Source organism: Nonomuraea sp. NPDC050478, assembly GCF_044458265.1.
In the GTDB taxonomy this organism is placed as follows: domain Bacteria; phylum Actinomycetota; class Actinomycetes; order Streptosporangiales; family Streptosporangiaceae; genus Nonomuraea; species Nonomuraea ferruginea.
In genome coordinates this window covers 1-101,994 of the sequence record NZ_JBITHT010000008.1, presented here as the reverse complement: position 1 = coordinate 101,994, position 101,994 = coordinate 1, and the positions used below count along the sequence as shown (strand labels likewise).

Annotated in this window: 100 protein-coding genes, 2 tRNA genes and 1 pseudogene; 59 read left to right on the top strand and 44 right to left on the bottom strand. The window is 71.6% G+C overall.

What is annotated here, in order from left to right; translation table 11 throughout:
- The 4 genes and pseudogenes from ACIBF7_RS36275 to ACIBF7_RS36260 all read right to left on the bottom strand — a co-directional run.
- Positions 1-930 (bottom strand): annotated as a pseudogene (locus ACIBF7_RS36275) (hypothetical protein); the annotation flags it as partial.
- A 136-nt stretch (positions 931-1,066) separates the two neighbouring features.
- Entirely contained in the window at positions 1,067-1,843 is a 777-nt protein-coding gene (locus tag ACIBF7_RS36270) for a methyltransferase domain-containing protein (protein WP_219543998.1), read from the bottom strand.
- A 101-nt stretch (positions 1,844-1,944) separates the two neighbouring features.
- Entirely contained in the window at positions 1,945-3,006 is a 1,062-nt protein-coding gene (locus ACIBF7_RS36265; RefSeq protein WP_397199165.1) for an ABC transporter substrate-binding protein, read from the bottom strand.
- A gap of 17 nt (positions 3,007-3,023) precedes the next feature.
- On the bottom strand, positions 3,024-3,254 hold the full coding sequence (locus ACIBF7_RS36260; protein WP_148029240.1) for a hypothetical protein: 231 nt from the start codon (positions 3,252-3,254) through the stop codon (positions 3,024-3,026).
- Between the two features lie 105 nt (positions 3,255-3,359).
- Between ACIBF7_RS36260 and fdxA the strand changes: the two genes are divergently transcribed.
- The 3 genes from fdxA (at position 3,360) to ACIBF7_RS36245 (ending at position 5,657) form a co-directional block, all read left to right on the top strand.
- Positions 3,360-3,680: a ferredoxin gene (gene fdxA / locus ACIBF7_RS36255; RefSeq protein ID WP_148029241.1), complete on the top strand. Its 321-nt coding sequence runs from the start codon at positions 3,360-3,362 to the stop codon at positions 3,678-3,680.
- A 118-nt stretch (positions 3,681-3,798) separates the two neighbouring features.
- Positions 3,799-4,869 carry a succinyldiaminopimelate transaminase gene (gene dapC, locus ACIBF7_RS36250; protein ID WP_219543997.1) on the top strand — a complete coding sequence of 357 codons (1,071 nt, stop codon included), beginning with the start codon at positions 3,799-3,801 and terminating at the stop codon, positions 4,867-4,869.
- Between the two features lie 113 nt (positions 4,870-4,982).
- Positions 4,983-5,657 carry a DUF4178 domain-containing protein gene (locus tag ACIBF7_RS36245; RefSeq protein ID WP_246639503.1) on the top strand — a complete coding sequence of 225 codons (675 nt, stop codon included), beginning with the start codon at positions 4,983-4,985 and terminating at the stop codon, positions 5,655-5,657.
- On the opposite strand, the gene ACIBF7_RS36240 is transcribed toward ACIBF7_RS36245, so the two are convergent.
- A complete protein-coding gene (locus ACIBF7_RS36240; protein ID WP_271276307.1) occupies positions 5,658-6,566 on the bottom strand; it encodes a hypothetical protein in 909 nt (302 codons plus the stop codon).
- Between ACIBF7_RS36240 and ACIBF7_RS36235 the strand changes: the two genes are divergently transcribed.
- From ACIBF7_RS36235 to ACIBF7_RS36210, 6 genes are all read left to right on the top strand, one after another.
- Positions 6,559-7,389: a 2,3,4,5-tetrahydropyridine-2,6-dicarboxylate N-succinyltransferase gene (locus ACIBF7_RS36235; protein WP_372452409.1), complete on the top strand. Its 831-nt coding sequence runs from the start codon at positions 6,559-6,561 to the stop codon at positions 7,387-7,389. The genes ACIBF7_RS36240 and ACIBF7_RS36235 overlap by 8 nt on opposite strands.
- Positions 7,389-8,456 carry a succinyl-diaminopimelate desuccinylase gene (gene dapE / locus ACIBF7_RS36230; RefSeq protein ID WP_148029245.1) on the top strand — a complete coding sequence of 356 codons (1,068 nt, stop codon included), beginning with the start codon at positions 7,389-7,391 and terminating at the stop codon, positions 8,454-8,456. The genes ACIBF7_RS36235 and dapE overlap by 1 nt, the downstream gene beginning before the upstream one ends.
- 221 nt (positions 8,457-8,677) lie before the next feature.
- A complete protein-coding gene (locus ACIBF7_RS36225) occupies positions 8,678-9,475 on the top strand; it encodes a TIGR00730 family Rossman fold protein (protein WP_148029246.1) in 798 nt (265 codons plus the stop codon).
- Positions 9,476-9,486: 11 nt separating this feature from the next.
- Positions 9,487-10,071, top strand: a complete 585-nt coding sequence (locus tag ACIBF7_RS36220; protein ID WP_219543993.1) for a TIGR00730 family Rossman fold protein — start codon at positions 9,487-9,489, stop codon at positions 10,069-10,071.
- A gap of 69 nt (positions 10,072-10,140) precedes the next feature.
- Positions 10,141-10,929 carry a hypothetical protein gene (locus tag ACIBF7_RS36215; RefSeq protein ID WP_271276308.1) on the top strand — a complete coding sequence of 263 codons (789 nt, stop codon included), beginning with the start codon at positions 10,141-10,143 and terminating at the stop codon, positions 10,927-10,929.
- Positions 10,926-11,474 carry a DNA-3-methyladenine glycosylase I gene (locus tag ACIBF7_RS36210; protein ID WP_148029249.1) on the top strand — a complete coding sequence of 183 codons (549 nt, stop codon included), beginning with the start codon at positions 10,926-10,928 and terminating at the stop codon, positions 11,472-11,474. The genes ACIBF7_RS36215 and ACIBF7_RS36210 overlap by 4 nt, the downstream gene beginning before the upstream one ends.
- A 12-nt stretch (positions 11,475-11,486) precedes the next feature.
- Here ACIBF7_RS36210 and ACIBF7_RS36205 read toward each other — a convergent pair whose 3' ends face one another.
- Together ACIBF7_RS36205 and ACIBF7_RS36200 are read right to left on the bottom strand one after the other, a co-directional pair.
- Entirely contained in the window at positions 11,487-12,263 is a 777-nt protein-coding gene (locus tag ACIBF7_RS36205) for an enoyl-CoA hydratase-related protein (RefSeq protein ID WP_148029250.1), read from the bottom strand.
- Positions 12,260-13,036: a PaaX family transcriptional regulator C-terminal domain-containing protein gene (locus tag ACIBF7_RS36200; RefSeq protein WP_148029251.1), complete on the bottom strand. Its 777-nt coding sequence runs from the start codon at positions 13,034-13,036 to the stop codon at positions 12,260-12,262. Before ACIBF7_RS36200 ends, ACIBF7_RS36205 begins: the two co-directional genes overlap by 4 nt.
- Before the next feature lie 188 nt (positions 13,037-13,224).
- Between ACIBF7_RS36200 and ACIBF7_RS36195 the strand changes: the two genes are divergently transcribed.
- On the top strand, positions 13,225-13,392 hold the full coding sequence (locus ACIBF7_RS36195) for a DUF3117 domain-containing protein (protein WP_020545024.1): 168 nt from the start codon (positions 13,225-13,227) through the stop codon (positions 13,390-13,392).
- A 76-nt stretch (positions 13,393-13,468) separates the two neighbouring features.
- Positions 13,469-14,878 carry a leucyl aminopeptidase gene (locus tag ACIBF7_RS36190; protein ID WP_397199164.1) on the top strand — a complete coding sequence of 470 codons (1,410 nt, stop codon included), beginning with the start codon at positions 13,469-13,471 and terminating at the stop codon, positions 14,876-14,878.
- Between the two features lie 6 nt (positions 14,879-14,884).
- Here ACIBF7_RS36190 and ACIBF7_RS36185 read toward each other — a convergent pair whose 3' ends face one another.
- Positions 14,885-15,523: an O-methyltransferase gene (locus ACIBF7_RS36185; protein WP_148029253.1), complete on the bottom strand. Its 639-nt coding sequence runs from the start codon at positions 15,521-15,523 to the stop codon at positions 14,885-14,887.
- Positions 15,524-15,771: 248 nt separating this feature from the next.
- On the opposite strand from ACIBF7_RS36185, the gene sigE reads away from it, so the two are divergent.
- The 4 genes from sigE to ACIBF7_RS36165 all read left to right on the top strand — a co-directional run bounded on the left by sigE (position 15,772) and on the right by ACIBF7_RS36165 (position 19,609).
- Positions 15,772-16,341, top strand: a complete 570-nt coding sequence (gene sigE / locus ACIBF7_RS36180; RefSeq protein ID WP_372452411.1) for an RNA polymerase sigma factor SigE — start codon at positions 15,772-15,774, stop codon at positions 16,339-16,341.
- Between the two features lies 1 nt (position 16,342).
- On the top strand, positions 16,343-16,867 hold the full coding sequence (locus ACIBF7_RS36175) for an anti-sigma factor family protein (protein WP_397199163.1): 525 nt from the start codon (positions 16,343-16,345) through the stop codon (positions 16,865-16,867).
- A gap of 165 nt (positions 16,868-17,032) precedes the next feature.
- The gene (locus tag ACIBF7_RS36170; RefSeq protein ID WP_397199162.1) at positions 17,033-18,994 is read left to right on the top strand and encodes a trypsin-like peptidase domain-containing protein; all 1,962 of its coding nucleotides are present in this window, start codon (positions 17,033-17,035) and stop codon (positions 18,992-18,994) included.
- Between the two features lie 261 nt (positions 18,995-19,255).
- On the top strand, positions 19,256-19,609 hold the full coding sequence (locus ACIBF7_RS36165) for a sec-independent translocase (RefSeq protein ID WP_148029257.1): 354 nt from the start codon (positions 19,256-19,258) through the stop codon (positions 19,607-19,609).
- A gap of 18 nt (positions 19,610-19,627) precedes the next feature.
- Here ACIBF7_RS36165 and ACIBF7_RS36160 read toward each other — a convergent pair whose 3' ends face one another.
- The 3 genes from ACIBF7_RS36160 to ACIBF7_RS36150 form a co-directional block, all read right to left on the bottom strand.
- Positions 19,628-20,767 carry an Mrp/NBP35 family ATP-binding protein gene (locus ACIBF7_RS36160; protein ID WP_148029258.1) on the bottom strand — a complete coding sequence of 380 codons (1,140 nt, stop codon included), beginning with the start codon at positions 20,765-20,767 and terminating at the stop codon, positions 19,628-19,630.
- 186 nt (positions 20,768-20,953) lie between these two features.
- Positions 20,954-21,421, bottom strand: a complete 468-nt coding sequence (locus tag ACIBF7_RS36155; protein WP_364231508.1) for a DUF1003 domain-containing protein — start codon at positions 21,419-21,421, stop codon at positions 20,954-20,956.
- Position 21,422: 1 nt separating this feature from the next.
- Complete coding sequence (locus tag ACIBF7_RS36150) at positions 21,423-22,619, bottom strand: magnesium transporter MgtE N-terminal domain-containing protein (protein ID WP_364231505.1); 1,197 nt, start codon at positions 22,617-22,619, stop codon at positions 21,423-21,425.
- A gap of 96 nt (positions 22,620-22,715) precedes the next feature.
- Here ACIBF7_RS36150 and ACIBF7_RS36145 point away from each other — a divergent pair, with 96 nt between their 5' ends.
- The gene (locus ACIBF7_RS36145) at positions 22,716-23,687 is read left to right on the top strand and encodes an EamA family transporter (protein ID WP_364231502.1); all 972 of its coding nucleotides are present in this window, start codon (positions 22,716-22,718) and stop codon (positions 23,685-23,687) included.
- On the opposite strand, the gene ACIBF7_RS36140 is transcribed toward ACIBF7_RS36145, so the two are convergent.
- On the bottom strand, positions 23,615-24,016 hold the full coding sequence (locus tag ACIBF7_RS36140) for a hypothetical protein (RefSeq protein ID WP_364231499.1): 402 nt from the start codon (positions 24,014-24,016) through the stop codon (positions 23,615-23,617). The two genes, ACIBF7_RS36145 and ACIBF7_RS36140, sit on opposite strands and share 73 nt — an antisense overlap.
- Positions 24,017-24,058: 42 nt before the next feature.
- Between ACIBF7_RS36140 and ACIBF7_RS36135 the strand changes: the two genes are divergently transcribed.
- Positions 24,059-25,000, top strand: coding sequence for a CoA ester lyase (locus tag ACIBF7_RS36135; protein WP_364231496.1), 942 nt, complete (start codon positions 24,059-24,061; stop codon positions 24,998-25,000).
- Here ACIBF7_RS36135 and ACIBF7_RS36130 read toward each other — a convergent pair.
- Together ACIBF7_RS36130 and ACIBF7_RS36125 are read right to left on the bottom strand one after the other, a co-directional pair.
- Positions 24,997-25,542: a DUF6529 family protein gene (locus ACIBF7_RS36130; protein ID WP_148029262.1), complete on the bottom strand. Its 546-nt coding sequence runs from the start codon at positions 25,540-25,542 to the stop codon at positions 24,997-24,999. The two genes, ACIBF7_RS36135 and ACIBF7_RS36130, sit on opposite strands and share 4 nt — an antisense overlap.
- Complete coding sequence (locus tag ACIBF7_RS36125) at positions 25,539-26,246, bottom strand: hypothetical protein (protein ID WP_397199161.1); 708 nt, start codon at positions 26,244-26,246, stop codon at positions 25,539-25,541. Before ACIBF7_RS36125 ends, ACIBF7_RS36130 begins: the two co-directional genes overlap by 4 nt.
- Before the next feature lie 98 nt (positions 26,247-26,344).
- On the opposite strand from ACIBF7_RS36125, the gene ACIBF7_RS36120 reads away from it, so the two are divergent.
- Together ACIBF7_RS36120 and ACIBF7_RS36115 are read left to right on the top strand one after the other, a co-directional pair.
- On the top strand, positions 26,345-27,337 hold the full coding sequence (locus ACIBF7_RS36120) for a lysostaphin resistance A-like protein (protein WP_397199160.1): 993 nt from the start codon (positions 26,345-26,347) through the stop codon (positions 27,335-27,337).
- Between the two features lie 349 nt (positions 27,338-27,686).
- A complete protein-coding gene (locus ACIBF7_RS36115) occupies positions 27,687-31,046 on the top strand; it encodes a hypothetical protein (protein WP_397199159.1) in 3,360 nt (1,119 codons plus the stop codon).
- Positions 31,047-31,067: 21 nt separating this feature from the next.
- On the opposite strand, the gene ACIBF7_RS36110 is transcribed toward ACIBF7_RS36115, so the two are convergent.
- Positions 31,068-31,463: an NUDIX hydrolase gene (locus tag ACIBF7_RS36110; protein ID WP_148029266.1), complete on the bottom strand. Its 396-nt coding sequence runs from the start codon at positions 31,461-31,463 to the stop codon at positions 31,068-31,070.
- A gap of 74 nt (positions 31,464-31,537) precedes the next feature.
- Between ACIBF7_RS36110 and ACIBF7_RS36105 the strand changes: the two genes are divergently transcribed.
- From ACIBF7_RS36105 to ACIBF7_RS36095, 3 genes are read left to right on the top strand one after another with little or no spacing between them, the layout of a single operon-like run.
- Positions 31,538-32,164 carry a DUF6758 family protein gene (locus tag ACIBF7_RS36105; protein WP_148029267.1) on the top strand — a complete coding sequence of 209 codons (627 nt, stop codon included), beginning with the start codon at positions 31,538-31,540 and terminating at the stop codon, positions 32,162-32,164.
- A 49-nt stretch (positions 32,165-32,213) separates the two neighbouring features.
- Positions 32,214-32,930, top strand: coding sequence for an MBL fold metallo-hydrolase (locus ACIBF7_RS36100; protein ID WP_219543983.1), 717 nt, complete (start codon positions 32,214-32,216; stop codon positions 32,928-32,930).
- 28 nt (positions 32,931-32,958) lie between these two features.
- Complete coding sequence (locus tag ACIBF7_RS36095; RefSeq protein ID WP_397199158.1) at positions 32,959-33,891, top strand: RecB family exonuclease; 933 nt, start codon at positions 32,959-32,961, stop codon at positions 33,889-33,891.
- Positions 33,892-33,896: 5 nt separating this feature from the next.
- On the opposite strand, the gene ACIBF7_RS36090 is transcribed toward ACIBF7_RS36095, so the two are convergent.
- The gene (locus tag ACIBF7_RS36090) at positions 33,897-34,781 is read right to left on the bottom strand and encodes an alpha/beta fold hydrolase (RefSeq protein ID WP_397199157.1); all 885 of its coding nucleotides are present in this window, start codon (positions 34,779-34,781) and stop codon (positions 33,897-33,899) included.
- 155 nt (positions 34,782-34,936) lie between these two features.
- Positions 34,937-36,901 (bottom strand): DEAD/DEAH box helicase, encoded by a 1,965-nt coding sequence (locus ACIBF7_RS36085; protein ID WP_397199156.1) that lies wholly within the window; start codon positions 36,899-36,901, stop codon positions 34,937-34,939.
- Positions 36,902-37,250: 349 nt separating this feature from the next.
- Between ACIBF7_RS36085 and ACIBF7_RS36080 the strand changes: the two genes are divergently transcribed.
- On the top strand, positions 37,251-37,895 hold the full coding sequence (locus tag ACIBF7_RS36080) for a ferritin-like fold-containing protein (RefSeq protein WP_148029271.1): 645 nt from the start codon (positions 37,251-37,253) through the stop codon (positions 37,893-37,895).
- 50 nt (positions 37,896-37,945) lie between these two features.
- Here ACIBF7_RS36080 and ACIBF7_RS36075 read toward each other — a convergent pair whose 3' ends face one another.
- The 4 genes from ACIBF7_RS36075 to ligD all read right to left on the bottom strand — a co-directional run bounded on the left by ACIBF7_RS36075 (position 37,946) and on the right by ligD (position 40,076).
- Positions 37,946-38,179 carry a DUF3107 domain-containing protein gene (locus ACIBF7_RS36075; protein WP_246639500.1) on the bottom strand — a complete coding sequence of 78 codons (234 nt, stop codon included), beginning with the start codon at positions 38,177-38,179 and terminating at the stop codon, positions 37,946-37,948.
- Positions 38,180-38,262: 83 nt separating this feature from the next.
- The gene (locus ACIBF7_RS36070; protein ID WP_148029272.1) at positions 38,263-38,883 is read right to left on the bottom strand and encodes a TetR/AcrR family transcriptional regulator; all 621 of its coding nucleotides are present in this window, start codon (positions 38,881-38,883) and stop codon (positions 38,263-38,265) included.
- A 62-nt stretch (positions 38,884-38,945) separates the two neighbouring features.
- Positions 38,946-39,158, bottom strand: coding sequence for a hypothetical protein (locus tag ACIBF7_RS36065; RefSeq protein ID WP_246639498.1), 213 nt, complete (start codon positions 39,156-39,158; stop codon positions 38,946-38,948).
- 33 nt (positions 39,159-39,191) lie between these two features.
- Positions 39,192-40,076, bottom strand: a complete 885-nt coding sequence (ligD, locus tag ACIBF7_RS36060) for a non-homologous end-joining DNA ligase (protein ID WP_397199155.1) — start codon at positions 40,074-40,076, stop codon at positions 39,192-39,194.
- A 212-nt stretch (positions 40,077-40,288) separates the two neighbouring features.
- Between ligD and ACIBF7_RS36055 the strand changes: the two genes are divergently transcribed.
- Both ACIBF7_RS36055 and ACIBF7_RS36050 read left to right on the top strand, forming a co-directional pair.
- A complete protein-coding gene (locus ACIBF7_RS36055; RefSeq protein ID WP_397199154.1) occupies positions 40,289-41,209 on the top strand; it encodes a Ku protein in 921 nt (306 codons plus the stop codon).
- Positions 41,210-41,525: 316 nt separating this feature from the next.
- Entirely contained in the window at positions 41,526-41,810 is a 285-nt protein-coding gene (locus ACIBF7_RS36050; protein ID WP_148029275.1) for a hypothetical protein, read from the top strand.
- 777 nt (positions 41,811-42,587) lie between these two features.
- On the opposite strand, the gene ACIBF7_RS36045 is transcribed toward ACIBF7_RS36050, so the two are convergent.
- Together ACIBF7_RS36045 and ACIBF7_RS36040 are read right to left on the bottom strand one after the other, a co-directional pair.
- Positions 42,588-42,944, bottom strand: a complete 357-nt coding sequence (locus ACIBF7_RS36045) for a hypothetical protein (RefSeq protein ID WP_397199153.1) — start codon at positions 42,942-42,944, stop codon at positions 42,588-42,590.
- A 658-nt stretch (positions 42,945-43,602) separates the two neighbouring features.
- Positions 43,603-43,968 (bottom strand): hypothetical protein, encoded by a 366-nt coding sequence (locus ACIBF7_RS36040; protein WP_397199152.1) that lies wholly within the window; start codon positions 43,966-43,968, stop codon positions 43,603-43,605.
- Positions 43,969-44,086: 118 nt separating this feature from the next.
- On the opposite strand from ACIBF7_RS36040, the gene ACIBF7_RS36035 reads away from it, so the two are divergent.
- From ACIBF7_RS36035 to ACIBF7_RS35985, 11 genes are all read left to right on the top strand, one after another.
- On the top strand, positions 44,087-44,983 hold the full coding sequence (locus tag ACIBF7_RS36035; RefSeq protein ID WP_271276323.1) for an alpha/beta fold hydrolase: 897 nt from the start codon (positions 44,087-44,089) through the stop codon (positions 44,981-44,983).
- A 42-nt stretch (positions 44,984-45,025) separates the two neighbouring features.
- Positions 45,026-46,207, top strand: a complete 1,182-nt coding sequence (moeZ, locus tag ACIBF7_RS36030; RefSeq protein ID WP_148029279.1) for an adenylyltransferase/sulfurtransferase MoeZ — start codon at positions 45,026-45,028, stop codon at positions 46,205-46,207.
- Between the two features lie 56 nt (positions 46,208-46,263).
- Positions 46,264-46,980: a hypothetical protein gene (locus ACIBF7_RS36025; protein ID WP_261808307.1), complete on the top strand. Its 717-nt coding sequence runs from the start codon at positions 46,264-46,266 to the stop codon at positions 46,978-46,980.
- The gene (locus ACIBF7_RS36020) at positions 46,974-48,230 is read left to right on the top strand and encodes a S8 family serine peptidase (protein ID WP_261808308.1); all 1,257 of its coding nucleotides are present in this window, start codon (positions 46,974-46,976) and stop codon (positions 48,228-48,230) included. The genes ACIBF7_RS36025 and ACIBF7_RS36020 overlap by 7 nt, the downstream gene beginning before the upstream one ends.
- A gap of 57 nt (positions 48,231-48,287) precedes the next feature.
- Entirely contained in the window at positions 48,288-49,196 is a 909-nt protein-coding gene (locus ACIBF7_RS36015) for a hypothetical protein (protein ID WP_271276324.1), read from the top strand.
- Complete coding sequence (locus ACIBF7_RS36010; protein ID WP_397199150.1) at positions 49,190-50,347, top strand: S8 family peptidase; 1,158 nt, start codon at positions 49,190-49,192, stop codon at positions 50,345-50,347. Before ACIBF7_RS36015 ends, ACIBF7_RS36010 begins: the two co-directional genes overlap by 7 nt.
- A gap of 22 nt (positions 50,348-50,369) precedes the next feature.
- Entirely contained in the window at positions 50,370-50,729 is a 360-nt protein-coding gene (locus ACIBF7_RS36005) for a hypothetical protein (protein ID WP_148029281.1), read from the top strand.
- On the top strand, positions 50,717-51,037 hold the full coding sequence (locus tag ACIBF7_RS36000; protein ID WP_148029282.1) for an MGMT family protein: 321 nt from the start codon (positions 50,717-50,719) through the stop codon (positions 51,035-51,037). The genes ACIBF7_RS36005 and ACIBF7_RS36000 overlap by 13 nt, the downstream gene beginning before the upstream one ends.
- Before the next feature lie 94 nt (positions 51,038-51,131).
- Complete coding sequence (locus ACIBF7_RS35995) at positions 51,132-53,984, top strand: CDP-glycerol glycerophosphotransferase family protein (RefSeq protein WP_364237127.1); 2,853 nt, start codon at positions 51,132-51,134, stop codon at positions 53,982-53,984.
- Between the two features lie 186 nt (positions 53,985-54,170).
- On the top strand, positions 54,171-57,341 hold the full coding sequence (locus tag ACIBF7_RS35990) for an ATP-dependent helicase (RefSeq protein WP_397199149.1): 3,171 nt from the start codon (positions 54,171-54,173) through the stop codon (positions 57,339-57,341).
- Positions 57,335-60,589, top strand: coding sequence for an ATP-dependent DNA helicase (locus tag ACIBF7_RS35985; protein WP_364237123.1), 3,255 nt, complete (start codon positions 57,335-57,337; stop codon positions 60,587-60,589). The genes ACIBF7_RS35990 and ACIBF7_RS35985 overlap by 7 nt, the downstream gene beginning before the upstream one ends.
- Before the next feature lie 81 nt (positions 60,590-60,670).
- Here ACIBF7_RS35985 and ACIBF7_RS35980 read toward each other — a convergent pair whose 3' ends face one another.
- A complete protein-coding gene (locus ACIBF7_RS35980) occupies positions 60,671-62,368 on the bottom strand; it encodes an IucA/IucC family protein (RefSeq protein WP_397199148.1) in 1,698 nt (565 codons plus the stop codon).
- 115 nt (positions 62,369-62,483) lie between these two features.
- Between ACIBF7_RS35980 and nudC the strand changes: the two genes are divergently transcribed.
- Entirely contained in the window at positions 62,484-63,458 is a 975-nt protein-coding gene (gene nudC / locus ACIBF7_RS35975; RefSeq protein ID WP_271279778.1) for an NAD(+) diphosphatase, read from the top strand.
- Between the two features lie 45 nt (positions 63,459-63,503).
- Here nudC and ACIBF7_RS35970 read toward each other — a convergent pair whose 3' ends face one another.
- Complete coding sequence (locus ACIBF7_RS35970; protein ID WP_148029287.1) at positions 63,504-63,752, bottom strand: glutaredoxin domain-containing protein; 249 nt, start codon at positions 63,750-63,752, stop codon at positions 63,504-63,506.
- 74 nt (positions 63,753-63,826) lie between these two features.
- Positions 63,827-64,729 (bottom strand): alpha/beta hydrolase, encoded by a 903-nt coding sequence (locus tag ACIBF7_RS35965; RefSeq protein WP_271279779.1) that lies wholly within the window; start codon positions 64,727-64,729, stop codon positions 63,827-63,829.
- Positions 64,730-64,881: 152 nt separating this feature from the next.
- On the opposite strand from ACIBF7_RS35965, the gene ACIBF7_RS35960 reads away from it, so the two are divergent.
- From ACIBF7_RS35960 to ACIBF7_RS35940, 5 genes are all read left to right on the top strand, one after another.
- Positions 64,882-66,918 (top strand): ATP-dependent DNA helicase UvrD2, encoded by a 2,037-nt coding sequence (locus tag ACIBF7_RS35960; RefSeq protein ID WP_271279781.1) that lies wholly within the window; start codon positions 64,882-64,884, stop codon positions 66,916-66,918.
- Between the two features lie 135 nt (positions 66,919-67,053).
- On the top strand, positions 67,054-67,938 hold the full coding sequence (tesB, locus tag ACIBF7_RS35955) for an acyl-CoA thioesterase II (protein WP_148029288.1): 885 nt from the start codon (positions 67,054-67,056) through the stop codon (positions 67,936-67,938).
- Between the two features lie 96 nt (positions 67,939-68,034).
- Positions 68,035-68,331, top strand: a complete 297-nt coding sequence (locus tag ACIBF7_RS35950; RefSeq protein ID WP_397199147.1) for a hypothetical protein — start codon at positions 68,035-68,037, stop codon at positions 68,329-68,331.
- Positions 68,332-68,462: 131 nt separating this feature from the next.
- Positions 68,463-68,732: a WhiB family transcriptional regulator gene (locus ACIBF7_RS35945; RefSeq protein ID WP_148029290.1), complete on the top strand. Its 270-nt coding sequence runs from the start codon at positions 68,463-68,465 to the stop codon at positions 68,730-68,732.
- Between the two features lie 40 nt (positions 68,733-68,772).
- The gene (locus tag ACIBF7_RS35940) at positions 68,773-68,970 is read left to right on the top strand and encodes a hypothetical protein (RefSeq protein WP_148029291.1); all 198 of its coding nucleotides are present in this window, start codon (positions 68,773-68,775) and stop codon (positions 68,968-68,970) included.
- Positions 68,971-69,062: 92 nt separating this feature from the next.
- Here ACIBF7_RS35940 and ACIBF7_RS35935 read toward each other — a convergent pair whose 3' ends face one another.
- The gene (locus ACIBF7_RS35935) at positions 69,063-69,653 is read right to left on the bottom strand and encodes a hypothetical protein (protein ID WP_397199146.1); all 591 of its coding nucleotides are present in this window, start codon (positions 69,651-69,653) and stop codon (positions 69,063-69,065) included.
- Between the two features lie 394 nt (positions 69,654-70,047).
- A complete protein-coding gene (locus ACIBF7_RS35930) occupies positions 70,048-72,009 on the bottom strand; it encodes a heavy metal translocating P-type ATPase (RefSeq protein WP_397199145.1) in 1,962 nt (653 codons plus the stop codon).
- A 30-nt stretch (positions 72,010-72,039) separates the two neighbouring features.
- Between ACIBF7_RS35930 and ACIBF7_RS35925 the strand changes: the two genes are divergently transcribed.
- Positions 72,040-72,321, top strand: a complete 282-nt coding sequence (locus ACIBF7_RS35925; protein ID WP_397199144.1) for a hypothetical protein — start codon at positions 72,040-72,042, stop codon at positions 72,319-72,321.
- A gap of 39 nt (positions 72,322-72,360) precedes the next feature.
- Here ACIBF7_RS35925 and ACIBF7_RS35920 read toward each other — a convergent pair whose 3' ends face one another.
- Positions 72,361-73,698: an AarF/ABC1/UbiB kinase family protein gene (locus tag ACIBF7_RS35920; protein ID WP_219543964.1), complete on the bottom strand. Its 1,338-nt coding sequence runs from the start codon at positions 73,696-73,698 to the stop codon at positions 72,361-72,363.
- Between the two features lie 16 nt (positions 73,699-73,714).
- Positions 73,715-75,055, bottom strand: coding sequence for a ThiF family adenylyltransferase (locus ACIBF7_RS35915; RefSeq protein WP_397199143.1), 1,341 nt, complete (start codon positions 75,053-75,055; stop codon positions 73,715-73,717).
- Positions 75,056-75,392: 337 nt separating this feature from the next.
- On the opposite strand from ACIBF7_RS35915, the gene ACIBF7_RS35910 reads away from it, so the two are divergent.
- Positions 75,393-75,908 (top strand): M48 family metallopeptidase, encoded by a 516-nt coding sequence (locus ACIBF7_RS35910; RefSeq protein ID WP_261808313.1) that lies wholly within the window; start codon positions 75,393-75,395, stop codon positions 75,906-75,908.
- A 32-nt stretch (positions 75,909-75,940) separates the two neighbouring features.
- Positions 75,941-76,489 carry a hypothetical protein gene (locus ACIBF7_RS35905; protein WP_397199142.1) on the top strand — a complete coding sequence of 183 codons (549 nt, stop codon included), beginning with the start codon at positions 75,941-75,943 and terminating at the stop codon, positions 76,487-76,489.
- Here the strand turns inward: ACIBF7_RS35905 and ACIBF7_RS35900 are convergent.
- The 3 genes from ACIBF7_RS35900 to ACIBF7_RS35890 form a co-directional block, all read right to left on the bottom strand.
- Positions 76,476-77,477 (bottom strand): endonuclease/exonuclease/phosphatase family protein, encoded by a 1,002-nt coding sequence (locus ACIBF7_RS35900; RefSeq protein WP_397199141.1) that lies wholly within the window; start codon positions 77,475-77,477, stop codon positions 76,476-76,478. The genes ACIBF7_RS35905 and ACIBF7_RS35900 overlap by 14 nt on opposite strands.
- Before the next feature lie 63 nt (positions 77,478-77,540).
- Positions 77,541-78,113 carry an NUDIX hydrolase gene (locus ACIBF7_RS35895; RefSeq protein ID WP_148029298.1) on the bottom strand — a complete coding sequence of 191 codons (573 nt, stop codon included), beginning with the start codon at positions 78,111-78,113 and terminating at the stop codon, positions 77,541-77,543.
- On the bottom strand, positions 78,110-79,315 hold the full coding sequence (locus ACIBF7_RS35890) for a zinc-dependent metalloprotease (RefSeq protein ID WP_271278967.1): 1,206 nt from the start codon (positions 79,313-79,315) through the stop codon (positions 78,110-78,112). The genes ACIBF7_RS35895 and ACIBF7_RS35890 overlap by 4 nt, the downstream gene beginning before the upstream one ends.
- A gap of 130 nt (positions 79,316-79,445) precedes the next feature.
- On the opposite strand from ACIBF7_RS35890, the gene ACIBF7_RS35885 reads away from it, so the two are divergent.
- The 6 genes from ACIBF7_RS35885 (at position 79,446) to ACIBF7_RS35860 (ending at position 85,450) form a co-directional block, all read left to right on the top strand.
- The gene (locus ACIBF7_RS35885) at positions 79,446-80,519 is read left to right on the top strand and encodes an NAD-dependent epimerase/dehydratase family protein (RefSeq protein WP_187281383.1); all 1,074 of its coding nucleotides are present in this window, start codon (positions 79,446-79,448) and stop codon (positions 80,517-80,519) included.
- 20 nt (positions 80,520-80,539) lie between these two features.
- Positions 80,540-80,965 carry a molybdenum cofactor biosynthesis protein MoaE gene (locus tag ACIBF7_RS35880; RefSeq protein WP_148029300.1) on the top strand — a complete coding sequence of 142 codons (426 nt, stop codon included), beginning with the start codon at positions 80,540-80,542 and terminating at the stop codon, positions 80,963-80,965.
- 10 nt (positions 80,966-80,975) lie between these two features.
- On the top strand, positions 80,976-82,016 hold the full coding sequence (locus ACIBF7_RS35875) for a PDZ domain-containing protein (RefSeq protein WP_148029301.1): 1,041 nt from the start codon (positions 80,976-80,978) through the stop codon (positions 82,014-82,016).
- A 132-nt stretch (positions 82,017-82,148) separates the two neighbouring features.
- The gene (locus tag ACIBF7_RS35870; RefSeq protein ID WP_397199140.1) at positions 82,149-85,106 is read left to right on the top strand and encodes a UPF0182 family protein; all 2,958 of its coding nucleotides are present in this window, start codon (positions 82,149-82,151) and stop codon (positions 85,104-85,106) included.
- A gap of 54 nt (positions 85,107-85,160) precedes the next feature.
- Positions 85,161-85,237, top strand: a tRNA-Met gene (locus ACIBF7_RS35865).
- A gap of 139 nt (positions 85,238-85,376) precedes the next feature.
- A tRNA-Met gene (locus ACIBF7_RS35860) sits at positions 85,377-85,450 on the top strand.
- 109 nt (positions 85,451-85,559) lie between these two features.
- Here the strand turns inward: ACIBF7_RS35860 and ACIBF7_RS35855 are convergent.
- Positions 85,560-86,483 carry a CPBP family intramembrane glutamic endopeptidase gene (locus ACIBF7_RS35855; protein WP_397199139.1) on the bottom strand — a complete coding sequence of 308 codons (924 nt, stop codon included), beginning with the start codon at positions 86,481-86,483 and terminating at the stop codon, positions 85,560-85,562.
- Positions 86,484-86,681: 198 nt separating this feature from the next.
- Between ACIBF7_RS35855 and ACIBF7_RS35850 the strand changes: the two genes are divergently transcribed.
- A complete protein-coding gene (locus ACIBF7_RS35850; protein ID WP_397199138.1) occupies positions 86,682-88,274 on the top strand; it encodes a peptide chain release factor 3 in 1,593 nt (530 codons plus the stop codon).
- A 13-nt stretch (positions 88,275-88,287) separates the two neighbouring features.
- On the opposite strand, the gene ACIBF7_RS35845 is transcribed toward ACIBF7_RS35850, so the two are convergent.
- From ACIBF7_RS35845 to ACIBF7_RS35830, 4 genes are all read right to left on the bottom strand, one after another.
- Positions 88,288-89,091 (bottom strand): hypothetical protein, encoded by an 804-nt coding sequence (locus ACIBF7_RS35845; RefSeq protein WP_397199137.1) that lies wholly within the window; start codon positions 89,089-89,091, stop codon positions 88,288-88,290.
- A 201-nt stretch (positions 89,092-89,292) separates the two neighbouring features.
- The gene (locus ACIBF7_RS35840; RefSeq protein WP_397199136.1) at positions 89,293-90,030 is read right to left on the bottom strand and encodes a hypothetical protein; all 738 of its coding nucleotides are present in this window, start codon (positions 90,028-90,030) and stop codon (positions 89,293-89,295) included.
- Positions 90,027-91,253 carry a VWA-like domain-containing protein gene (locus ACIBF7_RS35835; protein WP_397199135.1) on the bottom strand — a complete coding sequence of 409 codons (1,227 nt, stop codon included), beginning with the start codon at positions 91,251-91,253 and terminating at the stop codon, positions 90,027-90,029. Before ACIBF7_RS35835 ends, ACIBF7_RS35840 begins: the two co-directional genes overlap by 4 nt.
- Positions 91,250-92,338, bottom strand: coding sequence for an AAA family ATPase (locus tag ACIBF7_RS35830; RefSeq protein WP_397199134.1), 1,089 nt, complete (start codon positions 92,336-92,338; stop codon positions 91,250-91,252). The genes ACIBF7_RS35835 and ACIBF7_RS35830 overlap by 4 nt, the downstream gene beginning before the upstream one ends.
- A gap of 133 nt (positions 92,339-92,471) precedes the next feature.
- On the opposite strand from ACIBF7_RS35830, the gene ACIBF7_RS35825 reads away from it, so the two are divergent.
- A complete protein-coding gene (locus ACIBF7_RS35825) occupies positions 92,472-93,149 on the top strand; it encodes a class I SAM-dependent methyltransferase (RefSeq protein WP_148029309.1) in 678 nt (225 codons plus the stop codon).
- Here the strand turns inward: ACIBF7_RS35825 and ACIBF7_RS35820 are convergent.
- A complete protein-coding gene (locus ACIBF7_RS35820; protein ID WP_148029310.1) occupies positions 93,121-93,423 on the bottom strand; it encodes an EthD family reductase in 303 nt (100 codons plus the stop codon). The genes ACIBF7_RS35825 and ACIBF7_RS35820 overlap by 29 nt on opposite strands.
- Positions 93,424-93,716: 293 nt before the next feature.
- On the opposite strand from ACIBF7_RS35820, the gene ACIBF7_RS35815 reads away from it, so the two are divergent.
- Genes ACIBF7_RS35815 through ACIBF7_RS35800 form a run of 4 tightly spaced genes read left to right on the top strand, consistent with a single transcriptional unit; the run spans position 93,717 to position 97,281 of the window.
- On the top strand, positions 93,717-95,948 hold the full coding sequence (locus ACIBF7_RS35815) for a nitrate- and nitrite sensing domain-containing protein (RefSeq protein WP_271280201.1): 2,232 nt from the start codon (positions 93,717-93,719) through the stop codon (positions 95,946-95,948).
- On the top strand, positions 95,941-96,366 hold the full coding sequence (locus ACIBF7_RS35810; protein ID WP_148029312.1) for a roadblock/LC7 domain-containing protein: 426 nt from the start codon (positions 95,941-95,943) through the stop codon (positions 96,364-96,366). The genes ACIBF7_RS35815 and ACIBF7_RS35810 overlap by 8 nt, the downstream gene beginning before the upstream one ends.
- Positions 96,363-96,713, top strand: a complete 351-nt coding sequence (locus ACIBF7_RS35805) for a DUF742 domain-containing protein (RefSeq protein ID WP_219543950.1) — start codon at positions 96,363-96,365, stop codon at positions 96,711-96,713. The genes ACIBF7_RS35810 and ACIBF7_RS35805 overlap by 4 nt, the downstream gene beginning before the upstream one ends.
- The gene (locus ACIBF7_RS35800; RefSeq protein ID WP_148029314.1) at positions 96,694-97,281 is read left to right on the top strand and encodes an ATP/GTP-binding protein; all 588 of its coding nucleotides are present in this window, start codon (positions 96,694-96,696) and stop codon (positions 97,279-97,281) included. The genes ACIBF7_RS35805 and ACIBF7_RS35800 overlap by 20 nt, the downstream gene beginning before the upstream one ends.
- Here the strand turns inward: ACIBF7_RS35800 and ACIBF7_RS35795 are convergent.
- Positions 97,278-98,597: a glycoside hydrolase family 6 protein gene (locus tag ACIBF7_RS35795; RefSeq protein WP_271280200.1), complete on the bottom strand. Its 1,320-nt coding sequence runs from the start codon at positions 98,595-98,597 to the stop codon at positions 97,278-97,280. The genes ACIBF7_RS35800 and ACIBF7_RS35795 overlap by 4 nt on opposite strands.
- Before the next feature lie 192 nt (positions 98,598-98,789).
- On the opposite strand from ACIBF7_RS35795, the gene ACIBF7_RS35790 reads away from it, so the two are divergent.
- Positions 98,790-99,365, top strand: a complete 576-nt coding sequence (locus ACIBF7_RS35790) for a hypothetical protein (protein WP_148029316.1) — start codon at positions 98,790-98,792, stop codon at positions 99,363-99,365.
- Here ACIBF7_RS35790 and ACIBF7_RS35785 read toward each other — a convergent pair.
- Entirely contained in the window at positions 99,362-99,940 is a 579-nt protein-coding gene (locus ACIBF7_RS35785; RefSeq protein ID WP_397199133.1) for a class I SAM-dependent methyltransferase, read from the bottom strand. The two genes, ACIBF7_RS35790 and ACIBF7_RS35785, sit on opposite strands and share 4 nt — an antisense overlap.
- Before the next feature lie 55 nt (positions 99,941-99,995).
- Between ACIBF7_RS35785 and ACIBF7_RS35780 the strand changes: the two genes are divergently transcribed.
- Complete coding sequence (locus tag ACIBF7_RS35780; RefSeq protein ID WP_397199132.1) at positions 99,996-100,463, top strand: group II truncated hemoglobin; 468 nt, start codon at positions 99,996-99,998, stop codon at positions 100,461-100,463.
- On the opposite strand, the gene ACIBF7_RS35775 is transcribed toward ACIBF7_RS35780, so the two are convergent.
- The 3 genes from ACIBF7_RS35775 to ACIBF7_RS35765 form a co-directional block, all read right to left on the bottom strand.
- Entirely contained in the window at positions 100,460-100,684 is a 225-nt protein-coding gene (locus ACIBF7_RS35775) for a hypothetical protein (RefSeq protein ID WP_148029319.1), read from the bottom strand. The two genes, ACIBF7_RS35780 and ACIBF7_RS35775, sit on opposite strands and share 4 nt — an antisense overlap.
- 5 nt (positions 100,685-100,689) lie before the next feature.
- The gene (locus ACIBF7_RS35770) at positions 100,690-100,863 is read right to left on the bottom strand and encodes a hypothetical protein (protein WP_246639496.1); all 174 of its coding nucleotides are present in this window, start codon (positions 100,861-100,863) and stop codon (positions 100,690-100,692) included.
- 173 nt (positions 100,864-101,036) lie between these two features.
- Positions 101,037-101,441, bottom strand: a complete 405-nt coding sequence (locus ACIBF7_RS35765; RefSeq protein WP_397199131.1) for a hypothetical protein — start codon at positions 101,439-101,441, stop codon at positions 101,037-101,039.
- Between the last annotated feature and the right edge of the window lie 553 nt (positions 101,442-101,994).

Sequence of the window (101,994 nt, the reverse complement as noted above, 5' to 3'; positions counted from 1 at the left end):
GAGCTCTCTGTGGGACGCGGGGACCTCCGCCTCGGGTCGCTCGTCATCGGCGGTGTCGCCGTCCGTACGGGCCGCGTCGGCGCCAGCCCGGTCCGCGAGGTCGTGCTCTTCGCTGGAGGCGCGGTCCTCGTCGGGGCTGAGCCCCGCGCGAGGCGCCCGGTTCTCCTCGGGAGCGCGGTCCTTGCCGGGGTCCTCTTCTGGGGTGCGGTCCCCGCGAGGCGTCCGCTCCTCGTCGCGGCTGAGATCCGCGTGAGGCGTCCGGTCCTCGTCAAGGGTGAGGTCCGAGCGAGGCGTCCGGTCCTCGTCAAGGGCGAGGTCCCCGTGAGGCGTTCGGTCCTCTTGCGCGGGGTCGCCCTGGAGGTCGTTTTCGGCCGCGTCGTCGACGGGGGTGAGTTCCCTGGGGGTGGCGCTGTCCGGGAGGGGCGCGGGTTCGTCCACCGGCTGTTCGGCGAGGAGGGACGCGGGTTCCCCGGCGGACTCGCGGACGAGCGGCCGGGCGGTCCCCTCGCCCGGGGCGGCGCCGGACGACGGCGACAGACGCACCAGGGCGGCGGAGAACAGCGCCGTCAGCACCGGCCGGGCCTGGACGAAGGGCTGGTCCCTCAGCTCCCGGCTGGTGAGCGCCAGCAGCCCGGGCCACGACCCGGCCCGGTCGAGCGCGATCGCCACGTGCGGCTCGTCGGCCTCGTCCGGGTCGAGCATGTGCAGCGCCGGCAGCACGTCGCCCACGGCGGCCGCGGGCCAGTGCTCGATGGCGATCTCGGTGAGCAGCTCACCCAGCGACTCGGGCCCGATGGCCGCGAGCACCCGCGGCATGGGCAGGCTGCGCCACCAGGCGTCCGGCAGCCCCGGCTGCCCGGTGAGCAGCGTGATCGTGGACGTGTCGCTCCACCTCAACGGTGGTACGAGGTCGCTCAGGCAGAAATTCATCCCGTTCCGTTCACCAGCCCCTCACGCCGCCGTGCCGTCGCGGGCCATGCGACGCCGTGTCGCGGTGCCATCATCGCGCCACCCACTGAAGAGACCATAGTCCGGCAAAACAGCCCTACGCATCCTGCACTACGCATCAGCGCCGAACGGCGGCAAACCGTAGGCGCACGTAGTCGGCCATCCAGCCGGACTCCCGGCGCAGCGCGGGCGCCGCGAGCTCGTTCACCCGCCGGAGCAGGGGATCGACGAGGCCGGGGGCCAGCCCGTCGAGCGCCGAGGACGCGAACATCCTCACCCAGTCGGCGGCCCCTCCAGGGCACTCCTCCAGGGGCGTGGGCCGGTCGAAGTACTCCAGCAGCCGCACGACGAAACCCTCGGACTCCAGCCGCCGGGCGTACTCGGCGGGGGAGGGGAAGTACCACGGCAGCTCAGGCTCGCGCAGCCCGTGCTCGCGCCAGGCGGTCAGCATCGCCGTGGTCAGCTCGGCGCAGTTGCCGGCCCCGCCCATCTCGGCGACGAACCGCCCCCCGGGCAGCAGCGCCTCCCGCACGCTGGCGATCACGGCGTCGGGGTCGCGGCTCATCCAGTGCAGCGCGGCGTTGGAGAAGACGGCGTCGTACGGGCGGGCCACGGTGAAGTCGTGCGCGTCGCCGACGATGAAGTTCATGCCCGGATACTGCGCGAGCGCCTTCTCGATCATGGCGGAGGACCCGTCGATCCCCAGCACCTCGGCGCCGCGGAAGGCGATCTGGGCGGTCAGCACGCCGGTGCCGCAGCCGAGGTCCAGGACGCGCTCACCCGGCTGCGGGTCGAGCAGGTCCACCAGCGGCGCGCCCTGGGTGGAGACGTAGCCGAAGCTGCTGTCGTAGGCGCGACTGTTCCACCGCTCCAGGCCCGGTGTGTCATATCGCAAGACGATCAGCTCTCAATCGTGAGACATCGGGCCCCCGTGGCCGTAGTGTCGGTTCACTTTAGAGCCAGTTTGTCGCAGCGACATACCTGATCACACCGGTATCACCCCGTGCTTTTTGCCCACTGTTTCTTCACGTAGGTCTTCCCGGCGTCGGTCTGCGGGATCGTCAGCAGCACGGGCGGCCCGGGAGCCTTCGGCAGCTTGCTCGCCTGCTCGGTGTCGAGCGTGCCGCGCATGAGCATCGCCTCGCCCCGCGCCGGTCGCGTCCACCCCTTCTGGAACAGGTTCTGGCCCTGGTCGGAGAAGAGGAACTCCTGCCACAGCCGGGCGGCGGCGGGGTGCGGCGCGGCCTTGTCGATCGCCTGCACGTGGAAGGCGCCGAGCGGCGCGTCCCTCGGGATCACCACCTTCCAGGCGGCCGAGTCACGGGCCTCGCGGGCGGCGTTGACGTGGTCCCAGGTCACGACGGTGTTGGCGGAGGCCGGACTGGTGAGCTGCCCGGCCTGCTTGAGCTTGGCGAACAGCGCCACCCCCTGCTGCGGTTGCGGCGAGCCGGCCCGTAGGGAGGCGGCCATCACGCCGGAGAACGCCGCCTGGGAGCGCAGGGGGTCGCCGTCGAGCGCCACCTTGTACCCGGGCTTGGCCAGATCGGCGAAGGAGGCGGGGGCGGGCACCGCGCGGGGGTCGTACCCGATGGACATGTAGCCGCCGTAGGCGGCGTACCAGGCGCCGGCCGGATCCTTGACGTGGTCGGGCACGTCGAGCCAGCCCTGAACCTTGTACGGCGCGAACCGCCCGCCGGCGCCCACCGCCTCCTCCAGGGTGAGGTCGAACACGTCGGGCTTGAGCTTGGCGGCGGTGTCGAGCGCCCGGCGGCTGCTGGCCCCCGGTTCGAGCTGCTTGACCTCGATGCCGTACTCCTCGGCGAAGGCGTCGATGATCTCGCCGTAGTTCGCCCAGTCGCGGGGGAGCCCGACGACGGTGAGCGTGCCCTCCTTCTGGGCCGCCTGGACCAGCCGTTCCATGGTGCCGAAGCCCTCTTTGAGCGAGGCGGCATGGACGTTGACGGGTGGCCCGGAGCCGGGCTGCTCAGCGGACGGCGACGCGCCGCATCCGGCGCTGGCGAGGATGGCGGCTACGGCGGCGCAGGTACGTACGGTCACACAATGAATACTTACCGTTACTTCCGTCCAGGTCGAGGAGGCGCGGCCGGAACCACCCTGCCCGCGACCAGCGTCTCCTCCGGGATCTCGACGAGAGTGCCGTCGCGCTTGCGGACGCGCAGCACTCCGCCCTCCCACGATTCGAGCGTGCCGACGGCGTCTCTGAACCCTTCCGGGACCCGCCTGCGCGTGGTGACGCGCGCTCCGACGTCGGATGCTGAGATAGTGATCACGAGGCGAGCGGCCACGAGTTTGCCACCCTCCGTTTCAGTCGCCTGGCAGGCACGGCAATACTAGGGCGTAGCAAACCGCGGTCAGAGTCATGCCATGGTGCGGAGAAGAAGGAGCTCGAGGTGACCTACGTCATCGCGCAGCCTTGCGTGGACGTCCTGGACAAGGCGTGCATCGAGGAGTGCCCCGTCGATTGCATCTACGAGGGCGAGCGCATGCTTTACATCCACCCCGACGAGTGCGTCGACTGCGGAGCGTGCGAGCCTGTGTGCCCGGTCGAGGCGATTTTCTACGAGGACGACCTTCCCGAGCAGTGGAAGGACTTCTACAAGGCCAACGTGGACTTCTTCGAGGACCTCGGATCGCCCGGTGGCGCGTCCAAGGTCGGCAAGATCGAGAAGGACCACCCGGTCGTGGCGGCGCTCCCGCCGCAGAGCGAGTAACCGGAGCGGCCCGCGCGCGGGCCGCTCACACGGCGGGGCGGCAGGCCGTTGCCGCACGCGCCGCGTGCCCGCCGTGCGGGTGCGCGGTCCCAGCCCGTACGTATGAGCCTGGAGAACCGTGAACAAGCTGCCTGACTTCCCCTGGGACCGGCTGGAGCCGTACAAGGAGCGCGCCCGCGCGCACCCCGGCGGCATCGTCGACCTCTCGGTCGGCACTCCCGTGGACCCGGTGCCGGGGCTCGTCCAGGAAGCGCTGTCCCGGGCGGCCGACAGCCCCGGCTACCCCTTCACCCACGGGACCCAGGCGCTGCGGCAGGCGGCCGCGGGCTGGCTGGCGCGCAGGCACGGCGTACGGGTCGACCAGCGCGACGTGCTGCCGGTGATCGGCTCCAAGGAGTTCGTCGCCTGGCTGCCGACCTATCTCGGCGCCAAGCGGGTGGTCTTCCCCGAGCTGGCCTATCCCACCTACGACGTGGGGGCCAGGCTGGCGGGGGCCGCGGGCACGGCCGCCGACGGGCTGCTCGCGCTCGGCCCGCAGCAGGCCGACCTCGTCTGGGTCAACTCGCCGGGCAACCCGACCGGCAAGGTGCTCCCCGTGGAGCACCTCCGCAAGGTGGTGGCCTGGGCGCGCGAGCGCGGCGCGATCGTCGCCTCCGACGAGTGCTACATCGAGCTCGGCTGGGAGGAGCGTCCGGTGTCGATCCTGCACCCGGACGTGTGCGAGGGGTCCCACGAGGGCCTGCTCGCCGTCCACTCGCTGTCGAAGCGGTCCAACATGGCCGGATACCGCACCGGTTTCGTCACCGGCGACCCCGCGCTGATCAAGCGCCTGCTGGAGATCCGCAAGCACGCCGGCATGCTGATGCCCGAGCCCGCGCAGGCGGCGATGACCGCCGCGCTGGGCGACGACCGCCACGCCGACGAGCAGCGCGAGCGCTACGCCGCGCGCCGCGCCCTGCTGCGGCCGGCGCTGGAACGGGCCGGCTGGCGCGTCGACCACTCCGAGGCCGGGCTCTATCTGTGGGCGTCCGACGGCCGGAACTGCTGGGATCAGGTCGGCAAGCTTTCCGAAACCGGCATTCTGGTCGCGCCCGGTGAGTTCTACGGACCGGCAGGTGGGCGGCACATCCGGGTCGCGCTCACGGCCACTGACGAACGCATCGATGCGGCGGTGCGCCGCCTCCAGTAGGATCGCCCCTCAAACGCCCCTCCCGTCGTCGGAAGGGGCGAGCCGGATAGACAGCAACACAAGTAGATACCGGGCGTTCGCCGAGGCGAACCGCGAGTGGAGCGAGCCGTACGATGAGCATGACCTCCATGGTCGTTCTCGGGCTGAGCATCGCCACCGTCCTCCTCCTGCTTGGGGCGTTCCTGGCCACCCTGCGCCAGGACAGGAAGGACCGCACGGCGGTCGAGCAGCCGGTCGAGGTCGCTCCCGCCGAGCCCCCGCTACCTGCGCCGGTCGCGGCGGCCGGGCATGCCGGCATCGACTACACCGACCCGCGCACGCTCAGGGTCGGCGACAAGATCGAGGTTCTCGGGTCGCCGGTGCGCGTGCTCGGCGCCCTGTACGTGTCGTGGCAGGGCCAGCAGTGGGTCGAGTACCGCCTGCGCGACGGCGCCCGCCGCGTCCAGTGGCTGACGGTCGAGATGCGCAAGGGCCAGACCCCCGACCAGCCGCCGCACCTGGAGGTGCTGCTCTGGACCGACGTGCCCACCCAGGGCATGGTCCCGGCGCGGAGCAGCCTGATCATGGATGACGTCGAGTTCCACCCGCTGGAGCGGGGCACCGCCGCCTTCCGGTCGGAGGGCAGCACGAGCAAGCCCGACAGGGGGCTGCTCGACTTCGCCGACTACCGGTCGACCGACGGGCGGCTGCTGTCGTTCGAGCGGGTGCAGGGCCAGGCGTGGACGGCAGCGTACGCGCAGCCGCTGCCGCCCGGCTCGATCGGCATCATCAGCCGCGCCTCCTCCTAGTCAGGCCAGCTCGACCTTCCGGCTGCCGGACGCGCTGCCGTCGACCCAGCCTTCCACCCGCGTGTCGTTGGACCAGCGGGCGCCGGCGTACTCCACCCGGCTCAGCCCGTACTTCTGCGCGTGCGCCACCGACCAGGCGGCGATCAGCCAGCCGCGCTTGCTGCCGGTGACGGTGGTGCTGCCGAGCGCCCGCTTGAGCTGGCGGCGGGCCTGGGCCGTCTTGGGCCGGGGCGCGGCGGCCTGCTCGGCGCCCGCCTTGCCGCCGCTCGCCTGCGCATCGCCGGCCTGGCCCGTCTCCGGCGGATACCAGCAGTGGACGGCGCGCGGGACGCGCCCGGTGAACGCCGCCGCGAGGATCTCGGCCTCCTCCTGGTGGGGGCCGTAGGCGTAGCCGGCCGCCGAGCGCTGCACCTCCTGGGCGGCCTCCGCGACCGGCATCTTGCGGTAGCCCTTGACCTTGACCAGGGCGGCGAAGAAGCGTTCGGTCGCGTAGACGGGGTCCATGATCTGCTTCTTGGTGCCCCACCCCTGCGACTCGCGCTGCTGGAACACGCCGACCGAGTCGCGGTCGCCGTAGTCGAGGTTGTAGAGCTTGGACTCCTGCAGCGCCGTCGCGTACGCGATCACCACGGCCCGCTCCGGCAGCTTGCGCCGGGCGGCCACGGCCGCGATGGTGGCCGCGATCCGGGCCTGCTCGATGTCCATCTCCCGATCGCCGCCGGGGGTGCGCACGACGCAGTGGGCCTCGGGGACGGCCAGGGGCTTGGGCGCCCGCTTGAGCAACTGGTAGACGCCGAACGAGATGCCCACCGCGAGGATCAGCACGATCGCCGCGATGGTGATGACTCCCCGTGAGAAGCGCAGGTGCACGCTGTAGAACCTACCCGGCGGGATAGGCTCCGTGGCCATGACCGAAGTGAGCACCCTGTCACCGGCGATCGACCGGTTGTGGGCGCGGCGCGCCGAGCTGTCACCGGCCGACGCGGAGGCTCGCGCCGCGGTGGTGGCCGCCGTGGACCTGCTCGACCGGGGGCAGGCGCGGGTGGCGTGGCCGTCGGGTGACGAGGTGGTCGTGGACGAGCGGGCCAGGCGGGCGATCCTGCTGGCGTTCAAGGTGCTCGGCATGGCCAGGTCGCAGGTGGGCGACTTCCACCACCACGACAGGGTGCCGCTGAAGACCTCCTTCGACGGGGTCAGGGTGGTGCCGGGCGCGATCGTCCGCTGGGGCGCCTATCTGGCGCCGGGCGTGGTGCTGATGCCGTCGTTCGTCAACACCGGCGCCTACGTCGGGCCGGGCACCATGGTCGACACCTGGGCCACGGTCGGCTCGTGCGCCCAGATCGGCGCCGACGTCCACCTGTCCGGCGGGGTCGGCATCGGCGGCGTGCTGGAACCGCCGAACGCGGCGCCGGTGGTGGTGGAGGACGGCGCGCTGATCGGCAGCCGGGCGATGATCGTGGAGGGCGCCCGGGTGGGCCGCGGCGCCGTCGTCGGCGCCGGCACGATCCTGTCGGCGTCCATGCCCGTCGTCGACGTCCAGACCGGCGAGGAGCTGGCCCGCGGCCGCGTCCCCGACTGGTGCGTGGCGGTGGGCGGCACCCGCCAGAAGGAGTACCCCGGCGGGACGTTCGGGCTGCCCTGCGTCCTGGTGCTCAAGCGCCTGGAGCCGGGGCGGCGCCACGACAAGGCAGCGCTCAACGAGGTGCTGCGCGAACACGGAGTGAACACCTGATGCTTGACCTGACGCAGGACGTCCGCACGCTGACGGCGGCCGTCGTCGACATCGAGTCCGTGAGCGGCGCGGAGGAGCACCTCGCCGGGCTGGTCGAGCGGGCGCTGACCGGGCTGCCGCACCTGAAGGTCGACAGGTCGGGCAACACCGTCGTGGCCCGCACCACGCTGGGCCGGGCCGAGCGGGTGGTGATCGCCGGTCACCTCGACACGGTGCCCGTCGCCGGCAACCTGCCCAGCCGGGTCGAGGACGGCCTGCTCTACGGCTGCGGCACCTCCGACATGAAGGCCGGGGTGGCCGTCGCGCTGAAGCTGGCGGCCACGGTGCCCGACCCGGTCCGCGACGTCACGTACGTCTTCTACGACTGCGAGGAGATCGAGGCCGCGCGCAACGGGCTCACCCGGGTCGCCCGCGAGCACCCCGGCTGGCTGGCGGCCGACTTCGCCGTGCTGATGGAGCCGACCGACGGGGTCATCGAGGGCGGCTGCCAGGGCACGCTGCGCGCCGAGATCCGGGTCACCGGCAAGCGCGCCCACAGCGCCAGGTCGTGGTTCGGGGTCAACGCCGTCCACGGCATCGAGCCGGTGCTCGCCAGGCTGAACGCCTACGAGGCGCGGCGGCCGGTGGTCGACGGGCTGGAGTACCACGAAGGGCTGAACGCGGTCGGCGTGCGCGGCGGCGTGGCGGGCAACGTCATCCCCGACGAGTGCGTGGTCACCGTCAACTACCGCTTCGCCCCCGACCTGACGGTCGAGCGGGCGCGGGCGCACGTGCGCGAGGTGTTCGACGGGTACGAGGTCGCGTTCGTGGACGCGGCGCCCGGGGCGCGGCCTGGCCTGACCCACCCGGTGGCCGCCGCCTTCACCGCCGCCGTCGGCGGCACGCCGCGGGCCAAGCTGGGCTGGACCGACGTGGCGCGCTTCTCCGACCTGGGCGTCCCGGCCGTCAACTACGGCCCCGGCGACCCCAATCTGGCACACCAGCAGGGCGAGTACGTGACGCTGGAGAAGATCGTGGAGGGCGAGCGGGCGATGCGCGCCTGGCTCACCGGGGGCCGGAAACAGTGAAAGTGGCTCTCCTCGCCGGCCATTTGACGGGGAGAGCCACTTTCAGTCCCGAGCAGCACCCTCGCCGGTTAGACGCAGGGGTCGCGAAATCTGGTTCCAGGTTTCCCGGGAAGTTTTTCAAGATTCTTCCGGCGGCCTTCCTGGCGGCATCCCGGCCACGTCCCCGCAGGGTAGGCAGATACCGGACATCCAGCGAACTGTTGAGGGATAGCGTGGTCCGTATGAGAGCGAATCGCCGCGAACGGCGGCAAGGCCAGGCGGTGGTGCGCGGCAACCTGGTGCCCGAGTCGACCCATGACCAGAGGCTGCTGGCCCGTCAGGGGCCCGCCGACTGGGTGCACCAGGACCCGTGGCGCGTGCTGCGGATCCAGGCGGAGTTCGTCGAGGGCTTCGGCCAGCTGGCCGAGCTCCCCCGCGCGGTCACCGTGTTCGGCTCGGCCAGGACCCCCGCCGACTCGACGGAGTACAAGGTGGGCCGGGAGCTCGGCAGGGCGCTGGCGCAGGCCGGTTTCGCGGTGATCACCGGAGGCGGGCCCGGCGTCATGGAGGCGGCCAACCGGGGCGCCACCGAGGTCGACGGCGGCGTGTCGGTCGGGCTCGGCATCGAGCTGCCGTTCGAGCAGCGTATGAACGACTACGTGGACCTCGGCATCGAGTTCCGCTACTTCTTCGTACGCAAGACCATGTTCGTGAAGTACTCGTGCGGGTTCATCGCGCTGCCCGGCGGGTTCGGCACGCTCGACGAACTGTTCGAGGCGCTCACCCTGGTCCAGACCCACAAGGTCACCAGCTTCCCCGTGGTGCTGATGGGCTCGGAGTTCTGGGGCGGGCTGCTCGACTGGGTCAAGAGCCAGCTGTGCGGCACCGGCAAGATCGCCCCCCACGACCTCGACCTGATCACGGTCACCGACGACGTCGACGAGGCGGTGCGGATCATCACCGACTCCGAGCTGAACCGGTCGCGCCGGCGGGAGGACGAGGAGGAGTCCGTCAGGGCGCAGGTGGCCGAGCCGCAATAGGCTGGCTCTCCGTGAACATCTGCGTCTTCTGCGCCTCAAGCCGGCACATCGACGACAAGTATCTCCGCCTGGCGGCCGAGGTGGGGGGTGAGCTGGCCCGGCGCGGCCACACCCTGGTGAGCGGCGGCGCGACCGTCTCCTGCATGGGCGAGGTCACCAGGGCGGCCCGCGCCGCCGGCGGCCGCACGATCGGCGTCATCCCCCAGGTCCTCGTCGAGATCGAGATCGCCGACGAGGATTCCGACGAGCTGATCGTCACGGCCGACATGCGCGAGCGCAAGGGCCAGATGGACGCCAGGTCCGACGCCTTTCTGGTGCTGCCCGGCGGCATCGGCACGCTGGAGGAGCTGTTCGAGATCTGGACGGCCAGGGTGCTCGGCATCCACGACCGTCCCCTGGTGATCCTCGATCCCTGGGGGCTCTACCGGCCGCTCAGGGACCTGGTCAGCGGCATGTACGACGCCGGGTTCACCCGCGCCGGCGTCTTCGACGCCATCTCCTGGACCACCACGGTCGACGAGGCGCTGGCCCATCTCGAAGCCCGCGCGCAGCCCGTCCGGCCGAGCGTGGAGGAGCTGAGCGAGGCCGTCGACTGAGCGTCCGGCTGCGCACCGGGTGGGGCAAGTGCGGGACTCGTGCCCCGGTGGTATGAGTACGATGCCAATGTGCTGCTGGTCATCCTCGCCATCGCCGCGCTCGCCATCCTGGCCGGCGTGGTCCTGGTGTCCCTGGGCAAGGGCGGTGAGCTGACCGAGTTCCCGCCGGACGTGCCGCCGCTCAACCTTCCCGAGGCGGGCAATCTCGCGGCGGTCGACGTCCTGGCGTTGCAGTTGCCGGTCAATCTGATCGGTTACCACACGCAGAGCGTCGACGAGTCCCTGCGCCGGATGGCCAACGCCATCAGCGCGCGTGACACCAGGATCGCGATCCTGGAGCAGCGGGTGTCGGAGCTGCTGTCGAGCAGGCTGTACGCCCGCCAGGAGGTCTACGCCGCGCCGGGCAACGGGCCACGCACCGAGCACGAGCCGCCCGCCTCGCCCCTCGCGCTGACCGCCGAGAGCGGCCCGCCGTCCAACGGTCACGTGCCCCCGTCCGCGCTGGAGGCGCCGGCCGGCGTCGAGCACGAGCCGGTCTCCTGGGTGGGACCCGACGGCCAGGACCTCGCCGCATCATCCGAACACGACGAGCCCGAAGACCTTGAGACCGGGGAGAGTTCCGCGGAGCGGGACGGGTCTGAACCGTCCGAGGCCGAGCAGGGTCCGGTGGAGCGGGACGAGCAGGAGCGGTTCGAGACGGCGCAGAGCGCGGCGGAGGGGTCCGAGAGGGGCGACCGGCGACGGTCTTCCGAGGGGTCCGGCGACGTCGGCGAACTGGTGCGGGTCTCCGGCGACAAAGACGGCGACGACAAAGCGCGCGACGAGGACGGCGGCAAGGAGGGGGACGGGCGGGCGTGAGCGAGGTGATCCGCTGCTCGTGGGCGGGCATGGCCGACCCGCTCTACCTCGCCTACCACGACGAGGAGTGGGGCCGTCCGGTGCGGGGCGACGACCGGGTCTTCGAGCGGGTGACGCTGGAGGCGTTCCAGTCGGGCCTGTCGTGGCTGACGATCCTGCGCAAGCGGGAGAACTTCCGCGCCGCCTTCGACGGCTTCGCCATCACCAAGGTGGCCGCGTACACCGAGGACGACGTGCGGCGGCTGCTCGCCGACGTGGGCATCGTGCGCAACCGGGCCAAGATCGAGGCCACGGTCGCCAACGCCAGGGCGGCGATGGAGGTGCCGGGCGGCCTGTCCGACCTGGTCTGGAAATATGCCGACCCGTCCGCGCCGGTGCCCGCGACCATGGCCGACGTGCCCGCCGTGACCCCCGCGTCCAAGGCGCTGGCCAAGGAGCTGAAGAGCCACGGGTTCAGGTTCGTCGGCCCGACCACCTCGTACGCGCTGATGCAGGCGATCGGGCTGGTCAACGATCACATCAAGGGCTGCGTGGCGCGGGCCTGAGCCCGCGCGCCGTCAGCGACCGTGGAAGACCGGCTGCTCCTTGGCCAGGAACGACGCCGTGGCCCGCAGGTGGTCGTCGGTGGCCGCGCACGCGTCCTGCAGGTCGGCCTCCAGCGCCAGAGCCTCGGGCAGCGGACGCGCGGCGGCGTGGGCCAGCGCCCGCTTGGTGGCGCCGTAGGCCTTCGTCGGCCCCTGCGCGAGCCGTACGGCCAGCTCGTGCGCGGTCTTGAGCACGTCGTCGGCGGGCACCACGCGGGTGACCATGCCCAGCTCCAGCGCGCGGGCGGCGGTGACGGGCTCGCCGAGCAGCATCAGCTCCGTCGCCCGGCCCAGGCCGACCAGGCGCTGCAGCGTCCACGAGGCGCCCGAGTCGGGCGCCAGCCCGATGCCCGCGAACGCCAGCGCGAACTTGGCCTTCTCCGAGGCGATCCGCAGGTCGCAGGCGAAGGCGAGGGCGGCGCCCGCGCCCGCGGCCACCCCGTTGACCGCCGCGACGACCGGCTGGTCCATCGTGGTGATCAGCTCGATGATCGGGTTGTAGTGCTCGCGCACCGTGTTGTCCAGGCCGCGGCCGGCCTCCAGGTTGGCGGCGTGCTCGCGCAGGTCCTGCCCCGCGCAGAAGGCCCGGCCCGAGCCGGTGAGCAGGACGGCGCGCACGCCGGGGTCGGCCGCCGCCCGCCGCAGCGCGTCCAGCAAGGCGGTCTTGACCTCCGCCGTCAGCGAGTTCATCGCGTCGGGCCGGTCGAGCGTGATGGTGGCGACGGCGTCGGCCACGTCATAACGGATCAATGCAACTCCCTGTCGACGAACGCGGCGGCTGCGGGCAGCAGCCGGGCTGCCTCCTGCTCGAAGAACGCCCTGGCCTTCTCACCCGGCCAGCCCGCGGGCAGCAGCTCGGGCGGCAGGCCGGGGTCACGGAACAGGAAGTTCCGCCATCCGTGCACGAGCTTGCTCCTTGTCGCGAAGACTAGGTCGGGCCTGGCCTGGGCGGGCAGGGCGGTGATCAGTGTGTCGGCCTCGGCGTGCCACTGCTCGTAGGCCTCGCCGATGGCGTCCAGATCCCAGGCCCGCGCCACCAGCTCGCGCGGGTCTCCCTCCAGTGCCGCCTCGAACCTATCGGCCCGCACTCCCTCGCTCTCCAGCAGGTGGTCCAGCTCGGCGGAGGAACGCGGGCCGATCCAGGTGCTCTCGGAAAGCGCCGCGTAGCCGAGGAAGGCCAGCGTGATCCTGATCCGCTCGCGGCGCGGCCGTTCCTTGACGGGCGGGAACACGATCAGGTGCCAGCGGCTGTTCCAGCTCAAGGTTCCGGCTCGGTAAATTCTCAGCGCCGCCTCATCCAGCCGTCTGACGCACTTCGGGGTGAGACCGTAGCCGGGCCCGCGCGGCAGCCGGACCGGCCGCAGCCAGCCCTGCCTGACCATGCGGGAAACGGCTGTACGCACGGCCGGTGCGGCGATTTCCAGGGGTTTCATCAATCGAACGAGAGCGGCCACGGACGCCTGCCCACCGCGAGAGCGCAGGTGGTCTCCATACAGGTCGAACAGGGCGGCGCGTGCGTGCACGAAGTCCAGTTTGGATGGCTTCGCCCCGCTCGACAACGCATTCTGGGAGGAGATCGTTACCCATGAGGGCTCTCGATGCGGGAGAATAGGACATCACAGAAGACGTGAATACGCCGACCACCCGTTTCGGGAGGTCGGAGGTCGGAGATCGCGGGCCGCGGGAGCCCAAGGCAGGAAGGGATGCACGCATGGCGGCGATGAAGCCGCGGACCGGCGATGGTCCGCTCGAGGTCACCAAGGAAGGGCGCGGCATTGTCATGCGGGTCCCCCTGGAGGGGGGCGGACGGCTCGTCGTGGAGATCTCCGCGGACGAGGCCAAGGCTCTCGGCGAAGCATTGAAGAACGTCGTCGGCTAGAGCTTCCGACCGATCTTCACCCCACGGCCCTGGCGTGCACCCGCGTGCCAGGGTCGCCGACGTATGAGGAGAGAACGTGCCGATCGAGACCGCTGCCTCGGTGGTCGCCCAGGTTCCCGACGACGCCCCGCTGCTGGCCGTCCCTTACGACTCCGCGCTCGCCCCGGCGCTCCAGCTCGACCTGCACGTGCCGGTCGCCGGGCTGCTCGCGCACTACGAGGCCGAGGGAGAAGCGGGCGAGGTCGTCGAGGTCCCGGTGGCCAGGGGCGACGGCGTCGGCCGCGTCCTGCTCTACGGGGTGGGCGACGGCTCTCCGCGAGCCCTGCGCAAGGCCGCGGCCACGCTGACCCGCCGCGCCCGCGGCAAGGAGTCGCTGGCCGTGGTCACGCCCGAGGGCGACCCGCGGGCCTTCGCCGAGGCCGCGCTGCTGGCCGCCTACTCGTTCAAGATCGGTTCGGCGGGGAAGCGGCCGGTGGGCGCGATCACCTTCGTCGGCGCCGACGAGGAGCAGGTCCGCAGGGGCGAGAGCGTGGCGCGGGCCGTCGCGCTGGCCCGCGACCTGGCCAACATGCCGTCGTCGGTCAAGGGCCCGTCGTGGCTGGCCGAGCGGGCCGCCGAGCAGGGCGTCCCGATCCGCGTCTGGGACGAGGAGCAGCTCCAGGCCGAGGGCTTCGGCGGCCTCCTGGCCGTCGGCCGCGGCTCGGCCCGGCCGCCGCGGCTCATCCAGCTCTCCTACACTCCCGACGAGCCCGCCGAGCGCCACGTGGTGCTGGTCGGCAAGGGCATCACCTTCGACTCGGGCGGGCTGTCGCTCAAGCCCACCGAGAACATGAAGACGCAGAAGACCGACATGGCCGGCGGCGCCGTGGTGATCGCCGTGATGGGCGCGCTGGCCCGGCTCGGCCTCCCGATCCGGGTGACGGGCCTGGTGGCCGCCGCCGAGAACATGCCGTCCGGCACGGCCCAGCGCCCCGGCGACGTGATCAGGCCGTACGGCGGGCGCACCGTCGAGGTGCTCAACACCGACGCCGAGGGGCGCCTGGTGCTGGCCGACGCGCTCGCCTACGCCGACGCCCGGCTCGACCCCGACGTGGTCGTCGACGTCGCCACGCTCACCGGCGCCGTCACCGTCGCGCTCGGCCGCCACCGCGGCGGCCTCTACGCCTCCGACGACGAGCTGGCCAAGCGGCTGCTGGAGGCCGGGGAGGCCAGCGGCGACCGGCTGTGGCGGCTGCCGCTGATCGACGACTACGCCGGGGCGCTGGAGTCGCCGGTGGCCGACCTGGCCAACGTCGAGATCGGCTCCCGTTACGGCGCCGGTTCGATCACGGCCGCGCTGTTCCTGCGCGAGTTCGCCGGCGACCGGCCGTGGGCCCACCTCGACATCGCCGGGGTGGGGCGGAGCACGGTCGACGAAGGGCTCCTGACCAAGGGCGCCACCGGGTTCGGCGTGCGCGTGCTGCTGGAGTGGCTGTCCGGGCTGTGACGCGCCTCAGCCGGAGACCTTGACCGCGGCCAGCAGGCCGTCGCCGAGCGGTATGAGCAGCGACCGCAGCCGGTCGTCGGCCTGCACGAGCTTGCCCAGCTCGCGCAGCGACACGGTGTCGGGGTCGCGCTGGGCGGGGTCGGCCACCCGGTGGTGCCAGAGCACGTTGTCGAAGGCCACGATGCCGCCGACGCGGAGCAGGCGGACCGCCTCGGAGAGATAGTCGGCGTACTCCTGCTTGGCCGCGTCGGCGAAGACCAGGTCGTAGCCGCCGTCGGAGAGCCGCGGCAGCACGTCGAGCGCCCGTCCGGTGATCAGCCGCACCCGGCCGCCCGAGAAGCCCGCCTCCGCGAACGCCTGCCGGGCGAGCCGCTGGTGCTCGGGCTCGACGTCGACGCTCGTGAGCGTGCCGTCGGCACGCATGCCCCGCAGCAGCCACAGCCCCGAGACGCCGCAGCCGGTGCCGACCTCGACCACCGACTTGGCGTTGATCGCGGTGGCGAGGAAGCAGAGCGCCGCGCCGCCGCCGGGAAGGATGGGCGGGGCACCCATCTCCAGCCCGCGCTGCCGCGCCGCGTGCAGGATCTCATCCTCGTGATGGAACTGCTCCGCATAGGCCAGAGTGGCCTCCAACGGACTGGTCATCGGCCTCCTCCCCCCACTTTCGTGCGATTGGTCACCGATCGCAGCCTAGGGGAGTAGTGCCGGGACGGGAACTCAGGAGGGCCTCGAGGCGTTGCAGGTTTAAACGGGCTTTGCCGGTCCGGATGGCAGTGAGTGCGCACGAAGGGACAAAACCAGGCACTATGACGGTAGCGGTGGTCCCAGAGAGAGGAGTGCTGGTGGACGAAAGTGACCACCAGGCCGATACTCCGTTGTCCGATGTCCCCGGCATGGTCCCCGAACCGGAATGGACCCCTCCCACCTGGGAGGAAGTGGTGCGGACCCACTCCGCGCGTGTCTACCGGCTGGCGTACCGTCTCACCGGCAACGTCCACGACGCGGAGGATCTCACCCAGGAGGTCTTCGTCCGGGTCTTCCGATCTTTGTCCAGTTACACCCCCGGCACGTTCGAGGGCTGGCTGCACCGGATCACGACCAATCTGTTCCTCGACATGGCGCGGCGCAAGCAGCGCATCAGGTTCGAGGGACTGGCCGACGACGCGGCCGAGCGGCTTCGCGGCCGGGAGCCGTCGCCGGCGCAGGCCCTGCACGACGCTCACCTGGAGCCTGACATCCAGGCCGCTCTCGACGCGCTCGCACCCGAGTTCCGGGCGGCGATCGTGCTGTGTGACATCGAGGGATTGTCCTACGAAGAGATCGCGGCCACGCTCGGCGTCAAGCTGGGAACGGTCAGAAGCCGGATTCACCGTGGCCGGGCACAGTTGCGCGAGGCGCTCGAACATCGGGCACCCCGTAATTCCCAACTCCCCCCGACCGTAACCCGTGGGGAGGAAGTCTGACATGGCTCACCTTGAAGAACGCATATCCGCGCTCGTCGACGGCGAACTCAATCACGCCGAGCGAGAGCGCGCGCTGGCCCACCTGACGTTCTGTGCCGACTGCAGGAGAGAAGTGGAGTCGGTGCGGGCGCTCAAGTCCCGCCTGCGCTCGCTGGAGACCCCCGCGCTGCCCGCGGACCTCACCATGTCGCTGCTGCGCATGGCCGAGCCCGGCGGTCCGCTGCCGCCCAGGGAGCGGCCTTTCCCTACGCGTACGTTCGGAGGGGTGCCCATCCCGGGGCCGCACAGCATCGCCCCTTTGGACAACCGGCCCCGAAGGAACGGCACTGGTGGCGCCTCCTCGGGCCCTGGCCGCGCGACTAGGCGCGGCACGTACGTCGCCGTCAGCGTCGTGTCGGCGGCCGTGGCGCTCGGCACGTTCTTCGCCGTCTCCGGCGCCGGGCAGACCACCCAGACGCCGCCGGTCGAGCTCGTCAAGCGCGTGCAGCCGACGCCCACGGGCGCGCCGTCCACCGCCACTCCTTGAGACCGATCCCGGCTGGGATACTCGTGATGGCGTAGTCCATGGCGTGAGGGGCATACGATCTGAGATCGGGATATGTCAGGAGAATCGGGCTGACAATTGCTTTACAGCACCCGTATGCCGTACAGACCATGGTTGCGGTGTCGTGAGCAAGGAGTGGTGGATTAGATGACCGACGAGACGCGCCCCGAAGGACGCACGCCGTCGGGACACCCTGAGCCACAGGGCCGGCCGGAGTTCCTCCCCGCCGGAGACCGGCAGGACGGGCGGCCGCCCGCCCCCGGCGGTGACGACGCCGGCGAGACCTCCGTCTTCGGCACCTCCCACCCTTACGACGAGCCGGCCCGCCCGGGCGACACCCGCGCGTACGAGCCCCCCGGCCCGCCCCCCGCCTTCGGCCACCCCAGCGGCGAGAGCCCGTCCTTCGGCAACCCGAGCGGCGAACGCCCCTCTTTCGGACACCCCGGCGGCGAAGGCCCGCCCTTCGGCCATCCGGGCGGCGAGCGTCCGTCCTTCGGCAACCCGAGCGGCGAGGGCCCGTCCTTCGGTCATCCGGGCGGCGAAGGCTCGCCCTACGGCGAGTCACCCCGTTTCGGCGACTCGGGCGAGGGCCCGCCCTTCGGGCATCCGAGTGGTGAGCGTCCCTCTTTCGGGCACCCCGGTGGTGAAGGCCCCGGTTTCGGCAACCCCGGTGGCGAGCGTCCGACCTTCGGGCATCCGGGTGGGGAAGGACCGGCTTTCGGCAACCCCGGCGGCGAGGGTTCGTCCTTCGGGCATCCCGGTGGTGAAGGACCGCGCTTCGGTGGCCCGGCCGGCGAGAACGCGTACGCGACCGGCGAGTGGCCGTTCTTCGGCAGCGGCGAGAAGCGCCCCGGCTCCTTCACCAACCCCAGCGGCGAGGGCCCGTTCGGCGGGAGCGGCCCGCCGCCGCCGCCGAACGCCCTGCCCATGGGCGCCAACTGGGCGCCGCCGCCCGGCGCCACCAGGGTCGCGGCCCCCCGCCGCGGCCCCAGCACCCCGATGCTGCTCGTGCTGGCCCTGGTCGTCGCCCTGGTCGCGTCCGGGCTCGGCAGCGTCGGCACCTACCTGCTGACCCGCCCGAGCGGCAGCACCGACCCCTCCTACAGCCTCGGCCCCATCCCCACGGGCAACGTCGACCGCGCCCCCACCTCCGTCGCCGGCGTGGCCGCGCGGGTGCTGCCCAGCGTGGTCTCGCTGGAGGTCGGCAACGGCAGCAACACCGAGGGCGCCTCCGGCTCCGGGTTCCTGATCAAGAACGGGTACGTGGTGACGAACAACCACGTGGTCGCCCTGGCCGCCGGCGGCGGCGACATCAAGATCATGTTCAACAACCGCAAGACCACGACGGCCCGCATCGTCGGCCGCGACCCCGGCTCCGACCTCGCGGTGCTCAAGCCCGAGGAGACGTTCGGCACTCCCGAGATCACGCTCGGCAACTCCGACCAGGTGGTCGTGGGCGACCCCGTCATCGCGATCGGCTCGCCGCTGGGCCTGACCGGCACCGTCACCACCGGCATCGTCAGCTCGCTCAACCGGCCGGTCATCGCCGGCGACGAGAGCGGCGGGGGCGGCGAGGAGACCGCGTACATCAGCGCCATCCAGACCGACGCCGCCATCAACCCCGGCAACTCGGGCGGCCCGCTCGTCAACGGCCGCGGCGAGGTCGTGGGCGTCAACTCGGCGATCGCCACCCTCAGCCGGTCCATGACGAGCCAGAGCGGCAGCATCGGCCTCGGCTTCGCCATCCCGGTCAACCAGACGCGCCGCGTCGCCGAGGAGCTCATCACCACCGGCAAGGCCAAGCGTCCCAAGATCGGCATCGTGCTCGACACCGAATACCGCGGCGAGGGCGTACGCATCGCCTCCGGCATCCAGAACGGCCGCCCGCCGATCGACGAGGGCGGCCCGGCGGAGAAGGCCGGGCTCAAGCCCGGCGACATCATCCTTGAGGTCGACGGCCTGCGCCTCCAGGACGGCAACGAGCTCATCGCGCTGATCCGCAGCAAGGCGCCGGGCGCGAAGATCAACATCAAGTACGAGCGCGACAACGAGGAACGCACGGCCACCCTCGTGGTCAGCGCCGACGCTCCCACGCCTACTCCGTCCTGATCTCGCGCGCTCCCGCCGAAGGGAACCCCCTCGGGTGTGGCGCCGTGACGCGTGCCTCGGGGGGCAACCCGAAGGGGCCCCTCGGGTGAGGCGCCGTGACGCGTGCCTCCGGCCCGCTCGGCTGAAAAGCCGGGGGAGGTCCTGGAGCCTCTTCGGAGGCGGGATTCGTCCGCGAGGAGGAGACCGAGCTACCCGTTAGAGCCCTTAGTCTGTGGGATAGCCGGGGTTGTCCCCGGGGCGGTTGACTGCTTGGAGCTGACGGTGTTCGGACTTGGCTGGCTGGAAGTCGGCGCGCTGATCATTATCGCGCTGCTGGTCTTCGGCCCGGATAAGCTGCCCCAGGCGGCTTCCCAGGCCGGGAAGACCCTGCGCAACCTGCGCCGCATGGCCAACAACGCGCGTGACGACCTGCGGGCCGGCCTGGGGCCCGAGTTCTCCAATTTCGACCCGGCCGACCTCAATCCGCGCAACTTCGTCCGCAAGCATCTGCTGGAGGACGACGAGGACGACTGGAAGAAGCCGGCCGCGGCCGAGCTGGAGCCCGCCGACACCGTCCCGGTGGGCGGCGAGCTGGGCGTGGGCGAGATCCCCCCGTACGACAACGAGGCGACCTGACCCACGCCCGTCGCGGGGTCAGCCCCGGTTGGGCGAGAGCCCGAGCTGCATGCCCTTGAGGCTCGACGAGCGCTTGCCGAGCGTGGCCGCGATCGAGCGGAGCTGCGTCGCGGCGGGGGAGTCGGGGTCGGTGAGCACCAGCGGCTTGCCTTCGTCGCCGCCCTCGCGCAGCCGCAGGTCGATCGGGACCTGGCCGAGCAGCGGCACGCGCGCGCCGAGGATGCGGGTCAGCGCGTCGGCGACCGTCTGGCCGCCGCCCTCGCCGAAGACGGCGATGCGCTCGTCACAGTGGGGGCAGGGCAGCCAGGCCATGTTCTCGATGACGCCGGCGATCTGCTGGTGGGTCTGCGCCGCGATGGAGCCGGCCCGCTCGGCCACCTCGGCGGCGGCCATCTGCGGGGTGGTGACGACCAGGATCTCGGCCCCGGGCAGCCGCTGGGCCACCGAGATCGCGATGTCGCCGGTGCCGGGCGGCAGGTCGAGCAGCAGGACGTCCAGGTCGCCCCAGTAGACGTCGGCGAGGAACTGGTGGAGCGCCCGGTCGAGCATCGGCCCGCGCCACACGACGGGGGTGTTGCCCTCGGGCTTGAACATGCCGACCGAGATGACCTTGATGTCATGGGCCATCGGCGGCATGATCATGTCTTCGACCTTGGTGGGCCGTTCGGCCGCGCCCAGCATGCGGGGGACGCTGTGGCCGTAGATGTCGGCGTCGACGATGCCGACCTTCATCCCGCTCGCGGCCATGGCGGCGGCGAGGTTGACCGTCACGGACGACTTGCCGACGCCGCCCTTGCCGCTGGCCACCGCGAAGACGCGGGTCAGCGAGCCGGGCTTGTTGAACGGGATCTCCTTCTCGGGACCCCGGTCGCCGCGGAGCTTGGTCTGCAGCTCCTTGCGCTGCTCCTGGCTCATCACGTCGAGTTCGAGCTCGACGGCGCTGACGCCGTCGACCTTGGCGACCGCGGCGGTGACGTCGCGCCGGATGGTGTCCTTCATCGGGCAGCCGGCGACCGTGAGGTAGACGCCGACGCGCACCTTGCCGTCTGCGGCGATGTCGACGCCCTTGACCATGCCGAGGTCGGTGATCGGGCGGCGGATCTCGGGGTCGATGACGGTGGCGAGGGCGGCCGTCACCTGGTCCTGGGTTGGTGCCATCGAAGTCTCGGCACGCCCGGGTGAGGGGGTGCCGTCCCTCCTTTGCCGGTATATGTGTGACAGGCGCTGGACGCCAGTTGAGGATGCCCCTCCATGGTATGAACCTGGAAGCCGGTCCCGTTAATCCAGTCGGATCCGTCGGTTTTCCGGGCAGCCCTCCAAGGTTACTCCCTGGCTCCCACGGCGTCAGCGCCGCTCCTTGAGCTCCTCGCTCAGCCGCTGCAGTTCGGAGCGCAGGTAGTCGCGGGTCGTCACCTCGCCGAGCGCCAGCCGCAGCCCGGCGATCTCGCGGGTGAGGTACTCGACGTCGGCGCGGTTGCGCTCGCCCGTCTCCCGGTCCTGCTCGTACTGGACGCGGTCGCGGTCGTCCTGCCGGTTCTGCGCGAGCAGGATCAGCGGGGCCGCGTACGAGGCCTGCAGCGACAGCATGAGCGTGAGGAAGATGAACGGGTACGGGTCGAACTGGAACCGGGCCGGGGCGGCGACGTTCCAGCTCACCCAGACCGCCACGAACACGGTCATGTAGACCAGGAAGCGCGCGGTGCCGAGGAAGCGGGCGATGCGCTCCGCCAGCCGCCCGAACACCTCGGGGTCGTAGTGCGGGCGCAGCGAGCGGCGCAGTTCGCGGGGCTGGTCCAGGCGTTCGGTGGTCACGTCAGAGCCTCTCGCGCCAGTCTTCGGGCAGCAGATGGTCGAGGACGTCGTCGACGGTCACCGCGCCGACGAGCCGGGCGTGCTCGTCGACGACCGGGGCCGCGACGAGGTTGTAGAAGGCCAGGTAGGCGGCCACGTCGTGGAGCGGCAAGTCCGGTTTGATCGGGTCGATCGACGGGTCGATGACGCTGCCGAGGAGGGTGGAGGGCGGGTCGCGGAGCAGCCGCTGGAAGTGGCTCATGCCGAGGTAGCGGCCGGTCGGGGTCTCGTTGGGCGGCCGGGTGATGAACACCTGGGCCGCCACCGAGGGAGTCAGCTCCTTCTGCCGGACGTGCGCGAGCGCCTCGGCGACCGTGCTGGTCGGGGGCAGGATGACCGGATCGGTGGTCATCAGGCCGCCGGCGGTGTCGTGCGGGTAGGTGAGCAGCCGCCGCACCGGGGCGGCCTCCTCCGGCTCCATCAGCGCCAACAGCGCGGCCGCCTGCTCCGGGGGCAGGTCGTGGAGCAGGTCGGCGGCGTCGTCGGGGCCCATCTCCTCCAGCACGTCGGCGGCCCGCTCCGGTTCGAGCGTGCGCAGGATGCCGACCTGGTCGCCGGGCGGCAGCTCCTCCAGCACGTCGGCCAGCCGGTTGTCGTCGAGCGCGCGGGCCACCTCCTCGCGCCTCTTGCCGGACAGCTCGTGCAGCGCGCTGGCCAGGTCGGCGGCGCGCAGCGACTCGAACGAGGCGATCAGCCCGGCGGCGCCCTGGTCCTTCTGCAGGATGTCGAAGCCCGACACCTCGCTCCAGTCGACCACCCGCGCGTCACGCCGCCTGCCCCGGTGGACCGCGATCCGGGTCACCTGCCACTCGGACCGCTTGACCTCGGCGACGGCCACGTCGTAGACGGTCATCGGCTCGCCGTCGACCCGCACGGTCAGGTCGAGCATCTCGCCGATCACCAGGGTCTCGGTGGGCCGCTGCTCGAACCGGCGGACGTTGAGCCTGCCGGTGAAGATCACCGCGCCCGCCTGGATGCCCCGTACGCGGGTGATGGGCAGGAACACCCGGCGGCGCGGGCGGACCTCGACCACCATGCCGTGCACCCGGGGCGGGCGCGTGCCGCGCAGCCCGACCACCACGTCTCTGATGCGCCCGATCTGGTCGCCCGCCGGGTCGAAGACCGGCGTGCCTGCCAGGCGGGCGACAAAGATCTGCACGTCAGCAGGCTAACAGTGCTATGGCATTGCGCCGCGGACCCCCGGCGTGTCAGTATCAAACCCGCTAAACAGTGATTACTTCTCACGGGGGTTCGCGTGCGCTACGCGGGACTCGCGATGGCGTTCGCGTCCTCGCTCTGCTTCGCCTTCTCCGGGCCCATGGCCAAGTATCTCAACGAGGCCGGCCTGGCGCCGCTGGAGGCGGTCTGGGTGCGGATGGCCGGCGCCGGGCTGCTGCTGCTCGCCGTGCTGGCCGTGGTGAAGCCGTCCGCGCTGCGGATCGCCCGCTCGCGGCTCCCGTTCTTCGCGGTGTACGCGATCGTCGCCGTCGCCGGTGTGCAGTCACTGTACTTCGCGGCCATCACCCGGCTGCCCGTGGGGATCGCCCTGCTGCTGGAGTTCATGGCGCCGGTGATGGTGGTGGCGTGGGTGCGGATCGTGCGCAAGATCCGGCTGGCCAGGGCCGCCTATATCGGCGCGGTCATGGCCGTGGCCGGGCTGGCCATCGTGGTCGAGGCCTGGGAGGGCATCCGGCTGGACGTGATCGGGCTGGTGCTGGCGCTGATGGCCGGGGCGTGCTGCGCCGGATATTTCCTGATGAGCGATAGCTTCGGGGACGACGTCGACCCGCTCGGCCTGATCGCCTGGGGCATGACCGGCGCCGCCGTCGTGCTCGCCCCCATCTCCCAGCCCTGGAACATCCCCTGGGACGCCTTCACCCTGACCGTCGCGCCGGCCGGCGGCGCCACGCTCCCGGTGCTCGGCGCGTACCTCTGGATGGTGCTGGCCGCCACCGTCGTCGCCTACATCCTCGGGGTGAACGCGGTGCGCAGGCTCTCGGCGGCCGTGGGCGCGACCGTCGCCTCGCTGGAGGTCATCGCCGGCGCGGTCGTGGCCTGGCTGCTGCTCGGCCAGGCGCTCGGCGCGTATCAGATCCTGGGCGGGGCCATCGTGCTGACGGGCGCGCTCCTCGCGCAGACCGCGACCGTCAGCCGTCAGGCGCCCGCGCTCGCCGAGCCGGTCGCGCCCGTGGACGTGGGCGTGAGCCGCAGCACCGTCGACTCCTGAGCCCAGCGCCCGGGCAGGCCCTCGCTGTCGCGGGCGTTGAGCCGCTCCTTGGCCAGCACGGCCACCACCTCGGGCGCCGCCGCCTGATCGACGACCGCCACGGCGGCGTCGAACTCCACCAGCCGGGCCCCGTTGTCCTTGCTGCGCAGCGTGACCCGTACGCGCTCACGGCTGGTCAGCCCCGGCAGCTCCTGCTCCTCGCCGCCGGTCACCAGATAGATCGCGCCGTCGTGCCACGCGTGCCAGGCCAGTCGCGGCCGGTCGAGATCGAGCCAGAGGATGCCGGACTTCTTGGCGCCCTCCTCGATTGCCAGGGTGTTGTCGGTCACAGCTTGAATGTAACCGGCCCGGGTGCCGTTACGGTGTGGCTCATGTTGCGTTCGCGTAGATCCGTCCTGGCCGTGCCCGGTAGCAACCCCCGGTTCGTGGAGAAGGCCCGCGGCCTGCCCGTCGACGAGGTGTTCCTGGACCTGGAGGACGCGGTCGCGCCGCTGGCCAAGGAGGAGGCGCGGCGCAACGTGGTGGCCGCGCTGCGCGAGGGCGGCTGGGACGGCAAGACCGTCGCGGTGCGGGTCAACGACCTGGCGACGCAGTGGGCGTACAAGGACGTGATCGAGGTCGTCGAGGGCGCCGGCGACCGGCTCGACTGCCTGATCCTGCCCAAGGTGCAGGACCCGACCGAGGTCGTGTGGCTCGACACCCTGCTCACGCAGATCGAGAAGGCCATGGGTTACGCACCCGGCAGGATCGGCATCGAGGCGCAGATCGAGAACGCGCGCGGGCTGGTGAACGCCGACGCCATCGCGGGCTCGTCCGGACGGCTGGAGACGCTGGTCTTCGGGCCGGCCGACTTCATGGCCTCGATCAACATGCGCACCCTCGTGGTGGGCGAGCAGCCGCCCGGTTACGAGGAGGGCGACGCCTACCACTACATCCTCATGCGCCTGCTCATGGCCGCCCGTACGCATGACCTCCAGGTCATCGACGGCCCCTACCTGCAGATCAAGGACGTCGACGGGTTCCGCAGGGCCGCCCGCCGCTCGGCCGCGCTCGGCTACGACGGCAAGTGGGTGCTCCACCCGCTGCAGGTCGACGCGGCCAACGAGGTGTTCTCGCCGCCGCAGGACGACTACGACCGCGCGGAGCTCATCCTCGACGCGTACGAGCACTACACGACGGTCGAGAAGCGCGGCGCGGCCATGCTCGGCGACGAGATGATCGACGAGGCGTCCAGGAAGATGGCGCTCGTCGTCGCGGCCAAGGGACGGGCCGCCGGGCTGAAGCGCACCACGCGCTTCAGCCCGGAGGGTTAGACCTTCAGCCCGACCGCGGTGAAGAACCAGAACGACGAGGTCAGCCAGAGACCGACGAGCGCGGCGAACACCAGCCCGCCGATCACCGGCAGGGTCCAGCCGGGGGCGTCCTCCTTGCGCAGGGCCAGCATCTTCGTGGTGAACACCCCGTAGAAGAAGCAGCCGAGCAGCGAGTGGACCATCACCCTCGGCACGTCGTACTGCAGGCCGAGCGCGTACAGGCAGTGGAAGGCCACCGGGATCGTGAGCAGGAACGCCAGCCTGCCCGACCACCGGTGGACCCCGGCGGGGATGTCCACCCCGAGCTTGCCCCACATCGACAGGGCCGAGACGACCTGCACCACGGCCAGCGCCGCCGAGGCCGTGGTCAGCCAGACCTTCATCGGCAGCGCGGCCGAGAAGCCCGCGACGCCGACGGCGAAGCCGGTGGGGGCGTGCACGCGCCCGTACACGCCGAGCGCGACCATGAGGACGCCGCCGGCCAGCAGCGGCACCAGCAGCGAGACGGCGCCGCGGGCAGGGCGGTGGTGGAGGGCGGTCATGACATCTCCTCGATGAAGCCGTCGACGTCCTCGGGGGTGACCGTGGCCCCGTTGACGGAGACGGGGCTGGTCGGGTCGTCGCCGTCGAGCCGCGGGATGTCCACCGGCTCGCCGTCCTGGGAGGCGGCGCCGACCTGCGTGTAGCCGCCCGACGGGTTCCTCACCACGATCCAGCCCGCGCGGACCTGGGCGCCCCTCACGACGGCGCTGGCCCGGTACAGGCCCGAGGGCTTCTTGGCGGTGCCGGCGACGAAGCTCCACTTCCTGCCGCCGACGGCGACCTGCCCTTCGGCCCCGCCGTCGCCGAGCTCGGCCTTGACCGTGGCCTTCCCCGAGCCCTTCAGGGTCAGCCGGTCGCTGGTCGCGTTCCCCTTGAACCAGGCCTCGGTTTTGCCGTCGCAGAAGTATCCGACGGCCTTGCCGTCGCGGATCGAGATCGCGATGAGGCCGCCGTTGTCCTTCACCCGGCCCGCGTAGTCGGCCTTCTCCGGGACGAGCGGCTCCGGCTCCTCGAACGTCGGCGTCTCACTGGGCGAGGGCTCGGCCGCGGCCGTCTCCTCGCCGGTTTCCGGTGATCGCGTCGCCTCATCGGCGGTGGCGACGGCCTGCTCCGCCGCCGGCGCCGCGGTGATGCTGGCGACACCCAGCCCCGCGGCGAGCACCGCGCCCGCCGCCAGGGTGACGATAGGTCCCAGCCTTGACATGGCTTGCTCCCAGGGTCGACATGCGTACGTCCCGAGCATCCGCCGAAAAGGCCGCGCCGTCTGTGAACTATTGCGCACCGGATGGACAGAATATGGAGATGCAGGATAATCCCGAGCCTTCACCAGGCCCTTACGGCGGTCCGCCGGCGGGCTATTACCCGTACCCGCCGCCACGACCGTCCTGGTACGCGCCCGTGCCGCATGACGCGCGGTACGACCAGCTCGCCAGGACCCCGGTCAGCCGGGTGTGGCGGCAGGTCGTGGGCACCCTCGCGGTCGCGGCCGCGTTCTTCGTCATCGGCGCGATCGTGCTGCTGGCGGGGGTGATCATCGGGGCCGTCCTGGGCATCCCGCAGCCCGAGCGGCCCGAGCAGATCTCCGGCGATCCGGTGTACGGGATGATCCTGCTGTTGTTGTCGATCGCGGCCGTGCTGCCGGTGGTGTTCGGCGTGGCCGCCTTGGTGCAGCGGCGGCGGCCGGGGACGCTCTCGTCCGTGGCCGGGCGGGTGCGCTGGTCGTGGCTGCTGATCTGCGTGGGCGCGGCCGTGCTGTCGATGGTGCTGGCCCAGATCGCGCAGGTGGTCCTGCTGGTCGCCACGGGGGAGCGGACCGAGGGCATCTTCGGGTGGACCGGGTGGGAGCGGTTCCTGCCGGCGCTCGTCGTCATCGTGCTGCTCGTGCCTTTCCAGGCGGCCACCGAGGAGTACCTGTTCCGGGGGTGGCTGCTGCAGGCGTTCGGGGCTCACCTGCGCAACCCGTGGTGGGGGATCGTGATCAGCTCGGTGCTGTTCGCGTCGTTGCACGGATACCAGTGGGCGGGGCTGCTCGACGTGTTCGCCTTCGGCCTGGCCATGGCGGTCCTGACGGTGTGGACCGGCGGTCTGGAGGCGGCCATCGCGCTGCACGTGCTGAACAACACGGTGGCGTTCGGCATCAGCGCGGCGGCGGGGCAGCTGGACCAGGCGCTGGATCAGGCGTCGGTGCCGGTGCCGTGGCAGTCGCTCGTGGGGACCGTCGTGCAGTTGGGAGTGTTCATCCTCCTGGTGCTCTATTTCGCTAAAAAGCGGTCAATCAGCACTACTTCTGGATAAATCAACCGGTGGGTGCCGGGAATCTCGCTAGAGAGGTCTCGCCATTCCGGCTCCGGCGTGCTGGTCTTGTTCTTGTGGACTCGGGCGTACGAGATGAGGGGTGATCGTTTCGGGCGGCGGGGTAGGAGTAGTCGTTGTGCGAGCGATCCTGTGGCGCGATGCCGGAGGAGGGGACGCGAAGGTCGAATTCAGTCCATATAGCGCATATGTTCGGATAAGTCATCCTTGGAACGGTCCCCCTGTTCCTGCCGGTTCCGCCGAGCAGACTCGAACCCGACCCTTCGAGCCGACCGGCCCGCCCGCTCCGGGCCCCGTCCCGCTCGACCCGTCCGACTAGGAGGTACGGCGCGTGGCCTCCGGCGCCAGTGACCAGCATCGGCAGCCGCCAGACGACCCTCGTCCCGGCGACGCCACAGCCCCGGACTCACCCCCCGCCGACGAACCCGCCTCCCCCGGCCCGGGAGCCCCCGGCGACGTGCTCGCGCCCGGCCCGGGAGCCCTCGACGACGTGGTCGCGCAGGGCCTGGGCGGCGCCCCGTCCGACCCCGCCGGGCTGGAAGCCTTCGGCCGCGGCGAGCCCGTCCCGCCGGCCGAGTCCTCAGCCCCGGGCGGTGCGCATGCGCGGGAGCCCCGCATCCGGCACAGCCCGCCGGGGCCGACGGACGACCGGGCGCGCGGGTTACCGCTGACCTCGCCCTGGGGGATGCCGCCGTTCGCCGCGCCCACCCCGGAGGACGAGCCCCAGGAGCTCCCCAAGGGCCGCCGCCCCTACAGCTCCCCCACCGCGGAGCCGGACACGGAACCCAGGCGTCGCCGCCGCACGGTCGACCGCCCCGACAAGCTCGTGGCCAGCGGCCCGCCACGCCCCATCCCACCACCCCACGGTCCGCCACAAGAGCCCGAGCCTTCCCCGCCCGGCGAGGGGGCGGGGAAGGACCTCGGCTCCCCCCACGACACCACCGGCACCCATCCCAATGCCGTCGCCGCCGGGAACAACCCCCCCACGGAAGCGGAGCCCGCCCCCGAAACCCGGACCAGGCGAGACGCCCGCACGGCCCCGTACGGAATCGCCCACCAGCCTCCGGCGCCAGACCGAGGAGACGACGCTCCGAGGGGTGGGGAAGCCCTCGGCACACGGGCTCCCGGGAGCGGCGAGGTCACTGGCACCTCGGCTCAGGCTGGAGAGGAAGTTCGTACGGCTCCGTACGGGATCGCGCATCAGCCCGGCCGAGGGGAGGAGACCAGCGGTGAGCCGTCACGGGCGGTCGCTTCCGGCGGAGCCGGGAACGCGGGGGACGGGCAGGACGAGAACGCTGATGGGGACGAGCCGGTGCGGCGGGTCGGGAGGCCGCCGGGCGGCAGGCCGGCGCGGCCTGATCTGCTGGTCGCGTCGGGTCCCGAACGACCCGGGGGAAGGCATCAGAGGGGCCCGGCCCCGGCGGCGATGCGGCGGGCGAGTCCCGTGCGGCGGGGGCGCAGCCCGGCCGTGCCGATGGCCGTGGCGCTGGCGGTCGCGCTGCTGGTGGCCGCCGGCGTGCTGGTGTGGCAGTGGCGCGCCGACGACGAGGCCCGGCTCAGGCTCGCCACCGGCACCGGCAGGTCAGGCGACGACCTGTTCACGGTCCCGGCGGCGGCCCAGGGCACCGACCAGAAGCTCAACGACGTGGCCGCCGTCGGCCGCGCCGTGGTGGTCGTGGGCAGCGACACCACCGGCCCGACGCCCAGGCCCCTGTTCCTCTACTCCGCCGACGGCGAGAAGTGGCAGCTCGGCCGCGTCACCGGCGCGAGCACGCCCATCGTGCAGCGGGTGGCCGGCGGCGACGGCCGCTGGCTGGCCACCGGCGGCGACGGGGTGCGCGAGCGAGGTCTGTGGACCAGCGCCGACGGCCTGAACTGGCAGGCGGTCGGCGGGGGAGAGGCCTTCAGGGACGGCGACCTGATCCACGACATCGCCAGGACGGGCTCCGGGTTCGTCGCGGTGGGCGAGGCGGCGCTGCGCGACGGCGGCGCGGGCCCGGCCGCCTGGCACTCCGCGGACGGCCACGCCTGGGAGCGGGTGGAGACCCGGGGCCTGGAGGCGGGCGAGATCCGCGCCGTGGTCGCCAGAGGCGACACGGTGGTGGCCATGGCCAGGCCCGCGCAGGGCGACGGCTCCCGCGTCCTCAGGTCGGCCGACGGCGGCCGCACGTGGCAGGCGACCGGCTTCCAGCTGCCGGAGGCGACGCCCAAGGCGGGTTCGCTGGCGGTCGCGTCGAAGCGGTTCGTGCTGGTGGCCACCAGGCAGCGCACGATCACCGGCGACGTGCGCGCCTACTGCTCGCCCACCGGCGCCGAGTGGTCGCAGTGCGGCACGATCGACGGCCTGCCCGCGGCCAGCCCCGGCGTCGAGCGGCTCGTCTCGTACGAGGACGGCGTGGCCGCGGTGAGCCAGGCGGGGATCGGCTCGTACGCGGTGCTGACCAGCACGGACGGCCGCTCGTGGAGCGGGCGGGCGGGCATCGGGGAGCTCCGGGGGGCGACGCTGCGCGGGTTCGCGATCGCCGCGGGCGGCACCCTGTACGCGGGCGGCGACCGCGCGGTCTCGGACGTGGACAACGAGCCTGTCCTCATGGCGGCGCCCCGGCGCGGCGAGCCCGTGCGCGTGCCGCTCGACCAGGTCCGCGGCCTGACCAGGATGGCCCGCGAGACCAGCGGCCTGGCCAGCCACGACGGCCGCTACGTGGCCGTCGGCTCGGCCGGGGGCGAGGCCGGCGTCTGGACCAGCCAGGACTGGAAGGACTGGAGATCCATCGGGCTCGGCGGCCCGCGACGGCAGCAGCTGAACGACGTCGCGTTCGGCCGCCGCGGCTGGCTGGCCGTAGGCGGCACCCAGGCCGGCCTCCAGGAGACGGAGCCGCTGCTGGTCAGTTCCGGCGACGGGCGCGCCTGGAAGAAGGTGCCGCTCTCGGGCGATCTGGCCAGGCCGGGCGATCATCCGTACCTGGACGTGCGGACGGTCGCGGCGGGCCCCGACGGCTACCTGCTCGCGGGCGAGGACCGCGGCCCGGCGGGCACGGCGGCGGCCGTCTGGTTCACCCCCGACCTGCGCTCGTACACCCGCTCGGAGCGGCTGCCGCAGGGCGGCTCGGGCGTGCGCCTGCACGACGTGGCCGCCACCCCCGACGGGTACGTGGCGGTCGGCGGCGCGGGCGCGGGCGGGAACGAGAGCGGCATCGTCTGGGTGTCGCCGGACGGGCTGAACTGGACGGCCCGCGAGCGGCTCTCCCCGCCGGACGCGTCCTCGGCCGGGCTGCGCCAGGTGGCGGTGCACCAGGACAGGCTGGTGGCCATCGGGACCGCCTCGACCACCTCGGGCGCGTCCAGGGCCTTCTCGGCGATCTCCGAGGACGACGGCGTGACCTGGGAGACGTCATGGCTGCCCGCGGAACGGGCGGCCGGCGTGTACGACCTGGCGGCGGCCGGGCAGGGCCTGGTCGCGGTCGGCTGGCACGGCGAGCAGGGCGAGGGCGACAGCGCCGCCTGGATCTCCCAGGACGGCCTCTCGTGGAGCCGGCTGGACCTGAAGGAGGACCGCCTGGCCGGGCCGGGCGCCCAGTGGCTGGCTGCGGTGACGATCTCCGGCGAGGAAGTGGTGGCGCTGGGCCGGTCCACCACCTACAGCGACGACCACCTCATCCTCTGGACGTCCACCCTGACCGCCGGCCGCTGAGCCCCGCCAGGGTCCGCGGCGTCACGTGGGCAGGACCCGCCAGGCGCGCAGGGTGTCCAGCAGGCCGGTGGTGAGCGGCAGCCGGGCGAGCTCCTCCCGCGTGCACCAGCGGGCGTCGGCGGCGTCGTCGCCCGGTGTGAGGGTGCCGCCGACCACGGTGGCGCGGTAGTCGCGGACCGCGTACGTGTCGCCGCCGGGAGCGGGCAGGTCCACCGTGCCCGCGAGCGGGCCCACGGCCACCTCCAGCCCGGTCTCCTCCAGCACCTCGCGCCGCACCGCCACGGCGTCGGACTCGCCGGGCTCCACCCGGCCGCCCGGCAGCGACCAGCGACCCACGTCCGGAGGGTGCCCGCGCCGGATGAGCAGAAGGCGGCGCGCGTCGTCCAGGACGATCGCGCCGACACAATTTACGCGCACATGGTCAAGATTACGACGTGATAACGGACTGCGGTCTTGACGGGGCGGTGCCCGACGAAGCACCGTGGGTAGCTGTGAGAGCGGCTCCAACCTGCCCACGGTGCTTCGGCCCGCTGCACGCGCCGAGCGTGTGGTCCAGTGCCTGGCGTTGCGATGCGCACGGCGACGTCCTGCCGTACCAGCCGCCCTGGCCGCCGTCGCAGACGGCCGCGGAGGCGATGCGCAAGACCTCGCTGGTGCCGGTCTGGCTGCCCTGGCCGCTGCCGTCCGGATGGCTGGTGACGGGGTTCGGCGAGGTCGGCGACGAGCGCAAGGGCATACGGGCGAGCCTGGTCGCGCTGTCCGGGCCGTCCTTGACGCAGGGGCCCGCGGACATCCTCGTCATCGCCGAGGAGCCGGGCGTCGGCCTCGGGGCCGCGTTCGCCGGTCTGGACGGGGCCGACCCCGGCGAGGGGTTCGACTCGGGCCCGCCCAACGCCAAGATCGAGGTCCTCGGGCATCCGGCCCCGCTGTGGTGCGTGAACGGCGCCGCCGACCGGGCCGTCTACGCCGGTGAGGCGCTCGGCAACTGGCTGTGGGTCATCGCCTGGCCCGCCGAGGCCGGCTGCCTCATCGTGCTCGCCGAGCTGAGCCTGATCGACCTGCGCGACCATGACCTCGACATCCCCTTCGGCGCGTTCTCCCCCCGGCTCGAAGACTGATGCCCAACGGGATTCGCTCACCGGTGCGGACGGGCTAGAGTTCGGAGGCGTGACAGCGCGTATCGAGCGAGTGGTGACCGAGGGCCTCGTCGACATCGACGGCACCGAGCACAAGGTCGAGAACAACACCTGGATCATCGGCGACGACGAGGAGGCCATCGTCATCGACCCCGCCAGGGACGCCGAGAAGATCCTGGAGCAGGTGGGTGAGCGCGAGGTGCTCGCGGTCATCTGCACCCACGGCCTGCCCGACCACGTCGGCGCCGCCATCGAGGTGGCGGCCAGGGACGAGGCGGTCGTCGCACTCCACCCCAAGGACAAGCCGCTCTGGCGGGAGACCTGGACCGAGACCTGGCCCGACATCGACATGGAGGACGACGGCATCTTCCAGGTCGCCGACGTCCAGCTCGACGTCATGGAGACGCCCGGCATCACGCCCGGCGGGGTCTCGCTCTACTGCGAGGGCCTCGGCGCGGTCTTCTCCGGAAAGACGCTCCAGGCCGACGGGCCCGGCAAGCTCGGCGGCGAGTACCCCCGCCTGGCCGACCAGCTCACCGCCATCGGCGGGCGGCTGTTCACGCTGCCCGGCGACACGCGGGTGCTGCCCTCCCACGGCGAGGAGGTCACCATCGGCGACCTGGAGCCGCACTTCGACGACTGGATCGGCGGTTCGCTGACGCGGGTCGAGACCGAGCCCGAGGAGGAGGGCCCGCTCGTCGACGGCACCAGGGCCGCCCGCATCAGGCTCGACTCCGGCGACGACTAGGGTGTACGACCAGCTTCCGCTGGATGGGATGCCGCGGCGGCTCTACTCGTGCACGCCGTCGCGGCTGAACGCCTGGCTCGACTGCGGGCGCCGCTACCGGTTCACCTACCTGGACCGGCCGCAGCCGTCGAAGGGCCCGGGCTGGGCGCACAACAGCGTCGGGGCGAGCGTCCACAACGCGCTGGCGGCGTGGTGGCGGGAGCCGTACGAGCGGCGCACGCCGTTGACGGCGGCCGTCTTACTCACCAAGGGCTGGATCACCGAGGGGTTCAGGGACGAGGCCCAGTCGGCGCAGTGGCTCGGCCGCGGCCGCGACCTGGTCTCCGGATACGTGGCCACGCTCGACCCGTCCGACGACCCGGTCGGCGTCGAACGCACCGTGGCCACCCGGACCTCGGTCATCGCGGTCTCCGGCCGCATCGACCGGCTCGACCGGCGCGGCGACGAGCTGGTGGTGGTCGACTACAAGACCGGGCGGCGGCCGCTCACGCAGGACGACGCGCGCTCCTCGCTGGCGCTGGCGATCTACGCGGTGGCGGCGTCCCGCATGATGCGCACCCCGGCCCACGCCGTCGAGCTGCACCACCTGCCGACGGGCGAGATCGTGCAGTGGCGTCACACGGACGAGTCGCTCGACCGCCATCTGCGGCGCGCCGAGGAGATCGCGCTGGAGGCGGCGGAGGCGGACGCGCGCTACCGGACGGTGATGGGCGAGCCGGCCCAGGCCAAGCGCCCTCGGCCCCGCGACGCGGGCCGTTCACCGGCGGCCCGTGACGACGCGCCGGCCCCCGAACGGCGTGACCGGCCCCTGGTGAGCCCGCCACGCGTGCCCGCGGAGCTGGACGAGGTGTTCGCCCCCAGCCCCGGCCCGATCTGCGGCTGGTGCGACTTCCGCCGCCACTGCCCCGAAGGCCTGACCGCCGCCCCCGAGCACCGCCCCTGGGACGGCCTGGCGGAGTGACGCTGTCAGGTGGCGCGGGTGTCGAGGGTGTGGCTCTCGGCCTCGTTCCAGAACCTGACGAGCGCCGCCGCCGTGGTCTCCGGGGCCTCCACCGCGGGTGAGTGGGCCGCGCCCGGCACCACCACGCAGTCGGCGCCCAGGGCCGCCGCCATCTCCTGCTGCGTCTCGGCGGGCCAGCCGTCGTCGTGTTCCCCGTACAGAACGAGCGTGGGCACCTCGATCTGGCGCAGTTCCTCGGTGCGGTCGCGCACGGACACCACCTCCTCGGCCATGCGCGCCAGACCCGTCGGCGAGTTGGACAGCAGCCGTTGGCGCAGGAAGGCCAGGATGTCGTCGGGCACGCCCGCGGCCAGCGCCTCCGGCTCGAAGCCGGCATGCCACACGTGTTCCAGCCCCGACAGGGGGATCGTGCGCGTCAGCCATCGGGCGTGTCCGGCGCGCTTGCCGGTGATGCCCGCGGGGCCGGAGCCCATCAGCGTGAACGAGGCGAACTTGGTGCGCCCGTCGATCGCCGCCTCGCGCGCCACCAGCCCGCCGAAGGAGTGGCCCACCAGGTGGACCGGCTCGCCGTCGCCGAACCGCTGGGCGAGCGCGTCGACGTCGGCGCCCAGCGCCGCGCAGGTGTAGGCGGCGGGGTCGTCGAGGCCCGGCGTCTCGTACTGGCCGCGCAGGTCGACGGCCAGCACGCGGCGGCCCGACAGGGCGAGCGTCTGCAGCACCGCGATGAAGTCTTCCTTGCTGCCCGTCAGGCCCGGGAGAAGGATCGCGGGCCATCGCTCCACCACGCCGGTCGCCGGCAGCGCCTCGAGGGCCGCGAACATGCCGCGGTCGGTCTCGATCTTGCGTGGGGTGACGCCAGGAGGCAGGTGCAGGAATCGCGGCGTACTCACGTGGGGCAACAATACCCAGAGCCCACCACCTCGACACCGGTGAACACGGTACGCCGGTGCGATCTGGGGCGAGTCGTGCCCATGTCCGTGAGAAAGCCCGTGACATGCGGAAAGGCGCGCACCCCGACCGGGATGCGCGCCTTTCGCCGAACGTGTCAGCCGGTGCGGCGGCGGTTGCCGCGGTTGCCGCCGCGGCGCTGCTGCTTGCGCTCCGTGGCCGCCGACGGCGCGATGTCGTCGTCGTCCGTCGCCAGGTCAGGTGACTGGAAGATCACCGTGAACGGGCTGGCCGGGATGATCCGCTCCGGCTCGCGCCGGGGTGCGGCGAACTCCGGCTCGCCCGGCGCCGTGGCCTCGTCACGCGACGAGGACTCGGTCTCCTGGCGTGCCGGCGGCACGACCTCGTCCCGCTGGGAGGCGGCGATCCGGTCACGCGACGGCGTGGCGACCTCGTCCCGCTGGGCGGCCGGGATCCGGTCACGCGACGGCGGCACGACCTCGTCCCGCTGGGCGGCCGGGATCCGGTCACGCGACGGCGGCACGACCTCGTCCCGCTGGGAGGCCGCGACCCGATCACGCGACGGCGTCGCGATCTCGTCACGCGGAGGGGCCGGGATCCGGTCGCTCGGCGGGGCCGTGACGGACCGCTCCTGGCGGGCGGTGACGTCCGCGACCTGTTCCTCCTGGACGGCGGACCGCCGGGTGCGGCGGCGCGGCTCGGCGGCCGTCGCCACCTCCTCCGTGGTGATGATCGCGGGCGTCTCCTCCTGGTGCTGGCTGGAGCGACCGGTCACGAGCTCGACCTCCGGCGTCTCGACGGCAGGGCTGCCCGCGGGGCTCTCCTCCGCGGACCTGCCGCCGCGGGTGCGGCGGCGCTGGCGCGTGCGGGCCGGACGCTCCCGCTCCCGCTCTCGCTCCTCACGCTCGTCGCGGCGCCGGCCGCGCGCGCGTGGCCGGCCCGTCTCGCCGAGGTCCTCGATGCGCTCCGCGGAGAGGCCCGCCCGGGAGCGGCTGGCGTGCGGCAGCACGCCCTTGGTGCCCTCGGGGATGTTGAGCTCGGTGTAGAGGTGAGGAGAGGTGGAGTAGGTCTCCTCGGGCTCCGGGAAGTCGAGGCCCAGCATCTGGTTGATCATCTTCCAGCGGGTCAGCTCCTCCCACTCCACGAACGTGACCGAGATGCCCGTGCGCCCGGCCCGGCCGGTGCGGCCGATGCGGTGCACGTAGGTCTTGTCGTCGGTGGGGCAGTCGTAGTTGACCACGTGGGTGACGTCGTCGATGTCGATGCCGCGAGCCGCCACGTCGGTGGCGACCAGCACGTCGACCTTGCCGTTGCGGAACGCCCGCAGCGCCTGCTCACGCTGGCCCTGGCCGAGGTCGCCGTGGACGGCCGCGACCGCGAACCCGCGGGTGTCGAGCTGCTCGGAGACCATGTCGCAGGCGCGCTTGGTCTCGCAGAAGATCATCGTGAGCCCGCGGCCCTCGGCCTGCAGCAGCCGGGACACGATCTCGATCTTGTCCATCCGGTGGGCGCGCCACACGATCTGGCGCACCTGCGGGGTCGTCTCGGCCTCGCCGCTCTCGTTCTCGGCGCGCACGTGGGTGGGGCGGCTGAGGTACTTGCGGGAAAGGGTGACGATCTCGCCCGGCATGGTGGCGGAGAACAGCATCGTCTGCCGCTCCGCCGGGATCAGCTTGAAGATCCGCTCGATGTCCGGCAGGAAGCCCAGGTCGAGCATCCGGTCGGCCTCGTCGAGGACCAGCGTGTTGACCTGGCCGAGGTCGAGATGCTTCTGCTTGACCAGGTCGAGCAGCCGGCCGGGGGTGCCGACGATGACGTCGACCCCCGCCTTGAGCGCCTCGATCTGCGGCTCGTACGCGCGCCCGCCGTAGACGGTGAGCACCCGCGAGCCGAGCTTGCCGGCGGCGGTGACCAGGTCCTCGCTCACCTGGGTGGCGAGCTCGCGGGTCGGCACGACGACCAGCCCGCGTGGCTTCTTGCGGTTCTTGCGCGGCTTGCCGATGCTCTGCAGCATCGCGATGCCGAACGCGTAGGTCTTGCCGGTGCCCGTGCGGGCCTGGCCGATCAGGTCCTGGCCGTTCAGCGCCAGCGGAAGCGCCATTTCCTGGATCGGGAACGGTGTCGTGATGCCCTCGGTCTCGAGGGCATCGGCGATTTCTGGTGTGACTCCGAGGTCTCGGAAAGTCGTCAGCGTGGCCTGCCTCAGTCTCAAATGAAGGCGGGCCTGCCGGGACCTACGGGCGGAAATCCGACCTCGTATCTGGGTCCTCGCGGTAGAGCCAGCCCTCTCGCGTCATTACGACCGCGCACCCGGGGATCGGGGGATTCGGAGGAGAGACCCCCGAATGTACACAGTGCGGTCGCACTTTCTCAGAGCAGTGTACTCGATACCACAACGCTGACCAGGCTTACGGATGTTCCCGAAGATTCCCGGAAGTACGCTGCCTTCCATGAACGAGTCTCCTGGGGTCGCCGACCTGCTCGGCGTCCTGGCCTATGCCGAGCTGAGCGCATTCACGAGGATGACCGAGGACGCCGCCACGCTGGCGCCCACGCTCGCCGACCGGACGGCGCTGTGCGAGCTGGCCGTCGCCGAGTATCAGCACTTCCGGCTGCTCTACGACCGGCTGCGGGAGCTGGGGGCGGACCCGGAGCGGGCGATGCAGCCGTTCGCCGGGGCGCTGGACGCCTGGCACACCCAGACCAGCCCGGCCGACTGGTTGCAGGCCCTGGTCAAGGCCTATGTGGGGGTGGGCATCGCGCTCGACTTCTATCGTGAGGCGGCCCGGAGGCTGGACCCGTCGATCGTGGAGCTGGTCGACGAGGTGCTGACGGACGAGGGGCGGGCGGAGTTCGCCGTCGAGCGCGTACGGGCCGGCGTCGCGGCGGACCCGGCGGTGAGCGGGCGGCTGGCGCTGTGGGCCAGGCGGCTCGTCGGCGAGGCGCTCAGCCAGGGCCAGCGGGTGGCGGCGGAACGCCCGGAGCTGGCGCTCATGCTGGTGGAGTCGGGCGCGAACGACCAGGCGGAGATCTCCCGCCTGTTCGCCAAACTGACGGAGCAGCACGGTAAGCGCATGGCGGCGCTCGGCATCTGAGGCGTCACGCCCGGGAGCCGCGCCTCAAGGCGGCTCCCGGGCGGCGGCGCCTAGAGGGTGCCGCCGAAGCCCACGGGACGCGACTCGTCCTCGCCGATCTCGATGAAGCCCAGCGACGCCACCGGCACCACCACACGCCTGCCCTTCACGTCGGTGATGGCGAACACGCCGCGATCGGCGGCAAGGGCCTTCCGGATTTCCTCCTCGACCTGCTCGGACGACAGGTCGGTCTCCACAACGAGCTCACGGTGCACCGAACGCACGCCGATCTTGATTTCCATCATGCTCCCTTTCCACGGGGCGGGGCTTCCCTCATCGTGGCCGTTCGACGCCGGAAAAGCGCAGCTGATCGCGCCCAGCGAACGGGTTAAGCCGTACGCGGAAAACCGCTGATGCCCCGCCAGGCGAGCCGGGCCATGAGCTGCTCGGCCGCGTCCTTGGGGATGGAGCCGTGCTCGCTGACCCAGTAGCGGGCACTCACCTCCGCCATGCCGACCAGCCCGACGCCCAGCAGGTGGGCCTCGTCGCTGGTGCAGCCGGTGTCTTCCTGGATCACCGCGCTGACCATCTCGGCGCACTCGTTGAGCGAGCGCTCCACGCGCTGCCGCACCGGCGCCACGTTGCGCAGGTCGGACTCGAAGACCAGCCGGAACGCCTCGCCCTGGGTGGAGACGAAGTCGAAGAACGCGCTGAACGTCGCCTGCACCCGCAGTTTGTTCTCGGTCGTGGAGGCCAGCGCCTCCCTGCACCGGGTGACCATGTCGTCGACGTGCAGGTCGAGCAGCGCGAGGTAGAGCTCCAGCTTGCCCGGGAAATGCTGGTAGAGCACCGGCTTGCTGACCCCCGCGCGGTCGGCGATCTCGTCCATGGCGGCCGCGTGGTAGCCGTTCTCCACGAACACTTCCTGCGCCGCGCTCAGCAGCTGCCTGCGGCGGGCGAGTCGGGGCAGCCGGGTGCCCCGGGGCTTGGCGTCCGGGGTAGCGGTCACACGGGTCTCCAACGGGTTTCGTGCCGGGTCTGCCGACATCCTACGGGCGGGTAGTCATCACCTCAGCGATAGTCGTCGTCGTCGTACCCGACCACGCGGTCCTGCTCGATCGCGTCGGCCGGGTTGACCTCAAGGGGAAGCTCGAGGCGCCACTGCTCGTCGTCCTCCCGCAGCGGGCGCTGTTGCTCGGCGGCGTCGGCCGGCGTCGCCTCGATCGGCAGCTCCTGGTCATCGGCGAAGTTGTCGTCGTCCCCGCGTACGTCCATCTCCGACATGTCGGTCCCCCTCTTCGTGTGGACTGAACCAGATTACGCCCGGCTGAAAAGGTCGCCGTGCTTCTCCATCCTGGCCAGCACGTCGGACGACGTGAACACCAGGTCTTCCGGGCTCTCGCAGCGTTCGACCTCCTTCCACAGCAGTGGCGTGGAAACCGTCGGACGCGTCCTGGCCCGCAGCGAGTATGGCGCGACCGTGGTCTTGGCGGGGTTGTTCTGGCTCCAGTCGATGAAGACCTTGCCCGGCCGCTGCTTCTTCGCCATCACGCTGACGATCCGCCCGGGGTGCCGCTTCGCCAGCGCCTGGGCCAGCCGCTTGGCGTACGCCGACGGCTCCTCGCGGCCGTCCCACGCGGCGTACAGCTGCATGCCCTTGCTCCCGCTGGTCTTCGGCCTGGCCTCCAGGCCGTCGGCCGACAGCACCTCGCGCAGCATCAGGGCGACCTCGCAGCACTCCACGATCGTCGCGGGGGGCCCGGGGTCCAGGTCGAACACCAGCGTGTCCGGCGGAAGCGCGCGTCCTTCCCCGTCCACCCGCCACTGGGGCACGTGCAGCTCCAGCGCGGCCAGGTTCGCGTAGTAGACCAGCCCCGGCAGGTCGTCGATCAGGGCGAAGTCGATGGTGTCGCGGTCCTTGGTGCTGCCGGGCGCCGGCAGCCGCGCCCTGCGCACCCAGCCGGGGGTGTGCTCGGGGGCGTTCTTCTCGAAGAACGACATGCCCTCGACGCCGTTCGGGAAGCGCTTGACCGTCAGCGGCCGGCCTTCCAGGTGCGGCAGGAGCACCGGGGCGATCCGGCTGTAGTAGTCGATGACCTCGGCCTTGGTGAAGCCGGACTCGGGATAGAGCACCTTGTCCAGGTTGCTCAGGACGAGCTCCCGCCCGTCCACCCGCACCGGGACCTTGCTCGCCGGGCTCATCGGGCCGTCACCTCCGGGGGCAGCTTCTCCGGGCCCGCGCCACACGGGACGGCGCGGCCTTCGTGTACGCCACCTCCCCGACGAGGTCGGGTCTAACCCATCGATAACGCCACAGGACCGGCCCGCATGGGTTCGACGAGCTATGGCATTGGTCGCACCGGGACGGGTATGTCCCCGTTGGCGAACCGCCCGACACTACTGAGGAGTTGCCCATGCGCAGCATCTGGAAAGGTGCGATCTCCTTCGGGCTGGTCACGATCCCGGTGAAGCTCTACTCGGCCACCGAGCAGAAGGACGTCAGCTTCCACCAGGTGCACCGCGAGGACGGCGGCCGCATCCGCTACAAGCGGGTGTGCACGCTCGACGGCGAGGAGATCGCGTACGCGGACATCGCCAAGGGTTACGAGCTGGCCACGGGCGAGATGGTCGTGCTCACCGACGAGGACTTCGAAGGGCTGCCGCTGAGCACCTCCCGCCGGATCGACGTGCTGCAGTTCGCCCCCGCCGAGCAGATCGACCCGATCTACTTCGCCAAGTCCTATTACCTGGAGCCCGACGCGCAGGGGGCCAAGTCGTACGTGCTGCTGCGCGACGCGCTGGAGAGCTCCGGCCAGGTGGCGGTGGTCAAGGTGGCGCTGCGCCAGCGCGAGTCGCTGGCGACGCTGCGGGTGCGCGACGGGGTGTTCGTGCTGGAGACCATGCTGTGGCCGGACGAGATCCGCAAGCCGGACTTCGAGTTCCTGGACGAGGACATCGACGTGCGGACGCAGGAGCTCAAGATGGCCGAGTCGCTGATCTCCACGATGGAGGCCGACTTCGACCCGGCCGAGTACCACGACACCTACCGCGAGGCGCTGCAGGAGGTCATCGAGGCGAAGGTGGCGGGCAAGGAGGTCATCACGCCTCCGGAGGCCGAGGAGGAGGGCGGCCCCGCCGTCGACCTCATGGCGGCGCTGCGGGCCAGCGTCGAGGCCGCCAAGCGCGAGCGCGAGGGCGCTCCCGCCAAGCCGAAGCGGGCCGCCTCGGGCAAGGCGAAGGCCAAGGACGACAGGGCCAAGGACGAGAAGGCCAAGGAAGAGAAGGGCCAGGAAGAGAAGGCCCCCGCCAAGCGGAAGGCCCGCAAGTCGGCCTGACGCCTCCTGCCCCTGGACTCACCCCCGCTGTCCGTTCTCACGCGCGGCCACACGGTCGCGTACCCGGATGATCCTGCCGGCGCTTGCCCTGCATTAGCGGACATATCGGACAATTCGTGCAGTTACATTCTATAAACGCTTAATTTAAGCAATAGCAACGCTAATGCATAGCAAAATGGAAGGATGACTGTTTGCTCACCCAGAGTGACGGGAATATCACTTACCGGATGAGTCTTCAGCATCATCCGGGGACCTTTCTTGGACCTTAAGAAAGGTCCTGAGTACGGGGCAATCGAACCTTTAGGGGGAAAACGCAATGCCCAAGCTCAAGAGTGTTCTCGCGGGCCTCGCCCTCAGCACCGCCGTGACAGGTGGCGTCGTGGTCGCGGGCGCGACCATGACCACCACCAGCGCAGCTGCCGCCACTCAGGTCAGCGCGGGCACGTCGGTCCTGACCGGCGGGCACTGCGGCCACCGCTGCTGGTGGCGCAAGCACCACCGCAAGCAAGTCCGGGTCATCGTCGAGAACTTCAACATCAACCGGAACCCGAACGAGCACCGGCGCCACCACCGGAACTGGGGCTGGGACGACCTCGACTGACGTCGACAACCTCGCCGGCCGTCGCATGGCGCAGCCAGTGGATGACACGTCGGCTAGTGATCAATCGTCGTTGACGGCGCAGGAATGAGTGCTCGTTCTCATTGAGGATCGGTTCGGGCCCCTTTTCCGGGGATACGGTTTCCGCTCTGTGGTGAATTCCGGGCTCTCGGGGACGGGTCGCGTTCTATGGCGCGGCCCGTCCTGAGTTTTCCTTTCTCGTCTCCACGGCAACTTCGAGGGCTCCGCCGGCACTGGCGCCGGGGGAGCCCTCTCTTTTGTCGTGCACGGGCGCATCCCCGGAGGCGGGGATTTCGGCATGTCCCTTGTCGGGCTGTCTTACGGGAGCGCTGAGAGCCCTTGTGACGCGCGACGCGAACCTGGCTCAGGGGTGCGCAGGGGACATGGAAGAGCCCGTATCCAGCGGTGCGGCCTTTCGTGAGAAGGGCCGCACCGATGGATACGGGCGTCGGCGGTGCGCGGGAGCTCGGCGCCTGGGCCGACTCCAGGAGCGGATCCTGAGGGCTCGGAAGCCCCGGCCGTCCATGAGACGACGCAATGAGGGCCCCGCCGGCGCCATTGCCGGCGGAGCCCTCGAAGTTGCCGTGGAGACGAGAAAGGAAATCTCAGAACAGGCCGCGCCATCGCACACGGCCTGTCCCGAGAGCCCGGAATTCACTACGAGCCGGGAAACCACATCCCTGGAAAGGGACCGGACGACCATCAATGAAAACGAGCGCTCATCCCATCCGCACCCGGCGGTCGGCGAGGTCGCTCGCCCTAGTTGATGAGGTTGCCGTGGTGACGGCGGTGGTGGTGACGGTCGTGGCGGCGCTGCTTGTTCTCGTTGAAGTTGAAGTTCCGCACCACGACGCAGATGTGCTTGTTCTTGCTGCGACGGCCCCAGCCGCCGCCGTGGTGGTGGCCGCACCTGTGGCGGTTGCCGAAGTGGTGGTGCCCGAAGAAGCCGAAGCCGAGGCCGTTGTTGAAGCCGAAGTCGTCGCCGAAGTCGTCGTTGGCGACGACGGGCGCGGTGGTCGGCATGGCGACGGCGGCGGTCGCACCTCCGGCGACCAGGCCGCCGGTAAGCGCGGTGCTGACGGCGAGGCCCGCGATAACACTCTTGAGCTTGGGCATTGCGTTTTCCCCCTAAAGGACGGATTGCCCCGTTCTCGACGATCTGGACGGCTACTAATGAGTCATCCTGTGAATGTCATTTCCGGCCTGTGGCCTATGAAACGGAGTTCGCCCTATTTTGCTATGCAATAACAGTCTTATTGCTCAGGTTGTAGATCTTTCTCGCAAAATGGCATGATATGTCCGATTCAGGTGGAAATGGGGTGCGGCTGCGAAGGTGGAGCACCGCCTTTCCGGCCTGTTCTCCCGCAACGAATTCTCTGCGGAAACGGGCAGGCCGGAGCGCCCTCATGAATGCTGTTCCGGAAAAGAAGAAACGCGCGAACATGTCCGATCGCTGCTTCTTCTGCCATGTTCGCGCTGAAAACGGCGGCACCCAGCGAGCGAATTATCGCGGGGGCGCTTCCATGACCGGCGTCAACCGGAGGAGGCATGTGACGGGCTCCTCCGGCGCATGCCGTGGATGTGGCGCCATGTGCCGCGTCGTCGACCCTGACCGTTCGTCACGATGAGTGCCGTTGACATCACGCTGGGTGCCGCTGCTCTCATGTTTTCCGGCGATGGCTGCCATAAACGGCATGTGGTGGCTTTTGCCATGTTCTCGGCGTATCAAAAGATCGATTAGATCCCTAAGCAGGAAAAATCGGGACCTGTCCGGTCAGCGGGTGTCGATCCGCCTCAGGTAGTACGCGTGGCTGAACCCGAGCCGATCCGCGTCCACCCCCCGCACCTTCCGCCACCTGCCGAACTTCCGGCAGCTCCCCCACGCGTAGTCGCCCGGGTAGAGCTTGTCCACGATCCGGTACCGGGTCCCCGGCCCCCCGCGCACGTTGAGCCTCGTCTCGATCCGGCGCACCGCGTACCTGCACCGCTTCGGCGCCCGCCCGTCCCCGTCCCGCGCTCCCCCGACAGCGGCGGCCACCGTCGGGGCCTGCCCCCGGGCGGACCCCGCCGTGCCGGTCGCGAACCCGCCGCCCGCCACGACCGCGACCGCGAGCACCACCGCGACACGGCTGAACCTCATCACATTTCCCCTGTCCGTATCGTTGGACGTACGCGGCTGATGTCCTGCGGCGCGAGGTGAAAACGCGTCTGTACGGAATGCAGACCGCCCCTAAGCAGGATGGTTATGAGGAGGAGCCATGGCAGAGCCGGTCCCGCACTGGCCGGGACGGATGATCGGGCCCGTGCACGTCAGATCGACCCCGCAGGGCGCCCCCGAGCAGGCGGTGTTCGTGCACGGCCTGGCCGGCTCCGCGACCAACTGGACCGACCTGATGGACGAGCTGAAGGACGTCGTCACCGGTCACGCCGTCGACCTGCCCGGATCCGGATGCTCGCCCGCCGCCTCCGACGGCGACTACGGCGTCCCCGCGCACGCCCGCGCGGTTATCGGCCTGCTGGAGCACACCGGCCCGGCCCACCTGTTCGGCAACTCGCTCGGCGGCGCGGTCTCCGTGCGGGTCGCCGCCACCCGCCCCGACCTGGTGCGCTCGCTCACACTCGTCTCGCCCGCGCTGCCCGACCTGATCCCCAGGTACGGCCCGGTCCGGGTCGCGGCGGCCGCCACGCCCTGGGTGGGGGAGTGGCTGGCGGGCAGGCTCAAGCTGCTCCCGGCGGAGCGGCGTGTCGAGGCCACGTTCGCCATGGTCTGGGCGAACGCGCGGGCGATCCATCCGGTACGGCTGAGCGAGGCGGTCGAGGAGCTGCGCCGCCGCGACGACCTGCCGCACACCATCGCCGCCATGCTCGGCTCGGCCCGCGGCATCGTGGCCGAATACCTGCGCCGCGGCCCGCAGTCGCTGTGGCGGTTGGCCGCCAGGGTCGAGGCGCCCACGCTGATCATCCACGGCAGGCACGACCGGCTCGTGAGGCCCGCCATGGCCGCCCGGGCGGCGCGCACGTTCCGCCAGGTGAGGCTGGTTCTGCTGCCCGGATCCGGGCACGTGGCGATGATGGAGCAGCCCCGTCTCGTCGCGCTGGAGACGCGTCGTCTGATCGGTGAGACGCGATTGGGGAATGCCCCACTGCCCGGCTAGGTTTCAAAGGGAGATAAGACCCCTGGAACGGGAGCGTAGAAAGTGTCGTTGCCACCGCTGGTCGAGCCGGCTGACGAGCTGACCGTTGACGAAGTGCGCCGCTACTCGCGCCACCTGATCATCCCCGACGTGGGGATGGCCGGGCAGAAGCGGCTGAAGAACGCCAAGGTGCTGTGTGTGGGCGCCGGCGGCCTCGGTTCGCCCGCGCTGCTGTATCTCGCCGCGGCGGGCGTCGGCACGCTCGGCATCATCGACTTCGACGTCGTCGACGATTCCAACCTGCAGCGCCAGGTCATCCACGGCCAGGCCGATGTCGGCCGGCCCAAGGCCGAGAGCGCCGCCGACTCCGTGCGCGCCATCAACCCGCTGATCGACGTGGTGATCCACAACACCACGCTCACCACCGAGAACGTCATGGAGATCTTCTCCCAGTACGATCTCATCCTCGACGGCACCGACAACTTCGCCACCCGCTACATGGTGAACGACGCCGCGGTGCTGCTGGGCAAGCCGTACGTGTGGGGCTCGATCTACCGCTTCGACGGTCAGGCCAGCGTCTTCTGGGCCGAGCAGGGCCCCTGCTACCGCTGCCTCTACCCGGAGCCCCCGCCTCCCGGCATGGTCCCGTCCTGCGCCGAGGGCGGCGTGCTCGGCGTGCTGTGCGCGTCGGTCGGCTCCATCCAGGTCAACGAGGCCATCAAGCTGATCACCGGCATCGGCGAGCCGCTGGTGGGCCGGCTGATGATCTACGACGCCCTGGAGATGAAGTACCGCGACGTCAAGGTCCGCAAGGACCCCGAGTGCGTCCTGTGCGGCAAGAACCCGACGGTCACCGAGCTGCTCGAAGACTACGAGGCGTTCTGCGGCGCGCTGTCCGACGAGGCCGCCGAGGCGGTCTCCGGCTCCACCATCACCGCCCGCGAGCTCAAGGCCATGCAGGACAACGGCGACGGGATCTTCCTCGTCGACGTCCGCGAGCCCAACGAGTACGAGATCGTGAGCATCCCCGGCGCCACGCTGATCCCCAAGGGTGAGTTCCTCAACGGCTCCGCCCTGGAGAAGCTGCCGCAGGACAAGCGCATCGTGCTCCACTGCAAGTCGGGCGCCCGCTCCGCAGAGGCCCTGGCGGTCGTCAAGGACGCAGGGTTCTCCGACGCCGTCCACGTCGGCGGCGGCGTGCTGAGCTGGATCAAGACCGTCGACCCGAGCCTGCCGGAGTACTAGACCGGCGGTCCGGTTTCTGCGGATGGCGGAGGGTCGGCCGCATTAAGGTCGATCCTGTGGACAACGCTCGCCTCTGGCCCATCCTGGTGGTGGCCTCCGCGCTGACCTCGGTCTGCGCGGTGGCCGCCGGGGTCGCGGCGAGCTCGGTGAGCTCGGAGCTCACCCGCGGCCCGACGGCCGCCGAGCTCAGGGCGGCCTCCCAGCGCGAGGTCGCCGAGCGCTGGCGCACCTGGGACGCCGGCCGCATCTTCCCCGCCACGCTGTCCTACTCCGCCGAGCAGGGCGGCAAGGAGCGGGCCCGCAGGCTGGGCATCTCACCGACGACCGGCTGCGCCGGCGCGGTCGACGCCGTGGCCGTCCCCGCGCTGACGGAGTCGGGGTGCCGCGCCGTGCTGCGCGCCACGTACATCGACGCCCTGCGCGGCGTGCTCGTCACCATCGGCGTCGTCGCCCTGCCCGACGCGGCGCGCGCCGCCCGGGCCAAGTCCGCGTTCCCCGCCGGCGGCGAGCCGGTTCCCGGCCTGCTCCCGCTGGCCTTCCGCGGCACGGTGGCCGACCGGTTCGCGCCGGCGGTGCGCCAGCGGGGCTCGGTACGCCAGTCCGGGCCGTACCTGGTGCTGACCACGGCCGGTCAGGTGGACGGACGGCCCGGTGGCGCGGCCGAGCAGCGGCCGGCCGTCTTCGCCTTCGCCACCGAGATCTCCGAGCGCGTCCTCGCCGAACTGACCATGCCGCGGATGCCCGACTGCGCCTCCGAGGACTGGCAGTGCTGACCCGCCGCCCGCGTACCTCGCGCCCCGGCAGAGGCGGGCGCGGGCAGGCCGCGCTGACCGGGACGCTGGCGGTGGCCGGGGTGCTGTTGCTCGACGCGGCGCCCGCGGTGGCCGACGAGGTGCGGGCCAGTCAGGAGCGGGTCATCAAGACACTCGACCTGCCCGCCGCCTGGGAGGTCAGCCGGGGCGCGGGCGTCACCGTGGCCGTGCTCGACTCCGGCGTCGACCCCGGCCACCGCGACCTGGCCGGCTCCGTGACCGTGGGCGAGGACTTCACCGAGGGCGCCAACGCGCCGGGGGTGGCGCCGCGTCGCCTGCACGGCACGTACATGGCGTCACTGATCGCCGGCCACGGTCACGGCCCCGGCGGCGCCGACGGGATCATCGGCGTCGCCCCGGAGTCCGAGGTGCTGTCAGTACGGGTGATCCTGGAGGACGAGGAGCCGGGGTTCCGGACGTTCAACGTCGACCCGAGGTTCGAGGACGTGGTGGCCAGGGGCATCCGCTACGCGGTCGACCAGGGCGCCGACGTCATCAACCTGTCCATCTCGAAGGAGCTGGCCAGCAAGGCCGACCGGGCCGCGGTCCGCTACGCCATCGGCAAGGGCGTCGTGCTGGTCGCCGCGGCCGGCAACGAGGGCACCCGCAAGGTGGCGGGGGCGGCCCCGTACTCCTACCCGGCGGCCTTCCCCGGCGTGGTGGCGGTCGGCGCGGCCGACGCGGGCCTGCGGCGGGCGGCCTTCTCCAACGGGAACGCCTCGGTGCTGGTGGCCGCGCCCGGCGTCGACATCATGGGCGCGGGTCCCGGCGACGAGTACTGGACGGGCCGGGGCACCTCGCAGGCGACCGCCCTGGTCTCCGGCGTCGCGGCTCTCGTCAGGGCGAAATACCCGAAGATGTCGCCGCCGCTCGTGGCCCGCGCCCTCGCCGCCGGGGCCGTCGACAGCCCGCCCACCGGCTACGACACCGGCACCGGCTTCGGCGTCGTCAACGCCGCCAGGGCGCTGGCCGAGGCGGCCAAGCTCGCCGGACACACGGAGGCCGCGCCCGCCGCGCTGGCGCACGACCCCGACCGGCCGCTCGGCGGCGGCGCCGCGGGCCCGGTCAAGGTCGTCCACAGGGACGAGCGGCGCGTCGTGCTGCACGCGTCGATCGCGGTGGCGTCGGCCGGAGGCGCGGTCGGCTCGGTGGCGGTCATCCTCGCCTTGGTGAGGAGGGTGCGACGAGCGCACAATGACCAAGACGCATGATCCGCCCTGTTACGGGGACGAATGACACAGAAAGCCGAGCTTGGGAACGAGGCGGTGGTGAAGGCACGTAGGTCCACCACAGGGCTGCCGCGCGCCGCGGGGGACGCCACGCCGGGACGGAAGAACCCGCTCGGCGCCGGTACCGGCCGCAGGTCGCGGGTGCGCGACTGGTCGCCGGCGACCGGCCGGTCCATGTCCAGGCAGCGTGCCAGGCAACGGGCCGAGACCGACCAGTTGCAGCAGGGCGTCCGCTACCGGCGGGCGTTCGTGGCACTGGTGGGCGTCATCGTGGCACTCTCGGCCGTCGTCGTGCTGCTCGGCACCGTGGGCCTGTTCAAGGAGACGCGCTCGCGCCCGCTGACCGCCGAGGAGCAGAACCGCTACAAGCAGGAGGAGATCGCCCGGCGCTGGCAGTCGTGGCCCACCACCGGCATCTTCCCCGAGGAGCTGAAGTACCTCGGCCTCGACCGCACCCAGCAGTACGCCAGGCGGGTCGGCATCGCCCCCGAGGCCAGGTGCCGCGACGCCGTGGACCCCGCGGTCGGCGCGATCCTGGCCGAGCACGGCTGCGTGAGCCTGCTGCGCGCCACGTACGTCGACCAGAGCTCCACCTTCGTCTTCACCATCGGCGTGGCCGTGCTCAAGGACCAGGAGGCCAGGGCCTCGGCCGGTGGGGACCTCACCCAGGACGACCGGGTGGGCGTGCTGCCCGTCGCCTTCCCCGGCACCGTGGCCGAGCGGTTCGGCGCCGAGCAGCGCCAGCGCACCGGCTGGGCCGGCGCCGGGCCCTACCTCGTCTTCACCACCGGCGGCTACGCCGACGGCCGCACCAGGGCCGCGATCCCGCCGGAGGAGGAGCTGCACAGCGAGCTCTGGCCGGCCGCCCGGTCGATCGGCAACCAGATCGCCTACTTCCTGGCGGATCCGCCCAAGGTCCCGCCGTGCACCCAGGGGAACGTGTGCTGACCGTCGTGCGCGCCCTGGTCGCCGCCCTTCTCCTGCTGCAGACCCCGGCGCACGCCGCGCCCATCCGCGACCGGCAGCAGTGGGTGCTCGACGCGCTCAACGTCGAGCAGGCGTGGCGGACCACCAAGGGCGCCGGCGTCACCGTGGCCGTCATCGACAGCGCGGTCGACCCCGACGTCAAGGAGCTGCGCGGCCGGGTCACCGTCGGCCCCGACATGAGCTCGGGCGCGGTGCGCCGCGAGGTGACCCCGGGCCGCCACGGCACCGCGATGGCGGGGCTCATCGCCGCCTCCGGCGCCGACGACGGCTACGTCGGCGTCGCGCCCGAGGTCCGCGTGCTGTCCCTGCCGCTGGCGGTGGCGGAGGACCCGGACCGGGTGGACCCGCCGCTGGCCGACGACCGCGCGGTGATCGAGAGCCCGCTCGCGCGGGCCCTGCGGTACGCGGTCAACCAGGGCGCGCAGGTCGTCAGCATGTCCATCGGCACGTACGGGGCCCACAGGTCCGAGCGCGAGGCGGTCTCGTACGCGCTCGGCAAGGGCGTGGTGCTGGTCGCGGCCGTCGGCAACGACGGGAAGACGGAGTACGCCAGGGAGAACGGCACCTCCTACTGGAGCTTCCCGGCCGGATACCCGGGCGTCATCGGCGTCGCGGCCGTCGACAAACAGCGCAGGGTGGCTTCGTACAGCAGTGACAACCTGTCGGTGCTGGTCGCGGCGCCGGGCTCGGGGGTCCCCGTGGTCAGGCGCGGCAGCGGCTATGAGCTGTCGGAGGGCACCAGCTCGGCGGCGGCTCTGGTGTCGGGGGTCGCCGCCCTGATCAAGGCGCGTTACCCCGGCCTGCGGCCCGACCAGGTGGCGCAGGCGCTGGCCGCGGGCGCGAAGGGCAGGCCGGCCGACGGCTATGACGAGGAGGTCGGCTTCGGCGTGGTCGACGCGGGCGCCGCGCTGGACGCCGCGGCCACGCTCGGCGGGCAGCGCCGCAGCGTCCCCGTACCCGACGATCAGCACTTCGGGCAGGGGGAGGACTCCCCGCCGCCGGCGGCGCCGGGGCCGGACGCGTGGCGGCTCTGGCTGTACGGGATTGGGGTTCTAGTGGCCCTTGTCATGTTCTGCGGTGGAATCGTGGTTCTCAACCAACGCAGGGAGTGAAGATCCGCTAAGGTCGCGCCCCATGGGATACGAACTGCGCGTGGTTCGTGAGTCGCCGATCGCCCTCGCGGACCTCGCGAAGGCGATCGAGCCGGCGGGGTTCGAGCTGCGCGGTTCCGAAGAGATCGTCGCCAGGCACGGCGACGGCGCCCACGCGGTGGGGGCGTGGCGCGGCCAGGTGGTCGGCGAACCCGGCTCCGACTGGCAGGTGGCGCAGCTCGTGAGGCTCTCGGCGGCGCTCGGCGCCCGGCTCGTGGGCGAGGACGGCGAGGTCTACGCGCTGCGCGACGGCGCGGTCGAGGTGCTGGCCGAAGGACTGGCGACGGAGCTCGGCAGGCTCGACGAGATGCTCCGAGCGGGCCCGGCGGCGTGGACCCCCTGAACCCGTACGCCGAGCGGGTGCTCGACGTCGTCGACCGCATCCCTCCCGGCAAGGTCATGTCCTACGGCGACGTCGCCGAGTATCTCGGCGAGGGCGGCCCGCGTCAGGTCGGGCGGGTCATGTCCACCTGGGGAGGCGGCGTGCCCTGGTGGCGCGTGGTACACGCCGACGGCACGGGCGCCCCCGGACACCAGGCACGATGCCTGTCCCACTGGCGCGAGGAGGGCACCCCGCTGCGCGGCGAACGGGTCGACATGCGCCGGGCGCGCTGGGACGGGCGTTCAGCGGATTCACAGGAAGCCCGTTGACCTGCCTCTTCGCGAACTGTGCGAATTCACATCTTGTGACTCCTATTACCATGGGCTGAACATAACGGCGGCCTGAAAGGCGGTGCCTACCGCGATGGCTAACGGCCTGACAGCCCAGAGCCCCGGCGGCGAAGCGATCCCCGACCGCCTGAAGGCTGTCCAGGACCTTTGCGACCGCGGCGAGCCGCTCGACGAGATCATGGCCCTGGTCGGGACCGGCGGGCGCAGCGCGGAGTTCGACACCGAGGTGCTCAGCGGGCCGCTGGGCGCGCGGATGGACCTGGCGGTCAAGCGCGGCCCCGACACGCGGCGCGAGCTCCTCACCCTCGTGCGCCCGTACCTCTCCGGGGTGGACCCGAAGGTCAAGCGCGAGCTGCCGGTCGCGCGCCGCCTCATGTGCCACCTCATCGAGACCCGCGCCGACGAGGAGCTGGTCGAGGGAGAGACGCTCGCCCAGGTCGTGGCGGCCGCGGCCGAGCCGTCCAAGCGCATCCGCAAGGGCCTGCGCTGGTACGCCGACCTGCCTCTCAAGGACGAACTGCCGGCCGACCTGTACCGGCTGCGCAAGGCCGACCTCGTGCCCGTCACGCACATCGACGACATCGTGTGGGACGGCCGCAAGCTGCGCATCTCCGGCTACGCCTACCTGGCCGGGCTCTCGGTCCGCAGCCGCCGGGCCAACTGGGCGACGGTGGTCCTGCGCGGCCCGCGCTGGCTGCCGCCGGTGCGCCTGCGCACCAGGCGCGTGCTGGCCCCCGAGGCCACCCACGGCGCCCGCGAGGTCGGCTGCAACTACGACTGGTCCGGCTTCACCGCCGAGCTGAACCCGTGGGCGCTGCGCTGGCGCGGTGCGGCCAGGGGCATGGTCTCCGCGGTGCGCCGCCGGCTGCGCCGCCGCCCGGCCGTGGCCGACACCACGACGTGGCGGGCCGAGATCGTGTTCTGGAGCCGCGGCGCCCGGGCCACCGGCCTGCTGCGCGGCTACGGCGTCGGGCGCAGCGAGCGGCCCGCCGGCCGCCAGCTCAGCCCCGGCTGGTGGGTCAGGCCGGTGTGGACCTCCGACCGCGCGCTCCAGGTGGCGTTCCAGCCCAACCGGGCCGAGCTCACCGGCGTCCGCGTGGACGACGAGCACCTGCAGTTGAAGATCACCCTGGCCGGCCGGGTCGTGACCAAGGGCCACGCCCGGGTCGGCGGCCACCGCATGGCCGCGGACTTCACCCCCAAGGGCGCCGCCACCGAGGTGACGCTCGACCTCGCCGTGCCCGCGCTGCTGCAGGAGAAGGACGGCCGCCGCCTGTGGGTCGAGCCCAAGGGCGACCCGGCCGCCACCGTCATGCTCGGCGACCTGGGGGAGACCAGGTTCACCAGCGGCGACCGCGAGATCACCGTGCTGGGCGACCGGCGTGACCGCGTGATCATCTCCGCCCACCGCATCCGGCCCGTCATCGTCTCGGCCGTGTGGGAGGGCACCACGCTCGTGCTGCGCGGCCGCTACCCCGACGCCGCGGGCCCGCGCGCCGTCTCGCTGCGCCACCGCTCCGGGCTGTCCTACCAGCTGCCGATGACGCGTACCGGTGAGGACTTCGAGGTGCGGTTCGAGCCCGGCGCGATGGACCGCTTCGGCGAGCCCGTGCCGCTGGCCTCCGGCACCTGGAACATGTCCATGCGGCACCCGTCCGGCGAGATCGTCCCGGTGCGCATGGACCACGCCGCGCTGGAGGGCCTCGACGAGAGCCCGCGCACGGCCGGCGGCCACTGCTTCCGCATCGTGTCGACCCGCTTCGACGTGCCGGTGGTGCTGTCGGAGGAGGACCGGCCCGCGAACGAGAAGGGCCTGGCCGGCACCCACGTGCTGCGCAAGGTCTTCTACCCGCAGCAGCGCACCGAGCCGCTGGACGACGCCACCGTCTACGTGGTCAACGAGGGCCGCCTGTACGCCGACAGCGTCCGCGCCATCTACGAGGAGCGGCTGCGCCGCGGCGACGACCGCGAGCACATCTGGATCGTCAAGGACGGCGCGTTCACCCCTCCCGGCCCCGCCACCGTCGTGCGGGCCGGCAGCCGCGAGCACAAGGCGGCGCTGGCCAGGTCCCGCTACATCGTGACGAACTCGTTCCTGCCCGTCTGGTTCCGCTCCCGCGAGGGCCAGGTGGTGCTGCAGACCTGGCACGGCACCCCGGTCAAGCACATCGGCAATGACCAGCCGCACATGCGCCGCGACCCCAGACCGCCGGTCTGGCACCGGCAGGCCGCCGACGTGCGCGGCTGGGACGTGCTGCTGTCGCAGTCGCCGTGGGCCACGCCCGTGCTGCGCAAGGCGTTCGGCTACCAGGGCGAGGTGCTGGAGAGCGGGCTGCCCCGCAACGACGTGCTGACCTCGCCCGACCGCGAGCAGCTCGCGGCGAAGGTGCGCGCGCGCCTCGGGCTGGCCGAGGGCAAGCGGGTCGTCCTGTACGCGCCCACGTGGCGTGACTACGACCGCAAGAACGCCATGGTCAAGCTCGACCTGGCGAAGGCCAGGGAGGCGCTGGGGGCGGACCACGAGCTGCTGGTGCGCGCGCACCCGATGCAGGCCGCGCCCGCCGTTCCCGACATCGCTCACGACGTCACGACTTATCCGGATATGGCGGATCTGCTGCTCGTGACGGACGTCCTGGTGACCGACTACTCGTCCGTCCTGGCCGACTTCGTCGTGACCGGCAGGCCGATCGTCCTGTACGGCTACGACCTGCCCAAGTACTCGGCCAAGCGCGGCCTCTACCTGGACCTGCCGGAGATCGCGCCGGGCCCGGTGCTGCCGACGTCGGCCGAGGTGATCGACGCGCTGCGGTCGATCGACGAGGTGGCGGCGGCCCACGCCGACCGCTACGACGCCTTCCGCGCCACGTTCGCGCCCCGCGACGACGGCAAGGCCACCGCCCGCGTCGTGGACCACATCTTCTCCTGACGCCCGTGTTCCCGCCCGGCGTGTCGGGCGGGAAAACTCAGATTTGCCCCGCTACCCTGGACGATCGCTCGGGAGACCGGTCAATCCGGCACGATCTACCCCTGTGGTCTGGTGGAATCTAGGGTTGTGAGTGGTCAGACCTGGCGGCTGGTGCGCCGTGGCAGTGGGGGGCCTGCTGAGCCTCCTGTGCTGGACGAACATCAGCGCGCGGTGGTCGGCCATCCCGGCGGCCCGCTGCTCGTGCTGGCCGGGCCCGGCACCGGCAAGACCACCACGATCGTCGAGAGCGTGGTCGACCGGATCGAGCGCCGGGGCGCCGACCCCGAGCGCGTGCTGATCCTCACCTTCAGCCGCAAGGCGGCCGAGGAGCTGCGCCGCCGCGTCACCGGGCGGCTGCGCCGCACCACCCGCACGCCGGTGGCCATGACGTTCCACTCCTACGCCTACGCGCTGCTCCGCCGCGCGGCGGTGCTGGCGGGCGAGCCGCCGCCCCGGCTGCTGACCGGGCCCGAGCAACTGCTGGAGGTGCGGCGGCTGCTCCACGGCGAGCTGGAGGACGGCGCGCTCGACTGGCCGGAAGACCTGCGCGAGCCGCTCCGGACCCGCGGGTTCGCCGAGGAGCTGCGCGACTTCCTGTCCCGCGCGGCCGAGCGCGGGCTGGACGGCGAGCGGCTCAGGGAGCTCGGCAGGCGGCACGGTCGTGGCGACTGGGTGGCCGTGGGCCGCTTCGCCGACCGCTACGAGACCCGCTTCGACCTCGATCCTGAACGGACGCTCGACTACGCCGAGCTGATCGCCGAGGCGGGCAGGCTGCTGGCGGACCCCGGCGTGCGGGCGCGCGAGCGGGCCGCGCTCGACGCCGTGTTCGTGGACGAGTACCAGGACACCGACCCGGCCCAGGAGTTCCTGCTCCAGCAGCTGGCCGGCGACGGGCGCGACCTGGTCGCGGTGGGCGACCCCGACCAGTCGATCTACGGGTTCCGCGGCGCGGACGTGCACGGCATCCTGGGCTTCCCGCAGCGCTTCCGTACCCTCGACGGCCGCGACGCGCCGATCGTGGCGCTGCGCGTGTGCCGCCGCAGCGGCGCCGACCTGCTGGCCGCGACCCGGCGCGTGGCCGCCCGCCTCCCCGCAGCCCCCCTGCCGACCACGGACCCCGCGCCGAACCCCGCCGCACCGGAGCCCGCCGGGCGGGCCTTCGGCGGGCGCGGGCATCGTGACCTGGTGCCGTCGCCCGACGCGCCGCCGGGTGAGGTGCGGGTGCTGCTGGCCGACAGCACGAGCCAGGAGGCCGCGGTGGTGGCCGACACGCTGCGCCGCGCCCACCTGATCGAGGGCGTGCCCTGGCACCGGATGGCGGTGCTGGTGCGCTCGGCCAAGCGCCAGGTGCCCCTGCTGCGCCGGGCGCTGGTCAACGCCGGCGTGCCCACGATGATCGCCGGCGACGAGGTGCCGATCGCCCAGGAGCCCGGCGTCCGCCCCCTGCTGACGATGCTCAAGGTCGCGGTCGACCCGGCCGAGCTGGACGAGAACGTCGCCGAGGAGTTGCTGACCGGCCCGCTGGGCGGCACCGACATGATCGGCGTGCGCCGCCTCCGCCGCGCGCTCAAGATCGCCGAGAACGAGCTCGCCGCCGACCCCCCGGAGCTCCCGTACGTGCCGCGCTCGTCCGGCGAGCTGCTGGTCGCCGCGATCAGGGACCCCCGCGAGCTCGTACGGATCGAGCCGCACGTCGCGGTGCCCGCCGAGCGCGTCGCCAAGCTGCTGGCCACCGCCCGCACGGCGGTGGAGGAGCAGGGCAGCGCCGAAGAGGTGCTGTGGGCCGTCTGGCAGGCCGCCGGACTGGCCGGGAAGTGGACCGACACCAGCCTGTCCGGCGGCACCAGGGGCGCCCAGGCCGACCGCGACCTCGACGCGGTGGTGGCGCTGTTCGACCAGGCCGCCCGGTTCGTCGACCGGATGCCCAAGGCCGGGCCCGAGGTGTTCCTGGACGACCTGGCGTCCCAGGAGATCCCCGGCGACACGCTGGCCGAGCGGGCCCCCGACGGCGACGCGGTGCGCGTGCTGACCGCCCACCGGGCCAAGGGCCTGGAGTGGGACATCGTGGTGGTGACGGGCGTGCAGGAGGCGGTCTGGCCCGACCTGCGGCTGCGCGGCACCATGCTCGGCGTGGAGGACCTCGTCGAGGTGGTCGAGGGAGGCCGCCCGAACGCGGCCTCGCTCGCCTCCAAGCTGCTGGCCGAGGAGCGGCGGCTGTTCTACGTGGCCGCCACCCGCGCCCGTCATCGGCTCGTCGTCACCGCGGTCGGCGGCGAGGACACCGACGAGCGGCCGTCCAGGTTCCTGTCCGAGCTGATGCCGGGCGCGGTCGAGGAGGCCGGCGTCGGCGACCGGTCGCGCTGGCTCAGCATGCCGGCGCTCGTGGCCGACCTGCGCAGCGCCGTCACCGACCCCACCAAACCGGCGAAGATGCGCAGGAACGCGGCCAGACAGCTCGCCAGGCTCGCCGCCGCCGGCGTGCCCGGCGCCCACCCCAACGACTGGTACGCGCTCACGCCGATCTCCGACGACCGGCCGCTGAGCTGGCCCGACAACGTGGTCACCATCTCCCCGTCCGCCGTGGAGAGCTTCACCAAGTGCGGCCTGCGCTGGCTGCTGGAGACGGCCGTCGGCGCCGCCGGCACCAGCACCGCGCAGGGCCTCGGCAACGTCATCCACGCGCTCGCCGTGATCGCCGCCACCGGCCTGCCCGACGAGGACATGCTCGGCAAACGCCTCGACGACGTCTGGAAGGAGCTCGACTTCGGCGGCGTCTGGTTCAACCGCAAGCAGCGGCAGGTGGCCGAGCAGATGATCGGCAAGTTCCTGCGCTGGCAGGAGGACAACGGCCGCGACCTGATCGCCCTGGAGGAGTCGTTCGTGGCCACCATCGCCGAAGGCGTCCAGATCAAGGGCCGGGTCGACCGGCTGGAGCGCGACGAGGACGGCCGCGCGGTGATCATCGACCTCAAGACCGGCGGCTCCAAACCCAGGCCCGGCGACCTCGACCGCCACCCCCAGCTCGGCGTCTACCAGCTCGCCGCGCTGCTGGGCGCGTTCGCCAGGCACGGCATGGACGAGCCGGGCGGCGCCGCGCTCGTCCAGCTCGGCAAGGCCGCGGGCAAGCACGACGCGATCGAGCAGAAGCAGGACGCGCTCGCCGACGACCAGAACCCCGGCTGGGCCAAGGACCTGGTCGACACCGTGGCGATAGGCATGTCCGGCCCCCTCTTCCAGGCCAGGACGAACGACGGCTGCCGCACCTGCGCGGCCAGGGCGAGCTGCCCCGTGAACGACAGCGGGGGACAGGTGTGCTGAACCCGGTCGAACTGGCCGACAAGCTCGGCATCCTGCCGCCCACCGCCGAACAGGCCACCGTCATCGAGGCCCCGCTGGAGCCGATGGTCGTCATGGCCGGCGCGGGCTCGGGCAAGAGCGAGACCATGGCCGGCCGCGTGGTCTGGCTGGTCGCCAACGGCCTGGTCAAGCCCGCGAACGTGCTCGGCCTGACGTTCACCCGCAAGGCCGCCGCCGAGCTGGCCACCCGCGTCAGGGAACGGCTCGCCGGGCTCGCCGAGGCCGGCCTGGTCGAGCCCGAGCTGCTGCACGACGAGCCGACCGTCTCCACCTACCACGCCTACGCCTCGCGCCTGGTCACCGACCACGCGCTGCGCGAGGCGCTGGAGCCCACCATGCGGCTGGTCACCCCGGCCGTCTCCTGGCAGCTCGCCTCGCGCGTGGTCGCCATGTACGACGGGCCGATGGACAGGATCGAGCTGGGCCCCGCCTCGGTCACCGCCGCCGTCCTGGAGCTCGCCGGTGAGCTGTCGGAGCACCTGCGCGGCCCCGGCGACGTGCGCAGGATCGGCGAATGGCTCCGCGATCGGCACGCCGAGCTGCCCGGCCGCGTCACCAAGGCGCAGGGCCGGCCGGTCGTCGTGCACGAGGCCAGGGAGCAGCTGCTGCCGCTCGTGGAAGCGTACGAGAGACTCAAGCGCAGGCGGGAGGTCATCGACTACGGCGACCAGATGGCGCTGGCGGCGCGGATCGCCGCCGGACACAAGGAGGTCGGCGAGATCGAGCGCTCCCGCTTCGCGGTGGTGCTGCTCGACGAGTACCAGGACACCAGCCACGCCCAGCTCGTGCTGTTGCGCTCGCTGTTCGGCGGCGGGCACCCCGTCACCGCCGTCGGCGACCCCTGCCAGTCCATCTACGGCTGGCGCGGCGCCTCGGCCGGCAACCTGCGCCGCTTCCCGGCCGACTTCCGCGCCGCCTCAGGAGACCCGGCGCCGGTGCGGCAGCTCAGCGTCAGCTTCCGCAACGGCGACCGGGTGCTCGACGTCGCCGCCCGGGTCCAGCTCCCGCTGCGCATGGAGGCCCGCGAGGTGCCTGTGCTGGTCCCCGGCGCCAACCGGGTCGACCGGGGCCGGGTCACCTGCGCCTTCCACGAGACCGCCGAGGACGAGGCCGCGTGGATCGCCGGCATGGTCGCCAAGCTGATCGGCCAGGAGGTCGCGCCCGACGGGCTGCCCTGGGGCGACAAGGAGCGCAAGAAGACCCTCGCCATCCAGCCGCAGGACGTCGCCATCCTGGCCCGCAAGCGCTCGCAGTTCCCCGCCCTGCGCAGGGCGCTGGAGGACCGCGACATCCCGGTCGAGGTGGTCGGTCTCGGCGGCCTGCTCACCGTGCCCGAGGTGAGCGACATCGTGGCCACGCTGCGCGTGCTCTACGACGCGACCGCCGGCGACGCGCTGGCCCGGCTGCTGGCCGGGCCGCGCTGGCGGATCGGCCCCGCCGACCTGCGGGTCCTCGGCGACCACGCCCGCGAGCTGGTCCGCCAGTCCCGCGAGAGCCGCCACGAGGACGACCCGCTGGAGCAGGCCGTCGCCGACCTGGCCGACGAGCAGGGCAGCCTGGTCGACGCGCTGGACGAGCTGCCCGACAGGGAGGAGTGGCTGGCGTCGTTCTCGCCGCTGGCCGCCACCCGGCTGGTCGCGCTCGCGCACGAGCTGCGCCAGCTCCGCGCGCACACCGCGCAGCCGCTGCCCGACCTGATCAGCGAGGTGGAGCGGCGGCTCGGCCTGGACATCGAGGTGGCCGCCCGCAGCGGCACGGCGAGCGCGTTCGCCGCCAGGGCCGACCTGGACGCGTTCCTGGACGCGGCCTCCCGGTTCGCGGGCGACGCCGAGGACCCGACGCTGGGCGCGTTCCTCGCCTACCTGGAGGCGGCCGAGAGCGAGGAGTTCGGGCTGGAGGGCGGCCGGGTCGGCGAGAGCAACAGCGTCAAGCTGATGACCGTGCACGCCTCCAAGGGCCTTGAGTGGCCCGTCGTGGTCGTGCCCGGACTGTCGCAGCTCCTCAGCTCCATGGGCACGATCACCACGGGCAGCGTGTTCCCCGCCACCCCCGTCGTGAACGGCCGCTGGACGGAGAACCCGCGCAAGCTGCCCTACCCGCTCCGCGGCGACGCCGCCGACCTGCCCAGGCTCACCGGCCTCGGCAAGGAGGAGCTGGCCGCCTTCGACGAGCACTGCCGCGCCAGGGACCTCATGGAGGAGCGGCGGCTGGCGTACGTGGCCGTCACCCGCGCCCACTACCACCTGATCGCCTCCGGCTACCGGTGGGGCACCGCCTCCAAGCCGCTCGCGCCGTCGGAGTTCCTGCTGGAGATCCGCGACACCGCCGACCGGGTCGCGGTCTGGGCCCCGGACCTCGAACCCGGCGCCACCAACCCGCTGCTGGCCGAGCCTCCCCAGGCCATCTGGCCGGTCGAGCCTGCCGGTCTGCGGTACGAGTCCGTCCTCGACGGCGCCCGGCTGGTGGAGGACGCGCTCGCGGGCGGCCTGGACGGCGACGAGGACGAGGCGTTGCGCGCCTTCGAGGAGGAACGCGTCCAGGCCTGGGAGCGCGACACCGACCTGCTGCTGCGCGAGCGCGAGCTGCACCGGCGGCCCGACTCCACCACCGTCGAGCTGCCCGCCAGGCTGACCGTCTCGTCCCTCGTCACCCTGGCGGACGATCCGCGCGAGCTGGCCCGCAGGATCCGCCGCCCGGTCCCGATCAAGCCCGCGCCGCTGGCTCGGCGCGGCACCTCCTTCCACAGGTGGCTGGAGACCCGCTGGGACCAGCAGCGGCTCATCGACGACTTCGAGCTCGGCCTGGACGTCGAGCCGGAGGAGGCGGACGTGCGGCTGGCTGAGCTGCAGGAGCGGTTCGAGCAGAGCGAGTGGGCGGATCGGCGGCCGGTCGACATGGAGGTGCCGTTCGAGACCATGATCGCCGACCGGCTGGTGCGCGGCCGCATGGACGCCGTCTTCGAGCTGTCCGACGGCCGCTACGAGGTCGTCGACTGGAAGACCGGGCGCCCGCCCAAGGGCAAGGCGGCCCGCGCCGCGTCCGTGCAGCTCGCCGCGTACCGCCTGGCCTGGTCCCACCTGGCCGGCGTGCCCCTGGACCGCGTCGGCGCGGCCTTCCACTACGTCCGCGCCAACCTCACCGTCCGCCCCGTCAACCTGCTCGACGCCGACGGCCTGGTAGCGCTCATCGAATCGGTCCCCACAACCTGACCCCACACCCCACCGCCGCGCATCCGCCCTCCGGAAAGGTCAGCACCACTGGGGCGCGGTGGCGCGTCTGGGTTGAGGGCGTCAGCGTAGGCGTAGGTAGTTCGGGCCGCTCATGCGTGGCGGCTTGGTGGACAGCCGCTTCGCTGACGCCAGCGTGCCGGCCGTCAGCCACGGCCTGCCGGTGAGCCTGGCCGCGTCGAGCGTTCTGGCCCGTAGCAGCCTGGCCGTCGGATGGGCGTCGTACGGTCGCAACGCCTCCTCCAGCGAGCGGCGCAGCAGCGCGGCCGCGTCGGCCGGAGGCAGCACCGCGAACGCGACCGCCGCCGCGCCCAGATGCAGCGCGCCCGTCACGAACGCGTCCGCCAGCGCGTGCGGGTCGTCCGTCAGCATCCGCTCGGGCAGCCCCGGCGCCACGATCCCCGCCGCGGCCAGCCTCGCGGGCGAGACCAACACCCCGTCATGCCCCTGCACGAGCACTTTCACCGCGCCATCCACCAGCACCAGCGCCGCGTCGTGCCACCGGACCTCCGGCACCACCCCGTACTCCACCAGCAGCCGCACGCTCCACCGCAACAGCGCACGCACATAGGCGACCGGCACATCCACCACCTCGCCAGGCACCCCGCCTTGCAGCTCAGCTTGGAGCTCGCCTCGCACCCGACCAGGCATCTCGCCCCGCACTCCGCCAGGCACCTCGCGTTCCGCCCCGCCAGGCACCTTGCCCTGCAATTCGCCCTGTGCCTCCCCTTGCAGCTCGACTTCAGCACTCACGCTGGTCCGGGCGCGCGGACCCGGGCGGCGCAGATTGCCAGGCTGGTCTTGTGCGCCGAGTTCGTCCGGGGCTTCAGGCAGGGTCAGCGCCGCCACTGGGACGCGACGGCCCTCCGGCAGTCGGCGCACCAGCCAGGCGAGGTGTTCGTGCCCGGCGCGCGCGTACTCCTGTTCGCCCGCCACCAGCACGTCAGGGCCGGCCAGCGCGCGCAGGAGCGGCTCCGCGCGGGCTGCCGCGCTCAAGCTGCCCGGTTCGATGCCGAGGTGGTCGCGCGTGCCGAGGACGCTGACCGGCAGCGGCAGCACCAGGTGCGTGCGCGGCCCGGCCTCGACGGCGCGCATCGACGCGGTAGGTCGTACGGTGCCGCGCCGTACGTCGAGCACCCGCGCCCCGGCCCGCCGCGCCTCGTCAACCGCCAGCGGATGCACAGGGAACAGGACCTCGTCCGGCCCGAGAGGCTCCCGGGGGAACGCACCGGCACCCTGGGACGCCAGGACGTCCGGCGGCAGCCGTGGCGCCGAGCCCGGCTCCAGCATGCGACGCGGCACCGCCGCCCAGCGCAGCTCGAACACGGGCCCGAACTCCGGCGCGTACGCGGCCAGCTCTCCGTCCGGCACCCCGGGCCGTGCCCGCGCGGTCGGATAGCAGGGATGGTCGGCGAGGGCCGCCAGCGTCTCGTACGACCGCACCCCCGGAGGCCGCGCGTCGTGCAGCTCCAGCGCGGCCAGCGCCGCCACGCACTCGTCGAAGAACGCCTTGACCCCGTCGGCGTCCTCCTCGGGAGCGATCTCCGCCAGCGTGTCCAGCACCTGCTCCAGGCCCAGCAACTCCCCGGCCGCCACCACGAAGTCCTGGAAGGGCGCACCCGACGCCAGCTGCACCAGTCTCCCGTCGGCCAGCGTCAGCCCGACACCGCCCCGGCCCCTGACGACCTGGGACGACAGGCCGCCGTAGTCTTCGCGCAGCAGCGCGTCCAGCACCCGGGCGGCCAGGTGAGACTCCCGCACGCGGCACCCCCGGGCCCTGCAAGTAAGGTCTGCCTAACTACCCAAGATCCTAACCCCTTCGAAGATCTTCCCGAAGCAGCCATAGGATGACAGAGAGTTTGGAAGGGTGGACCCTGTGGAAACGCAAGCGGAAGAGCAACTCATCGGACCGCTGCTCCTGGCCCGGGGCACCATCGACAGATCGGCCGCCCTGAGATCCGACAGCGCGTGGCTGGAACGTGCCTGGAACGCCCCCTCCACCCGGGTGCTCGTCATCGACAACGGCCGCACCCTCGTCGAACGCGCCGGCGACGAGGTGCGGGCGGTGCTCTACACCACGGCCGACGCCCCGGCCGGCGAGCGCTTCCTGCTCGGCGTGGCCGACGGCGTCGCCTACTTCGCCGTGGCCGCCCCGCTGCCCGGTTCCCCGCCGGGCGACGTCAACGGGCGCGTCACCGTACCGATGAGCCCGCACGACGCCCCCGAGGGTCACCCGGTGCCGGCGGGGCTGCGTCAGGCGGGCGGTCTGCTCGGCGACCGCGACGCCGGCCTCCTGGTCTACGCCGTGGCGCTGGAGGCCTGGCACAGCACCCACCAGTTCTGCCCGCGCTGCGGCGCGCGCACGGCCGTCGAGGCGGGCGGCCACATCCGGGTCTGCCCTCACGACGGCAGCCAGCACTTCCCCCGGGTCGACCCGGCGGTCATCATGCTGATCCGCGACCCCGACGACCGCTGCCTCCTGGCCCGCGGTCCTCAGTGGCCGGAGGGACGCCTGTCGATCCTGGCCGGGTTCGTCGAGCCCGGCGAGTCGCTGGAGGCCGCCGTCGTCCGCGAGGTGGCCGAGGAGGTCGGCATCCTCGTCACCAACCCGCGCTACCTCGGCAGCCAGCCGTGGCCCTTCCCGCGCAGTCTCATGCTCGGCTTCTTCGCCCAGGCGCTCTCCACCGACCTCACCCCGGACGCCGAGGAGATCGCCGAGGCCCGCTGGTTCTCCCGCGAGGACCTGGCCCGCGCGCTCGAAACCGGCGAGGTCCGCCTCCCGCCGCCGGTCTCGATCGCCCGCCGGCTCATAGAGACCTGGTACGGCAGCGCTCTGACGGGCGACTGGTAGAAGACCTGGGTGATCCACGCACCCAGGTCTTCGGAGGAGTCCGTCTCAGGCCGGTTCGAGGAGGGCCTTGACCTCGCGGGCGGACGGGTTCGTGCGGACGATGCGCCCGTTCGGGGTTTCGATGACCACCGTGGGCACCACCTGGTTGCCGCCGTTGACGCTCATGACGAAGGTGGCCGCGTCCGGGTCACGCTCGATGTCGACCTCGGTGAAGCTGATGCCCTCCCGGGTCAGCTGGGACTTGAGGCGCTTGCAGGGGCCGCACCACGTGGTGCTGTAGACCGTGAGCGTCATCGCTGGGGAATCCCTCCAAGGTCAGGGGAAACGAAGGCGTTCGGTGCAACAACGCGGGTGGCCTGGTTAATCCCTCACCCGATGCGGCTGGCGATCCATGCCTGGACGCGCTCGGCCACGCCCATCTCGCGGTAGAGGGTGGTGCTGTGGGACTGGCCCGGGACGGTGATGATCTTCACGGGCACGCCGAGCTTGCCGAGAGCGTCCTTGACCAGCTCGCTCTGCTGCGGCGGCACGAACTCGTCCTGGGCGTGCACGGTGAGCATCGGCGCGTCCTTGCGGCTGGCGTGCCAGGCGACCTCCATGCTGGCCCACACCCGCGAGCACTTGCCCTTGGGGTGGCAGCCGCCGGCCAGCCGGACCGCCGCCTTGCGCAGTCGTACCTTGTTGGGCTGGGTGGCCGCGGCCCCGTCGGTGTAGGCGCGCAGCGGGGAGATGATCGGCGACAGCCCGACCACGCCCTTCAGCCCCTGCGTGCCGTTGCCGAAGGTGCCGACGGCGGCGGCGATGTGGCCGCCGGCGGAGAAGCCGACCACCACGTAGTTGTTCGCGTCGAACGCCCACCGGTCGGCGTGGCGGCGGGCGGCGGCGATCGCGGCCAGCGCGTCGGTGCGCTGCGCGGGCCAGGCGGCCTGGGTCGACAGCCGGTAGTTGATGTTGAAGACCGTGTAGCCCATGTCGGCGTACGAGCGGGCGATCTGGGTCATGCCCCGCTTGTCGCCGCTGGACCACCAGCCGCCGTGGACGATGAAGACTCCGGGCCGTTGCATGCCGTCGGGAGTCCACCACACGTCCATCTGCTGGCGGCGGTGCTTGCCGTAGGAGATGGTCTCCGTGGCATGCCCGCCGATGCCGTCAGGGTCGGTCGGCATGGTCACCGCGGGACCCGGCGTCGGATCCTGCGCCGCCTGCGCGCCCACCGGGGTGAGCGCGACACAAGCGAGCGCGATCGCGCTCAGGGAAACCGCTGTACGCACGGCTTTCCTTCCTCCCCGCCAGATGGTCGGGCCCCATTGTGGTGGAAGAGACCGGTTGTTTGCATCTCGTTGCCTGTGAAACGGGTGCGGCCACCTGTTGCCAGAATGGCTCTCGGACCGCCACCGGCTGGGAGGATGGACAGGTGAGCAGCGTGGACGACGTGTTGTCCGGGCTCGACCCCGAGCAGCGCGAGGTGGCCGAGACCGTGCGCGGCCCGGTGTGCGTGCTGGCCGGAGCCGGCACGGGCAAGACCAGGGCCATCACCCACAGGATCGCGCATGCCGTGCGCAGCGGGGCGGTCGACGCGCGGAGCGTGCTCGCAGTGACGTTCACCACACGTGCCGCGGGCGAGCTGCGCCAGCGGCTGCGCGAGCTGGGCGCGCCGGCGGTGCAGGCGCGCACGTTCCACGCCGCCGCGCTGCGGCAGCTCACCTACTTCTGGCCGCGGGTGATCGGCGGCGAGGCGCCGTCGGTGATCGAGTCCAAGCTTCCGGTGCTGGTCGAAGCCTGCCGCCAGATCCGGAAAAATCCCGAACGGTCCGAGCTGCGAGACATCGCCGCCGAGGTCGAGTGGGCCAAGGTCACCCAGATCGGCCCCGACGACTACGTCGCCGCCGCCGCCAAGCACCACCGCACCCCTCCGGTTCCCGCCGAGGAGGTGGTGCGCCTGTACGAGGCGTACGAGCGGATCCGGCGCGAGCGCCACCTCGTCGACTTCGAGACGATCCTGGAGCTGACCGCGGCGGTGATGACCGAGCACGCCGAGGTCGCCGCCCAGATCCGCCAGCAGTACCGCTACTTCGTCGTCGACGAGTACCAGGACGTCAACCCGCTGCAGAAGCTGCTGCTCGACACCTGGCTCGGCGGCCGCGACGACCTGTGCGTGGTCGGCGACCCCAACCAGACGATCTACAGCTTCACCGGCGCCACCCCGCGCTACCTGACCGGCTTCGCGGTCGAGTTCCCGAACGCCGCGGTCATCAAGCTGGTGCGCGACTACCGCTCCACCCCCCAGGTGGTCAACTTGGCCAACCTCGTCATCGCCAAGAGCAAGTCGCCTCACCGTCTGGAGCTCGTCGCGCAGCGCCCCGACGGCCCCAGGCCGGTGTTCGCCGACTACGACGACGAGCCCGCCGAGGCCGCCGGCGTCGCGCGCGGCATCCGCAAACTGATCGACCAGGGCGTCCCGTCCCGCGAGATCGCGATCCTCTTCCGTACCAACTCGCAGTCCGAGTCCTACGAGGAGGCGCTGTCGAAGGCGGAGATCCCGTACGTGGTGCGCGGCGCGGAGCGCTTCTTCGAGCGGCCCGAGGTGCGGCAGGCCGTCGTGCTGCTGCGCGGCGCGGCCCGCTCCCACAGCGGCGAGCCGCTGGCCTCCGAGGTCCACGACATCCTGACCGGCGTCGGGCTGACCCCCTCGCCGCCCGGCGGCGGCAAGGCGCGTGAGAAGTGGGAGTCGCTCAAGGCCCTGGCCGACCTGGCGGAGGACCTGGCGGCCGAGGGCGCCGACCTGCCGGCGTTCGTGGCCGAGTTGGAGCGCCGCGCCGCCGAGCAGCACGCGCCGCCCGTCGAGGGCGTCACGCTCGCCTCCCTGCACGCCGCCAAGGGTCTGGAGTGGGACGCCGTCTTCCTGGTCGGTCTCACCGACGGCATGGTGCCGATCATCTACGCGGAGACGCCGGAGCAGATCGAGGAGGAGCGCCGGCTGCTGTACGTCGGCGTCACCCGTGCCCGGCTGCACCTTTCGCTGTCGTGGGCGCTGGCCCGCGCGCCGGGCGGGCGCAGGAGCCGCCGCCCGTCCCGGTTCCTCGACGGGCTGACGGGCCGCCCGTCCGCGCCGTCGCGGCCCGCCGCGCCCGCCCGCGACCGCAGGGAGGTGGCGGCCCCGGTCAGCTGCCGGGTCTGCGCCAAGACCCTGGTGGCCGCGGCCGAGCAGAAGCTCGGACGGTGCGCGACCTGCCCGGCAGACTACGACGAGGCGCTGCTGGAGAGCCTGAAGGCCTGGCGCACGGCCACGGCCAAGGAGGCCAAGATCCCGCCGTACGTCGTGTTCACGGACGTGACGCTGCAGGCCATCGCCGAGCGGGCGCCGACGACCGAGCAGGAGCTGCTGTCGATCGCGGGCGTCGGCCGGGTCAAGCTCGACCGCTACGGGGAGGCGGTGCTCGGCCTGTGCCGCGGCTCCTGACCCTGACCCCGCGTATCCTGTCCTGTCGTCTCCGGCTCAGGACGACACCGTCGTAACCACCGCGAAACCACGGGATGCCACCATAAGGGGGCGAGCCCGGGGGGTTGCTCGCGCGTGCCGCGTGAAGGGGGATGAGTGAACGAGGCCCTGAAGGAAGTGCTCGACCTGCTCGACCTGGAGCAGATCGAGCAGGACATGTTCCGCGGCCGGAGCCCGGAGGAGCGCGTCCAGCGCGTCTTCGGCGGGCAGGTCGCCGCGCAGGCTCTCGTCGCCGCCGGGCGCACCGTCCCGGCCGGCAAGAACGTCCACTCCCTGCACGCCTACTTCATCCGCCCCGGCGACCCGGCCATCCCGATCGTCTACGACGTCGAGCGGGTCCGCGACGGCCGGTCGTTCTCCACCCGGCGGGTGGTGGCGATCCAGCACGGCAAGGCGATCTTCACGATGTCGGCCTCGTTCCACGTCGAGGAGCCGGGCATCGAGCACCAGGCCTCGGCGATGCCGGTGGTGCCCGCCCCCGAGACGCTGCCGACCTTCCAGGAGCAGATGACCGCGCTGGTCGGGGAGGACCACGAGCAGCGCGAGTGGCTGGCCCGGCCGCGCCCGGTCGACGCCCGCTACGTCTCCCCGCTGGTCTGGGAGGCGCATCTCGACCCCGACCTGCGCAGCACCGAGACCAACGTGTGGTTCCGCTTCGACGCCGACCTGCCCGACGACCCGCTGCTGCACGTCGTGCTGGCCGCCTACGCCTCCGACTACACCCTGGTCGACACGATCCTGCTCGCGCACGGTCTGGCCTGGGGCGCCTCCGACATCATGGGCGCCTCGCTGGATCACGCCATCTGGTTCCACCGGCCGTTCAGGGCCGACGAGTGGCTGCTCTACGCGCAGCAGTCGCCCTCCGCCGGAGGCGCCAGAGGGCTCGCGCGGGGGGAGATGTTCAACGCCTCGGGCGAACTCGTGGTGTCCGTGGTCCAGGAGGCCATGATCCGCACGAATTTGTCACGAAATCGCAGGTAGAAAATACGTTGCCCAACCCCGAGATCCGGGTTTAGGGTCATGGTCAAGCGAGTCGGGCGTCCCTGCCCGACGATCCCAGAGCGGAGGTGAGTCACAGTGATCAGCATCAACAACACGCCGGCCACGCAGTGGCTGCTTTCCGCGTGCCGTGACTCGGTGAGGCTCGTCAGTGGGCCGGCCAAGCTGCGGCAGGACGAGTCTGCCCGTCGCCAGGAGTCCCTGATGTATGCGCGCGCCCACGCCGGCGCCGCCACCTCGGGCGCTCCCGTCTTCGCCGCAGCCGTCGCTCTGGGCGTTCCTGCGGGCAGCGCAGGCGCCGAAGTGCCGACCCAGCCGATCGCCAAGCGTGGAGTGGGTCCGCAACCCTGGAGGGATGCTCCGGTCATAACCTGACCGGCACACAGCAGCCCCCAGGCCGCGGATCCGCAGACAGGATCCGCGGCCTCTTTGTTTGTCCGTGATCCCGATCACCCACGAGGTGTGTCCCGACCAAGAACAACGTGTTCGATCAAAGGAGAATCCTGATGGGGGCGAAGACGATCATGGACCTGATCGACGAAGCCGAGATCCCCTGTCGTACCGACCCTGACCTGTGGTTCGCCGAGTCGCCGGAGGACGTCGAGTTCGCCAAGGCGCTCTGCACCGGGTGCCCGATCCAGAAGGCCTGCCTCGAGCGCGCGCTCGAGCGCGAGGAGCCGTGGGGCGTCTGGGGCGGCGAGCTCATCCTCCGCGGGACCATCGTGCCCCGCAAGCGTCCGCGTGGCCGTCCGCGCAAGCACCCGGTCGCGGCCTGACCCACCGATCCAGCAACACCAGCAGAAAGAAGACGATCTGATGAGCCTCATCCCGACGAGCGGCGAGTTCTCGGCCCCGTATCTCTACCATGAACTGGTCAACGACCGAATACGGACCCTCCACCGCGAGGCGGAGGAGCAGCGCTTGGCCTCCCGCATCAGCCGCGTCCGCAGGGCGCAGCGTGGTGTCCAGCGCGCCAACGAGCGCCTGAACCGGGCGTTGCGACTGGTGCTATGACAGGGGAGGTCCTGCCGCCGGCGCAGGACCTCTCCGCCGAGAATCAGGCCCGCGCGGAACGACGGTTCCGCGCGGGTCTTCCGCGTTCGGTTCTACGCGTGCTGGCCGGCCGGTCTCCTCACGGGATCGGCCGTCCCGGCGGCGGCGAAGAGGCGGGCCGACATCCACGCGATGCCCGCCGCCGCGACGACCAGCCCGCCGAGGTAGGCCCACTCCGGCACGACCCCGCGCAGCGACCCGGGCACCATCCCCGCCGCGTAGAGCAGCAAGGCGGCGACCGGCAGCGTCCCCGACCGGATCGCCGCCACGCCGAACAGCAGCACCCCCGACAGCAGCACCGCCGAGGTCACCAGGAACGCCGTCCCCGTCCCTCCGGCCAGCAGCCCGCTCACCGTCGCGCCGGGGAGCGACGGGAAGACGAAGTGCAGCGTGTACTCGACGGCGAACGCCCCGGCCAGCCCGGCGCCGTTGAGCACGTACCCGGCCAGCCCGAGCCCGCCGGTCCCGCTCCGGATGAGCAGGTAGAGCCCGGTGATCGCGAACAGCCCGGACAGCGCCGCGAACGGCGCCAGCGCGTGCGTGACCGGCGTCTCGGGAACCACCCCGGCCCGCCGGAACACGTTGAAGACGAGCAGCACGGCGCAGACATAGCCGGCTGACCCGGCCATGCGGAAGAGACCCATCCCGGATCCCGCCTTTCACTCGACGATGGTTGCCGCCATCATCAGGCGCGCTTTCCGGCCGGGCCGATGGCCCGCCGCCATCCGTAAGAACCCCGAAAGAGGCCACGGGGACGTCCGAACCGACGGCGGCCACCCACGGAACGCGCTGGTCGTCGACGCCTTCACCACCTCGCACCGCGAACAGCCGCCGACCGCACCCGCCGCCGGTCGTCCAGGTACCGGCCCGTGCGCGCCCGGCGGCATCCTCCGCCGGTCGTCCAAGTGCCGGCCCATACGCCCGGCCGCATCCGTCGCCGGTCGTTCAGGTGTCGGCCCGTGCGCGCTCGGCCGCATCCTCCGCCGGTCGTCCGGATGTCGGCCCTCTGCGTGCCCGGCCGCATCCGCCGCCGGGCGTTCAGGGTGTCCGGGCGGGTGTCGCGCGGTCGAGGAACGTTTTCGTGCTGTGTGCCGGAGTGAGGTCGAGCCGGCGCAGCAGCTGGGCGTTCAGCGCGACCACGACGGTCGAGGCCGACATGAGGATCGCCCCGACGCTCATCGGCAGCACGAACCCGATCGGCGCGAGCACCCCGGCGGCCAGGGGCACCGAGATCAGGTTGTAGCCGGCGGCCCACCACAGGTTCTGCTTCATCTTACGGAAGCTCGCCCGCGACAGATCGATGACGGAGAGCACCGAGCGCGGATCCGAGGAGACGAGGATCACCCCGGCCGAGCCGATCGCCACATCGGTGCCGGCCCCGATCGCGATGCCGACGTCGGCCTGGGCCAGAGCGGGGGCGTCGTTGACGCCGTCGCCGACCATGGCGACCTTCCTGCCCTCCGACTGCAGCTCCGCGACCTTGGCCGCCTTGTCCTCCGGCCGCACCCCGGCGAACACCCGGTCGATGCCGAGCTCGGCGGCCACGGTGTCGGCGACGGCCCGGGCGTCACCGGTGATCATCACGACCTGGACGCCCACGGCGTGCAGGGCGTCGACGGCGTCGCGGGACTCGGGCCGGATCTCGTCGGCCAGCCGGAGCGCGCCGATCACCTGGCCGCCGGCGAGGACGTGCAGGATGATCGCCCCCTCCGTCCGCCACTCACCGGCGACGGGAAGCTCGTCCAGGCCGTGCTCGTCGAGGAGGTACGGGCCGCCGACCTCGATCACGGTGCCGTTCGCGGTCGCCTTCACGCCGACCGCGGGGGAGGAGGAGAACTCGCTGGCCTGGGGCACGTCCAGCCCACGCGTACGGGCCGCGCCGACGATGGCCTTGGCCAGCGGATGCTCGCTGTCGCTCTCCGCCGCCGCGGCCAGGGCCAGCACCTCGTCCGCGCCGCGACCGCCGACCGGCTCGATCCCGGTCACGGTGGGTTCGCCCTTGGTCAGGGTGCCGGTCTTGTCGAACAGGACGGCATCGACGGTGCGCATCGACTCCAGCGCGAGACGGTCCTTGACCAGCACGCCTCCCCGGGCGGCGCGCTCGGTGGCGATGGACACCACCAGCGGGATCGCCAGGCCCAGAGCGTGCGGGCAGGCGATGACGAGCACGGTGATGGTCCGCACGATCCCGCTGTCGGGCAGCCCGACGAGGGCCCAGACGACGGCGGCGATCGCGGCGGCACCCAGGGCGAACCAGAACAGCCACGCCGCCGCGGTGTCGGCGACGCGCTGGGCACGCGAGGACGAGGCCTGGGCGTCGGCGACGAGTCGCTGGATGCCCGCCAGGGCGGTGTCGTCGCCGATGGCGGTGACCTCGACGCGGAGGCCGGAGTCGGTGGCGACGGTGCCGGCGACCACCTGTTCGCCGGCCTCACGGCGCACCGGCTTGGACTCTCCGGTGACCATGGACTCGTCCATGCTCGCGGAACCGTCGATGATCTTCCCGTCGGCGGGCACCGAGGCGCCGGGACGGACGATGACGACGTCACCGACCACCAGGTCGGCCGGGGAGACCTTGACCACGTCGTCGCCGTCGACCTTCTCGGCCTCGTCGGGCAGCAGGGCCGCCAGGGAGTCCAGGGCCGAGGTGGTCTGCGCCAGGGAGCGCATCTCGATCCAGTGGCCCAGGAGCATGATGACGACCAGCAGGGCCAGCTCCCACCAGAAGTTCAGCTCCTCGTCGAGCACGTGCAGGCTGGCACCCCAGGAGGCGACGAACGCCACCGTGATAGCGAGGCCGACGAGCAGCATCATGCCGGGCCGGCGGGAGCGGATCTCCGAGACCGCCCCGGTCAGGAACGGCCGTCCGCCCCAGAAATAGACGACGGTGCCCAGCACCGGTGAGACCCACGGCACCCACGCGGAATCAGGCAGGCGGTAGCCGATGATGTGGGCGAACATCTCGTTGAACCCCACCACGGGGACCGCCAGGACCAGCATAATCCAGAACAGCCGCCGAAACTGCCCGACATGATCACCATGCCCGCCGTGACCGCCATGCCCGCCGTGACCGCCATGCCCGCCGTGACCGCTATGGCGGCCGTGGCCTTCGTGAGCGCCATGGATGCCATGACCGTCGTCATCGGCCTGATGGCCGGGTGTGTCCGGTCCTGGAGTGTGCGGATGGTTGCGGCGCGTACTCATGCTCGGATCTCAACCCCGGTATGTCGGCGGGAAGGGAGCCCGTTCCTCCACGGAGGAGGAGCGGGCATTCATACCCCGACTTACGCGTGTTCCACCAATCCGCAGTGATACGCCCGTTCGAACCTGGTCAAGGCGCGGGTGCGGAGATCAGGTGGTGACGAGGGCCATGTCGTCGGGGTCGATGGTGTCGTCGGAGAAGCCCGGAACCCAGCGGATCACCTCGTCGCGAAAACGTGCCGTGGTGCCCAGCTGGCACAGGACCCCGATCCCCGCCATGTGAACCCGGTGGATGAGCACGTACGAGGCCGGCAGGTTGAGCTGGCGGACCACGTTGCCGGGCCGCAGGTCGGTCGCCGAGGCGGCCTGTGTCTGCAGCCAGGCGCGGCTGAACGTGAACTCCTCCACCGCCGTCGGCTCCACGTAGGGCGAGAGGAAGGCGCGCAGCGCGTCGGGGTCGATCTCGATGTCGGGCCGGATGAAGCCCTCCGCCCGCAGCCCGGCGATCACGGTGTCCATGTCGCCCTGGTTGAAGATGCGGGTGAGCTGCCCGAACGCCAGCGGGTAGCCGCCCCGGTTGACGGCGCCGAAGTCGAGGACGCCCAGCTTGCCGTTGGGCAGCATGCGGAAGTTGCCCGGGTGGGGGTCGGCGTGGAGCATGCCGACCCTGGCGGGGGAGCAGAACAGGAAGCGGACGAACAGCAGCCCGGCCCGGTCGCGCTCCTCCTTCGTGCCCTCGGTGATGACACGCGACAGCGGGACGCCGTCCATCCACTCGGTGACCAGCACGGTCTCGTTGGCGGCGATGACGTCGGGCACGTGGAAGTCGGGGTCGTCGTGGAACTCGAGCGCGAAGGCGTGCTGGGCCTCGGCCTCGCGGAGGTAGTCGAGCTCCTCGGCGACCCGCTCACGCAGCTCGGCGAGGACGGACTTGATGTCGAGGCCGGGCATGAGCACCCCGAACAGCTTGCCGAGCCGGGCGAGCTGGGCGAAGTCGCCGAGCAGGGCCTTGCCGGCGCCGGGGTACTGGATCTTGACCGCGGCCTCCCTGCCGTCATGCCAGACGGCCCGGTGGACCTGGCCGATGGAGGCGGCGGCGGTCGGCTCGTCGTCGAAGGACTGGAAATGGTCGCGCCAGTCGTCACCGAGCTGCTCGGTCAGCACCTTGTGGACGGTGGCGACCGGGAGCGGGGGCGCCGCGTCCTGGAGCTTGGTGAGCGTGGCGCGGTAGGGGGCGACGATCTCGGGCGGCAGGGCGGCCTCGAAGATGGACAGCGCCTGGCCGAGCTTCATCGCGCCGCCCTTGAGCTCGCCCAGCACCTTGAAGATCTGCTCGGCGGTGCGCTGCTGGATCTCCTCGGCGACCATTTCGGCGGACTTGCCGCCGATGCGCTTGCCCAGCCCGAGGGCGGTGCGTCCGGCGAAACTGAGGGGCAGGGTGGCCAGCTTGGCGGAGCGCGTGACGGCGCGGCGAGGAAGATCGCTCATCCTGATGTGCGGAATCTCAGCCGAGATGCCGCTTCCCCCCTTCGTCGGTCGTTACCTGGGCTTGTGAATCGCAGGTAGCTGACATGACCATTGTTAGCGGATATGGATAGGTTCGTATACAACGACATTGCGGGTGGATTGTCCACGATCGGTGCTTCCAATGTCGATCAGGCGATATGTCGGTTGTGCCGTTCGTCACAGCCGAGGCGTGACCATCGAGGAAGTTCAGGGCATGACCGGCCACCGCGGCGGCGACGGAGGCCGCCAGGGAGGCGTCGCAGGCGATCTCCCCGGGGGGATAGCCACCGAGCCCGGCGGTGACGACCGGCCAGGCCGGATCGTGATCCCGTCTGGTCAAGTCTAGGCAGTGCAAACAGGCGGTCTGTCCAGGTACAACGAGCGGACCCGCGGATCCATGCCCTTCAAAGGCGGATCCGAGCAGATGCGGGATGCCCAGCGCCGTCAACTCGTTGACCAGCACCATGTCCAGCGGCCGCACCGGAGTGAGGATCACGAGATCGGGACGCTCGGTCCCGTCACCCAGATACGGCCCGCCCGCCCGCACCTCCACCACCGCACGCTCACCCAAGCCGCTGACCGCCCGTCGCTGCCCTGCGGCAACGCGACCCGCACCGGCACGAGCGGCCCGCCCCCCACCATCGCCGGCACCAGCGGGTCGTCCCGCTCCGTCACCGGCACGAGACCGCTGCCCGCCGCCGGAACGAGCCGGCCTTGGGCCATCCCGGCCCTCGCCGCCACGAGCCACCCCCGTGCCTTCCCCGCCCTCGCCGGGATGGGTCAGTCTCGCGGCCACCGCGACCGCGCCGTCCTGCCGCGGCATCCCCACCTCCGCCCACGTCAGCCCGCCGGGCACCAGGTCGCGGGGCCGCGTGGGATCAGGGTCGAACACCCGGATCCCGCCCACGCCGCCCGCCGCAAGCAGCGCGACCACCTGCGCCCCCACCCGGCCCGCGCCGTAGACCCGCACCCGCGACCGCGCCCTGCGCAGCAGCGACTCCCGCCCGCCGCCGGGCGCGGCCCCGGCCAGATCCATCGCGTCCAGATCGGGCCGCATCCGGTCGAGCTCGGCCAGCGGCAGCGGCAGGGCGGGCCCGCCCGCGTCGTCGAGCACGCCGGACCGGCCGAGGTGATCGAGCAGGTCACGGGCGGCGACCTCCGGCAGCCCGGCCGACCGCGCCTCGCGCAACGCCCCGGCCAGGTCGCGGACGCCGTCGAGCCTGTCGAGCCACCGCCGGGCGGCCCTGCTGAGCCCGGTCAGGACGACGGCCCGCCCGGGATGCGCGCCGAGCTGGAGCGTCCGCTCGTCACGGTCGACACGGGGGAGGGCGGGATGCACACGTGGCCTCATGGCCCGAAGATTTGCACGTGAATTCAAGATCCCGCTCCGGAACGCCCGCCGCTGTGGATAACCGGCCAAGCCCGCGAAACCCTGTGGACAACCGCTGACATTAAATTCTTGGTAAAGTCGAAACCGCAGAACGATCCCACCGCGAGCCCTTGACCGGATGTCACCCAGCTCTTGAATCCACGCTCAGAACGACACTTCCGGCGTGCCGCGGTGATCAGGATCGGGAAACCGCGCTTGCCCAAATTCACCGGCTCTTAATCATCTGACCAGCAGAAACATGACTCGCCCTCTGGGGAATTCCGCGAGTGTCGGCTACCGTGCATATGTGCCCCCCGAGACAGTCGAGGTCCGTCGCAGTTCTCGTCGCCGGCGTACGGTCTCCGCTTACCGCGACGGCGACAAGACGATCGTGCTCCTGCCCGCCTGGCTCAGCGGCGAGGACGAGGACGAATGGGTGAGCCGGATGCTCGATCGGCTCGCGGCCAAGGAGCGCAAGCGACGGCCGACGGACGAGGCGCTGCTGGAGCGGGCGAAGGACCTTTCCGCGAAATACCTCGACGGCAAAGCCCGGCCCGCGAGCGTGCGGTGGGTCGACAACCAGCACCACCGATGGGGCTCCTGCACCCCGGAGACAGGCACGATCCGCATCTCGACCCGGCTCAAGGGCCTGCCCGAGTGGGTCATCAACTACGTCATCGTCCACGAACTCGTCCACCTGCTCGTGCCCAGCCACGGCCCCCGGTTCTGGACCCTGGTGGAGCGCTACCCGAAGGCCGAGCGCGCCCGCGGCTTCCTGGAGGGATTCTCCGCCGCCGCCCAGAACGCCCCGGAGGAGTGTTGACGCGTACCGTCGCGGTTCTCGTACAGGAGCGCATGGCCCGATCCGCGCCGCCAGGGGTCGACCCCGCCCGCTGGCTGGAGGCGATCGCGGAAGACACCTACGAGATGGTCGCCGGCCTGGAGCTGGTCACCCCCGTCCTGGCGACGAGCGTCCCCGGTCTCGACGACCTCGTCTGGCCCGGCACCGAGATCCTCGAAATAGGCGAGGACGACCCGGTCAAGGACGTTCTGCAGCTGCTCAAGGGCGATCAGGCCGCGATCGTCGCCGCCGACGCGCCCGACCTGCCGCCGCTGCTGATCGGCAAGCTCTTCCGCGAGCTCGGACGCGCGCTGATCACCGTCAGCCCCGCAGAAGGGGGCGGTGCGGTCGCGCTCGCCTGCCACCTGCCGCCGCCCGCCTGGGCGGATCCCGACCTGGACGACCCCGATCCGGTGGCGGCGCTGCGCGCGCAGGCGCCCGGCCGTCGCATGGTGGCGGCCACGCCCGGCTGGCACCGGCTGCGCGCCCCCGGCGACGCCGAGCGTCTCGACCCCGGCCTCGAAGGCTGGGAGAGCACCCGCGCCCTGCTCACGGCACGCTGAGCTCCGCGAACACCGCCCGGTGGTCGGTGCCCGGCACGTCGTGCACGCTGACCGCCTTCACCCCCACCCGCTCGTCCACCAGCACGTGGTCGATCGTGATGATCGGCGGGATCCGCCTGTTGGCCGGCCACGTCGGGATCAGCCCGGCGCCCACCTGGTCGGCGGCGTCCTTGTAGCCGCGGGCCAGCAGCCGGCGCATCGGCACGTGGTCGAGCGAGGCGTTGAAGTCGCCCGCCAGGATGCGCACCGTGCCTCCGGACGGGCCGGGCAGCGACTCCAGCGCCTTCTGCCAGGCGGCGGCATGCGGCCCGATCGGCGGCACCGGATGCACGTCGAAGAGCTCGACCGGCGCCCCGCCGGGCAGCGACAGCCTGGCCACCGGCATGTTGTGGCCCTCCAGCGGGGGCAGCGCGTCATCCAGCGGCTCCAGCGGGAAGCGGGAGAAGATGCCGCTGCCGCCCGCGCTCCACTCCGCCTGCAGCACGCGGTGCGGCATGACCTCCGTCAAACCTGCCGCGTCGAGCCCGTCGACCGCGCCGGGCGTCAGCTCCTGGGTGTTCAGCACGTCGGGCCGCAGCTCCCGCACCATGTTCATGATCGTCTGCGTGTCGGCCCTGCCGAACAGCAGGTTGACGGTCAGCACCCGGAGCGGCCGGCCCGCCGTCGCCTCCGCCACGCCGAGGGTCCTGGGCAGCACGCTGAACCCCAGCACCGTGCTGGCCAGCAGCGCGACCGCGGTGGCGGCCCGCCTGCGCCCGAGCGCGGCGATCATGAGGGGGACCAGCGAACCGGCGGCCGCGTACGGGGTCGCGGTCATGATCTGGGTGGGGATCGCCCCCCGTTCCAGCCCTGCCAGCCTCGTCACCGCCCACGCCGCGAACGGCGTCACGGCCAGCCACGTCAGCACGGCCCCGGCGCGCCCGGTGCGCCGCCGGCGCGCGGGCGTGACGATCGTCCCGCCGACGGGACTCTCCGAGGACACGCCCACTGCCAAAACCTCTCTGGAACGTTACGAAACCTCAGCGGCCTCCGCTGACGGCCGGTCCGCCGGTCAGCCAGCCGTCCCCCGACCGGCGGCGACCCTCTCCGCCAGCGCGGCGCGTCCCCTGGCCGCGAGGCGGCGGGTGGCCTCGTCGGACAGCTCGGGGATCTCCTCCACCGGGAACCAGCGCAGGTCCAGGGACTCCTCGCTGATCACCGCCTCGGCGCCCTCCGGGGCGACGGCGGCGTACTCGACGTCGAGATGCCAGCTGTGCGGCGGATGGCACCACACCCGGTGGCGGTCCAGCGCGAGCGGGCCGGGCAGCGGCTCCAGGTCCGCGATGCCGGACTCCTCCTCGGCCTCGCGCAGCGCCACCCCGGCCAGCGTGGTGTCGGAAGGCTCACAGTGGCCGCCCATCGGCAGCCACATCCCGGCCTTCGGATGCAGGGTGAGCAGCACCCGCGCGCCGTCGTGCGACAGCACGGCCGTGGTCGCCGTGAGGTGGCCGGGCACGCACTCGCGCAGCATGGCGTCCTCGTGAGCCGCCAGGTGGTCGAGGAACTCCGCGCGCAGCGACTCCTCCCCGGCCGTCGGCGCGGTCCACGCGGTGAGCACGGCCACCGCGTCGTCGTGCAGGCTCAACTCTGGTCGCCCTCGTCGCGGGGCTTCTCCTCCAGCTGGGAGATGTCCCACGTGGTCTCGCCCCGGACGAACGCCTCGGGATCGTCGAGGTCGTCGGCCGTCGGGATGAGGTCGGGGTGCGACCACAGCGCGTCGCGGCCGTCGACGCCGCGCGCCTCCTTGACGGCCTGCCACAGCTTGGCGGCCTCGCGCAGCCTGCGCGGGCGCAGCTCCAGCCCGACGAGCGTGCCGAAGGTCAGCTCGGCCGGCCCGCCGGTCGCGCGGCGTCGTCGTACGGTCTCGGCCAGGGCGACCGCGGAGGGCAGCTTGCCGGCGGCGGCGTCGTCGACCACCGTCGCGACCCAGCCCTCGACCAGGGCCAGCATCGTCTCCAGGCGGACCAGGGCGGCCTTCTGCCGCTCGGTCTCCTCGGGCTTGAGCAGCGCGCCGCCGCTCAGCGCCTCCTGGAGAGCCTGCGGGTTGTTGATGTCGAGCCCGCGGATCTGCTCCTCAAGGGCCGAGGTGTCGACCGTGATGCCCTTGGCGTACTCCTCGACGGCGCCGAGCAGGTGGCCGCGGAGCCACGGCACGTGCTGGAACAGCCGGTGGTGCGCGGCCTCGCGCAGCGCCAGGTAGAGCCTGATCTCGTCGGCGGGGTGTTCGAGGCCGGAGCTGAAGGAGGCGACGCCGCCGGGCAGCAGCGCGGCCGTGCCGGACAGCGGCAGGCCGATGTCGGTGGTGCCGATCACCTCACGCGCCAGCGAGCCGATGGCCTGGCCGATCTGCTGGCCGACCATCATGCCGCCCATCTGCTTGAGCATGCCCATCAGCGGCCCGGCCATCTGCTGGGCCTCGGGTGGCAGCCCGGAGCCGCCGATGGCGCCGCCCATGGTCTCGACCATGCGCTCGGCGATCGGCTCGGCCAGCTTGCGCCACACCGGGATCGTGTTCTCGATCCACTCGGACCGGCTCCACGCCTGCGGGTTGGACACGCCGCTGGGCAGCGTGGTCGCCTCGTTGAGCCACAGGTCGGCCAGGCTGAGCGCCTCGACGATCTGGCGGCGCTCGCCCTCCATCACGCTCGGGTCGCCTTGCGCGACGACGGCGTGGCGGGCGATGTTCTTGGCCATGTCCCAGTTGACAGGGCCTGAACCCTGGGGCGCCGACAGCATGTCGGCGAACTGGCGCATCGCCTGAGCCATCTGCTCAGGGTCACCGAACATGGCGAACGGGTTTTCGTTGGGGTCGTTTTCACGACCTGGCAGGTCAGTCACCGCGTTACCTCGTGCAGGATGGAGGAGTCCACATCCGCCACGTTAGTCGTCCTGTGGCGGATCAGTGCAAAGTGAGGACCTGGTGCCTACCTCGAAACGCTCGCGCCGACCAGTCGTAGCCGTCACCGGCGCCGCATCCGGCCTGGGCCGCGAGCTGCTCGTCAGGCTCGTCACCTCCGCGGATTTCCGCAGAGTCGTGGCCATCGACGAGGAGCGCGGTGACGTGCAGGAAGCCACCTGGCGGGTGATCGACGTACGGGATCCGCTCTTGGCGAACCGGATCTCCGACATCGACGTCGTGGTCCACGTGGCCGGCGACTACGCCCTCGACTCCGATCCCGGCGAGCGCCGCGCGTACAACCTGAGAGCCGCCCAGACCGTCCTCACCGCCAGCGCGGCCGCGCGCGTCCGGCGCGTGGTGGTCGTCACGAGCGCGATGGTGTACGGCGCCGCGGCCGACAACGACGTGCCCCTCGCCGAGGACGCCCCGGTGGCGGCCGAGCCAGACACGGGCGTGGTCGGCGACTACCTGGAGATCGAGGCGCTGGTGCGCACGTCGCTGCGCAGCCATCCCGGCCTGGAGGTCACGGTGCTGCGGCCGGCCGCGGTCGTCGGGCCCGGCATCGACACCGTGATCACCCGCCACTTCGAGTCGCCGCGGCTGCTGACGGTCAAGGGATGCGCGCAGCGCTGGCAGTTCTGCCACATCGACGACCTGGTCTCCGCCCTCGAACTGGCCGCCAAGGGCGCCGTCACCGGGGTGGCGGCCGTCGGCTGCGACGGCTGGCTCGAACAGGAGCAGATCGAGGAGCTGTCCGGGATCCGGCGGTTCGAGCTGCCGGCCGGGCTGACCTTCGGCACCGCCCAGCGCCTCCACCGGCTGGGCATCACGCCCGCGCCTGCCACCGACCTCCACTACGTCGTCTATCCGTGGGTGGTCGACTGCGCCGCCCTGCGCGAGGCCGGCTGGAAGCCGTCGTGGACCAACGAGACGGCCTTCAACCAGCTCCTGGAGCTGCGCGAGAACCGCACCACCGTGGTCGGCAGGCGGCTGCCCGTCAAGGAGGCCACCCTCACCGCGGCCGGCGCCACCGTCGCCGTCATCGGCACCGCCGCGATCGTCCGTCAGGTGCGCAAGAAGCGCCGCCTGTGAGAAATATGTAGGCTCTTCGCGTGGACGTCATCCGGTTGCTCGGCATTCGTGACACCCCGCTGTCCGTCGACGAGGTGACGGCCGCGGTGGCCGACCACGCGGCGGGCGGCACGACCCTGTTCGTGGGCACCGTGCGTGAGCAGGATCACGGCAAGCCGGTGACGAAGCTGTCCTACTCCGCCCACCCGTCCGCCGAGCAGGAGCTGCGCTCCGTGGCCGAGAAGGTGGCCTCCGACTTCCCCGTGACCGCGCTCGCCGCCGTCCACCGGGTCGGCGACCTGGCGCTCGGCGACACCGCGGTGATCGTGGCCGTGGCCTGCGCCCACCGCGACGAGGCGTTCAAGGCGGCGCGCAGGCTGATCGACGATCTCAAGTCCCAGGTGCCGATCTGGAAACACCAGGAGTTCGCCGACGGATCGACCGAGTGGGTCGGCGCCTGCGAATAAGCTCGGATCCATGTCACGACGTGCCTTGACCCTGCTGGTTTCGGGCTTCCTCGTGCTCGCGCTCGGCATCGGCGGCGCGCTCGTGGACGTTCCGTACGTCGTGCTCAGCCCAGGGCCCACGGAGAACACCCTCGGGCAGATCGACAAGCAGCCGGTGATCAAGATAACCGGGCGTGAGACCTATCCGACCAGCGGTTCGCTCCGGCTCGTCACCGTCGCCTACCAGGGCGGGCCGACCTCCCAGATCGACCTGCTCACCGCGCTGCGCGGCTGGATCGACCCCACCGTCGCCGTCGTGCCGCAGGAGACCATCTTCGCTCCCGACCGCAGCCAGAAGGAGGTCGAGGAGGAGAACACGGTCGAGATGACCAACTCCCAGGACGACGCCACGGCCGCCGCCCTGAACGAGCTGAAGATCCCGTACAGGACCGTCATCTCGGTCGTCTCCGTCGCCAAGGACAAGCCCGCCGCGGGCAAGATCGAGAAGGGCGACGAGATCACCTCCGTCGACGGCGAGCCGGTCACCAAGACCGAGGAGGTCGGCGAGGCGGTGCGGGCGCGCCGGGCGGGCGAGGAGGTGACGTTCGGCATCACCAGGGGTGACGAGGATCTCAAGATCACCGTGCCGACCGTCGCCGCCGACGGCGAGCCGGTCGTCGGGGTGAGCATGCGGGCGACCTACAAGTTCCCCTTCGAGGTCGACATCAACGTGGGCGAGGTCGGCGGGCCGAGCGCGGGGCTGATGTTCTCGCTCGGCATCGTGGACAAGCTCACCGAGGGGCCGATGACGGGCGGCAAGCAGATCGCCGGCACCGGCACCATCAAGCCCGACGGCACGGTGGGCCCGATCGGCGGCATCCCCCAGAAGCTGGTCGGCGCCCGCGACGCCGGCGCCACGATCTTCCTCACGCCCGCGGGAAACTGCGCCGAGGCCATGAAGGCCGTGCCTGACGGGCTTCGGCTGGTCAAGGCCGAGACTCTCAACAGTGCGAGGCTGGCGATCGAAGCCTTGGTCTCAGGTAAAGGCAAGGTCCCGTCTTGCTCTGGATGAAACTTCCCTCGATCGCCGCGCGTTAGCCGTAGTGGTGACACTGCGGTGTAGGTTGCCAGACACGGACCGTTTCTTCATCACGACGAGGGGTTGGCCTTGAGCTTCCGGACCCCAGGAGCCGGCGGCAGGGCGATGCGCTTGCCCCGCCGACCGCGACTGCTTCTGCCCGTCGCGATCGCACTCGTGGCGATTGTGGCGCTCTTCTTCCTATTTTCCGGGATTTATACCGACTATCTATGGTTTAGCGCTGTCGACTACACGCGGGTCTTCTCCAGCGTGCTGCTGACCCAGGTGGTGCTGTTCCTCATCGGAGCGGTGCTCATGGTCGGCATCGTCGGCGGCAACATGCTGCTCGCCTACCGCACGCGGCCGACGTTCGGCCCGGCGGTCTTCGGCGGGGGCAGCGGCGCCGACCGCTACCGCGCCGCGCTCGACCCGCACCGCAAGCTGATCTTCATCGTCGGCCTGGCCCTGCTCGCGCTCTTCGCGGGCTCCTCTCTCGCCGGCCAGTGGCATACCTGGATCGAGTTCGCCAACGCCCAGCCGTTCGGCACGACGGACGCCGAGTTCAAGCGCGACATCTCGTTCTTCATGTTCGAGCTCCCGTTCATCAGGCTGGTGCTCAACTTCCTGTTCACCGCCGTGATCCTCTCGGCCATCCTGGCGGCGATCACCCATTACCTGTACGGCGGGTTCCGGCTGCAGTCGCCCGGCGTGCACGCCTCCAAGGCCGCGCGCATCCACCTGTCGGTCCTGCTCGGCGTGTTCGTCCTGCTCAAGGCCATCGCCTACTGGTACGACCAGTTCGACCTGGTCTTCTCCGACCGCGGCTTCGTCCACGGCGCCTCCTACACCGACATCAACGCGGTGCTTCCGGCCAAGAACATCCTCGCGATCATCGCCCTGATCTGCGCCCTGATGTTCTTCGCCGGCATCTTCCGGCCGGGCGGCATGCTTCCCGGGGTCTCGTTCGGCCTGCTCGCGCTCTCGGCGGTGCTGATCGGCGGCGTCTACCCGATGCTCGTCGAGCAGTTCCAGGTCAGGCCCAACCAGCAGGCCAAGGAGTCCCCCTACATCGCCCGCAACATCGAGGCGACCCGAGACGCCTACAACGTCGACGACGCCAAGGTGGAGCCCTACAGCGCCGTGGCCGACCCGAGCCAGGTGCGGGAGAACGCCGCCGGCGACACGTCCGTGACCGGCGTCCGCCTGCTCGACCCCGCGCTCGTGTCCGCCACCTACGAGCAGACCCAGCGCATCCGGGGCTTCTACAACTTCGCCGACCAGCTCGACGTCGACCGCTACCCCGACGCCAACGGCAAGCTCACCGACCACATCGTGGCCGTGCGCGAGCTGACCGGCCCGCCCGAGGGCCAGAACAACTGGATCAACCGCCACCTGGTCTACACCCACGGCTACGGCTTCGTGGCCGCCCCCGGCAACCAGGTCGACTCCAGCGGCCTGCCCGCCTACGACGCCAAGGACATGCCGGTCACCGGCCCCCTGGCGGAGCGCACCGGCCTCAAGGAGTCGCGCATCTACTTCGGCGAGACCACCGGCGCCGACTACGTCATCGCCGGCGGCAACCCCGAGCGCCCGCAGGAGCTCGACTACCCGGAGACCGGCGGCACCGGTCAGAAGAACACCACCTACACGGGCAAGGGCGGAGTCCCGGTCGGCTCGTTCATCAACCGGCTCTTCTACGCCGCCAAGTACAGCGAGGTCAACATCCTGCTGTCCGGCGACGTCAACGACAACTCCAAGATCCTGTACGAGCGCAGCCCGCGTGACCGCATCGCCAAGGTCGCCCCGTTCCTGACGCTCGACTCCGACCCGTACCCCGCGATCATCGACGGCCGGGTCACCTGGATCGTGGACGCCTACACCACGTCCAACTCCTACCCCTACTCGCAGAGCGAGAGCCTGCAGGAGATGACCCGCGACACGGCCACCGACCGGTCCAGGGTGATCGCCCAGCAGCCGCAGGACAAGATCAACTACATGCGCAACTCCGTCAAGGCCACGGTCGACGCCTACGACGGCACCGTCACGCTCTACGCCTGGGACCCGGACGACCCGGTGCTCAAGACCTGGAGCAGCGCGTTCCCCGGCATCATCCAGCCGAAGACCGAGATGAGCGAGAGCCTGCTCGCGCACGTCCGCTACCCCGAAGACCTGTTCAAGGTGCAGCGCTACACCCTGTCGCGCTACCACATCACCGACGCCGCGGCCTTCTACAGCGGCCAGGACTTCTGGAACGTCCCCAACGACCCGTCGCAGGGCGAGCAGAACGTCAAGCAGCCGCCCTACTACCTGACCACCACGATGCCGGGTGACCAGCCGAAGTTCTCGCTGACCACCACGTTCGTGCCACGGCAGGGTCCCAACCTGGCGGCGTTCATGGCCGTCGACTCCACGGCCGGCGATGGCTACGGCAAGCTGCGCATCCTGCGCATGCCGTCCAACACCCCGATCCCGGGCCCCGGCCAGGCGCAGAACGCCTTCCAGAGCCGGTTCGCGGGTGAGCTCAACCTGCTGGGCGTCGGCGCCTCCTCGGTCCGCTACGGCAACCTGCTGACGCTGCCGTACGCGGGCGGCCTCGTCTACATCGAACCCGTCTACATCCAGGTCGCGGCGGGCGGCGGCCAGGAGCCGTACCCGATCCTGCAGCGCGTCCTGGTGTCGTTCGGCAGCGAGATCGGCGTCGCCCGCAACCTGGACGAGGCGCTGGCCCAGGTCTTCGGCAAGGAGCAGACCACCGGAGACCAGCAGCAACAGCAGTCTCAGGAGAACCAGCAGCAGGAAAACCAGCAACAGCAGCAGTCCGCCCTGCAGACCGCGATCGGCGACGCCCAGAAGGCGTACGACGACGCCACCAAGGCCCTGCAGAGCGACCCGCCCAACTGGGAGGAGTTCGGCAAGGCGCAGCAGCGCCTGGACGACGCCCTGGAGAAGCTCCGCACCGCCGGGGTCCAGGCGCCGGTCACCCCGACCCCCTCGCCGACCGGTTCACCGTCACCGTCACCGTCGCCGTCCCCGACCGGGTCGGCGACCCCGGCGCCGACCGAATCACCGGAGCAAGGGTCCTAGCTCTCTCGATTTGCGTGAGTCCCGCGTCGGGGATAGTCTTTAGATACACACCGACGCGGGGTGGAGCAGTTCGGTAGCTCGCTGGGCTCATAACCCAGAGGTCGCAGGTTCAAATCCTGCCCCCGCTACCAAGAGGAAATGCCCTCCAGGATCATCCTGGAGGGCATTTCGCATGTACAGCCATCTTCAGGCAGAGGAAGTCGATCTTCCCGCGGGCGCCCGTCGATTTGCGCGATCTCCCGTTTCAGGGATACTGTCAATACACACCGACGCGGGGTGGAGCAGTTCGGTAGCTCGCTGGGCTCATAACCCAGAGGTCGTGGGTTCAAATCCTGCCCCCGCTACGAAAAGAAACGCCCTCCGGGATCATCCCGGAGGGCGTTTCGCATGTCCGGGCAGCGGAGCCGCCCGTTCCCGCAGGGCCCGCGCACGCCCAGTCCCTGGCTGGAGCGTTCAGCTCCGATGGACAGCCTCCGGCGCGGGTTCCGGCCGGTACCCGAGCCGGCCGCGCGTCGCGACGAGCACCACGAGCGCCGCCGTGGTGCCGGCGAGCAGAGTGACGTGGGACGCCTGCTCGGCGGTGGCGAGCGAAGGGAACACGTCCGCGTACATGATCGACATGAAGTTGTTGACGCTGACGTGCAGCAGCATGACCAGCGGAAGGCTCTGGCCGGTCCGGTTGAAGACCCAGGTGACGACCACGCTGAAGACGCAGGCGAAGGCGACGAACTCGCCGACCCTCATCCAGGTGACGTCCGGCCACCCGCCCCACTCGCTCAGGAACAGCGGCAGGTGCCAGATGCCCCAGAGCGGGCCGAGGACGAGGGTCGCGCCCAGCGGGCCGAACCGGTGCTGCATGCGGGGCAGGGCGAAGTCACGCCAGCCGGGCTCCTCCGCGAGGCCGGTCGTGACCATCTGGATGAGCAGGCCCGGCAGGTAGGCCACCAGCATGACGGCGGACGGCAGGCGGATGTCTCCGCCCGACAACGCGAGGCCGCTGACGATGATGGCGGCGGGCACACCGACGGCCGTCGCGACGTACCAGACCCAGCTGACCCGCCACTTGGTCATGCGGCCGATCCACCGGCGGACGCCTTCCCTGCCGTCCGCGACCGCCGTGACGATGAACGCGGCGAGGATGGGACCGAGATACGCGCCGGGGAGGACGCCCAGGATCTGCGTGCCGCCGAGCGCCGAGGGGAAGGTGAAGTCCAGGACCCCGAGACCGGTCGCCGAGAGGATGTAGGGCGTCCAGGCGGCCCAGCTCATCAGGTTGGCCAGGACGAAGAAGCTGATCAGCGGACGGCGGCGGATGAACCCCCGGATCCCGGTCCGGATCGGCGGCTGATCGACACCTGGCGGGCTGTCGACTGACATGACATCGCTCCTTGGGGAGTGGCTTGGCTGACGCTGATCAGCACACCAGCCGCGGCCCCGCCGGTCGCTCCCGCGTACGCCCCAACCCGCGGTACAGCCAGGGGTACCGAGTCGGCCCGGCAGGTGTCAGGCGGTCGCCGGGCGGCCACGCGGGTAGAGTGATGCGGTCCGCGGGGTGAGCACGGCAGGGGTAGGACGATGATCGACATCATGGGCGAAGGCGGCCGGCGCCGGACGTTCGCCGTCATCAGCCACCCCGACGCGGGCAAGTCCACCATGACCGAGGCGCTCGCCCTGCACGCCTCGGCGATCACCCAGGCGGGGGCGGTCCACGGCAAGGCCGGGCGCCGCGGCGTCACCTCCGACTGGATGGAGATCGAACGCTCGCGCGGCATCTCGATCACCTCCGCCGCGCTGCGCTTCGACTACCGGGGCCACGTGTTCAACCTCGTCGACACCCCCGGCCACGCCGACTTCTCCGAAGACACCTACCGGGTGCTGGCCGCCGTCGACTGCGCGGTCATGCTCATCGACGCGGCCAAGGGCATGGAGCCGCAGACCATGAAGCTGTTCGAGGTGTGCCGCCACCGCCGCATCCCGGTCATCACGTTCGTCAACAAGTGGGACCGTCCCGGCCGCGACGCCCTCGAACTGCTCGACGAGATCGAGGACCGCACACGCCTGCGCCCCACGCCGGTCACCTGGCCGATCGGCGCCGCCGGCCACTTCCACGGGGTGATCGACCGGCCGGCCGGGCGCGCGGTCCGCTACGAGCGGACTCCCGGCGGCGCCACCAAGGCGCTGACCCGCGAGCTGACCGACGAGCAGGCCCTGGCCGAGCTGGGCGAAGACTGGCGGCGCGCCGGTGAGGAGACCGCGCTGCTGTCGGCCATCGGCGCCGACCACGACCAGAAGGCCTTCGAGGCCCACGAGTCCACCCCGGTGCTGTTCGGCGCGGCGCTGCCCAACTTCGGGGTGGCGCGGCTGCTGGACACGATGGTCGAGCTGGCCCCGCCGCCGGCGCCGCGTCCGGACGTGCACGACACGCCCAGGGCGCTGGACGCGCCGTTCTCCGGGCTGGTGTTCAAGGTGCAGGCCAACATGGACCGCGCGCACCGCGACCGGATCGCGTTCGTCCGCGTGTGCTCCGGGCGGTTCGAGCGCGGGATGGTGCTCACCCACGCCGCCACCGGGCGGCCGTTCGCCACCAAGTACGCCCAGAGCGTGTTCGGCCAGGATCGCACCACTCTCGACGAGGCCTACCCGGGTGACGTGGTCGGCCTGGTCAACGCCGGTGCGTTGCGGCCCGGCGACACCCTGTTCGACGGGCCGCCGGTGACCTACCCGCCGATCCCCAGCTTCGCCCCCGAACACTTCGCGGTCGCCCGGGGACGCGACTCCGGCAAGTCCAAGCAGTTCAGGCGCGGCATCGACCAGCTCGATGCCGAGGGCGTCATCCAGGTGCTCCGCTCCGACCTGCGCGGTGACCAGGCGCCGGTGCTGGCGGCGGTCGGGCCGATGCAGTTCGAGGTGGTGCAGCACCGCATGGCCGCCGAGTTCGGCGCCGAGATCAGCCTCGACCGGCTCGACTACACGCTGGCCCGCCGCACCGACGCCGCCTCGGCGCCGGCCCTCGACCGCGAGCGCGGCTGCGAGGTGCTGATCCGCTCCGGAGACCAGGCGATGCTGGCGGTGTTCACCGACCAGTGGCGGATGCGCACGATCGCCCGCGACCAGCCCGGCCTGACCCTGGAGCCGCTGATCGCCGACACCAGCCGGGAGCAGCGCTGACCGGCCCGCGCCGCTAGCCGTTCTCCGCCAGCCAGCGGTCCAGTTCCTCCCGGTCCCGGCGCAGCTCCGGAACCCGGATCCCGGCGTCGCGAGGGTCATACTTGAGCAGCTCGGGGATGTCCGCGTTCCAGTCTTCGGCGATCTCGGCGACCGCCTCACGGAGCTTGGCCTCCAGCTTGCTCCGCACGAACAGCAGGCCGACCGCCGCGAGCGGCCGGACCCAGCCGCGTCCCCGCACGACCACCGTGAGGCCGAGCCACCACTTCCCGCCGCCCTCGGCCGCCGCCCTGACCAGCAGGCGCGCCTGCCCGTAGTGATGACGGAGCAGCACGGTCACCGGCGCCTGCCCGCCTCCGCCCTCCACCTGGCGCCACCACTGCCGGAAGTCGAGCCGAGCGGCCCACGACAGCAGGTGGAGGCGCTTGGCGGCGTGGTGCTCGCCCCCGGCCACGAGCGACCGCGGCGCGCCGGGGTCGGACAGCTTCACCGTCCACGTGGTCTTCTGGTCGTCGGGGTGCCAGGTGGTGACGGCCGCGCTCACCTCTCTCGTACGCTCCCATGAGGTGATCAGCAGCTCGCTGGTGGTGCCGTTCCCGTCCTCGCCCTCCGGCGGGTCGGTGTGGCGCTGGTAGCGCGCGCCGGCGGTCAGGTGGTCGCCCTCGATGAGCGCGACGTCGGCGAGGTCCTCGTCGCCCTGGATCCAGCCTTCCTCGTCCGTGCGCAGGTCCTCCGCGCGGTCGAGCAGGGCGCGTACGTACTCCTCGAACCAGTCGCGGGGGATCGCCTCGACGACGGCTGCTGCCTGTAAACGGGCCATACGAAGCATGGTCGCGGCGAGACCGGACCCGTGTCCACAAGCCGGCGCCCTCCGGGGTCTCCCTCGGAGGGCGCCGGTCGGGGCATGGGGGTCCTTACGCCATCAGCACCTCCTGCGGCTGTCCAGGGCTCTGTCTCTCGGGAAGCCACGGTCATGGAGAGGTACGGAGGAGCGGGCGGTCGAGTTCACCCCTGGCATCGCTCAATCGCCCCGGAGTGCGCGGAGCACGGCCGCCTGCTCGGCTGTCGTGCCCGCCTCGCGGGCGCGGGCGGCGTCCGCGGCCGAGAACCCCGCGACCACCCAGGCGGCGACCTCGGTACGCGGTATCGCCGCGTCCCACCAGTCCCGCATCAGGCCGAGCGCGTCGACGCCGCGTCCGGCCAGGGCGGCGGCCTCGGCAGGAGTGAAGCCGATGGCGCGGTAGACGGCCGCGCCGGCCGGGTCGATGCCGGTTTCCGCCCAGGACACGGCCACGGCGCCGGTCCATCCCGCGTCGAGATAGGCACGGGCCGTCGCGGCGGGCACACCGCCTTCCAGGAGCGCCCGCATGGTCTCGCGCTGCTCGCCGTCGAGCGCGCTGGGCCGGGGCGAGCGGGAACGGAGCAGGGTGCGCAGCCACCCGCGCGGGCCGGGACGCTCCCCGGCGAGGTGCCGCTCGGCCGCTTCCGCGTGCGGGTAGCCGAGTTCGTGCCAGCGCACGGCGTCGCGGGGCGTCATGCCCGCCCGCAGGAGAGGCTGCACCGTGTACGGGGAGAGGCCCGCGGTGCGCCAGGCGAGGGCCTGATCGGGGGTGTGGACACCGCCGGCCCGCCATCGTTCGGCGGTGTCCAGCGGGAACCCGCCGCCGATCCAGCGCCGCGCCTCGGCGACGGTGAACCCGCGGGCGGTCCACTCGTGCAGGTCCTCGGGCTCGGGGCGGTCGGCGTAGGCGATGCTCATGATCTCTCCCGGTCGAGGTCTTCGTCTCGGATCGTGACGGTGTGGGCCCAGGCGGGCGGTCGTCCGGTGCCGACGAGGCCGACCAATACGAGGACGGGCGGCCGGTGCTCCGGCCACGGGGTCTGCCCGTCGGTGAGGACGACGACCAGGTCGGGGCGCGGGCGCAGGGCCAGGGCGGCGGTGATGCCTTCGCGCAGGTCCGTTCCGCCTCCGCCGGTCAGCTCGATGTCCTCCGTCCTGCGTACGGTCTGGACGGGGTGCGCGTGCAGGTCGCAGCAGATCACCCGCAGCCGCCGTCCGGGACCCCGGGCGAGAGCGGTGATCTCGGCGAGGAACCGGGTCAGCATGGGCTGCGGGATACTGCCTGAGGTGTCGGCGACCAGCACGATCTCGGGCGCCGGGGCGACCATCGCGGGCAGCACCACGCCGTTCACGGGCGGGCGCCGCGCGGGCCGGCGGTAGGAGAAGTCCACCCGTCCCGAGGCCTGCCTTACGCCGCGCCGGACGCGCGCGCCGAGCTCGGCCCGCCAGTCGACGGCGGGACGCAGGCGTTCCCCGGCCCAGCGCCGCCACCCGCCGGCCACCGGAGACCGGGCGGCGGCCCTGGTCTCGATCTCGCGGGCGATCGCGAGTTCGAGGATGTCGCGCTCGACGCCGTCCAGCCCTCCGCCGGAGATCTCGTACGGGCGCTCCACCCCGTCCGCCGCGCTGCCGCAGTCGATCAGCTCGGCGAGCGGGCGGCCGCCCCGGCGGTGCGCGGCGTCGAGAACCTCGATCAGCGACAGGTACTCCTCCGCCATCCGCCCTTCCGGCAGGCCGAGGGCGCGCGGGGAGATCACCCCTGCGGGCGCGCCGGCTTCGAGATCGTCGTTGACCTCGGCGTCGGCGGCCTGGATCCAGTGCGGTGACGGCCCGGGGGAGCGGGCGGCGTGGTGGCGGACGAGGTGGCCGATGTGGTGCAGCAGCCACCATCCGATCTCTCCGGCGGGCGTGGCCAGGGTCGTGCCGGGGTCGAGGTGGACGTGCCACCGGGTGTCGGTGGGGAAGGCGCGGAACTCGGCGTCGGCGACGGGCTCGCCGGTCACGTCGTCCAGATACGGTTCGAGGACGACCGGCCTCAGCGCGAACAGCGCGCTCGCCAGGTAGGGCGCGCGGGCGGCGGCCCACACCCGCGCCTCGGCGAAACGCCGCAGCACGTCGGGGGTACGGTCCACGGGGTTCATGGCATGAGGCCCGCGGATCGCAGGATCGGCGCGAGGTCGAGGAGCGCGGAGGGCAGGTCCGCCCCGGCCGGCCGGTTCGCGGCCAGCGTCCGCGCCGAGGCCGCGGCCACGTCGGGCGTCGTCTTCGAGACCCGGCCGATCACCGTCCAGGCGCGTTCCCAGGTCACTGCGCCGCCGTCGGCCACCACGTGCGCGACCAGCCCGCCCAGCAGCGCGTGCAGCCGGTCCGCCCGATCCGGCAGCGGCGCATCGGGGTCGTCCAGCAGGGTCTCCGGGTCGGGCAGGTCCAGCGTGCGCAGCCAGGACAGCAGCTCGAACCCGGCCGCCTCGCCCACCGCCCCGATCACCAGCGCCGCCACCCCCGCTTCGGTGGCCGCGTTGGCCTCTCCGGCGGCCAGCGCGATCGCGGCCATCTCCCAGCTGCGCGGGCTCGGCCAGCTCCTGCCCGCGCGCTCCGGCGTACCGGGCACGGCGAGCACCAGCTCGGGCCTGACCCGCAGGAAGGCGCCGACCCGCGCCTTCGCGGCGGCCACCCCCGCCCGCGACGGAGGGACGACCCGGACGGCGTCCGGCTCGGGGAACCCGTGGGCCAGGCCGTCGGCCACGTCCACGGGCGAGACCTCCCAGTCCAGGTGGACGAGCCGGTTCGCGAGCGGCGCCGACAGCTCCCAGCCGTCCGCGGCCAGGTCCGGCGGGTTCGCGGCGGCCACGATCCGCACCCCTTCGGGAAGTACGAGGTCGCCCACGGCGCGTTCCAGCACCACCCGCAGCATCGCCGCCTGCACCGCCGGCGGCGCCGTGGTCAGCTCGTCCAGGAAGAGCAGCCCCGACCCGGCGGACGCCAGCCGTTCCGCCCAGCGCGGCGGCGCGAACCACGTCCCCTCCTGGCGGACGACCGGGAGACCGGCGAAGTCGCCGGGCTCGCGGACCGATCCGACGACCACCTCCACCGGCAGGTCCAGCTGCCGCCCGAGCGCGACGACGGCGGACGTCTTGCCGGTGCCCGGCGCTCCCCACAGCAGGACGGGCAGATCCGCCCGCACCGCCAGGGCGAGGGCCGTGCGCACGCTGTCGTTCTTCGTCATGGGAATCCTCCAAGGTGTCGCGTCAACCATAGTTGACCCCTCGGAAAGCGGTCAACTACGGTTGACGGAGGTGGAGGTGTCCGAAATGATGTCGCCCCGCGCGGCCACGAGCGCGTCGACGTATGACTGGATCATGAGCGCTCGCTACGACGGCCTGGCCGAGTGGTACGACGAGTTCAACGCCGAAGGCGCCGCAGGGAACGCGCCCGAGCTGGCCGAGCTGCTCGGCCCGGGCGACGGCCCATGCCTGGACCTGGGTTGCGGCACCGGCCAGTATCTCGACGCGATCCGCGCGACCGGCAGGACCGTCGTCGGGCTCGATCGGTCAGCCGACCAGTTGCGGCTCGCGCGCCGCAGGGATCCGGCGCCGCTGTTCCAGGGTGACGGCCACGCGCTGCCGTTCCGTGACGGCGCGTTCGGGACCGTCGCCGCCCTCTGGGTGTCCACCGACATCCCCGACTTCGCCGCGCTGACGAAGGAGGCCGCCCGGGTGCTGCGCCCGGGCGGCCTCCTGCTGTTCTACGGGGTGCATCCCTGCTTCAACGGCCCGCACATCGAGAAGCGCGAGGACGGCGCCGTGACCATCCACCCCACCTACCGCAGGACGGGATGGCATCCCAAGGGGCCGTGGTGGCGGGAGGGCGGCATCAGGGACAGGCTCGGCATGAGCCACGTCCCGCTGCCCGACCTCATCAACGCGTTCATCGACGCCGGGCTGGTGATCGAGCGGCTGGCAGAGCCGCGCGAGCATCCCGTGCCGTTGATCCTTGCTGTGCGCGCCGTCAGACCACAGTGTCCGCCGGGCCCGTGAGCATCGTGACGCCGGCGCCCGCGAAGTTCGCCAGGTCCGTCACCGCCTGCTGGCCGACGTCGCTGCCCATGGCGGTGTTGAACGCGGCCTCGTCGTCGAACGTCAGCACCGCCACCAGGTAGTAGGCCGGCTCCGCGCCCCCGGGCCGGGTGGCCGTGTAGGAGCGCAGGCCGGGCAGCCGGGCGGCGAGGGGCGCGTGCACCTCGTCATAGTGCTTGTCGAACGCGGCCGTGCTCTCCGGGTGGTGGTAGAGCGCGAGGAGCTGGTACGCCATGACGCCTCCAGATGTCGGTTGCCTCGATCCAACATCGGCGGGGCCGTGAGCGGTAGCCCCGGCCAGGAGTGCGGACCACGACGCGATACATCATGACAAACGGTTGTAAACGCGAGTATGTGGCGAGTTGGATATCAAACTCTCAACTTTTGTGACGCCGGGTTGTAGCCCGTGACCCTCAGCGGCATAGTGGGGCAAATCACAGCGCGCATCCGTCGCGGGAGTGCTCTGCAGGCACTCGCCGCCTCTACGGCATCGACTATGCGCAGGCACGCGCGGATTGGATGAAGCGTATGAGAGCCGCCCCACCGATCCGCTCCAAGCTGGTCCGCATCCTCATCGTCCCGCTGGTCTCGCTGATCGGCTTATGGATCTACATCGCGTACACCATGGTGGGCGAGACCTCCGGATTCGCGGGCAGCCGCAGCGAGTGGGACGCCGTCGGCGTCCCCTCCCGCGACCTGATCACCCAGCTGCAACGCGAACGGCAGCTGACCGCCGAGGCCGCCGGGAACACGTCGGGCAACGCCCAGCTCGGCACCCAGCGCCAGCACACCGACCAGGCCGTGGCCCGCATCAGGGACGTGGCCGCCACGTTGATGGGCGACGTCAGCACCCCGCCCGACGCGGTGCGCGACCTGCTCGGCGAGCTCGACGGGCTGCCCAGCATCCGGGCCGGCGCCGACCTGGACCAGGTGCCGGTGCTCGCCACCACCGAGAAGTTCAACAACGTCATCAGCGTCGCCAACCGCCAGTTCGCCGGCACCGAGATGATCACCGCGGTCTCCTCGTACCGGGTGCTGCGCGGCCTCGGCTACTACGGCGCCGTCGACGAGTACGTGGCCAGGGAGAACGCCATCCTCACGCCGGCGCTGCAGCGCGGCGAGATGACCAGGGCCGAGCACGGCGCGTTCGTCGCGGCGATGGCCGGCCGCCGCGTCCAGCTCGTGAACGCCGAGCGGGACATGGGCCCCGAGCTGCGGGTCTGGCACGAGCAACTGCTGGCCGAGCCCGCCTACCAGCGGTTCACCACCGCCGAGGACGCCGTCTTCCACTGGAACAAGAGCGGCAAGCCGCCGATCCTGGCCGAATCGTGGCGGCGGGACGCCGGCGCCGTCCACACCATCCTGAGCGACAACTACGCCAAGGAGCTGGCCCGCGCCTCCGCCAAGGGCGAGGACCTGGTCTTCGCCGGCTTGATGCGCATCGTCCTGGTCGTCGGCCTGGGCCTGCTGGCCGTGGTGCTGTCGATCGCGCTCTCGTACCGGTTCGGCCGGTCGCTGGTCAACGAGCTGAAGAAGCTGCAGGGCTCGGCCGTCGAACTGGCCGAGGTGCGGCTGCCCCGGCTGGTCGAGCGGCTGCGCAAGGGCGAGGAGGTGGACCCGGCCGAGACGCCGGAGCTGGAGAGCGCCCGCACCGCCGAGGTGGAGCGGGTGGTGCAGGCGTTCTCGGCCGTGCAGCGCACCGCCGTCGAGGCCGCCGTCGGCCAGGCCACCCTGCGCAAGGGCGTCGGCCAGGTCTTCCTGAACCTGGCCCGCCGCAACCAGGCGCTGCTGCACCGCCAGCTCTCGCTGCTGGACGCGATGGAGCGCAAGGCCGAGGACCCGGACACCCTTGAGGGCCTGTTCAAGCTCGACCACTTCACCACCCGCATGCGCCGCCACGCGGAGAACCTCATCATCCTGTCCGACGCCGCCCCCGGCCGCCGCTGGCGGGACCCGGTGCCGATCTTCGACGTGGTACGCAGCGCCGCGCTGGAGGTGGAGGACTACACGCGCGTCACCATCCAGCCGATGCCGGACAGCCCGCTGCTCACCGGCGGCGCGGTGACCGACGTCATCCACCTGGTCGCCGAGCTGCTGGAGAACGCCACCGCCTTCTCGCCGCCCAACACCAGCGTGCAGGTACGCGGTCTCACGGCGGCCAACGGCTTCGCCCTGGAGATCGAGGACCGCGGCCTGGGCGTGAACCCCGGCACCCTGGAGGAGCTGAACGCCCAGCTCATCACCCCGCCGGAGTTCGACCTGGCGCGCAGCGACCGGATGGGCGTCTTCGTGGTCTCCCGGCTGGCCGCGCGGCACGGCATCAAGGTCACGCTCCGCCCGTCCCCGTACGACGGCACGACCGCGATCGTGATGCTGCCGACGTGCATGCTCGCGGAGCGCGCGCCGGTCCCGTCGCAGCTCAGCCAGTCGCTGTTCGAACCCGTCCGGCAGGTCCCGCCCCCGCCGCCCAGGGAGGTGCGCGCGTCCGGCCCCGTGCGGACGCTCGACCCGCCCACCGGGCCGATCCCGCGGCAGACGGAACCGGACGACGACCTGGACGGCCTGCCGGTCCGGGTACGCCAGGCACATCTGGCACCACAACTAAGGAAAACACGTCCGGAGCAGGAGCCCGAGGTCTCCGCCCGCGCCCCCGAGGAACTGTTCAGCCTCATGACCTCCATGCAGGAGGGCTGGCGGCAGGCGCGCAGGGAGACGAACGGCGACCGCGACGTGCGCGACGAAAGGGACTCCCATGGCTGACGCGAGATCTGAGCTGAGCTGGCTGCTCGACGACCTGGCCAACCGGGTCGCGGGAGTGCGGCACGCGATCCTGCTGTCCGCCGACGGCCTCACCATGGGCGGGTCCCAGGGGCTGACCAGGGAGGACACCGAACACCTCGCGGCGATCGCGGCAGGCAGCCACAGCCTCGCGATGGGCGCGGGCCGGCACTTCGGCATGGGCGGCGTCCGCCAGACGATCATCGAGCTGGAAGGCGGCTTCCTGTTCGTCACCGCGGCCGGTCAGGGCGCCCGGCTGGCGGTCCTGGCCGCGGGCGACTCCGAGCTGGGCCTGATCACGTACGAGATGGCCCTGCTCGTCCGGCGCGTGGGCGAGCACCTGACCGCGCTGCCGAGAGGCGCGGCGCCCGCGCCGGTGTGGAACGGGATGACACCGTGACAGACGACGATCCGGGGCCTCTGATCCGGTTGTACGGTCTCACGGGCGGCCGGGCGCGGCCCCAGGGCGAGGCGTTCGACCTGGTGGCCATCGTCGCCACGGTCCACCTGCCGCAGGAGCCGTCCGTGCTGAACCCGGAGCATCACACCATCCTGCGCATCTGCCGCAGGCCGACCCCCGTGGCCGATGTCGCGGCCGGGCTCGGCCTGCCGCTCAACGTCACCCGCGTGCTGCTCGGTGACCTGCGGCGCGAGGGGCTCGTGAGCATCACCCCGCCGAAGCCCGCCAACCAGTCGATCGATGAACGTACCTACAGGGATGTACTGCATGGAATTCGCAGGCTTTGATCGCCCCCGGCCCTCCGGAGGGACGCTCACCGCGACCGCCCTGAAGATCCTGGTGGCCGGCGGCTTCGGCGTGGGCAAGACCACCATGGTCGGCACGATCAGTGAGATCCGCCCTCTGCACACCGAGGAACTCCTCAGCGACCGCGGCGTGGGCGTGGACGACGTGTCCGGCGTCGAGCGGAAGGTCGCCACCACGGTGGCGCTCGACTTCGGCCGCATCACCATCCGCCAGGATCTGTGGCTGTACCTGTTCGGCACCCCAGGGCAGGACCGTTTCTGGTTCATGTGGGACGAACTCGCGCTCGGCGCGCTGGGCGCCGTCGTGCTCGCCGACACCCGCAGGCTGGCCGACTGCTTCCCGGCCGTCGACTACTTCGAGCAGCTCAAGCTCCCCTTCGTGGTCGCGGTGAACTGCTTCGACGGGGCCCGCCGGCACGATCCTGGGAAGGTGCGGCGGGCCGTCGGACTGGACGAGACGACTCCGGTCATCATGTGCGACGCGCGTAACCGGTCCTCGGTCAAAGAGGTCCTGACCATGCTCGTCACCCATGCCATGGAGGTCCGCTAGCGGGCTGTGCAGGCGATCGGCGCCGGGGTGGCGGCCGAGCCGTTGGCCAGGAAGCCGAACGTGGTGGTGCCGCCCGCGGCGACCGTGCCGTTCCAGCCGAGGTTGCCGACCGTCACGGACGAACCGGAGGAGCTCAGGTCGCCGTTCCAGAGCTGGGAGATCGACTGGCCGCCGGCGAAGGACCAGCCGACCTGCCAGCCGGAGATGGCCGACGCGCCGGTATTGCGCACGGTGACCTCGGCCTGGAAGCCGCCCTGCCAGCTGTTGACGATCGTGAACGCCGCGGCGCAGCCCTGGCCGGTCGGGGTCACGGTCGGGGTGACCGTCGGGGTGACGGTGGGCGTCTGGGTCGGCTCGCCCGCCGCGATGGCCAGGTCGTAGGCGCGCTGCGGCACGAACTGGCCCGCCGCCGCGATGCAGCCGTCGGCCTCACCCGGCGGCTTCACCCACAGGAACGCGTCGATCATCGAGTCGCCCGTCGCCGTGGTGCTCCACGTGCCCGTGGCGCGGCCCGCGGGGTCGCACCACTCGCTCCCGGCCGGGCCGTTGCCGTTGCGGCTGGTGTCGATCACGGCGCGCAGTCTGGAGTCGCCGGTCGCCGCTATGACGCTCTTCGCGTACGACACCAGACCGGGCGACGAGCGGTAGTTGGAGGTGTTGACCGCGATGCCGTCGGCGCTGCTGGACACGTTGGCGCCGCGCAGCCGGTTCGCCGCCTCCCCGGCCGACAGCCAGGCGTCGTGCCCGATGTCGTAGTACACCTTCACCTGCGACGACGTCGCCTTGAACCGCTGGCCCGCGTACGACATCGACGCCTGCACCTGGGCCTGCTCGGTGGAGTTCATGCAGTTCGACATGATGGCCAGGGCGTCCGGCTCCAGCACGATCGTGGCCGGGCGGCCGCCGAGACCGGCCGCGATCTGGTCGATCCAGGCCCGGTACGCCGTGTGGTCCGGCGCCCCGCCCGCGCTCGGGCCGCCGCAGTCGCGGTTCGGCATCGCGTACACGGACATGATCGGGATCTTGCCCGCCCTCGACGCCGCGCCCACGTACGCGTCGACCTGCGCCCGGACGGTGGACGGGTTGTACGTGGCGAACCAGCGGCCCTGCGGGACCGCGGCGATCCGGTCCCTGATCACCGGGGCGCGGCTGTCGCCGGGGTTGGCGGCCACCCACTTGGCGGCGTTCGTCTCCGGGTCCACGTAGAACGCCGAGTCGGCGGCCTGGACGGCGGAAGAGGTGAAGACGGCCGCCCCCGCCACGGCGGTCGCGACCGCGGTGAAGAGGGCGGCCAGCACGGGCCTTCTACGAGACATGGAAACTCCGTCCTGATATGGGAGCGCTCCCACGCATGGTAGGGAGCCCCCGCCTCCCGCCAGAAGCGCGATCGGCCGCCGGAAGGCAAAGGCACAGGCGGGAGGCCGATGAGCGGCTGAAACTTTCAAGCGGGATTACGACTGACGGCGATCGCGCCGGTCAACCGGCCTGCTCTTGCTAGGGTCCCGTGTGTGCGTGTCCCCGTGACGGGTTCCACCGGCAGGGTGCGGTGGCTCTGGCTCGTGGCGCCGGCCACACTCGCGGCCCTTCTCACCCTCATCGCGATGGTCTTTCCCGGCGGCAGCCTTTATGTCCTGTCTTACGCGGTCCTGTTCTGGATCCTGACGACGGCCCTGTGGATCGTCCTGCTCTGCGTCCCCCGCTACCGCCGCAGCCCCGGCATCGCGGTCGCGCCGCTCGTCGCCGCGCTCACCTGCGCGACCGTCGCGGCCGACCTGCCGATGCGCGCGGCGTTCGCGGTGTCGGAGCCCGCGCTGACCGCCTACGTACGGTCGCTGCCGCTGCATCCCGACAGCGTCACGGTGGGCGACGCCGAGAGCGGGCTCGGCGTCGAATGGGTCGGGCTCTTCCCGGTCGGGCGGGCCGTGCGCCACGTCGACCGGGCCGACCTGGGCGTCATCGGGTCGGGAGGCTGGCTGGAGTTCTGCGGTCTCACGTACGTGCACGGGGAGCGGCTGAGAACCTACCGGTTCTCGTCCGTCGACCGGCTCTCCGACAGTTGGTACGCGACGTGCGAGGACTTCTAGGGCCTGCGGCTGACCAGCAGATAGCGCCAGAAGAGGAGGCGCCTGACCCGGGCGCCGGGCAGGAGGCGGGCGGTGTGCTCCCTGACCTCGCCGAGGGTCATCACCGGCGGCCTGACCGGCGCCTTCACCGGTGCGGAGCTCCGGCGGCTCAGCGCCAGGCGCGCGGCGGCGTTCACCGGGACGGCCGCCAGGCTGGTCAGGTGGTCGGCCGCGGTGCTCTCCCGGTAACAGCCGAGCACCGCGAGCACCCCACCGGGCACGAGCGCCGCACGCAACCTGACCACCGTCTCGAACGGCACGTGGTGCAGGCTGGCCAGGCACGAGATGAAGTCGTAGTGGGCCTCGGGCAGGTCCATGGCGGTGACGTCGGCGCGCGCGTATCGGACACCCGCCGCGCGCGGCGCCGCCTCGATGACCTCCGGCGACGGATCGATCGCGTCCACGACCACACCACGGGCGGCCAGCCGGCGCGCGAACAGCCCGGTGCCGCAGCCCACGTCGAGCGCGGTGGCCGCGCCCGCCGGGAGATGGCGGAGCAGCAAAGGGTGGTAGTGGTCGTTGTGATCGAAGGTCATGGATCCGAGTATCGGAGGTGTTGCCGGGCCGACATCATGATGATTACATGATTACATGACCGAAGACGGCATACCGACGCTTTACGAATGGGCCGGCGGCACGGATGCGCTGGAGCGGCTGACCGAGGTCTTCTACCGCCAGGTCGTGAAGGACGACCTGATAGGGCCGCTGTTCGCGCACATGGATCCCGGCCATCCCCGGTACGTGGCCATGTGGCTGGGCGAGGTGTTCGGCGGGCCCGCCCGCTACACCGGCGAACGCGGGGGATACTCGCACATGCTGGCCCACCACCTCAACCGGGGCATCACCGAGGAGCAGCGGCGCCGGTGGGTGAGCCTGCTCATGGACGCCGCCGACGAGGTGGGGCTGCCGGACGACCCCGAGTTCAGGGCCGCGTTCGCCGGCTACATCGAATGGGGCACCAGGATCGCCCGCACCAACTCGCAGCCCGGCGCCACGCCGCCGCGACAGGCGCCGGTGCCACGGTGGGGCTGGGGCGTCGCTCCTCCGTACCAGCCTTAGAACTCCAGCTGCGGCGGGTCCTCGACCTCCATGGGGTCGATGAAGGTGTCGGACTCGCGGGGGTCCTCCTCGTCCACCCATCTGGAGATGCCACGCGGGATCTCGTCGTCGATCTCCACGATCTGGTGCTGCTGGGGGAACACGTCCTCGTACATCGCGGCCCACGACTGCTGCGGGTCGTCCCCCAGATCCTTGCCGATCTCGTACGGTTGCTCACTCATCGAACTCACGCCTTGCCGATCATCTCGACCGTCTTCCTGGCGGCCCAGCCGAGCAGGGACAGGGCGACCACCACCTGGGTGGCGCGCGACCAGAAAGTGGAGGTCACGTCCGCGTAGACGACCACGCCCAGCCACATCAGGTTGAATATGGCTACCAGCGCGATGGCCGCCCAATTCATCCCTCTCTGCCACATATGCGCAGTCTTACAGTCACCACCCCAAGCCCGGGTATGCGTTGGGTCACCGCCGCGTTGTTTGCCGTCCCAGCCCGCCTGTCGAGAGCAAGCCGCGCGGGGGCACGGGCGGAAGCAGCTCGTCTGTTGAGAGCGCGCCGTGCGGATCACGGCGGAAGTCAGCGACGCAGGCTGCGGACCGGGCCGACGCAGCGGCGCAGCCGCATGCTGTCACGGGGGCGCGGCTTGGTCTGCTGCTCCGCCAGGCAGGCGAGCAGGGCGGCCGCCGCCTGGGCGTCCGACAGGATGCGCTGCACGGCCTCTCCGGGCTGCGGAAGCTGCCCCCGCTCGTCGAGCTCGTGCCTGACGAACGTCAACGGGTCCGGCGCGCCGGCGTACTCGGCGGCCACGGTCGCGCGAGCGGCGGTCAGCAGCCGCAGGTAGTGCGTCCGCAGCATCGCCTCGCGCATGCGGGCCTGCTCCAGGTCCTCCACCAGGGTCCTCGCCACGTCCAGCAGGTCACCCGCCTGGGTCGCCGGGTCGGCGAGGAAAGCACGGATGTCGTCGTATTCCGAGCGGGTCATGCCGGACACCTCCGAGAGCGCGGGACTGCTCGTGGCAATTCGTACCGCCGGGGCATTGCGGACCACTTGCTGTTCGCTTGCCCTGGGCCCTCCCGGACCAGTGAGGTTTGGGTGTCCCCTGGGGAGGGAAGGACCTGATGATTACCTCTGTGGGCCCGAGATGGTCTTGGAGGCTGCTACAGTTGCTCAGGCACGGGCAGCCACGGACTCACCAGAGTCCCGGAGAAGCCCGGCGAGTCCCACTCCACACTGATCGTCCGGATGGTTCGCATCTGTCCGGATCGGCCGGTAAGGTAGAGGGGTTGCCTCGGAGACGGGGCGGTTGCCGATTTTTGAAGCTCGATGGGGTTCGCGTCAATTTGACACGAACTTGGGGGGCTGCGAAGATTGGTAACACAAAGACGAAATGAACGCCTCTTCGGCGGGGGCCGCTGGTCGGGTCTTGCCGGGGTGTACGTGTCCGTTTCTTGAGAACTCAACAGTGTGTTAAAAGCCAGTGCATGATGCACAACCCCGTCATGTATTTCTGTGACGGATTCCTTTTTGGTTGGGA

What these genes read in the sequence shown, in the direction of transcription:
- ACIBF7_RS36245 (WP_246639503.1), top strand. Translation starts at nt 4,983, where the DNA reads ATGAGCATGACCTCCATGGTCGTTCTCGGGCTGAGCATCGCCACCGTC.
- ACIBF7_RS36240 (WP_271276307.1), bottom strand. Translation starts at nt 6,566, where the DNA reads ATGGCCACGGAGCCTATCCCGCCGGGTAGGTTCTACAGCGTGCACCTG.
- dapE (WP_148029245.1), top strand. Translation starts at nt 7,389, where the DNA reads ATGCTTGACCTGACGCAGGACGTCCGCACGCTGACGGCGGCCGTCGTC.
- ACIBF7_RS36225 (WP_148029246.1), top strand. Translation starts at nt 8,678, where the DNA reads ATGAGAGCGAATCGCCGCGAACGGCGGCAAGGCCAGGCGGTGGTGCGC.
- ACIBF7_RS36195 (WP_020545024.1), top strand. Translation starts at nt 13,225, where the DNA reads ATGGCGGCGATGAAGCCGCGGACCGGCGATGGTCCGCTCGAGGTCACC.
- ACIBF7_RS36185 (WP_148029253.1), bottom strand. Translation starts at nt 15,523, where the DNA reads ATGACCAGTCCGTTGGAGGCCACTCTGGCCTATGCGGAGCAGTTCCAT.
- sigE (WP_372452411.1), top strand. Translation starts at nt 15,772, where the DNA reads ATGGTCCCCGAACCGGAATGGACCCCTCCCACCTGGGAGGAAGTGGTG.
- ACIBF7_RS36175 (WP_397199163.1), top strand. Translation starts at nt 16,343, where the DNA reads ATGGCTCACCTTGAAGAACGCATATCCGCGCTCGTCGACGGCGAACTC.
- ACIBF7_RS36170 (WP_397199162.1), top strand. Translation starts at nt 17,033, where the DNA reads ATGACCGACGAGACGCGCCCCGAAGGACGCACGCCGTCGGGACACCCT.
- ACIBF7_RS36160 (WP_148029258.1), bottom strand. Translation starts at nt 20,767, where the DNA reads ATGGCACCAACCCAGGACCAGGTGACGGCCGCCCTCGCCACCGTCATC.
- ACIBF7_RS36135 (WP_364231496.1), top strand. Translation starts at nt 24,059, where the DNA reads ATGTTGCGTTCGCGTAGATCCGTCCTGGCCGTGCCCGGTAGCAACCCC.
- ACIBF7_RS36130 (WP_148029262.1), bottom strand. Translation starts at nt 25,542, where the DNA reads ATGACCGCCCTCCACCACCGCCCTGCCCGCGGCGCCGTCTCGCTGCTG.
- ACIBF7_RS36125 (WP_397199161.1), bottom strand. Translation starts at nt 26,246, where the DNA reads ATGTCAAGGCTGGGACCTATCGTCACCCTGGCGGCGGGCGCGGTGCTC.
- ACIBF7_RS36120 (WP_397199160.1), top strand. Translation starts at nt 26,345, where the DNA reads ATGCAGGATAATCCCGAGCCTTCACCAGGCCCTTACGGCGGTCCGCCG.
- ACIBF7_RS36095 (WP_397199158.1), top strand. Translation starts at nt 32,959, where the DNA reads ATGCCGCGGCGGCTCTACTCGTGCACGCCGTCGCGGCTGAACGCCTGG.
- ACIBF7_RS36085 (WP_397199156.1), bottom strand. Translation starts at nt 36,901, where the DNA reads ATGGCGCTTCCGCTGGCGCTGAACGGCCAGGACCTGATCGGCCAGGCC.
- ACIBF7_RS36080 (WP_148029271.1), top strand. Translation starts at nt 37,251, where the DNA reads ATGAACGAGTCTCCTGGGGTCGCCGACCTGCTCGGCGTCCTGGCCTAT.
- ACIBF7_RS36075 (WP_246639500.1), bottom strand. Translation starts at nt 38,179, where the DNA reads ATGATGGAAATCAAGATCGGCGTGCGTTCGGTGCACCGTGAGCTCGTT.
- ACIBF7_RS36065 (WP_246639498.1), bottom strand. Translation starts at nt 39,158, where the DNA reads ATGTCGGAGATGGACGTACGCGGGGACGACGACAACTTCGCCGATGAC.
- ligD (WP_397199155.1), bottom strand. Translation starts at nt 40,076, where the DNA reads ATGAGCCCGGCGAGCAAGGTCCCGGTGCGGGTGGACGGGCGGGAGCTC.
- ACIBF7_RS36055 (WP_397199154.1), top strand. Translation starts at nt 40,289, where the DNA reads ATGCGCAGCATCTGGAAAGGTGCGATCTCCTTCGGGCTGGTCACGATC.
- ACIBF7_RS36050 (WP_148029275.1), top strand. Translation starts at nt 41,526, where the DNA reads ATGCCCAAGCTCAAGAGTGTTCTCGCGGGCCTCGCCCTCAGCACCGCC.
- ACIBF7_RS36045 (WP_397199153.1), bottom strand. Translation starts at nt 42,944, where the DNA reads ATGCCCAAGCTCAAGAGTGTTATCGCGGGCCTCGCCGTCAGCACCGCG.
- ACIBF7_RS36040 (WP_397199152.1), bottom strand. Translation starts at nt 43,968, where the DNA reads ATGAGGTTCAGCCGTGTCGCGGTGGTGCTCGCGGTCGCGGTCGTGGCG.
- ACIBF7_RS36035 (WP_271276323.1), top strand. Translation starts at nt 44,087, where the DNA reads ATGGCAGAGCCGGTCCCGCACTGGCCGGGACGGATGATCGGGCCCGTG.
- ACIBF7_RS36005 (WP_148029281.1), top strand. Translation starts at nt 50,370, where the DNA reads ATGGGATACGAACTGCGCGTGGTTCGTGAGTCGCCGATCGCCCTCGCG.
- ACIBF7_RS35995 (WP_364237127.1), top strand. Translation starts at nt 51,132, where the DNA reads ATGGCTAACGGCCTGACAGCCCAGAGCCCCGGCGGCGAAGCGATCCCC.
- ACIBF7_RS35970 (WP_148029287.1), bottom strand. Translation starts at nt 63,752, where the DNA reads ATGACGCTCACGGTCTACAGCACCACGTGGTGCGGCCCCTGCAAGCGC.
- ACIBF7_RS35945 (WP_148029290.1), top strand. Translation starts at nt 68,463, where the DNA reads ATGGGGGCGAAGACGATCATGGACCTGATCGACGAAGCCGAGATCCCC.
- ACIBF7_RS35940 (WP_148029291.1), top strand. Translation starts at nt 68,773, where the DNA reads ATGAGCCTCATCCCGACGAGCGGCGAGTTCTCGGCCCCGTATCTCTAC.
- ACIBF7_RS35935 (WP_397199146.1), bottom strand. Translation starts at nt 69,653, where the DNA reads ATGGGTCTCTTCCGCATGGCCGGGTCAGCCGGCTATGTCTGCGCCGTG.
- ACIBF7_RS35930 (WP_397199145.1), bottom strand. Translation starts at nt 72,009, where the DNA reads ATGCTGGTCCTGGCGGTCCCCGTGGTGGGGTTCAACGAGATGTTCGCC.
- ACIBF7_RS35925 (WP_397199144.1), top strand. Translation starts at nt 72,040, where the DNA reads ATGATCACCATGCCCGCCGTGACCGCCATGCCCGCCGTGACCGCCATG.
- ACIBF7_RS35920 (WP_219543964.1), bottom strand. Translation starts at nt 73,698, where the DNA reads ATGAGCGATCTTCCTCGCCGCGCCGTCACGCGCTCCGCCAAGCTGGCC.
- ACIBF7_RS35905 (WP_397199142.1), top strand. Translation starts at nt 75,941, where the DNA reads ATGGCCCGATCCGCGCCGCCAGGGGTCGACCCCGCCCGCTGGCTGGAG.
- ACIBF7_RS35890 (WP_271278967.1), bottom strand. Translation starts at nt 79,315, where the DNA reads ATGTTCGGTGACCCTGAGCAGATGGCTCAGGCGATGCGCCAGTTCGCC.
- ACIBF7_RS35875 (WP_148029301.1), top strand. Translation starts at nt 80,976, where the DNA reads ATGTCACGACGTGCCTTGACCCTGCTGGTTTCGGGCTTCCTCGTGCTC.
- ACIBF7_RS35870 (WP_397199140.1), top strand. Translation starts at nt 82,149, where the DNA reads ATGCGCTTGCCCCGCCGACCGCGACTGCTTCTGCCCGTCGCGATCGCA.
- ACIBF7_RS35855 (WP_397199139.1), bottom strand. Translation starts at nt 86,483, where the DNA reads ATGTCAGTCGACAGCCCGCCAGGTGTCGATCAGCCGCCGATCCGGACC.
- ACIBF7_RS35850 (WP_397199138.1), top strand. Translation starts at nt 86,682, where the DNA reads ATGATCGACATCATGGGCGAAGGCGGCCGGCGCCGGACGTTCGCCGTC.
- ACIBF7_RS35845 (WP_397199137.1), bottom strand. Translation starts at nt 89,091, where the DNA reads ATGGCCCGTTTACAGGCAGCAGCCGTCGTCGAGGCGATCCCCCGCGAC.
- ACIBF7_RS35840 (WP_397199136.1), bottom strand. Translation starts at nt 90,030, where the DNA reads ATGAGCATCGCCTACGCCGACCGCCCCGAGCCCGAGGACCTGCACGAG.
- ACIBF7_RS35835 (WP_397199135.1), bottom strand. Translation starts at nt 91,253, where the DNA reads ATGAACCCCGTGGACCGTACCCCCGACGTGCTGCGGCGTTTCGCCGAG.
- ACIBF7_RS35830 (WP_397199134.1), bottom strand. Translation starts at nt 92,338, where the DNA reads ATGACGAAGAACGACAGCGTGCGCACGGCCCTCGCCCTGGCGGTGCGG.
- ACIBF7_RS35825 (WP_148029309.1), top strand. Translation starts at nt 92,472, where the DNA reads ATGAGCGCTCGCTACGACGGCCTGGCCGAGTGGTACGACGAGTTCAAC.
- ACIBF7_RS35820 (WP_148029310.1), bottom strand. Translation starts at nt 93,423, where the DNA reads ATGGCGTACCAGCTCCTCGCGCTCTACCACCACCCGGAGAGCACGGCC.
- ACIBF7_RS35815 (WP_271280201.1), top strand. Translation starts at nt 93,717, where the DNA reads ATGAGAGCCGCCCCACCGATCCGCTCCAAGCTGGTCCGCATCCTCATC.
- ACIBF7_RS35810 (WP_148029312.1), top strand. Translation starts at nt 95,941, where the DNA reads ATGGCTGACGCGAGATCTGAGCTGAGCTGGCTGCTCGACGACCTGGCC.
- ACIBF7_RS35800 (WP_148029314.1), top strand. Translation starts at nt 96,694, where the DNA reads ATGGAATTCGCAGGCTTTGATCGCCCCCGGCCCTCCGGAGGGACGCTC.
- ACIBF7_RS35795 (WP_271280200.1), bottom strand. Translation starts at nt 98,597, where the DNA reads ATGTCTCGTAGAAGGCCCGTGCTGGCCGCCCTCTTCACCGCGGTCGCG.
- ACIBF7_RS35785 (WP_397199133.1), bottom strand. Translation starts at nt 99,940, where the DNA reads ATGACCTTCGATCACAACGACCACTACCACCCTTTGCTGCTCCGCCAT.
- ACIBF7_RS35780 (WP_397199132.1), top strand. Translation starts at nt 99,996, where the DNA reads ATGACCGAAGACGGCATACCGACGCTTTACGAATGGGCCGGCGGCACG.
- ACIBF7_RS35775 (WP_148029319.1), bottom strand. Translation starts at nt 100,684, where the DNA reads ATGAGTGAGCAACCGTACGAGATCGGCAAGGATCTGGGGGACGACCCG.
- ACIBF7_RS35770 (WP_246639496.1), bottom strand. Translation starts at nt 100,863, where the DNA reads ATGAATTGGGCGGCCATCGCGCTGGTAGCCATATTCAACCTGATGTGG.
- ACIBF7_RS35765 (WP_397199131.1), bottom strand. Translation starts at nt 101,441, where the DNA reads ATGACCCGCTCGGAATACGACGACATCCGTGCTTTCCTCGCCGACCCG.